This is a genomic window from Pseudomonas sp. GW823-FHT02F05 (assembly GCF_058797315.1).
Genome location: NZ_JBXAJM010000014.1, coordinates 90,107 through 189,853, shown reverse-complemented (window position 1 = coordinate 189,853; position 99,747 = coordinate 90,107). Strand labels below are relative to the sequence as shown.

Here is a 99,747-nt window from a genome sequence, read left to right as displayed (position 1 = left end):
ATCCCTGCCGGTTTACCCCCCAAATCCCTGTCGAATTCCGGCCAGCGTGGTTTAACGGGGCGCCTAAGATCAAAAGCCAGATCAAGATCACAAGCAGAGCAAGATCAAGAGAGCAAGATCAAGAGCGACTCGCTTCGCATCGTGGTTACCGTCGCAAGCCCTCACCTACAGATATCTGTGCTGCGCTCAAACCCGCCGCGCAAACGTATCACTATGACTGCCCGACACCTTGCGGCAATGCACCAGCGCATCGCGAATCATGAAGTTCACCAAGGTCGGCGACACCCCAAGCTCCTTGGCGATGTCTTTTTGCGGCACGCCATGCAAGCGGTACATCTCGAACGCGTAGCGGGTGCGCTGGGGCAGTTGCGTCAGGGCGTCGGCGATGTTTTCCAGGGTGTTGAAATTGATGTGCGAGGTTTCCGGTGAAGCGCCATGAATAACCACATTCAAGCCTTCCTCTTCGGTCCCGGAGTATTTGAGCTCCAGGGCCTGCTTGCGGTAATGATCGATCGCCAGGTTGCGCACGATCTGAAACAGATAACTCAGTTGGGCCTTGAACGATGAGGTGATGGTCGGCGCCGACTGCAGCCGGAAGTAGGCGTCCTGCACCACGTCTTCGGCGCGGGAGCGGCACCCGGTGATACGGGCCGCGATCTTCACCAAAATCAGTCGATTGTCGACGAACGCCTGGAGAAGGGGTGAATCGCACCTGCCTGTGGATACTTGTTCCGTCATGGAAATCACCTTGCTGCGAATAGGTTAGGGGAGGGCATCCCTGCTGAGGCCTCCTACATATCGGGCAACAAATTATGCTTAATGATAATGATTGTCAAATGAGAAGACGAACTAATCTTATGCCTTGGGCAAAGGTGTGAACCACGTCTCGCTCGCCCCCGGCGACTAATTATTTGAAGGCTCCGTCCGTTCTCATGGGTGACAGGTTCGTTAGTACAACGGCCAAGGATCAGCACCCGCAGGAGGACCAGATGGGTTTTTATCGTGCATTCAGCGTGTTTCAGTTCGGAGTCCTCGCGGGATGAGTACGTCCCTGCGGCTGCGCCTGTTTTGCCTGCCCCACTCAGGCGCCAGCGCCTCGGTCTACGCTCGCTGGCGCCGGGTCCTGCCGGACTGGCTGCAAGTGTGCCCGCTGGAATTGCCGGGACGCGGCATGCGCATGGACGAGCCATTGCAGCGCGATATCAAGGCCTTGGCCGCGCAGCTTGCTGAAGAAATCAGCCGTGATCTCGATGGCCCCTATGCCTTGTTCGGCCACAGCCTTGGCGGGTTGTTGGCGTTTGAATTGGCTCACGCTCTGAACGCGCGCAATCTGCCCGCGCCCCTGGCGTTGTTCGTGTCCGGCACGGCGGGTCCGGCGCGTCGTGATGTGAGCGAGTACGCCGTAGAAAAGACCGATGCCCAACTGATTGCCCGGCTGCGCGAATTGCAGGGCACCGCCGAAGAAGCCCTGGCCAACCCCGAGCTGATGCAACTGATGTTGCCGATCCTGCGCGCCGATTTTCTGCTGTGCGGCAGTTTCACCTATGGCGAGCGCCAGCCCCTGGCGCTGCCGATTCATGTGTTTGGTGGCAAGCAAGACAGCGTGCGTGCCGACCAGTTGCTCGACTGGCAACTCGACGCCGCCAGTGGGTTTTCCCTGGACATGTTTGACGGCCATCACTTCTTCCTCGTGCAGCACGAAAGCGCCGTGCTGCGCTGCGTGCGTCGCTATGCCGACGAGCACTTGGCGCGCTGGCGCATTGGCGCGGCGCGCCAGCTCGTCGCCGGCTGAACCCCACCGACTTCCCGAATTTCCCGTAAGCCGATTTCAGGCAGGAACCCCATGATGGACGCCTTCGAACTCCCCCGCACCCTGGTCCAGTCCCTTCAACAGCGTGCTGCGCAGACGCCGGACCAGGTGGCGTTGCGCTTCCTCGCCGAGAGCGCCGAGCACAGTGTGGTGCTCAGTTATCGCGACCTCGACCAACGCGCCCGCACCATCGCCGCTGCCTTGCAAGCCAACGCTGGCCTGGGCGAGCGTGCGGTGTTGCTGTTCCCGAGTGGCCCGGACTATGTGGCGGCGTTCTTTGGTTGCCTGTACGCCGGGGTGATCGCGGTGCCGGCGTATCCACCGGAATCCACGCGTCGTCATCACCAGGAGCGCCTGCTGTCGATCATCAGCGATGCCGAGCCGCGGCTGCTGTTGACCATTGCCAGCCTCAGCGAGGGCCTGGCGCAGATTGAAAACGCGCCCAAGGTGTTGAGCGTCGACACCCTGGAGGCGCAGCAGGCCGACCAGTGGGTCGAGCCCGACCTCAAGGCGGACGACATCGCGTTCCTGCAATACACCTCCGGCTCCACCGCATTGCCCAAAGGCGTGCAAGTCAGCCACGGCAACCTGGTGGCCAACGAAGTGCTGATCCGCCGTGGTTTTGGCATCGACCTCAACCCCGATGACGTGATCGTCAGTTGGTTGCCGCTGTACCACGACATGGGCCTGATCGGCGGCCTGCTGCAACCGATCTTCAGCGGCGTGCCCTGCGTGTTGATGTCGCCGGCCTACTTCCTTGGCCGACCTTTGCGCTGGCTGGAGGCGATCAGCGAATACGGCGGCACCATCAGCGGTGGCCCGGACTTCGCCTACCGCCTGTGCAGCGAACGGGTCAGTGAGTCGGCCCTGGAGCGCCTGGATTTGAGTCGCTGGCGCGTCGCCTATTCGGGTTCCGAGCCGATCCGCCTCGACACCCTGGAACGCTTCGCGGAAAAATTCGCGGCCTGTGGTTTCACCCCGAATAATTTCTTCGCCTCCTACGGCCTGGCCGAAGCCACCCTGTTTGTCGCCGGCGGCACCCGTGGCCATGGCATTCCCGCCCTGCGCCTGGACGAACAGGCGCTGGCCGCCAACCGTGCCGAACCGGGGCAGGGCCCTGCGATCATGAGTTGCGGCACCAGCCAGCCGGACCACGCCGTGCTGATCGCCGACCCGCACACCCTCACCGAGCTGCCCGACCAGTGCGTCGGCGAACTCTGGGCCACGGGCCCGAGCATCGCCCACGGCTACTGGCGCAACCCGCAAGCCAGCGCCAAGACCTTCGTTCAGCATGCTGGCCGCACCTGGTTGCGCACCGGTGACCTGGGTTTTATCCGCGACGGTGAGGTGTACATCACCGGGCGCCTGAAAGACCTGCTGATCGTGCGCGGCCACAACCTTTACCCCCAGGACATCGAACAGACCATCGAGCGCGAAGTGGAAGTGGTGCGCAAGGGTCGGGTCGCCGCGTTTGCGGTCAATGACCAGGGCCTGGAAGGCATCGGCATCGCCGCGGAAATCAGCCGCAGCGTGCAGAAAATCCTGCCGCCCGAAGCGCTGATCAAAGCGATCCGCCAAGCCGTGGCCGAGGCCTGCCAGCAAGCTCCGAGCGTGGTGGTGCTGCTCAACCCAGGCGCTTTGCCGAAGACCTCCAGCGGCAAAGTGCAGCGTGCGGCCTGTGCGATTCGGCATGCCGATGGCAGCCTCGACAGCTACGCGCAGTTCCCCGGGCAGCCGGGGCAGGCGAGCGAAGTGGCGCTGGAATCGGACCTGCAACAGCAGATCGCGGCGATCTGGTGCGAACAACTGCAACTGGCTCATGTGGCGGGCGACGATCACTTTTTCCTGCTGGGGGGCAACTCCATCACCGCGACCCAAGTGGTCGCCCGCCTGCGCGAAAGCCTGGGGCTGGAACTGAGCCTGCGCCTGCTGTTCGAAGCGCCGACCCTCGCCGCCTTCGCCACGGCCGTCGCGCAACTGCAACAGGATGGCGGCGTGGCCCAAGGCGCAATCCACGTGCTGTCACGTCAAGAAGACCTGCCCCAATCCCTGGCACAGAACCGCCTGTGGATCACCTGGCAATTGGACCCTCACAGCAGTGCCTACACCATTCCCGGCGCCTTGCACCTGCGCGGCGAGCTGGATGAAGACGCACTGCGCCACAGCTTCCAGCAACTGATCCAGCGTCACGAAGCCCTGCGCACGCGCTTCTGCGAGCGCGACGGCCAGGCGTTCCAGCGTGTCGAGGCTACGGCGGATTTCGAACTGCCGATCATCGACCTCAGTGACCTGCCCAACACCGAGCGCGAAGCCCGTGCGCAAGAGGTTCGCGAAGACCAGGCGCGCAGCCCGTTCGACCTGGAAAAAGGCCCGTTGCTTCGGGTTACCCTGGTGCGCCTGGGCGATGAAGAGCACCAACTGCTGGTGACGCTGCACCACATCATTGCTGACGGTTGGTCGCTGAATATCCTGATCGACGAGTTCTCGCGCCTGTACGCCGCTGCCGCCCAAGGCCAGTCCCTGGAGCTGCCGCCGCTGGCATTGCAATACGCCGACTACGGCAGTTGGCAGCGCCAATGGCTGGCCGAAGGCGAGGGCCAGCGACAGCTGACGTACTGGAAAGCGCAGTTGGGTGACGAGCATCCGGCCCTGAACCTGGCCACCGATCACCCGCGTGCCGCCCAGCATCGGCACAGCGCCTCGCGCCATAGCCAGCGCCTGGATGCGCGCCTCAGTGCGGCGATCCGCCAGACCGCCCAGGCCCATGACTCAACACCCTTCATGCTGCTGCTGGCGACGTTCCAGACCTTGCTCTATCGCTACAGCGGCCAGCGCGACATCCGTATCGGCGTGCCCAATGCCAACCGCCCACGCCATGAAACCCAGGGCCTGATCGGCTTCTTTATCAACACCCTGGTGCTGCGCGCCGAGCTGGACGGGCGCCTGCCGTTCAACCAACTGTTGGCCGCCACCCGCGAGACCACACTGGCCGCCCAGGCCCATCAGGACCTGCCCTTCGAACAACTGCTGGAAGCCTTTCCCCAGGCCCGCGAACAGGGCCTGTTCCAGGTCATGTTCAACCACCAGCAGCGCGACCTCAGTGCCTTGCGCCGCCTGCCGGGCCTGCTGGCCGATGAGTTGCCCTGGCACAGCCGCGAAGCCAAGTTCGACCTGCAACTGCACAGCGAAGAAGACCGCAATGGGCGCTTGAGCCTGTCGTTCGACTACGCCGACGAGCTGTTCGATTGCGCGACCATCCAGCGTCTGGCCGAGCACTTCATCCATCTACTTCACGCTGTGTGTACGCAACCACAACACGCCATCGGCGATCTGCCGTTGATGCAGGCTGACGAACAGCAACCCTGGAGCGAAGCCCCCTGCGCGCCGGCCCGGCACTGGCTGCCCGAGCTGCTCAATCAGCAGACGTCGGACGCCACCGCATTGGTCTGGCAGGACGGCAGCCTGACATTCGCCCAATTGCACACCCAGGCCAACCGCCTGGCCCATTACCTGCGCGACAAAGGCGTCGGCCCGGACGTGTGCGTGGCCATCGCCGCCGAGCGTTCGCCGCAACTGCTGATCGGCCTGCTCGCCATCATTAAGGCCGGTGGCGCCTACGTGCCGCTGGACCCGGATTACCCCGCCGAACGCCTGGCCTACATGCTCAAGGACAGCGGCGTGCAACTGCTGCTCACCCAGACCGCGTTGCTGCCCCAACTGCCCAGCGCCGAAGGCGTGTGCGTGATTGCCATGGACAGCCTGCACCTCGACAGCTGGCCGACCCAGGCGCCAGGCTTGCACCTGCACGGCGATAACCTCGCCTACGTGATCTACACCTCCGGTTCCACCGGCCAACCCAAAGGCGTGGGCAACACCCACGGCGCCCTGGCCGAGCGTTTGCAGTGGATGCAGGCCACCTATCAACTGAACGAAACCGATGTGCTGATGCAAAAGGCGCCGATCAGTTTCGACGTGTCGGTGTGGGAATGCTTCTGGCCATTGATTACTGGCTGCCGCCTGGTATTGGCCGGGCCGGGCGAACATCGCGACCCGCACCGCATCGCGCAGCTTGTGCAGGAACATGGGGTGACCACGCTGCACTTCGTGCCGCCGCTGTTGCAGCTGTTTATCGACGAGCCGCTGGTGGCCGAATGCACCAGCCTGCGTCGCCTGTTCTCCGGCGGCGAAGCCTTGCCCGCCGAACTGCGTAACCGCGTACTGGCGCGCTTGCCAGCGGTGCAGTTGCACAACCGCTATGGCCCGACCGAAACCGCGATCAACGTCACCCACTGGCAGTGCGCCGTCTCGGATGGCGAGCGCTCGCCGATTGGTCGGCCGTTGGGCAATGTGATCTGCCGCGTACTGGACGAGCAGCTCAACCCGTTGCCGGCCGGTGTGCCGGGCGAACTGTGCATCGGCGGTATCGGCCTGGCGCGGGGTTACCTGGGCCGTGCCGGGCTGACGGCCGAACGTTTTGTCGCCGACCCGCTGGGCGCGGCGGGCACCCGCTTGTATCGCACCGGTGACCGTGCGCGCTGGAACGCCGATGGCGTGCTCGAATACCTCGGGCGCCTCGATCAGCAGGTCAAACTGCGGGGTTTCCGGGTGGAGCCGGAAGAAATCGAAGCGCGCCTGCTGGCCCAGGTAGGCATTGCCCAGGCCGTGGTGCTGGTGCGTGATGCACAGTTGATCGGCTACTACACCGCCGATACCGAACTGGATGAGCAAAGGGTCAAAACTGCCCTGGCCGCCGAGTTGCCGGAGTACATGGTGCCCGCGCTGCTGATGCGCCTGGACGCCATGCCCCTTAGCCCCAGCGGCAAGCTCGACCGGCGTGCCTTGCCAGAGCCGTTATGGCAAACCCGCGAACACGTCGAACCGCACACACCTTTGCAACTGCAAATCGCCGCGATCTGGCGCGAGGTGCTTGGCCTGCCACGCATCGGCCTGCGCGATGACTTTTTCGCACTCGGCGGGCACTCGTTGCTGGCCACGCAAATCATCTCCCGCACCCGCCAGGCCTGTGACGTCGAACTGCCCCTGCGCACGCTGTTCGAAGCCAGCGAGCTGGGCGATTTTGCCCAGCAGGTCGGGCTGATGCAGGCGGCGGGCCAGCGCAACCAACAGACTGCCATCGCCAAAGTCGACCGCAGCCAGCCGGTCCCTTTGTCCTATTCCCAGCAGCGCATGTGGTTCCTCTGGCAGATGGAACCGGACAGCCCGGCCTACAACGTCGGCGGCATGGCGCGCCTGCGCGGCGTGCTGGATGTGGGGCGTTTCGAGGCCGCCTTGCAGGCCTTGATCATGCGTCACGAAACCCTGCGCACCACTTTCCCAAGTGTCGATGGTGTGGCCTGTCAAAAGGTCTCGGCGCAAACCAATGTGCGCATGGACTGGCAGGATTTCTCCGCGCTGAATGAGCCGCAGCGCCAGCAGCGTTTGCAGCAACTGGCCGATGTCGAGGCGCACACGCCGTTCAACCTGGAAACCGGGCCGCTTTTGCGCGCCTGCCTGGTCAAGGCCGGCGAGCAGGAACATTACCTGGTGCTGACCCTGCACCATATCGTCACCGAAGGCTGGGCCATGGACATCTTTGCCCGTGAACTCAGCGCCTTGTATGAAGCCTTTATCGACGAGCGCGACTCACCGCTGCCAGCGTTGCCGGTGCAGTACCTCGACTACAGCGTATGGCAACGCCAGTGGATGGAAGCCGGTGAGCGCCAGCGTCAGCTGGACTACTGGACCGCCCAACTGGGCAACGAACACCCGTTGCTGGAATTGCCCGGCGACCGTCCGCGGCCACCGGTGCAAAGCCATCGGGGCGAGCTGTACCGGTTTGATTTGAGCGATGAGCTGGCCGCCCGCGTGCGAGCCTTCAACGCCCAGCACGGCCTCACGCTGTTCATGACCATGACCGCGACCCTGGCGGTGTTGCTCTACCGCTACAGCGGCCAGACCGACCTGCGCATCGGCGCGCCAGTGGCCAACCGTATCCGCCCGGAAAGCGAAGGCTTGATTGGCGCGTTCCTCAATACCCAGGTGCTGCGTTGCCAGCTCACTGGGCAGATGCGGGTCAGCGAGCTGTTCGAGCAGGTGCGCCATACCGTGATCGAGGGCCAGTCCCATCAGGACCTGCCGTTCGACCATCTGGTGGAAGCCCTGCAACCGCCGCGCAGCGCGGCGTACAACCCGTTGTTCCAGGTGATGTGCAACGTGCAGCGCTGGGAGTTCCAGCAAAGCCGCCAACTGGCTGGCATGACCGTGGAGTACCTGGCCAACGATGCGCGGGCGACCAAGTTCGACCTCAACCTGGAAGTCACCGACCTCGACCATCGCCTGGGTTGCTGCCTGACCTACAGCACCGACCTGTTCGACGAGCCGCGTATTGCGCGTATGGCCGAGCATTGGCGCAACTTGCTTGAAGCGTTGGTCGCCGATCCTGGCCAGCGCCTGAGCGAATTGCCGTTGCTGAGCGCAGATGAACAACGCGCCTTGCAAGACAGCCTGGGGGTGGAGAAGGGCGAGCATCGCCTCGACCAGTGCATCCATCAACTGTTCAGCCAGCAGGCCAGCCAGCGGCCGGAGGCCCCGGCGCTGACCTTTGCCGGTGTGACCCTCTCGTATGCGCAACTGGATGAGCGCGCCAACCGCCTGGCCTGGATGCTGCGCGAGCGTGGCGTGGGCCCGCAGATGCGCGTGGGCCTGGCGCTGCCGCGTTCGCTGGAAATGGTCGTCGGTTTGCTGGCGATCCTCAAGGCCGGCGGTGCCTATGTGCCGTTGGACCCGGAATACCCGCTGGACCGCCTGCATTACATGATCGAAGACAGTGACATCGGTCTGCTGCTCAGTGATGCGGCGCTGTTCGAAGCTCTTGGTGAGTTGCCGGCGACGGTGGCGTGCTGGTGCCTGGAGGATGACTCGCCGGTGCTGGCGAATTACCCCGCCGAAGCGCTGCCGTTCGTGAGTCTGGCGCAACACCAGGCGTACCTCATCTATACCTCGGGTTCCACGGGCAAGCCCAAAGGCGTGGTGGTGTCCCACGGTGAGATCGCCATGCATTGCCAGGCGGTGATCGAGCGCTTTGATATGCGCCCGGATGACTGCGAGCTGCACTTTTACTCGATCAACTTCGATGCTGCCACCGAGCGTTTGCTGGTGCCGCTGCTGTGCGGGGCGCGGGTGGTATTGCGCGCCCAGGGCCAGTGGGATGCGGAGGAAATCTGCGCGCTGATCCGTACCCATCGCATCAATGTGCTCGGTTTCACCCCGAGCTACGGCAGCCAGTTGGCGCAGTGGCTGGCGACTCAGCAACAGACGCTGCCGGTGCGCATGTGTATCACCGGTGGCGAAGCCTTGACCGGCGAACACCTGCAACGCATCCGTGCGGCGTTTACGCCCCAGCTGTTCTTCAACGCCTACGGCCCCACCGAAACCGTGGTGATGCCCCTGGCCAGCCTGGCGCCCGAGCAGTTGGAGGAGGGCGCTGGCAGCGTGCCGATCGGCAGCATCGTCGGCGAGCGCGTGGCTTACATTCTCGACGCCGACCTGGCGCTGGTGCCCCAGGGCGCCAGCGGCGAGCTGTACATCGGCGGCGCCGGCCTGGCCCAGGGTTATCATCAGCGGCCGGGGATGACGGCGGAGCGCTTTGTCGCAGACCCGTTTGCTGGCAAGGGCGGGCGCCTGTACCGCACCGGCGACCTGGTACGCCAACGCGCCGATGGCCTGGTGGAGTACCTGGGGCGCATCGACCATCAGGTGAAGATCCGCGGTTTTCGCATCGAGCTGGGCGAAATCGAAACGCGGTTGCTCGAACATGAAGCTGTGCGCGAAGCGGTGGTGCTGGCACTGGATGCGCCGAGCGGCAAGCAATTGGTGGCGTACCTGGTCAGCGATGCCGAGCACGCCGCCTTGCGCGACGCGTTGAAGGCGCACCTCAAGGCGCAACTACCGGACTACATGGTGCCCGCGCATCTGATCGTGCTGCAGAGCATGCCGCTGACCGCCAACGGCAAGCTCGACCGCCGCGCCTTGCCTGAGCCGGACCCAGAGGCCAATCGCCAAGCCTACGTGGCGCCGCGCAGCGAGCTGGAACACAGCCTGGCCGCCATCTGGTGCGCGGTGCTGAACGTGGAGCAAGTGGGCCTCGACGATAACTTCTTTGAACTGGGCGGCGACTCGATCCTGTCGATCCAGGTGGTGAGCCGGGCGCGCCAGGCCGGCATTCATTTCAGCCCCCGTGACCTGTTCCAGCACCAGACCGTACAGAGCCTGGCTGCCGTGGCGACTCGCTCGGAGCTCATCATCGCCGAGCAAGGGCTGCTGACCGGCCCCTCGGGCCTCACGCCGATTCAGCACTGGTTCTTCGACACCGATATCCCGGCGCGCCAGCACTGGAACCAGGCATTGGTGCTCAAGCCACTGCAACTGCTCGATGCCCATCGCCTGGAGCAAGCGCTGCTGGCGGTGCTGGAACACCACGACGCGCTGCGCTTGAGCTTTACCCCGCGCGATGCGCAATGGCATGCCGAACACCTGGGCGTGCCGGAAGGCGGCGTGCTGCTGCAGGCGCAGGTGCGTGACATGCAGGCGTGCACGGCGTTGTTCACCGACACTCAGCGCAGCCTCGACCTGGCACAGGGGCCGCTGCTGCGCGCCTTGCTGGTGGACGGGCCGCAAGGCCAGCAGCGCTTGCTGATCGCCATCCATCACCTGGTGGTGGACGGCGTGTCGTGGCGCGTCCTGCTGGAAGACCTGCAAAATGTTTATCGCCAACTCAGTGAAGGCCAGTCCGTCAGCCTGCCGGCCAAAACCAGCGCGCTGCGCGATTGGGCTGCGCGCTTGCAAGCCTATGCCCACAGTGAGTCCTTGCGCGAAGAGTTGAGCCTGTGGCAAGCGCAACTAGCTGGCCCCACCGTGGCCTTGCCAGTACAGCGTCCCCAAGGCGCACGGCGCAATAGCGATGCCGAAACGGTCAGCGTGCGCCTGGATGCCGAGCGCACCCGGCAGTTGCTGCAACAGGCGCCGAGTGCCTATCGCACCCAGGTCAACGACCTGTTGCTGACCGCCCTGGCCCGCGTGCTGTGCCGCTGGAGCGGGCAGGCCTCGGCACTGATCCAACTGGAAGGCCATGGCCGCGAAACCTTGTTCGATGATATCGACCTGACCCGCAGCGTGGGCTGGTTCACCAGTGCCTATCCGTTGCGTCTGACGCCGCAGGCCGAGCAGGGCGACTCGATCAAGGCAATCAAGGAGCAACTGCGTGGCGTGCCCCATAAAGGTTTGGGGTATGGCGTGCTGCGTTACCTGGCCGATGACCTGTGCAAGCAGAGCATGGCCGCATTGCCGAGCGCGCAGGTCACCTTCAACTACCTTGGCCAGTTCGACCAGAGCTTTGGCACTGACGCGCTGTTCCATCCGCTGGAGGAATCCGCCGGCCTGGCCCATGACCCGGATGCGCCATTGCCCAATGAACTGAGCATCGACAGCCAGGTCTACGGCGGCGAGCTGGTGCTACGCTGGACGTTCAGCCGTGAGCGGCATGATCAGCAGGTAATTCGCGATCTGGCCGAAGCTTACCTGGCCGAATTGCACAGCCTTATCGCCCATTGCCTGCAGGACGATGCCGGTGGCCTCACGCCGTCCGACTTCCCCCTGGCGCGCCTGACCCAGGTGCAACTGGACGCCTTGCCGGTATCGGCCAGCGCCATCGAAGACGTCTACCCGCTGACTCCGATGCAGGAGGGCTTGCTGCTGCACACCCTGCTGGAGCCCGGCACCGGCCTGTATTACATGCAGGACCGCTACCGCATCAACAGCGCCCTGGACCCGGAGCGTTTTGCCCAGGCCTGGCAAGCGGTGATCGCCCGCCACGAAGCCTTGCGCGCCTCGTTCTGCTGGAACGTCGGCGAAGACATGCTGCAAGTGATCCACAAGCCCGGCAGTACGCCGATCGAGTACCTAGACTGGAGCGCCGACCCGCAGGATGAGCACGAGCCGCGTCTGCAAGCCTTGCTCAAGGCCGAGCGCGAAGCCGGTTTTGACCTGCTCAACCAGGCGCCTTTCCACTTGCGCCTGATTCGCGTGGGCGAGGCGCGCTACTGGTTCATGATGAGCAACCACCACATCCTGATCGATGCCTGGTGCCGTTCGCTGCTGATGAATGACTTCTTCGATATCTACACAGCCCTGGGCGAAGGCCGCGATGCGCAACTGGCGACGCCGCCGCGCTATCGCGACTACATTGCCTGGCTGCAACGCCAGAACCTCAACGAGGCGCGCCAGTGGTGGCAGCAAAACTTGCAAGGCTTCGAGCGCGCCACGCCGATCCCGAGTGACCGCCCGTTCCTGCGCGAACACGCCGGTGGCAGTGGCGGCATGGTGGTGGGCGACTGCTACACCCGCCTGGATGCCCGCGACGGTGCGCAACTGCGCGAACTGGCCCAGGCGCATCAGCTCACCGTCAACACCTTCGCCCAGGCGGCGTGGGCCTTGGTGCTGCGGCGTTTGAGTGGCGATCGCGACGTGCTGTTCGGCGTCACCGTGGCCGGGCGCCCGGTGGACATGCCCGAGATGCAACGCACCGTGGGGCTGTTTATCAACAGTATCGCGCTGCGGGTGAAACTGCCCGAGGACGGCCAGACGTGCAGCGTGCGCCAGTGGTTGAGCGCCTTGCTCGACAGCAATATGCAACTGCGCGAGTACGAATACCTTCCGTTGGTGACGATCCAGGAACACAGCGAATTGCCCAAGGGCCAGCCGCTGTTCGACAGCCTGTTTGTGTTTGAGAACGCGCCAGTGGAAGTCTCGGTGCTGGACCGTGCACAAAGCCTGAACGCCACCTCGGATTCCGGGCGTACCCACACCAACTTCCCGCTGACGGCGGTGTGCTACCCCGGCGATGACCTCGGTTTGCACCTGTCCTACGACCAGCGTTATTTCGACGAAAGCACCGTGCAAGGCATGCTCGCTGAGTTCAAGCGCCTGTTGCTGGCGCTGGTGCAGGGCTTCCATGGCGACATGGCCGAGTTGGCGCTGATTGGCGAGCAGGAACGTGAATTCCTGGTGGCGGGCTGTAACCAGAGTGAGCGAGCCTATCCGCTGGAGACGAGCTACATCGAGCTGTTCGAGGCCCAGGTGGCAGAGCATCCGCAGCGCATCGCCGCCAGTTGCCTGGACCAGCAATGGAGCTACGACGAACTGAACCGCCGCAGTAACGGCCTGGGCCACGCGTTGATTGCGGCCGGTGTGGGCCTGGACCAACCGGTGGCGTTGCTGGCTGAACGTGGGTTGGACTTGCTCGGCATGATCATCGGCAGCTTCAAGGCCGGTGCCGGTTACCTGCCGCTGGACCCAGGGCTGCCCGGCCCGCGCCTGAGCCGCATCATCGACATGAGCCGCACGCCGCTGCTGGTGTGCACCGAGGCGTGCCGCGAGCAGGCCGTCGAGTTGCTGCAAGGGGTTGATTGCCAACTGCTGGTGTGGGAGGAAGTGCCCGCCCGTGGCGAAAACCCCGGTGTCTACAGCGGCCCGGACAATCTTGCCTACGTGATCTACACCTCGGGTTCCACCGGCTTGCCCAAGGGCGTGATGGTCGAACAGCGTGGCATGCTCAATAACCAGTTGAGCAAGGTGCCGTACCTCAACCTGAGCGATGCCGATGTGATTGCCCAGACCGCGTCGCAAAGCTTCGATATTTCCGTGTGGCAGTTCCTCGCCGCGCCGCTGTTTGGCGCACGGGTGGACATTGTGCCCAATACCATCGCCCATGATCCGCAAGGGTTGCTGGCCCATGTTCAAGCACAGGGCATCACCGTGCTGGAGAGTGTGCCGTCGCTGATTCAGGGCATGCTGGCCCAGGAGCGTATCAGCCTCGAGGGCCTGCGCTGGATGTTGCCGACCGGGGAGGCCATGCCACCTGAGCTGGCCCATCAGTGGCTGCTGCGTTACCCGCAGATTGGCCTGGTGAATGCTTACGGCCCGGCGGAATGCTCCGATGATGTGGCGTTCTTCCGCGTCGATCTGGCGTCGACCCGTGGCACTTACCTGCCGATTGGTACGCCGACCGACAACAACCGCTTGTACCTGCTGGACGGCGCTTTAGAGCTGGTGCCTCAAGGGGCGGTGGGCGAGTTGTGCGTCGCCGGCACCGGTGTCGGTCGTGGCTATGTCAGCGATCCGCTGCGCACCGCCCAGGTGTTTGTACCCAACCCCTTTGGCGCGCCTGGTGAGCGCCTCTACCGTACCGGCGACCTGGCACGGCGTCGCAGCGATGGGGTGCTGGAGTATGTCGGGCGTATCGACCACCAGGTGAAAATTCGCGGCTACCGCATCGAACTGGGTGAAATCGAAGCGCGCCTGCATGAACAACCCCTCGTGCGCGACGCGGCGGTGGGTGTGCAAGAGGGGGCCAATGGCAAACATCTGGTCGGCTACCTGGTGGCCGCCGATGCCACACTCGACCCGAGCGAGCAGTTGGAGCGCATCAAGCAACGCCTGCGTGCCGAACTGCCGGAATACATGGTGCCACTGCATTGGCTATGGCTTGACCGCCTGCCCCTGAATGCCAACGGCAAGCTCGACCGCAAGGCCCTGCCGGCCCTGGAGATCGGCCAGTTGCACAATCAGGACTATGTGGCGCCGTGCACTGAACTGGAAACCACGTTGGCGGGTATCTGGGCCGAGGTGCTGAAGGTCGAGCGGGTCGGGGTGCAGGACAACTTCTTCGAACTGGGCGGGCACTCGCTGCTGGCCACGCAGATTGCCTCGCGGGTGCAGAAGACACTGCAGCGCGATGTGCCGTTGCGGGCGATGTTCGAGTGCAGCACCGTGGCGGAGTTGGCCGAGTATATCGAGGGGGTGGCAGGCAATGAGATCAGTGCCGAGAAGGTGGATCGGTTGAGTGATTTGATGGCGGAGTTGGAGGGGCTTTGATCTTCGTTGTCTGTCAGGGCCTCATTGCAGCATAGGCATCTACACAGCTGGACCTGTGGCGAGGGAGCTTGCTCCCGTGACGGCCTGGCAGCCGACGCTGATCGAGCTGGTGCACCGCGATCCAAATGTGGGAGCTGGCTTGCCTGCGATGGCGGCCTGACAGCCGACGCAGTTATACCGAGTACATATCCATTCCTGCGGTAACGGCCACTTAGGGTTCCGCTTTTACAGCGGCTCACTTTTGAAAAGCGCAAAAGTAAGCAAAACGCTCTTGCCCCACCACTCGGCACCTCGCTTAGGCTCGGTGTGCCCGAACACAGGCTTGAATCCGTGGGCCGCCGCCACGCGCCATCCATGGCGCGGGGCGGCTAACCCGGCGTCCTGCCGGGTTACCCACGAATTCAAGCCTGCGTTCGGCCAGCGTGGTTTAACGGGGCGCCTGAGATCAAGATCAAAAGCAGATCAAGAGCGACTCGCTTCGCATCGTGGTTACCGTCTGCTGTTACAACCCACAAAGTTGTGTAGATACCTATGCTCATCGCAGGCAAGCCAGCTCGCACATTGGATCGCGGGGCATCAGTTATATCTGTGTCGGCTGCCAGGCCGTCACGGGAGCAAGCTCCCTCGCCACAGATTTAGCGTCGTGCCGAAGTTGTGTAGATACCTATGCTCATCGCTGGCTTGCCTGCGATGGCGCCCGCGAGGGCGGCGCTTATTTTGGCCCGAGAATTTTCACTAACTTATCCGGCGAAGGCGCCCCTTGCTGCTGCTGCAACCCACCCTTGTCATCCAGATAGAAGATCGCCGGCGTCGCCGACAACTCCAGTTCATCCATCAGCTTCATATTGGCATCAAGCTTGGCCTCGACCTCGGCCGGGATCTTTTCCAGCGCCTTGAGCTTGCTGCCCTTGCCGGCGGCTTCGTGTTCTTGCAGGGCTTTTTGCGGGTCTTTGGCGGCGAGCAGGGCGGCGGATTTGCCTGGGCTGTCTTCGCGGATGATGCCGACCATGATGTGGCGCAACTGCACCTTGCCGGCCTTCACCCACGGGCGGGCCTGTTCCCAGAACATGTTGCAGTACGGGCAGTTGGGGTCGCTGAACAGGTAGACGGTGCGCGGGGCGTCTTTATCGCCATCCTGGATCCAGCTGCTGTTTTCCATCTTGGCCCAGACTTCCTTGGCCATCGGCGCGTACACCAGTTTTTCCAGGGGCGCGGTGCTCAGGTCATTGCCTTGGGCGTCGTACAGGTTGCCCGCGATCACGTGCTTGCCGTCGGCGGTCAGGTACAGGGCCATGCCACGGTTCTGGTACTGGGCGGCGTAGCCGGTGAGGCCGCTGGGGGCATCGAATTTGCCGATGATCTTGGCACCTTTGGCTTCGATCTGTTTGATCGGGGCCGGCAGGTCTTCGGCCTGGGCCAGCGTAGCGGCTAGCGTCAAAGGCAGCAGGGTCAGCAGGTGGCGGAGGCGAGGCATGTCGGTTTCCTTGTCGTGGTGTTGTCGAAGGGTTCCATGGCACGGGCCAGGCTGGCTTCGGAGAGTTCGCCCAGGTGGCTGTTGATCAGGCGCCCATCGGCTTGGTAGAACAACGTAGTCGGCAAGGCCATGGAACCCACGGCCTGGCCGAGGCGGCCGCTGGCGTCGAACAGCACGTTGTCGAGGTTCAGGCCCTGGGTGGCCAGGTAAGTGCTGACGCTTTGCATGCTTTCGGCCTGGTTGACGAACAGGAAGGTCACATCGGGGCGCATGCGCTGGGCGTTTTCCAGCACCGGCATTTCGCGTCGGCACGGCGGGCACCAGGTGGCCCAGAGGTTGATCACCAACGGGCCGCCTTGATAATCCGCCAGTTGCACCACCTCGCCATTGGCATTGCGCAGGGTGATATCCGGCAGGCGCGTGCCTTTTTCGTACAGACTGAGGGACAGGCTGGTCATGCCCCAGAACACCAGGCCGGTGATCACCCCGGCGCTGAGCGGCTTGCGCAGGGCAGGGCGACGCCAGCCGTAGACCAGCGCGCCGAGGATCAGCGCGATGATCCCGGGCCAGGCGAGAAAGCCGCCGTCACGCAGGTCGACCATCTCCACCCAGTCGTGGCTGTAATAACTCCAGTACATCAGCACAAAGCTGACGCGGGCGGCGAGCAGGCCCAGCAGAAACAGGCTGAACAGCACCGACTCCGGGTTTTCGCCGCCGCGCTTGGCCACGCGCCAGCCCACCAGGGTGGCGAGAATCAGCGCGCTGATCAGCAGCAGGTGATTCAGGGCGATGGCGAAGGTGCCGATGGTGAGGGTCAGCATCAGAGAGTGTCCCGCGTCTGGGTCCAGCGTTGCAGGAAGGCAGCGGCGTCTACTTCGCCGGTGATGCGTTGGGCGCGGCGTTCTTCACCGTCCGGGCCGATCCACACGAAGCTCGGTGGCCCAGGAACTTTGTAGCGGCCCAGCAGCTCGCGGCTGGCGGCGTTGTCGGCGGTGACGTCCAGGCGTAACAGGCGCACGTCTTTGAGCGCGTCCATCACCTCGGGTTTGCCGAACACCTGTTTCTCCATGATCTTGCACGACACGCACCAGTCGGCGTAGTAGTCCAGCAGCACCCATTGGCCCTGGGCCTTGGCACTGTCGAGCTGGCTTTGCAGCACGGCCGGGGCGTTGATCGTGGTGAAGGCATCGTGGGCGCTCGGTGCACCGGCGACCTTTGAGCCACTGTAAACCTTCAAGGGTTGCCACAGCTCATCGCTGCCACCGGCCGCCCCCACCACCAGCACCGCGCCCCACAGACCCAGCACCAGGGAACCAGCGCCGAATACCTTGGCCGCCAGGCCGGACTCACGGGCCAGCGCCCAGCCACAGTACGCCATCACCAGCGCCAAGGCGCCCCACAGGCCGATCCACAGGCTGTCGCCGACCACTGGGCGAATCATCAGCACCGCGGTGCCCAGGAACAGGAAGCCGAAGATGCCCTTGAGCACGTTCATCCAGGTGCCCGGCTTGGGCAGGAAGCGATTGCCCACAGTCACCAGCAGCAACAGCGGGATGCCGATACCGATGCCCATGGCGAACAGGATCAGCCCACCGTGCAGCGCATTGCCGCTCTGGGCGATGTACAGCAGGGCGCCAGCCAGGGGCGCGGTCATGCACGGCCCCATCAGCAGGCCGGACAACGCGCCGAGCACACCGGCACCTACCAGGCTGCCACCGCTTTGTTGGCGGCTGACGTTATCGAGGCGGTCGCGCAGGAAGGCGGGCAGTTGCAGTTCAAAGAAGCCGAACATCGGCAGGGCGAGCAGCACGAACAACGCCGCAAAGCTGCCGAGGATCCACGGGGTTTGCAGCAACGCCGCCAGGTTGGCGCCGAGCAACGCGGCCATCACCCCCAGGGCGGCATACACCAGCGCCATGCACACCACGTAGCTGCCGGCCAGGGCAAAGCCGCGACGCGGGCTGGCGCCGCTACCGACCACCAGGCCAGCGAGGATCGGCAGCATCGGCAACGAGCAGGGCGCAAACGCCAACAGCAGGCCCAGGCCGAAGAACACCAGCAGGCTCCACCCCAGGCTGCGCTGCTGCAGGCCGCTGGCCAGGCTTTGATCCTGGGCTTGCGCGGTCGCGGCGACGGCCGGGTTGCCGCCCAGGTCCACGGTGATCGACTGCGGCGGATAGCACAGGCCCGCATCGGCGCAGCCCTGCCAGCCGAGCTTGACCTGGCCGGTGGTGCCAGCGGGGATCTTCACTTCCAGGCCCTGGCGATACACCTGTTGTTCACCAAAGAACTCGTCGCTATGGGCTTCACCCTCGGGCAGCACGGGTTTTTCGGCCAGGCCGTCGAACTTCATGCGCTGCTGGTACAGGTAGTAACCGTCGGCAATCTGCCAAAACAGCTGGGTTTCGCCGCTTTCAAGACGTTCGGAGGTAAAGGCGAAGGCTTTGCCTACCGGGAGGAAGTCGGGTTTGGTTTCGAAGGGGCTGCCCGGCGCTGCCTGGGCGAATCCCGCGAACAACACCAGCAGAAAGGTAAACAGATGCCGCATGGTCAAGCCTTAGTTCGATGCAAGTGAGGCACACAATGTGTGGCGTTGATTAACCGATGATTAACCGCCGCTATTCTAGAGCGTAGGGATTGTCCGGTGTTGCGAACTTTAGCGGCATAATGCGCGCTTAATCCGTGGCTTTTCTAATCGCGCCATCTTTCATGAAGGGTTAACCATGCACGTACTGGTCTGTGAAGACGACGAACTGATCGCCAGTGGCATCGTGGCCGGCCTGACCGCCCAGGGCTTTACCGTGGAGCGCGTGGCCACGGCCTCGGCGGCGCGGGCGATGCTCAAGGCCGCGGCCTTCGACATCATGGTGCTCGACCTTGGCCTGCCCGACGAAGACGGCCTGAAGCTGCTGCAACAACAGCGCAGCCAGGGGTTGGACATTCCGGTGCTGATCCTCACCGCGCGGGACTCGGTGACCAACCGCGTCGATGGCTTGCAAGCCGGCGCCGACGATTACCTGCTCAAGCCCTTCGACTTGCGTGAACTCGCCGCTCGCCTGCAAACCCTGTTGCGCCGGGTGGCGGGGCGCAGCGTCAACCTGATCGAACATGGGCGCCTGGCCTACGACCCCAGCAGCCGCGAGACCTTCCTCGGCGGCCAGCCGGTGGATCTGTCCCGGCGTGAACAGGCGTTGTTGCAGGCGCTGTTGCACAACAAGGGCCGCGTACTGTCCAGCGAACAGCTCAAGGACAGCGTCTACGGCTTCAGCGACGAACTGGAAAGCAACGCCCTCAACGTGCATATCCACCACCTGCGGCGCAAGTTGGGCAATGGCATCGTCGAAACCGTCAGAGGGCTGGGCTATCGCCTCGGCACGGCTGATGGGGGAGAAAACACGCCGTGAAGAGCTTGCGTCTGCGCCTGACGTTCAAGCTGGGCGCCGCTTTTGTACTGATCTGGGTGCTGGCGGCCGCCTGGATGCTCAACGACTTGCGCAACCAGATGATGTTTTCCCTCGACCAGCGCCTGGTGGCTTCTGCGCGCATGGTGGCCGGGCTCACCGAGCAGATGCCGGGCCTGGCCAGCGTCAGCGGGGGCGCGCATTTGCGCACCGAACAACTGAATGTGCCGGGTGGCATGGCTTGCCAGGTCAGCTCCTTGCGTGGCGAGATCCTGGCGCGCAGCCATACCACGCCGGAGGAAGGGTTGGAGTCGCGCCGCAGCGGCTTTCGCGACCAGATCATCGACGGCGTGGGCTGGCGCAGTTTTACCCTGTCCCGTGGCGACTTGCTGATCACCACCGCCGACCGCCAGGTGGAGCGTGAAGCCCTCAACCTGTCGATCCTGCTGGCGGCGTCGGTGCCGGTCGGCGTGGCATTGCTGGGCTGCCTGTGCCTGCTGTGGCTGGGCATTGGCCAGAGCCTGGTGCCGCTCAACCGTATGCGGGATGCCCTGATGCGGCGCAGTGTCGACTCCCTCGAGCCTCTGCAGATTCATCCTCTGCCCAGTGAACTCAAGCCGTTGCTCGACACCCAGAACCAATTGCTGCAGCGCATCGCCAAGACCATCGAGCGCGAACGTCGCCTGACCGGTGACGCCGCCCATGAACTGCGCAGCCCGTTGACCGCGATCAAGACCCACCTGCAAGTGGCGCGCATGACCGAGGGCGCGGCCCGCGACCAGTCCCTGGCGCACGCCGAGGAGGGCGCCGATCGCTTGCATCGCACCCTGGAGCAACTGTTGTTGCTGGCGCGGGTGGAGGGCAGCCTGTCGTTTGACGATGGCCTGCAGTCCAGTGCCGAGGAAGTCGCTCGGTTGGCGATCCAGGATGCCAACGCCGGCGACAATTCACGCATTGATCTGATCCTGGCGCCGGATCTTTCCCCTGTTCCAGTGGCAATGCCTGTGGGCCTTGCCGTCGCGGCCTTGCGTAACCTGCTGGACAACGCCTTGCGCCATACCCCGGCCGATACCCGCGTGGAACTGCAGGTGTTTTCTACCCCGGATAATGTGGTGTTCCGCGTGCGTGACCATGGCCAGCAAATCTCCAGCGAAGACCTGCAATACCTCACCCAACGCTTCTGGCGCAATGGCAGCAGCGAAGGCTGTGGCCTGGGCCTGGCGATTGTCCAGGCGATCGTGCAGCGCTGTTCCTGCTCGCTGCACTTCGACAGCCAGCCCGACGGTATGCGGGTTGATCTGGGTATGCCGTTGCGGCGCTGAGCTGCCCTTTTCACGTGGCAAATAATTACCGCCCGCCTGAGGCTCAAGCCTTCAGGATGGCGGTAATTTTTTTGCGCTTGAACGGGCCGAATGAGTCGGCTCGAAATGAAAAGGACTGTTCTTATGTTGGTGATCGACACCAGTTTCCCCGCCAGGGATTTCAACGACCGCCGCGGCGAATCCGTGCAGCAGGTGCTTGTGCACTACACCGCCGCGCCCTTTGCTTCCTCGCTACGCACCCTCACCCAAGATGGCGTCAGCGCTCACTATCTGCTGCCCGATCCCGCTGAGCCCAGCTACCGCGCTGCCGGTTATGAAGAGCTGCGGGTGTTTCGCCTGGTGGACGAGGACCAGCGCGCCTGGCACGCAGGCGTGAGCTATTGGGCGGGGAAGGCCGATCTCAACAGCCGCTCGGTGGGCATTGAAATCGTCAACCTGGCGCGGGATGAAGCGGGGGTCTTTACCTTTCCGGAGTACGCACCGGCACAGATTGACCTACTGATTGAATTGCTTCGCGACCTGCTGGAGCGCTATCCGCAGGTGGGCCCCACTGACTGGCTCGGGCATTCGGACGTGGCCTACTGGCGCAAGAGCGACCCTGGGCCTCGGTTGCCCTGGCGTGTGCTGCATGAGGCCGGCATCGGGGCCTGGTTTGATGAATCGAGCCGGGCGATGTACCAGCGCCGCTTTTGTCTCGGCTTGCCGCCGGAGGTCGAAGTGGAGCGGGCGTTTCAGCGTTATGGCTACAAGCCCGCGCAGAATCGCCGGGCCTTTGAACAGCGCACCCGGGCGTTCCAGATGCACTTTCGACCACGGGATTATTGTGGATTCCTGGATGCAGAGACTTGCGCGATCTTGTATGCCCTGAACGAAAAGTACCGCGGGATTTAATACCGAGCACTGTTCAAATGTAGGAGTGAGCTTGCTCGCGAAAAACGTCAACGATACCGCGGGCTTTCTGGATAAACGCGGCGCCGGGGAGTTTTTCGCGAGCAAGCTCGCTCCTACAATTGGATCTTCATTCATCAGTTAACAACCCTCGTCCCCTAAATCCTTTTCACGCTGAAGCGTCTCCACAACAGGAAATCCGTGCGCATGCCCTTGGGCCAGACGCCAACGGATCGGCAGTTTGGTCACGATCATCAGCGTATTGAGGGATCCACAGATGTCAGTCGCTACCAGCCGTATCGAAGACGCCCCGGTGCAGGCCGCGGAAACGCTCTATCAGTTTGACGAAAGCCCGCTGCTGGCCCGCCAGCGCCAGCAGGAATCCAACGCCCGCAGCTACCCACGGCGCATCCCCCTGGCACTCAAACGCGCCAAGGGCATTTACGTGGAGGACGTGGAGGGGCGGCGGTTTATCGACTGCCTGGCCGGCGCCGGAACCCTGGCGCTGGGGCATAACCACCCGGTTGTGATCCAGGCCATCCAGCAAGTGCTGAGCGACGAACTGCCCCTGCATACCCTGGACCTGACCACGCCGGTCAAGGATCAATTCGTGCAGGACCTGTTCGGTTTGCTCCCGTCGGAACTGGCGCGAGAAGCGAAAATCCAGTTCTGCGGCCCCACCGGCACTGATGCGGTGGAAGCCGCGTTGAAGCTGGTGCGCACTGCTACCGGGCGCAGCACCGTGCTGTCGTTCCAGGGCGGCTATCACGGCATGAGCCAGGGCGCGCTGAGTTTGATGGGCAGCCTGGGGCCAAAGAAACCCTTGGGCGCCTTGCTCGGCAATGGCGTGCAATTCCTGCCATTCCCGTATGACTACCGTTGCCCGTTTGGGCTGGGTGGCGCCGAAGGTGTGCGGGTCAACCTGCATTACCTGGAAAACCTGCTCAACGACCCGGAAGCCGGCGTGCTGTTGCCAGCGGCGGTGATTGTCGAAGTGGTCCAGGGTGAGGGCGGCGTAATCCCGGCGGACCTCGACTGGCTGCGTGGCCTGCGCCGTATCACCGCGCAAGCGGGGGTGGCGCTGATCGTCGATGAGATCCAGAGCGGTTTTGGGCGTACCGGCAAAATGTTTGCCTTCGAACACGCCGGCATCATTCCGGACGTGGTGGTCATGTCCAAGGCGATTGGCGGCAGCCTGCCGCTGGCGGTGGTGGTGTATCGCGACTGGCTCGACACCTGGCTGCCGGGCGCCCATGCCGGGACCTTCCGCGGCAACCAGATGGCGATGGCGGCGGGCTCGGCGGTGATGCGCTACCTCAAGGATCACGACCTGGCAGGCCATGCGGCGACCATGGGCGAGCGCCTGGGCGAACACCTGCGCATCCTGCAGCGCGACTTCCCGCACCTGGGGGATATCCGTGGGCGTGGGCTGATGCTGGGGGTGGAGCTGGTAGACCCGACTGGCACGCCTGATAGTCAGGGCCACCCACCGGTGCATCGCCAGTTGGCGCCGCTGGTGCAGCGCGAATGCCTCAAGCGCGGGCTGATCCTGGAACTGGGCGGGCGCCATGGCGGTGTGGTGCGTTTCCTGCCACCGCTGGTGATCACCGCTGGCGAAGTCGACCAGGTGGCTGAGATTTTCGGGCGCGCCTTGGCGGCGGCCGTGGCCAGCCTGTAATTTTCCAGGCCCTTGGTACGTTTCTACAGATATCAGTGCTGCGCGTGGTGCGCAGCCAGCCTTTGAGCGACGGAGAACAGCAATGACCTCAGTATTTGACCGCGACGACATCCTCTTTCAGGTAGTGGTCAACCATGAAGAACAGTATTCGATCTGGCCCGACTACAAGGCCGTGCCGGAAGGCTGGCGCACCGTGGGCAAGAGTGGCATGAAGAAGGAATGCCTGGCGTATATCGAGGAAGTGTGGACCGACATGCGGCCGTTGAGCCTGCGCCAGAAAATGGATGGCGCGGCCCTCGCCAACTGATTCACCCAATACCCTGTGTAGGAGCGAGCTTGCTCGCGAAGAGCGCAAGAACGCCGCGTTTACCCTGAATAAACGCGGCGTTCTGAAGTTTTTCGCGAGCAAGCTCGCTCCTACAGGGGGGTATGGGTATAGAGGTAATCCGTCGCCAACGACGCCAGCGTCCTCACGCCCACCACCAACGCCGACTCATCCACAAAGAACCCTGGGTTGTGATTCGGCGCCGCCTTGCTCATGTCCTGATCCCTTGGGGTCACTCCCAGGAAGACAAACAGCCCCGGCGCCTCCTTGGCATAGAACGAGAAGTCTTCGGCGCCACCCACCAACGGGCCTTGCACCACATCATCCTGAGCCGCCCAGCGCAGGCTCGGCAGCATTTTCTCGGTCAGCGCCGGATTGTTGATGGTGGGGTCGTACTTCTCGATGATCGTCACTTCGGCCTTGGCGCCACCGCTTTCGGCGATTTTCTCTACGGTTTGACGCACGTCTGCATGCAGCTTCTGGCGGATACCGTAGTCGTAGGAGCGAATGGTGCCGCTCATGTCCACCGACTCGGGGATGATGTTATAGCGGGTGCCACCGTTGATGGTGCCGATGCTCACCACAGAGGGGAATGACGAAATATCGGTACGGCGGCTGACCACGGTCTGCAGGCCGACAATGGTTTGAGCGCCAACGGTGATCGGGTCGATACCGTCCCAGGGGCGGCCGGCGTGGGTCTGTTTGCCGAGGATCCTGATGCGCAGGTCATCGGAGCTGGCCAGGGTTGGGCCCGGGCGGTAGGCGATTTGCCCGGCAGGCACACCGGCCCACACATGCAGGCCAAATACCGCATCGGGCTTGGGCGCTTTCATCACGCCTTCCTGCACCATCATCTTCGCACCCCAGGTGTTCTTGCCGTCGGGGATAAAGTCGCTGGGGCCTTCTTCGGCCGGTTGGAAATAAAACACCACGGTGCCGGGCAGGCGCTCGCGCATCCCGGTGAGAATCTTCGCAGTGCTCAGCAGGATAGCGGTATGGGCGTCGTGGCCGCAGGCGTGCATCACGTCGACTTCTTTGCCCAGGTAGGTGCCCTTGGCTTTGGAGGCGAAGGGCAGGTCGGCGACTTCCTTGACCGGCAGCGCATCCATGTCGGCGCGCAGGGCCACGGTCGGGCCGGGCAGGGCGCCTTTCAAGATGGCGACGACGCCAGTGCGGGCCACCCCGGTCTTCACCTCAAGGCCGAGTTCGCGCAACTGTTTGGCGACCAACTCGGCGGTGCGGGTTTCGGTATTGCCCAGTTCCGGATGGGCGTGGATATCGCGGCGGGTTTCCAACAGGCTGGGTTCGAGGATTTTTGCCTGGGCGGCAATGGTTTCCCGGGCACTGTCCTGGCCGCTGCTGGCGGCGATCACTGCACTGCTCGCGACCGCGCCGAGCAGACCCAAAACCCATTGGTGTGTCAGACCGTTCATTCGCATACCAACCTCTCCTTGCTTATTGTTGTGGATCTTTCTCCTGCACGCTGCCGGCAGTCTGCACCTGCACGCTCAAGCGCGGTGTCGCCAGGTCCAGCCCGGCTTCATCCAGGTGCCGCTTGAGCGACAGGTTGAATGCCCGCGACACTTCCCACTGCTTGATCGGCGCGGTCTTGAAGCGTGCGCGCAGGATCGCGCTGCCGGACTCGAAGCTTTCCACGCCCTGGATCTCCAGCGGCGACCAGATATTGCGGCGTTGCAGCGGGTCGTTGCGCATGGCATGGCCGACCTCGCGCATCAGTTTGATCGCGTCGTCGATTTCCATGTTGTAAGGGATCGCCACGCGGAAGATCGCGTAGCCGAACTCGCGGGAGTAGTTCTTGATGCTCTTGATTTCGCTGAACGGGATGGTGTGCACGATGCCGTCGATATCGCGCAGGCGCACGGTACGGATGGTCAGGCCCTCTACGGTACCGAGGTGGCCGCCGACGTCCACGTAGTCGTCGATGGCCAGGGAGTCTTCGATGATGATGAACAAGCCGGTGATCAAGTCGGCTACCAGCGATTGCGCACCAAAGCCGATGGCGATACCGATCACACCCGCACCGGCCAGCAAGGGCGTGACGTTCATGCCCATGTTCGCCAGGGCGACGATGGCGGCGATGATGAAGATGGTCACGAACAGCACGTTGCGGATCAGCGGCATCATGGTTTGTGCACGCGCGTTGGCCAGGCCTTTGCGCGAACGGGTCAGGGCGTGGTGAATCGCGGTGTCGCTGAGGATCCAGATCAGCCAGGCGAACAACAAGGTCCCACCGAGGCCGAACAGCTTCACGGCTATTTCATGGCCTTCACCTTCGGTAAAGCGAATCATCGACAGGCCCCAGACCCGCAGCCCCAGTTCGATGAATACCAGCCACACCACCAGGTGCACCAGGGTGTAGACAAAGCCTTTGAGGCGTTCGGAGTACAGCGCGTGGCGTTTGTGCCCGCGTTGCGGCTTGAGAGCGTGGCGGCGCACCAGGCCGTTGATCACCATGCACAACACCAGCAGCACCGTGCACAGCAACGACTGGCGCAGGGCGGTGCTGGTGTCGCCGGCCGACAGGAAGGTGGCGAACAGTGAGATGCCCACCAGCAGAAGAGCCGGGATGTACCAGAAGGTGCCGATGATCGACAGAGTATCGGTGAGGGCGCGGCGCGTCAGTCGGCGCGACAGCGGCTGGTTGCGGATCAGGTGCGCGATGGGCCGGCGGAAACGCAGGATAAACACCCCGGTGGACAACGCCGCCATGACATTGGCCACGGTCGCGGCGGTGTGGGCCAGATGCTGGCCGAGCGCGGCAACCAGGCGCGGGTCGCTCAAGGCTTCACCGAAGGCGGCAAAACTGCCGATCCACCACAGCGGGCGGAACGCCTGGTGGCGCAGGATATACAAGGCGCGGTGGCGGTGCGGGCCGTCGAGTACGGAGAAGGCAATCACGCAGATTGCCGAGAAACAGGTGCCGACTACCAAGGCATAGGCCAGCACCATGGCCAGGGATTTGCCCAGGGAGGAAGGCAGGGCGTAGCTCAGGTAAACCGTGATCACCAGGGCGATCAACCAGGGGCCCAGCTTGCGCAGGGCAAAGCGCAGCATGTCCCAGGTGCGCGGGTGCTGCGGCAGCTCTTCGGGCAGGCCGAAGCGCTCGCGCACTCGGTGGCTGAGCCAGATCAGCGCAGCGGCCAGCAGGCTCCATACGGCCAGGATCACGGCAAAACCGAAGATGATCGGCAGCCATTCGCTGGCTGGCAACATCAGGGCGGCCAGTTCATCCTTGGCCAGGTCGACTTCATTGGACCAGCGCCCCAGCGGGCTGTCGGCGCCGGAAAACTGCTGCTCAAAGCCCGACAGCGTACTGCCGATCAACCCGAGTACCCCGAGTTCGGCGGCGGGCTGGGCCTTTTGCGTGGCGGCGCGCAGTTTTTTCAGGTCGCTGAGCAACTGGGTGCGTTGCTGGTCGTTTTCCAGGGTTTTGATCACTTCGTCCAGCGACTGCCCCAGGGGCACTTCCGCCTGGGGTTGGGTCTTGCTGGAACCGCCCAGCATCCCGGGCAAGCCCACGGCTTGGGCGGGCATCACTGGCAGCAGCGTGAGCAGGGCGATCAGCAGGTAGCAGGGCAGGGCAAACAGACGGGAGAACACGAGGCGGTCAACCTTGAAAACGACGAATTGACCGAGTGTACGAGGCCGCTATGCCCAATGCGAGCGCATTTGTCACTGCGCCAGTTTGGCGAGGATCTTGTAGAGCACGGTGCCGAGGATCAACAGCATGCCGATCCACATGCCAAACACGCCCAGAGGCTTGTCGCGAAAGTTGAAGCCGACCGCGAGCATGATCATACCGATCAGGATGGGGATCAGCATGGCGTGGAATGAGGACATTGAGATCATGGCGAGGGGCGGCCTTGTCGGACTGGAAGTTCTGACAAGTCTAGGCCGGATTGGCAGAAGTGCAGTTGATGTGAGTCAGATAGCCTTATATCTGTTTGGAAACCCATCGCGGGCAAGCCCGCTCCCACACTGAAATGCATTCACAGATCAAATGTGGGGGCGGGCTTGCCCGCGATGGGCGTGCTTCGGTCTCAGGGTAAATCGCGGCTGGCGTAGAACGCCCCCAGCACCTTGACCAGATGCGCCAGGTCATGGCTGCCGCACAGCTCGCGGATCGAGTGCATGGCAAAGGTCGGCAAGCCGATGTCCACGGTGCGCACGCCCAGGTGGCTGGCAGTGATGGGGCCGATGGTCGAGCCGCAGCCCATGTCGCTGCGCACCACGAAGCTTTGCACTGGCACTTCCTGGGCCATGCACAGGTGGCGGAAGAACCCCGCGGTTTCGCTGTTGGTGGCGTAGCGCTGGTTGCTGTTGACCTTGATCACCGGGCCGGCGTTGAGTTTCGGGCCGTGGTTGGCGTCGTGTTTGTCGGCGTAGTTGGGGTGCACGCCGTGGGCGTTGTCTGCCGATACCAGCAGGGATTTCTGAATGGTGCGTACGAATTCTTCACCTTCGGGCAGCAGGCGACGCAGGGTCTGTTCCAGCATCGGGCCATCGGCACCGCAGGCCGAGCAGGAGCCGACTTCTTCGTGGTCGTTGCACACCAGCACGCAGGTTTCATCGGTGTCGCTGGTGAGCAAGGCTTGCAAACCGGCGTAGCACGACAGCAGGTTGTCCAGGCGCGCACCGGCAATGAAGTCGCCATTGAGGCCGATCACGGCGGCACTTTGGGTGTCGTAGAAGCTCAGCTCGTAGTCGAGTACCACATCGGCATTCAACCCATGCTCGCGAGCCAACTGTTCGGTGAGCACGGCGCGAAAATCCACGCGCTCGTCACCGGCAAACTGCGCAAGGATCGGCGGCAGCTCGGTCTGGGCATTGATTGCCCAGCCCTGGTTGGCTTCACGGTTGAGGTGAATGGCCAGGTTGGGAATGATGGCGATCGGCAGTTTGAAGTCGATCAGTTGGCTCTCGACCTTGCCATCGCGGCGGAAGGTAACACGCCCGGCGAGGGACAGGTCGCGGTCGAACCAGGGCGCCAGCAGCGCGCCGCCGTAGACTTCCACACCCAGTTGCCAGAAGCCGTGGCGTTGCAGCTCCGGCTGGGGCTTGACCCGCAGGCATGGGCTGTCGGTGTGGGCGCCGACCATACGGATACCATCTTGCAGCGGCGATTGGCGGCCGAGCTTGAAGGCGATGATCGAGGAGTCATTGCGGGTCACGTAGTAGCGACCGTTGGCCTCGGTGGCCCAGGTGTCGCGCTCGTCGAGACGCTGGTAGCCGGCCGCCTCCAGGCGTTGGGCCAGGGCGGCAGTGGCATGAAAAGGAGTAGGGGAGGCCTTGAGGAAGTCGATCAGGCCTTGATTCAACGCTTCGCGCATAAATAGCTCCAGACAGCAGTGTGCGGAGTTTACCGTATTGGCCAGATATTTGGAGTGAGCGTGCATGGCTGAGAACCACATCAAACCCTGTGGGAGCTGGCTTGCCTGCGATAGCGGTCTTTCTGTGCCAGATGTATTGGCTGGCACGCCGATATCGCAGGCAAGCCAGCTCCCACATTTGACCGCATCAGCCCTTCAAAAAGGCGCAGGGCACTCGAAGCGCAGGCGCTCGCCGCTTTGCGGATGGGTGAAGCTGAGCATGCTTGCATGCAGGCACAGGCGCGGCCACGCGGCCAGGGCTTGTTCATGGGCGTACAAACCATCACCCAGCAATGGATGCCCGATGGACAGCATATGCACGCGCAACTGGTGCGAGCGCCCAGTGATGGGTGTCAGCTCTACGCGGCACCAGTCGCCGCAACGCTCCAGCACTTTCCAGAAGGTCAGGGCATGTTTGCCGAACTCATGGTCGACCACGTGGCGGGGCTTGGTCGGCGGGTCATAGCGCAGGGGCAGGTCGATGCTGCCGCTGTCCAGTGCCGGTTGGCCCCAGGCCAGGGCGGTGTAGGCCTTTTCTGTTTCGCGGTCGTGAAACTGACGGGACAGTTCGCGGTGGGTGTCGGCGTCCCGGGCCAGCAGGATGATCCCCGAGGTTTCCCAGTCCAGGCGATGGACGATGCGGGCTTCTGGGTAGCCGTTTTCCTGCAGGCGAGTGATCAGGCAGTCCTTGTTGTCGTCGGCGCGACCAGGCACCGAGAGCAGCAGGGTCGGCTTGTTCACCACCAGGACAGCGTCGTCCTGATGCAGGATGTGGATATTGGACAGCGGCATTAAACAGCCTCGTAACAAACGCCAACGGCGGCTCCACTGACGGCCCCCTCACCCTGTAGGAGCGAGGGGGCCGTCAGTGGAGCCGCCGTGGCGACCGCCCGTTCGATCAACGATCGGGCAGGGTGATATTGAGTTCCAGAATCGAGCAGCTGCCGTCATTTTCCAGGGCGACATGCACGTCATCGTTGCCGATATTGACGTACTTGCGGATCACCTCGACCAGTTCCTTCTGCAAGGCTGGCAGGTAATCCGGCGTGCTGCGTTGGCCGCGTTCGTGCGCCACGATGATCTGTAGACGCTCTTTCGCTACCGACGCGGTACTTGGCTTTTTGTTGGCGCGAAAGAAGTCGAGAAATTTCATTGTTTAGTTGCCTCCAAAGATACGCTCGAAGAATCCCTTCTTCTTGACATCGAGGAAGCGGTGTTCCACGGTCTTGCCCAGCAAGCGATCCACGGCATCGCTGTACGCCTGGCCGGCGTCGCTCTGGTCGTCGAGAATCACCGGTACGCCCTGGTTGGATGCCTTCAGGACGGCCTGGGATTCCGGAATCACGCCCAGCAGGGTCACGGCGAGGATTTCCTTCACGTCTTCAACACCCAGCATTTCGCCGTTGTTGACGCGCTCCGGGTTGTAGCGGGTGAGCAGCAGGTGTTCCTTGATCGGGTCCTGGCCTTCTTCGGCGCGCTTGGACTTGCTGGCCAACAGGCCGAGCATGCGGTCCGAGTCACGTACCGAGGAGACTTCCGGGTTGGTTACCACGATGGCTTCGTCGGCGAAGTACATCGCCAGGTGAGCACCGGTTTCGATACCAGCCGGGGAATCGCAGACCACGTATTCGAAGGTTTCCTTGAGCTCGGCGAGCACTTTGCCGACGCCCTCTTTGGTCAGCGCGTCTTTGTCACGGGTCTGACTGGCGGCCAGCACGTACAGGTTCTCAAGGCGCTTGTCCTTGATCAGGGCCTGTTGCAGGTTGGCTTCGCCGTTCACCACGTTGACGAAGTCATACACCACGCGACGCTCGCAGCCCATGATCAGGTCAAGGTTACGCAGACCGACGTCGAAGTCGACGATGACTGTCTTGTGGCCGCGCAGAGCGAGGCCGGTACCGATAGCGGCGCTGGTGGTGGTCTTACCCACACCACCCTTGCCGGATGTAACCACGAGAATCTTGGCCAAGGTGTTTCACCCCTAAGGAAAAAGGACTTTCGGTCCCTGAAAAACATCTCTTGAAACTCGCTGCAGGCGGACAGCCTTTGCAGGAAAAGAAGGAGTTTCCATGGGGAAACACCAACTTCCAATTAGTCCTACACAAGTCTTGCCGGTTTCGCTTTGCTATCAGAGTCTAGAGATGCTTGGAAAATGCGGCAGTATCCGTTAAAGACGGATGATGTTCAACACATCGCCCGACAGGTTGACCTGTACCGAAGCGCCCCACAGTGGATCGCGGCGCAAATCTTCGGAAACCTTGTACTGACCCGCGATGGAAACCAGCTCGGCGGTCAACTGCTGGCAGAAAATACGTGCCTTGGTATCCCCCTTGATGCCGGCCAGGGCGCGTCCGCGCATCGGGCCGTATACATGGATGTTGCCATCGGCAAGAAGTTCCGCCCCCGGGCTGACCGAGGAAACCACCACAAGGTCGCCGCCCTGGGCGTAAATCTGCTGCCCGCCGCGTACCGGCGAGGTGATGATCTTTGTAGGCCTGATCGCAGGCTCCGGTGGTTTTTCCGGTTTTTTCTTTTCTTCGCCGACCAATGGCTCCAGCGCACGCTCGCGGGCGCCGGACGGTGGCAGTACTGGCAGTTCAATGGCGATGGCGGCGGCAATGTCTTCGATGCGGCTGGCGCGAATCGCCAGTGTGCGCAGGCCATGGGAACGGCATACGCGCATCAGGCCGGGCAAATCAATCACGCCCTGGCCAGCCGGCAGCTTGTCCAGCGCCAGCACCAGCGGGGCGTTGTTGAAGAAGTTCGGCGCCAGGGCGACCTTGGCGGCCAGTTGGCGGTCCAGGGCGTCGAGGTCATTGCGGGCCAGTTCCAGCACGGTAATGGCGAGCATGCTGCCTTTTAGCTGGAACACGGGATCTTGGTCTAGCGGTTCGGTTTGGCTCATGGTCGGCGAAAGCGGCTTGTCACGAAAAGTGTCGAGACTTATAACGAGAACACTCACCCGCCGCAAGCCGAGTCGAACCGTTGTAGAATGCGCGGCCCTTGTCTTTACCGGAATCTGTAATGGATCGCCCGCGTTTTCGAGCTGTATTTCTTCACCCGCGTTTTTGGCTGCTATGGCTGGGGCTCGGCCTGCTGTGGCTGGTCACTCAATTGCCGTATCGGGCGCTGTTGACCATTGGTCGCCTGCTGGGCGCGGGCATGTACCGCGTGGCAGGTGATCGTCGCCGCATCGCGGCGCGCAACCTTGAACTGTGCTTCCCGGAAAAATCCGTCAAGGAACGCAAACGCCTGCTCAAGGAAAACTTCGCTTCCACCGGCATCGCCTTCTTTGAAATGGCCATGAGCTGGTGGTGGCCCAAGCCGCGCCTGGCGCGCCTGGCCCATGTCGAAGGGCTGGAGCACCTCACGCAGGCGCAGTTGGACGGCAAGGGCGTGATCCTCATGGCGCTGCACTTCACCACCCTGGAAATCGGCGCGGCGCTGCTGGGGCAGAAGCACACCATTGACGGCATGTACCGCGAACACGGCAACCCGCTGTTCGACTTTATCCAGCGCCGTGGCCGTGAACGCCACAACCTCGATTCCCTGGCCGTGGAGCGCGACGACGTGCGCGGCATGCTCAAGCTGCTGCGCGCCGGCCGGGCCATCTGGTACGCACCGGACCAGGACTACGGCGCCAAGCAAAGCATCTTCGTGCCGTTGTTCGGCATCCAGGCTGCTACCGTTACCGCTACCAGCAAATTCGCACGCCTGGGCAAGGCGCTGGTGGTGCCGTTTACTCAGGAGCGCCTGGCTGACGGTAGCGGGTACCGCCTGGTGATCCATCCGCGGCTGACCGACTTCCCGGGTGAAACCGACGAGATCGACTGCCTGCGCATCAACCAGTGGGTCGAAGCCTCGGTACGCGCATGCCCTGAGCAATACCTGTGGACCCATCGCCGCTTCAAGAGCCGGCCGTCGGGTGAGCCCAAGTTGTACGAAAAGCGCCGTCGATAAGCCCAACCCTTTCTCACATGGATTGATGCAATGCGCCAAGCTGAACCGGTCACAGGCTTGATTCTTTCTGGCGGCGGGGCGCGAGCGGCGTATCAGGTGGGGGTGCTGGCGGCGATTGCCGAGTTGCTGCCTGCGGGGACAGCGAATCCTTTTCCGGTGATCGTCGGCACCTCGGCTGGTGCAATCAATGCGGTGAGCCTGGCCAGCGGCGCCAGTGATTTTTCGGCAGCCATCCAACGGCTGACCGCATTCTGGCAGGGCTTTCGCAGCCATCAGGTGCTGCGCAGTGACTGGCCGGGGGTGATGCGCCAGGCCAGTCGTTTCCTGATCCATAGCCTGTTGGGCCTGGGTAGCCAGGTGCCGGTGGCGTTGCTCGACAGCTCGCCGCTGCGCGACCTGTTGCAGGAACGCTTGAACTTGGACGGTATCGACGAGGCTATCCGCCGCAAGCATTTGCAGGCGGTGGCGGTGACGGCCTTTGGTTATGAGTCCGGGCAAGCGGTGACCTTCTATCAGGGCGGCGGCACCATCGATGCCTGGTTGCGTCATCGGCGCATTGGGGTACCGACCCAACTGACGGTAGAGCACCTGTTGGCAAGCTCCGCGATTCCGCTGTTGTTCGCTCCGATCAAACTTGACGAAGAGTACTTCGGCGATGGCGCAGTGCGGCAGTCCGCGCCCATCAGCCCGGCCTTGCACCTGGGGGCCAGCCGCGTATTGGTCGTCGGTGTGAGCGGCAACCCAAGGGGCAATGAAGCCTCGACGCAACGCACCTACACCGGCCAGCAACCGACCCTGGCGCAAATCGGCGGGCATATGCTCAACAGCACCTTCATTGACAGCCTGGAAAGCGATATCGAACTGTTGGAGCGCTTGAACCAGTTCAGCCGCGTCGTGCCTGCGGATGCGGCGGTGCAGGGCCTGGCGCCGTTAGAGGTGTTGGTGATTGCCCCCAGCCAGCCCATCGATGAAATCGCCGCGCGACATCGCCAGGAATTGCCGGCGGCGTTGCGTGTGTTTTTGCGCGGGCCTGGGGCAACCAAGACCAGCGGGGCAGGGGTGTTGAGTTATCTGTTGTTCGAGGCGGGGTATTGCAGCGAGTTGATCGAACTGGGGCGCAAGGATGCGCTGGCCAAGCGCGAAGAAATCACTCGTTTCCTGGGCCTGACGCCGAACTGAATGTGGGAGCTGGCTTGCCTGCGATAGCGGTATGCCAGCCAACACTGTTGGCACAGACACATCGCGATCGCAGGCAAGCCAGCTCCCACAGGGAACCGCGGTCAACCTTTAGAAGTGGTATTTGACCAGGAAGCTTGCTGTGTCCTGGGTTGTCTTGAAGGCGCCGCTGTCTTCAATCCCGTACTTGTTCTTCCAGTAGTCGTATTCAAAACCCACATACAACTGCTTGTCGCCCCAATGCAGCGCCTTGCCCAAGTCGTATTTGACCTGCGGGTTGAAGTGCAGGTTGGCGTGATAAGTGCCGCGGGCGTTCTTGTCGTTATCCACCACCCAGTCCATGAAACCGTCGATCAGCACGTCGGAATTACCCACGGGAATGGTGTACGACCAGACCGGAGTGATCTGCCACACGCCGTCACCCGGACGATTGCCCTCGGTCTGGCGCTGGTAGAAGTTCAACTGGAAGTAGTCGAAACCGGGGATGTTCAAGTCGAACGCCGGACCCAGGAGGTAGGACTCGTTATCGCCCTCGCCGAACTCATAGGTGAAGGCCAGCAGCACGTCCTTGATCGGGCCGAACGACAGGTCCTTGTCCAGGATCTTGCCGAACGACAAACGCGGGCTGAACTCGCCGTAGTAAGTATTCGGGCCGACATTGGCGTCTTCCTTGCCGTTGTAAAAGATACGGTCGAGGAAGAAGAAGTTGTCGCCGTACTTCCATGCGTCGGCATGTTCGAAGGTGACGGTTTGCTGGATCTGCGGGTTGACGGTAAAGCTCTTGCCCCACAGATAAGTCAGGCTGTTGTTTTGCCACTGCAACAAGTCACCGGCTACGGCCTGGCCACCGGCCAACAGTGATCCAGCCAGCATCAGGCCTTTGAACATAGGTTTCATTCGGTTGCTCCCGAGTTAAAATTTTATGGTTTTTCTTCTACGCAGGCGCTCTGGTGTGGCGCCTTTTGGTTCGCTGCAAAAATCGTCTGTTCGGTCAGCTTTGATGCTTTTAGCAAGAGCTGCGCCAAGGTGCTGAAAAAGCCAAAAAAATCCCCGTCGGCTGCAGCGGATGCAGTCGAATTCAGGGGACTTTTGTGCACTTTGGCAGCAAACATCAGGCCGGGATAAGTTGGCCTTGAGGTCAGCTTTTACATTCGCTGTTTTTTTTTGAGTCGATTCGAGCGGGCGCGGAGAATACTGGCTCCCAGGCCTGGGCTCAAGTGCGCTGTAACAGAGCGCGAGGGGCAAGAATGGGGCGCGGCGTGTGGCCGGCCCCATGTCAAGGTTGTGCATGTGGGGGTTCCCTGTTTGTTGTTATTTTTGTACTAACAAAGGAATCAATGCGTATGCGCGACTTCGGGGCGCTCAGCGCCGCCGAGGATGTTGAACAGGATGTTCAGCGACAGCGCGCTGAGGGTGGCCATGGCGATACCGCTGTGGGTAATCGGGCTCATCCACAACGGCAGCTGTGCGAAGAACTCCGGGCGTACCACGGGGATCAGGCCCATGCCGATGCTCACCGCCACCAGCAACTGGTTACGGCGGTCGGCGATGTCGGCTTCCTGCAGAATCTTGATCCCGGTTGCCGCCACCATCCCGAACATCGCAATCGCCGCGCCGCCGAGTACCGCAGGTGGAATTGAAGCCACCAGATAGGCCGCCTTGGGCAACAGGCTGAGCACGATCAAGAACGCGCCGGCCATGAGCGTGACCGAGCGGCAGCGCACGCCGGTCATCTGCACCAGGCCGATATTCTGCGCGAAGGAGGAGTGGGTAAAGGTGTTGAAGAAGCCGGCAAAGAACGACGCGCCGGCATCACACAACAGGCCGCGTCGCAGCATCTTCGGCGTGACCTCCTGGCCGGTGATCTTGCCTAGGGCGAGGAACATGCCGGTGGACTCGACAAAAATGATCACCACCACCAGGCACATCGACAGGATCGGCGCCAACTCGAACTTGGGCATGCCAAAGTGCAACGGCGTCACGACCTGCACCCACGGCGCCTGCGCCAGGCCACTGAGGTCGACCATGCCGATCACACCACATAGCGCGTAACCCAGGCCCATGCCGATCAGTACCGAGATGTTCACCCAGAAGCCGCGCATGAAGCGGTTGATCAGCAAGATCGTGGCCAGTACCAGGGCGGCAATCGCCAGGTAGACCGGCGAGCCAAACGTGGCGGCGGCGCTGCCCCCGCCGGCCCAGTTCACCGCCACGGGAAACAGCGAAAGGCCGATGGCGGTGATCACCGTACCGGTCACCAGCGGCGGGAAAAAGCGCACCACCTTGGACATGAACGGTGCGATGAGCATGCCGAAGAACCCGGCGGCGATGGTCGCGCCGAAGATGCCCTGCAAACCGATGCCGGGCATGCCGGCCATGGCGACCATGCTGCCCACGGCGGCAAAACTGGCGCCCATCATCACCGGCATGCGGATGCCCATGGGGCCGATGCCGAACGACTGCACCATGGTGGCGATACCGGCCACCAGGAGGTCGGCGTTGATCAGAAAGGCGATTTCTTCACGGCTCAAGCCGGCGGCCTGGCCAATGATCAGGGGCACGGCGACAGCACCGCCGTACATCAGCAAGACGTGTTGCAGGCCTACCAGGATCAGTTGCAAGAGGGGCAGCCGTACCATGGCGGGCGCGGCAGGAGTCTGCGTTTCTAACTGGGACATGCAACACCTCGAATCTTTTTATTTTTGTGTTGTTTGGCATTCAATTGCCGGATGAAACTTAATCTTCAAACCATCACTGATCTCCCTTGTGGGAGCTGGCTTGCCTGCGATGGCGGTGTGTCAGTCACCGAAAATGTTGGTGATCTGCCGCTATCGCAGGCAAGCCAGCTCCCACATGGGAACGGTGTGAAACAGTCAGTTGGTACGGGCCCCCTGATTAATCCAGGTGCCGATCAAATCCCGTTCCTGCTGGGTCATCTGGGTAATGTTGCCCAGCGGCATGATCTGGCTGGCCACGGCCTGCGCTTGAATCCGCGCCGCCTGCTGCTGGATCTGTGCCGGTGTGTCGAACATCACCCCAGCCGGTGCCGTACTGAACAGCGGGCTGGTGGGCTTGGCCGAATGGCACACGGTGCAGCGTTGCTCGATCACGTGGTGTACCTGGCCGAAGTCCGTGGTGGCCTGGGCCGGTGCCGGTTCAGCGGCGGGTGCGGCAGGCGCGGCCGGTTTCAAGCCACCGCCCAGTGCGGTTTCTGGCAGGGGTTGGTACTCGATGGCAGCCGGTGCCTTGGCAATCGGTTCAGCCGGCTTGGGCCCGGTCACGTAGGCCAGGCTGATCATCGCCAAGGCGCCTACGGGCAAGGTCCACGCATACTTCTGGCTGTCATGCCGGGTGTTGAAGTAATGGCGCACCAACACTGCTGCCACCGCGATACCGGCCAGGATCAGCCAGTTGTATTGGCTGCCATAGGTGCTCGGGAAGTGGTTGCTGATCATGATGAACAGCACCGGCAAGGTGAAGTAGTTGTTGTGGCGTGAGCGCAGCAGACCCTTGGCCGGCAGCGCCGGGTCGGGCGTGCGATTCTCGGCGATGGCCGCCACCAGCGCGCGTTGGGCCGGCATGATGATACGGAACACGTTACCTACCATGATCGTGCCGATCACCGCACCCACGTGCAGGTAGGCACCGCGGCCGCTGAACACCTTGCTGAAGCCGTAAGCCGCCGCAATCAACAGCACGAACAGGATCAAGCCGAGCAGGGTAGGGCGTTTGCCCAGGGCCGAGTCGCAGAGGAAGGAGTAGATGAACCAGCCGGCGAACAGTGAACCGATGCCCAGCAACACGCCTTCGGTGCCGCTGAGGCTGCTGCCGGGGGCGAGCAGGTACAGCGTCGGGTTGAGGTAGAACACCACGCACAGCAGCGCGACGCCCGACATCCAGGTGAAATAGGCTTCCCATTTGAACCAGTGCAGGTTGTCCGGCATGGTCGGCGGGGCCAGTTTGTATTTTTCCAGGTGGTAGATACCGCCACCGTGGATCGCCCACAAGTCACCGGCCAGGCCGTTCTTGGGGTTGACGCGATTAAGGTTGTTTTCCAGCCAGACGAAGTAGAAAGAAGCGCCGATCCAGGCGACGCCAGTGATCATGTGAACCCAGCGCACGCTCAGGTTCAGCCATTCCAACAGATGTGCTTCCACAGTCTTTACCTCTCGCCTGTCACCCTTGTTGTCGGGTGATCAGACCTTCTCTTATTGGTGGGGGGCGAGGATCAAACGCTCATCCTCTTTGAAAAAATGCTCATCGCAGTTATTGCCTGTGCCACTGCGATCAACCACCAGGAAGTCATCCCGCTTTTCGATCGTCAGCACCGGGTGGTGCCAGACGCCGCGATGGTAATTAATGCCCTGCCTGCCGTTGGTGACGAAGGCGCGGACCAAGCCCGATACAGGTTCATCGCCAAGTGGCGCGACCACGATCAGAAAGGGGTTGCCGAGCAGCGGAATGAAAGCCTGGCTGCCCAGCGGGTGTCTCTCCAGCATGCACACGGTCAGCGGCATGTCCTGCGCGTCGGCGCGGAAGATGCTGATGATGGCGTGGTCTTCCGGCTTCGCGGTTTCGACCGTGGCCAGTTTGTGAAAGCGCATGGTCGACCCGTTGTTGATCATGAAGTGATCGCTGCCGTCGGTTTCGATAACGTCTCCGAAGGGGGCGAAGGCTTCTTTGGTCAGGGGTTCGATCATCAGTGTGCGCATGGCTGTCTTCTTGTCTTGTCTATAGATCGTTCCCACGCTCTGCGTGGGAACGCTGCCCTGGACGCTCTGCGTCCGCTGTGTGACGCGGAGCGTCACGGGGTGCATCCCCACGCAGAGCGTGGGGACGATCGGGTGTTATTTGGCGACCTTGCCCAGGACGCGCAGGCGACTCACACCACCATCCGGGAACACGTTCAAGCGGATGTGGGTAATCGGCCCCAGCGCCTTGATCTGCTCGGCGAAGGTGTGTTCGGCGTGCATTTCCAGCTTCTGCGCCGGCAGCAGTTCGCGCCAGAACAGCGACTGGGTTTCGATCTGGCTGTCGGTGCCGCCTTTCACGAAGGCGCCCTGGATCGAGCAGGTGTCCGGGTAGTTGCCCTTGAAGTGCAGGGTGTCCACCACGATTTTCTCGATCTCGCCCGGGTGGCCCAGGGCGACGATCACCCAGTCATTGCCTGGCGTGCGACGACGTGCGGTTTCCCAGCCATCGCCCATGTTGATGCCGCGGCCCGGGTTGAGGATGTTGCTCATGCGGCCGAAGTGTTCGTCGGAACAGGCCAGGGCACGACCGCCATTGAGCGCGGCAGCCAGGTCGACCTGTTCGTTGTCGCCCACCGAAGACCAGTCGCGGAACGGCACGCCGTACACACGCAGACGGGCCACGCCGCCATCCGGGTAGATGTTGAAGCGCAGGTGGCTGAACGCCTGGTCGTTGTTGATCTCGTGGTAGTGGTGGCTGTTGCCTTGCAGCTCGACGGCTGACAGCACTTCCACCCACTGGGTGTTGGCATCCGGCTCGCCCGAGGCCAGGAAGCAGGCTTCCAGGGAAGCCGACGGCGGGAAGTTGCCGGTGAAGAATGAAGTGTCGATGTCCACGCCTTTGATCGAACCCGGCACGCCCAGGCGGATCACCGCACTGTCGTAGCCTTCGAAGCGCTTGCGGCGTGACTCCCAGCCGTCCATCCACTTGCCGTTGTCATCGAAAACGCCCTCCTTCCACACGGCCGGGGTCGGCTGGAACAGGCGGTTGGCGTCAGCGAACCAGTCATCGGTCACCGAGATGATCTTGGTGCCCAGGCGGGCGTCGGCCAGGTTGACGAACTTTTCGAAAGGTACGGCGTAAGCTTTCATTCTTCTTGTCTGCCTTAGATAGAGTGGCTGGGGATGGACTGCTAGAGGGTCAGTAAGCGGAACAACGCGATCTTGTTGATCTCGTCCAGCGCGCACTTGAACTCGGTGTCTGCCGAGTTGTGGATGCGCGTTTCGAAAGCGGCGAGGATCTGATGCCGGTTGCTGCCTTTTACCGCCATGATGAAGGGAAACTTGAACTTGGCTTTGTAGGCCTCATTCAGCTCGGTGAAGCGAGAAAACTCTTCGGCCGTGCATTGGTGAATACCCGCGCCTGCTTGTTCATCGGTGCTGGCTTGGGTCAGTTGGCCCTGGACGGCAGCTTTTCCGGCCAGGTCCGGGTGAGCATTGATCAGCGCCAGTTGCGAGGCGTGATCAGCACTCAACAGGATATCGCTCATGCGCTGGTGCAGGGTTTCGATCTGGTCGATCGACGCGTCCTGGCCCAGGTCGAAGGCCTTTTCGGCCACCCATGGCGAGTGTTCGTAGATATCGGCAAAGGCCTGGACGAAGGCGTCGCGGCTCAAGGTCGAAGGTTTCAGGGTCTGGAACGCAGTCATTTCGCCGCTCCCGGGAAAGGGTGGGTTTGGTGCCAGTGACGGGCGATGTCCACGCGGCGGGTGAACCACACATGGTCATGGCTTTTGACGTATTCAATAAAGCGCTTGAGCGAGGCCAGGCGTGCCGGGCGACCGATCAGGCGGCAATGCAGGCCGATCGATAGCATCTTCGGCGCTTCGGCGCCTTCTGCGTACAGCACGTCGAAGGCATCCTTGAGGTACTCGAAAAAGTCATCGCCCTTGTTGAAACCCTGCACCTGGGTGAAGCGCATGTCGTTGGTGTCCAGGGTGTAGGGGATTACCAGGTGCGGCTTGCCGTTCGGGGTGTTGGGTTCCCAGTAGGGCAGGTCGTCGTCGTAGGTGTCGCAGTCGTACAGGAAGCCACCTTCCTCCATGACCAGGCGACGGGTGTTGGGGCCGGTGCGCCCGGTGTACCAGCCCAATGGGCGTTCACCGGTGAGTTCGGTGAGGATGCGGATGGCTTCGAGCATGTGCTCGCGCTCCTGGGCCTCGTCCATGTACTGGTAGTCGATCCAGCGGTAGCCGTGGCTGCAAATCTCGTGGCCGGCGGCGACCATGGCGCGGATCACATCCGGATGCCGCTGGGCGGCCATGGCCACAGCGAAGATGGTCAGCGGGATGTCGAATTCTTTGAACAACTTGAGGATGCGCCACACACCGGCACGGCTGCCGTACTCGTACAGCGACTCCATGCTCATGTTGCGCTCGCCTTGCAGCGGTTGCGCCGAGACCATTTCCGAGAGGAAGGCTTCGGACTCTTTGTCACCGTGCAAAATGTTGCGCTCGCCGCCTTCTTCGTAGTTGAGTACGAACGACAGCGCAATGCGTGCCTTGCCCGGCCAGTGGGGGTGAGGAGGGTTACTGCCGTAACCGATCAGGTCGCGTGGGTAGTCAGCGCTCACTGCAGTCTTCCTTCTTGTTCGTGGTAGCAGGTGTGTGTGGCGTCCGGGCAGTGGAATGACTGAGTGGCGTCACAGCGATGAGTGATTGTATACAACTTATTGCAAACTTTGTAAGCCTGCATTTCTGCATTTTTTCTGAACGGGCTCTCTACGGGTCTGTGCAAGAAACTTGCCTGAGTGGTCAGGTTAAAATGAAAAAGCCCACTGTAGGAGCGAGCTTGCTCGCGAATAACCTGAGGGCGCCACTTTTCATCCTGGAAGCCCGCGTTATCGTTGGCGTTTTTCGCGAGCAAGCTCGCTCCTACAGGGGGTTGAAGCGCTGTGAAATTTATTGTGTACAATTTTCTTTGAAAATGTCTTAATCAGCCATCGCCGGCTTTTTCACTGCCCTGAAAGAGTGCGGGTTTCTCTATGACTGACTTCGGGAGGCGCATAAAAGCCATGGGACGTTTGACCACACACGTTTTGGACGCCGCGCACGGTTGCCCCGGCAGCGCAATCAAGGTCGAGCTGTACCGCGTCGAAGGTGCGCAGCTTGAGCTGGTCGCTACCGCCACCACCAACAGCGACGGCCGCTGCGATGCGCCGCTGTTGCAAGGCGACGATTACCGCAGCGGTGTCTACCAGCTGCAATTCAACGCCGGCGATTACTACCGCGCCCGTGGCGTGCAGCTGCCGGAGCCGGCTTTCCTGGATGTAGTGGTACTACGCTTTGGCATCAGCGCCGAGCAAGAGCATTACCATGTACCCCTGTTGATTTCGCCTTACAGCTATTCCACCTATCGCGGTAGCTGAGTCGTCACCTCGCTTCATACCCCCAAATGCTCTTCGTTGGTTTCGCCCGCGCACACTGCGGGCTTTTTTTCGCCCGTGGTGTGTTCAATTATCTAACGCCTTTTGAGCCGCGACGCTGCCTAGGCTGGTGTTTGTCCTTCCATCAAGAAGAAAGCACCATGACTTCAGCCATCGGCAACATCTATTCAGATGATCCGGATATCACTGCCGAACGCGTGCAGCAGATGCGCGATCAACTGACTCGGCGCATCAACACTCATCCCCAGCCCGGCCGCCTGATCAACCAGCTCGCGGAGGCCGACCGGCGGTGTTTCCAGTCGACCAGAGTGCTCGCCCGCTTGATAGGTCATGCGCCCCGGGTTCTGGGAGTGATTCGTGCCGCGCTGCGCAAGGAATTTGAAATTGACCCCGACAGCCTGCTGTTTACCCAGGCGGCATTGCCGGGGGCGGCCGCCAAAGTTGACAGTTTGACCGACCGGGCGCTGCTGTCGCTGGCATTGCCTTCGGTACCGGACAACCTCAATCAATTCACCTCCTTGAGTGTCAAGGGCGATCCAAACCGTCGGCTGCCGTATACGCCTTTGCAGGTGTTGCGACGCATGATCGCGATGAACCTGCTGGAGCGGCTGCCTCAAGCGGTAACGGAATATTGGCAGGCCTTGGCGCATGGATCGTGGCACACACGTCAGGAACGCTGGGCTGAATCATACGCCGCAGCTTTTGCCGAGCAGGCTTTCATGGCACGGCAACTGGATGAGATTTCCATTGCGGGAATGACCCTGGTCCAGCAATTGGTGGATGCCCCCGACACCGAGGCGCGCCAGCGCGCCGGGGGCAGTTGGGCCAGCGTGCGGGTAAGCCAATTGATGTGGCCAGGCTTGCCTGCAGTCGCGATTCCCGGGGCACTGCATATTTATCGAGACGGCGACCCCGAGGGTGCGCCGCATGTGATTTACCTGCCGGGCGTGGCCCGCCATTTTTACGAGTACCCGTCGTTCTTCTCGCTTCAATGCGGCCTGTTGGCGTTGACCAGTCAGACGCTGTTCGATGAACTCTGGCAATGCTTGCCACTAAAGCGTCGTCACCAATTATGCCGACCCGATCACCTGAGCCCAGCCTCCGTTGTCGTGCGTGGCGCGGCGGTGACGGAGGATGCGTTGGCTCTGAGCGCCCGGGCGTTGCTGGATGGGCAGTGGGCGAATGAGTTGGCCTGCGCGCTGGCGATCAATCACGCGCATGTGTTCGCTGCAAGCAGGCCGCGGCCTGAAACGTTGTCGGCCACGGCCTTTCTCCGTTCGATCGAGCAAGCTCGCAAACGGCTGGCAGGCAGCGCCCGGCTGCACAACGTGTGCGACCAATTACTTATCTGGGACCGGCAGCGACGGGAGCCAGAAATCCTGTTTGCCAGTGCGATGCCCGAGCTGGCCCGGCTTACGGCAGAGCAACAGGTCAAACGCTATGAAAAAGGCCTGGTTGCGTTGCTTAACCAGGATGATCCGAGTGCGCAGAGCGCGGCGTTTGAGCAGGTGTTGGCGCTCGAGCGTCAGCGCAAGGAGCACACGCAGGTGTTGAGCGCACAGATCAAGGATGCGCAGCATCAACTGTTCGATTTGCCGTTCTGGCTTGCGCGCCCTGGGGGAGGGCGCAGGCGTGCTGCGCTGTTTTTGAGCGCCCAGGTCGAAGCATTGCGCTGTGAGGTTGAGTTGCAACACCAGCTCAAGCTCATATCCACGGCGCATCGTGACGTGATTAGCGAAGTGCTGGACCAGCCTGCAGCGCGCAAACGCCCTGGCAGTCAAACCCAGGTGCTGTCGGTCTCGGTGGGCAGCGCGCCGGATGCCTTCTATCCGCTGCATAACCTGTGGGTGGTGACGCGAGTGACCGCGCTGAAAAAACCGGCAGGCGCAATTCCGGTGGTGCTGTATGCGTTTGGAGACTATGGCGGGCTTATGGCTTTTTCCGGCCTGGAGGCGCTGACGCAGGGGCTCAAAGCGACACTGGGCAGCAGTGACTATTCCAGGTTATGGGGTTGTGTCGAACGGGATAAGCTCCACGACTTGCGCGCCCATGCGGTGCGCAACACGCTGGCTGTGCGTTACGAGCCTGTCTACATCAGCCCCACGGGTCTCTCGCTGAAAAACCTGGTGATGTACTACGCAGGGTTGAGCAAACGCATCGGTGGCATGACGGGGCTTTTCGGCGAGGTGAAGGATGCGATGGTCAGCCGCTTGTTGTGGGTGGTCGAGCTGCACCAACATCTGGCGTTTCCTCCCAACCATGCTTTGAGCCAGGCGTTGGCCAATGTGGACGTGCTGCGTAAAGTTGCGCTTGAGATGAAAGAATCTCCACCGTGGCTGGCCAGCGCAACGCGTACCCAGCTCAAACAATTCCAACGCCTCAAGCGCAGGTACCTGGGCAGTGCCGCTGCCGCTGAAAGCGGGCTCGTGCAGATCCTGCCTGACCTGGACACCTTCGCCCGCAGTGCATTGATCGCTCGTTTGACTGAAGACGGTTTTTACCCGGAACTGGACATCGACAAGCCGTTGATCGACTTGCCGGATGACACCTACAGCAGTTTTTGTGGCCACGAAAGTCGCTGCACGCCGGGCGATCGCAAAGTCATCGTGACACCCAGCCTCAAACGCCACACGTTCAGCATGCTGCAACTGGCGTTGCATAACCTTGACTCGCAAGCACCCTGGACACGCCCGCGATTGACACGCGGCCGCTATCTGCAACCGCAGTGGCGCCAGCGACTGAACGCCGATTATCTGATCAACACCGTGTCTTCGCTGGATATCGGCGGTAATTACGCGATACGGGCCCACCGTGCATTTTACCCTGCGGGGGCGAGCGGTCAGAGGGAAGAACGTATCCCTGTGCTGATAAATCGCACGTTGCGGGACTGCGCGCAGATGCAGCTTTTTTCAGCGGCCGCCCAGGGTTTGAGCGCCCAGGCGCAGAGCCTGTTCAAGGTTGCAATGGCAGCCCGCACGGCTGAAGACCTGTTAAAGAACGGGCATCGGCTGACGCTCAGTGTGGTTCATTTGGTAGGACACACGATGCTGCATGATCGTTACATCGCAGGCATTGTGGTGATGGCGGACCAGGCCAGCGGACGCTGCGTGGTTTACTGGCCGGCCGCGCCCCAAGCCTTGGTCATCAGCGAATACACCAGTGTGGGAGTAGCCCTGGCGGCGCTCAATCGTATGGCTGCAGAGCCCGATTACGTTAAGGTTCTGGCGCGACAGGTTGCACCGGGTTGGGCATTCGAGGCCATCGCCCATAACGTCGATGCAACAAACAAGACCAGCTCGATTTATGACGTGGACCCTATCCTCGCCGGTTTTTCATTCTTCGAAGGTGTGTGGAGGAGCTATGAGTTTTTCCGCTCATTCAAAATCACGCACCTTGAGCCTACGCCAGCGGTCAATGAAATCGAAGAGCTGATCCACGAGCAGATTGCCAGTGCACCAGCGAACTGGTTGGCGGTGGTGCCCACCACCTACCCTGACGCCATGGCACTGCTGTACGCGGCCAGCTCGCTGGAGCTGCAAGGGCGGGTTCAAGCCGTCAGTAACTCCAGCTGGATGTTGGCGACTTATCGGTTCAACGTCTTGAAGAGCAGAGCGAGGCCACCAGGCGCGGGTTGCTGGGTATTTTGATTCCGTTATTCGGTAAGGCTAACGACTTCCATGATTTGCTGTTGGCTGCCCGACGCTATCATCGCTTTGGCGACCCTAACGATGCCGTGGATGTGGCGTTCATGACCCTGTTTCTGGCGGTCGAACTGGCGACAGACTTTGCACCTGTTCCCAAAGTGAAGGGCGGTAAGGTCATAGGTATGCGTTCGCCGATGAAGGTTCTGAGTCGTATCCGTCGCTTGCCGATGGCAATACGTAGTCATTTGCCCAGCGCGTCTTCGTCGCTGGTGACGCAATCGAAGCTCTTGGACCGTTTCAGAATCAAGGGTAAGCCCGAGGGCGCCGTAGCGTTGAAAGGGCCGGGCAGGCAAGGCGTGCATGTCAAGAACGGTGAGCAGTTCATAGCGGACGATACGCACCATTACCCGGTTTACCAGCGCGAAAGCGAAGAGGTATTTCGCCTGCGAAATAGCCGGGAACCGGGATTGGATGAGTTGGTCATCAACATTCAAGAGCCTAAAGAGTGGTTGTTGGGCATGAATGCGCCACAACCTGGGCCCAGCTCCGGGGTGCATAACCCATGGCCCGTTTCCCCATTGCCGGATTGGCAACCCCCTCGTACGCGTACGGCTACCGAGAATCGGATTGTGCAGTCACGTACAACGGATACTCAGTGGCTGAGTTGGCGTGTTCAAGTCCAACCCAGTCAAATTGTGGACTTTCCGGCGGCTGGCGTGTTTGAGGTAGGCGTGGGTCCCAGAGGTTCTGAGCTCAATGCCAGGTTTTTACGCGTGGCTCCTCCTTATACCGCCATCCAGGATCCGAACAGCGGTTTCTACCGGATGCTCCCGCAGGGTGATCGGGCACCGTTGAACGGCCTGGTGTTTATCACCCGAAATGAGCCACCGGGGCGATCCGCGCTAACCGATATCATGCGCTGGACAAGCACTGATATTCGCGACCAGCCTATTCCCGTATCACGCCTGCCTTCAGGGGGGTGGCAAAATCATCCGGCACTGTTCGACAGGCCGTTGAGGCAGTATGTGACCATGGCCTTTCCCACCCTGACGAATGACGCTCGAACGTTTGCCGTCATAAGGTTGGTTGAGTTGTCAGGTCCTTCCCGGGCTGCCACGGCAAGCCATTTGCTCGACATCCGCGCGACGCTGGACGAATGGCTACCCGCGCCTCCTGCGAGGAGCGGTCAAACGGATGATTTACTGCGGATGTTGCGACCTAATGAACGGCGCAGCGAATATCTATACATCGGTTTTGAAGGCAAGGCGCCCGGCTTCACGCGTGTAGACTTCATACCGCCTCATCCGTTAGACCCGAGCCTGCAATATGCTGTCAGACCGGTCAGGACGCAGAGGCTTGAAGCAGAGCGCGCCGCCGTCAGAACCGTGTTGGAGCAGCAGGGTTACCGCATTGTGGACTTGTCTGTGCGACGCCCAGGGTTACCTCTTGGAGAAAACAGTATTGAATCAGTCGTGACTCATCCCCGTTCGAGCACAATTTACTACGTGGCCTACCAATGGTTTGAGACAGGGCGAATTAGCGTGAGAACGAAGCTTTCGGACAAGTGGGTTCGGGTAGCCATCAACTCCCACCCTGACTCTGCTTTATTAAGGGCGGTTGACAACGCGATGCAAGAACAACGCTTGGTGCGGATTGTGGCCGGCATTCAGTGGCCCACAAAGGGGCAGTTGGCCCCCACTGTCTATTTCGTCAAATTGAACCCTTAGCGTTGATGAGAGCCATTGCACCGGCGCCGCCAAACAGCGCAGCGCTGGTTCGGTTGAACCAGCTCTGGCCCGAACCGCTGCGCAAATACCGCGCGGCGCCATGGGCGCCCAAGCCGTAAGCCAATTTGCACAACAGGTCGAGCACCGTCCAGGTGGCGATCATGATCAACAATTGCGGTAAAAACGCCTGCTCGGCGCTGAGAAACTGCGGCAGGAAGGCCGCAAAAAACAGGATGTCCTTGGGGTTGCTGGCCCCCAGTACGAAGGCCCGGCCAAACAACGCACCAAAGCGCGGCACAGCCGGGGACGGTGGCACTTCGGCGCCTGCGCTCGGCAGGCGCGATTGCTGCCAGCTTTGCCAGGCGAGGTAGAACAGGTACAGCGCGCCGACGATCTTCAGTGCGCTGAACAATTGCTCGGATGCCAGCAACAGCGCGCCGAGGCCAAGTGCCGAGGCGCTCAGCAGACAGATCGAAGCAAATACGCCGCCCAGAAACGCCGGGTAAGAGCGGCGCAGGCCGAAGTTGAGGCTGTTGCTGATCATCAGCAATGACAGCGGGCCGGGGATCAGGATCACAACCAGCGCAGCGCCGCTGAACAACAGCCAGGTATCCAGGTTCATCTACAGTTCTCCCTTACGTGCAAAAGCCCCACCCGAAGGTGAGGCGGTTTTTCAGCCCTTCCTGAACTACAGAAAGATGAACTTGGCGATAAAGATCGCGCACAGCACCCACAGGCTGATGGAAATCTCACGGTACTTGCCGGTGCCGGCCTTCAACGCCACATAGGTGATAAAGCCCAGGGCGATTCCGTCGGCGACCGAAAATGTCAACGGCATCATGATCGCGGTCACGATGGCCGGAATGCTGTCGGTGGCTTCATCCCAATTGATATGGGCCATGCTCGCCATCATCAGCATTGCCACGTAAATCAATGCGCCCGCCGTGGCATAGGCGGGAATCATGCCGGCCAGCGGCGCGAAAAACATCGCCGCCACAAACAGCACGCCTACGGTCACGGCAGTCAAGCCGGTGCGGCCGCCGGCAGCTACACCGGCAGCACTTTCCACATAGCTGGTCACAGGCGGCACGCCAACCATGGCGCCGAACACGCTGGAAGCACTGTCGGCCTTTAATGCACGAGACAGGTTGTCGATCTTGCCGTCTGCCTTGACTAGCCCTGCGCGTTGGGCAACGCCCATCAGTGTACCGGCAGTGTCGAACATGTGTACAAAAAGAAAGGCAAATACCACGCTTATCATGCTCACATTGAACACACCCATCACGTCCATGGCCATCCAGGTCGGTGCCAAGCTCGGTGGGGTAGAGAGAATGCCGTTGTAATGCACCAGGCCCAGGCCCCAGCCCGCCAGGGTCACGGCGATGATACTGATCAGGATCGCGCCGAATACGCGGTGGTAACTGAGGATGGCGATCAGCAGGAAGCACACCGCCGCCAGCAGTGGGGCGGGTTCATGCAGGGAGCCGAGCTTGATCAGGGTGACCGGGCTGTCGACGATGATGCCGGCGGTTTTCAGGCCGATCACCCCCAGGAACAGGCCCACGCCCGCGCCCATGGCATGACGCAGGCTGACCGGGATACTGTTGAGCAACCATTCGCGGATACGCGACAGCGTCAGGATCATGAACAGCACACCCGAGACAAATACCGCACCGAGGGCGGTTTCCCAGTTGTAGCCCATGGTGCCGACCACGGTGTAGGTGAAAAACGCGTTCAAGCCCATGCCCGGCGCCAGGCCCACTGGCCAGTTGGCGTACAGGCCCATCAACAGGCAGCCCAGCGCGGCGGCGATGCAGGTGGCGACGAAAGCCGCGCCGTGATCGATACCGGCATCGGCCATGATGTTGGGGTTGACGAAAATGATGTAGGCCATGGTGATAAAGGTGGTGAGGCCGGCGATCAGCTCGGTCTTCACTGTGGTGCCATGCAAGCGCAGTTTGAACAGGCGCTCCAGCCAACCGCCTCGGGGCGCGGCCAGATCCAACGTAGGGGCTTCGGTTTTACGGCTATCCACAGCGAGTACTCCTCAATCGTTTTATTGTTATTTCCAGCGCCGGTCACATGAGTGGGCAACCGCGCTTTGAGGTACTGGCGGGCTTTGTTGACCAAAAGGTCAGGAACTCGCACGAAGCGAATTATGCTTTTGTATACAAATAAAGCAAATAATGTTTTCGATTATCTCGGCGAAAAGGGATGAAAGGCCCAGGCCAAGGGATTTATTCTGCACGACGCCTTGAAACAAGCCTTCGATACCCGCACCTTGTGGGCGCAAGCATTCGGTCAGCGCGGCGAAAAAGGGGAGCCCCATGTACAAGGTTTATGGCGATTACAAGTCGGGCAATTGCTACAAGGTCAAATTGATGCTCAATCTGTTGGGCATCCCGTATGAATGGATCGATATCGATATCCTCAAGGGTGATACCCAGACCCCGGCGTTCCTGGCCAAGAACCCCAATGGCAAGGTCCCGGTATTGGAGCTCGAAGATGGCACCTGCCTGTGGGAGTCCAACGCGATCCTCAACTTCCTCGCCGATGGCAGCGAATTCCTGCCGACCGAACCGCGCCTGCGCACGCAAGTCCTGCAGTGGCAATTCTTCGAGCAATACAGCCACGAGCCCTACATTGCGGTGGCGCGGTTCATTCAGTTTTACCTGAACATGCCCGAGGATCGGCTGGAAGAATACAAGACCACCCACAAAGGCGGTTACAAGGCCTTGAGGGTGATGGAGCGTCAGCTTCAAGCCACGCCTTATTTAGTGGGCGAGCAGTTTTCCATTGCCGATATTGCGTTGTATGCCTACACCCATGTGGCCCATGAAGGCGGCTTTGACCTGGCGCCGTATCCGGCGGTGCAGGCGTGGTTGCAGCGCGTGGCCAGTCATCCCAAGTACGTGGCGATGCTCGACTGACTCCCTCGGTCCAATGTGGGAGCTGGCTTGCCTGCGATAGCGTCACCCTGGTGCCCCGGCTAAACCGAGGTGTCTGCATCGCAGGCAAGCCTGCTCCCACATTCAGCGCGGCGGCGTGTCAGGCAGTGCTTTGTTGAGCAGTTCAAAGCAGCGCTGCGCCGCCGGGCTCAAGCCCATCCCGCTACGGCTGATCAACCCGATCTCCCGATTCACCCCGGGATGATCGATGCTGATCCGCTTCAAACCTTCCAGGCTATCGGCCGCTGACTCCGGCAACACACTGATGCCCAGGCCCTGGCGCACCAAGGCCAATACGGTCGACATGTAGTTGGCCTCCATGCCGGCGTTCAGCGTCAACCGTGTCTCATCGAACAGCGTGTCCACTTGCTCGCGCACACTGCTGTCGCGCCCGGTCAGGATGATCGGCTGGTCCGCCAATTGTTCCAGCGTCAGTTGGCGATGGCGGGCGAGCGCATGGCCCGATGGCACAAATGCGCACAGCCGATCATTGAGCACCGGTATGAAGTCCAGCCCGTGGCTCAGGCGGGCGCGCACGCCGATGCCGAAATCCACTTCGCCGTTGCGGACCTTTGCGTGAATGCGCTGGGCCACCAGGTCATGCAGGCGCACTTCGATGCCGGCAAAGCGTTCGCGAAACAGGCGCAAGGCCGGGGGCAGGGCGCCAGCGCAGACCGAGGGCAGCGCGGCGATGGTCACTACGCCACGGCGCAAGGCGGCGAGGTCGCGGGAGCCGGTGACGATGTTGTCCAGGTCCAGCAGCAGTTTTTCCATGGGCCCGCGCGCCTCCTGGCCCGCAGCGGTAATGCTCACGTGGCGCGGGCTGCGGTCGAGCAGGGCGACGCCGAGCCAGTCTTCCAGTTGTTGCACCTGCACGGTGAGGGCCGACGGCGAAAGGTGTAACTCGTTGGCCGCTTTGGTGAAACTGCCAGTGCGGGCCACCGCGAGGAAGGCCTGGATGTGCTGGATCGAGTTCTTCATTTTGTTTTTCCGAACGTGCTAGGCCGAATATTCCAATTTACAAAGACTAACCCGCTTCCAATACTCCAGGGAAAACAATAACCGGCCAACCAGGCCGCCCTGGAGTAACCCATGCTCGCAACCCTGGGTGTCATCACCATCCTGTGCCTGCTCGCTGCCGTCATGAGCAAGCGCCTCTCGCCACTGGTGGCCTTGATCGCCTTGCCGATCATCGCTGCGCTGATCGGCGGCTTCGGCCTGCAAACCAGTGCCTTCATCATTACCGGTATCAAGAATGTCGCCCCTGTGGTTGGCATGTTTGTGTTCGCGATCCTGTTTTTCGGGATCATGACCGACGCGGGCATGCTCGATCCCATCATTGATCGCATCCTGCGCACGGTCGGCACGCGTCCTACACGGATTGTGGTGGGGACCGCGACCTTGGCGTTGCTGGTGCACCTGGACGGCTCTGGCGCGGTGACCTTTCTGGTGACGGTGCCGGCGATGCTGCCGCTGTATACGCGGCTGGGCATTGATAAACGCATCCTCGCCTGCGTGTGTGCGATGGCCGCCGGCGTCAACTTCCTGCCCTGGACCGGCCCGGTGCTGCGTTCGTCGGCGGCGCTGCATGTGCCAGTGGCCGACCTGTTCCAGCCACTGATCCCGGTGCAGATCGTCGGGTTGATCTTTGTCTTCGCCTGCGCCTGGTGGCTGGGCCATCGCGAAGAAAAACGCCTGGGCCTGGGCGCCGGTTCCAGCGTGGAGGCGGTGCCGCAACGAGTGCTCAGCGATGACGACATCAAGCTGCGCCGTCCACGGTTGTTCTGGGTCAACCTGGTGCTGACCGTGCTGGTGATGGTGGTGATGATCGCCGGCTGGGTCGACCCGGTGGTGATGTTCATGCTCGGCACCGTGGTTGCGTTGTGCATCAACTATCCCAACGTGGACGCCCAGCGTGCGCGCATTGACGCTCATGCGAAAACCGCCCTGACCATGGCCAGTATCCTGCTCGCGGCCGGGGTATTTACCGGCATCATGCAAGGCACCGGCATGCTCAAGGCCATCGCCGAAGTGGCGGTGGCGCAGATTCCGGCGGGCCACGGCAAGTTGATTCCGGCCGTCGTGGGCTTTTTGTCCATGCCCCTGAGCATGTTGTTTGACCCAGATTCCTACTATTTCGGCGTGATGCCGGTGATCGCCGAAGTCGGCAAAGCCCTGGGCGTCGACCCGCTTCAGGTGGCCCAGGCTTCGCTGCTGGGCGTGCACACCACCGGCTTCCCGGTCAGCCCGCTGACCCCTGCGACCTTCCTGCTGGTGGGCCTGTGCAAGATCGAACTGGCCGATCACCAGCGCTTCACCATTCCTTTCCTGTTTGCCGCCTCGGTGTTGATGACCCTGACGGCGTTGCTCCTGGGAGTGATTTGACATGAACACCTTGCGCATCGGCTCCGGCGCCGGCTACTCCGGCGACCGTATAGAACCCGCCGTGGAACTGGCCGAACACGGCGACCTGGATTACCTGGTCTTCGAATGCCTGGCCGAACGCACCATCGCCCTGGCGCAACAGGCGCGTATCAGCGAACCGCAAGGCGGTTATGACCCGCTGCTGGCTGAGCGCATGCGCCGTGTCTTGCCCTTTGTGGGGCAGGGGACGGGGCGTCGACGCCTGCGCGTGATCACCAACATGGGCGCGGCCAACCCGCTGGCGGCGGCCAGTGAAGTACGGCGCATTGCTGGCGAGCTGGGCCTGGGCCTCAAGGTTGTGGCGGTGGTCGGGGATGACGTGCTGCATACCTTGTCTGCCGAGCAGTTGCTGGATAACTGCCAGACCGTAGGCGCATTGGGTGAGCGGCTGATTTCTGCCAATGCCTACCTGGGCGTGGAGGGCATTGTTCAAGCGTTGCGCGCCGACGCCGATGTGGTGATCACCGGGCGCGTGGCCGACCCTTCGCTGTTCCTGGCGCCGCAGATGTTCGAGTTCGGTTGGGCCTTCGATGATTGGCCGCGACTGGGCCGGGGCACGCTGGTGGGGCATTTGCTTGAGTGCGCGGGGCAGGTCAGTGGCGGTTATTTCGCCGATCCAGGCTTCAAGGATGTGGAGGATCTGGCGCGCCTGGGCTTTCCCCTGGCCGAGATCGACGCCGACGGCAACGCAGTGATCACCAAGGTGGCAGGCTCGGGTGGGCGGGTCAGCCGCGCGACCTGCGTCGAACAACTGATTTATGAAGTTCACGACCCGGCAGCTTATTTGACCCCGGATGTGACGGCCGACTTTTCCCTGGTGGGGTTTGTCGAGGAGGGCGTGGACCGGGTGCGTGCCCAGGGAGCCAGTGGGCGTGCCCGGCCTGATCAACTGAAGGTCAGCGTCGGTTATCTGGACGGTTGGATTGGTGAAGGGCAGATGTCCTACGGTGGTCCCGGCGCTGTCGCACGGGCCGAGTTGGCGCGGGAAGTGGTGCTCAAGCGTCTCGCGTTGATCGGGGTCAACATGCAGGACCTGCGTGCCGAGTTGATCGGCATGGATTCATTGCACGGCCCTCGCAGCAGCGTCGAGCCTTGGGAAGTGCGCCTGCGGGTTGCCGCCCGTTGTGACGAGCGCAGCGACGCCGTGCGGGTCGGCAATGAAGTAGAGACCCTCTACACCAACGGCCCGGCCGGCGGCGGTGGGGCGAGCAAGAGCGTGCGTCAGGTGGTGGCGGTGGCGTCGTTGCTGTTGCCCCGTGAAGCGGTCAAACCGAGGATTGAAGAATGAAACTGCACAGGCTGGCCCATTCCCGCACCGGGGATAAGGGCGACACGTCGAACATCTCGATCATTGCCTATCGCGCCGAGGATTATCCGTTGCTGTGTGAACAGCTGACGGCTGAGCGCGTGGCCGAGTTCTTTGCCGATTTACGCGATCCCGATGCGGCACCGGTTCAGCGCCATGAGTTGCCGAACGTGCAGGCGCTGAACTTCGTCCTGCCGGGAATCCTGCGCGGCGGCGTAACCCGCTCGCTGGCCCTGGACGCCCACGGCAAGTGCCTGGGTTCGGCATTGCTGGATCTCGACCTGACAATACCCACCTGATTTCTGTAGGAGCGAGCTTGCTCGCGAAGAACTCACAGGCACCGCGTTTATTCAGGCAGCCCCCGTTATCGTTGACGTTTTTCGCGAGCAAGCTCGCTCCTACATTGATCGCCGCGTACTTCAGATCGCAGCGAAGCGCTTGTCCAGGTAGTCAATGATCACCTTGGAGTCATACATCCAGGTGGTCTGGCCGTTCTCTTCGATGCGCAGGCACGGCACTTTGATCTTGCCGCCTTGCTCCAGCAGGGTCTGGCGGTCCTGCTCGTTGTTCTTCGCGTCCTTGAGCGCCACCGGCACATTCAGGCGGTGCAGGGTGCGACGGGTCTTCACGCAGAACGGGCAGGCGTGGAACTGATACAGGGTCAGGTCCTTGGCCGCAGCATTGACCTTGGCCTGTTGTTCGGCAGGGCGTTGCTTTTTGCGTGGGCGGGTAAGAAAGTCGCCCGCGATGATGACGTGGCCGAGGCCCACTCGAAGTGCTTTGACGAACATGGCTGAAACCTCTTGCCCATGACTGAGGGGGCGCAGCTTACCTGATTTCTGCAGGCGAAAAAAAACCGGCGATGAACGCCGGTTCCTTCCTGCCCAGCCGGTTACTTGATCAGGCTGAGAAATTCGCTGCGGGTGGCCGCGTTCTCGCGGAACTCACCCAGCATCACCGAGGTGATCATCGACGAATTCTGCTTCTCCACACCGCGCATCATCATGCACATGTGCTTGGCCTCGATCACCACGGCCACGCCCAGGGCGCCTGTCACTTCCAATACGGCGTCGGCGATCTGGCGGCTGAGGTTTTCCTGGATCTGCAGGCGGCGCGCATACATGTCGACAATGCGTGCGACCTTCGACAGGCCCAGCACTTTGCCGCTCGGGATATACGCCACATGGGCCTTGCCGATAAACGGCAGCAGGTGGTGCTCGCACAACGAGTACAGCTCGATGTCCTTGACCAGCACCATTTCGCTGTTGTCAGAGCTGAACAAGGCACCGTTGGTGACTTCCTCGAGTGTCTGTTCATAACCGCGGCAGAGGTACTGCATTGCCTTGGCGGCACGCTTTGGCGTGTCGAGCAGGCCCTCGCGGGACACGTCCTCGCCGAGTTGGCCGAGGATCGCGGTGTAATTCTGTTCCAGGGACATGAAACTACCTGTGGGATTTTCGCAAAGCGCAAGGTTACGGTGGCGGACACATCGCTGCAAGCCTGACGATGGCACTTGTTACTCGTCGCGCCCTTCCATCATGGTGCGCTTGAGCATCACATACACCGCGCCGGCACCGCCGTGACGAGCCTGGCAGGAGGTAAAGCCGAGCACCTGGGCATGCTGGCGCAGCCAGGTATTGACGTGACTCTTGATCATCGGGCGCTTGCCGTCCAACCGCACAGCCTTGCCATGGGTGACGCGCACGCAGCGGATTTCGAATTTGGTCGCTTCGGCCAGGAAGGCCCAGAGGGTTTCCCGGGCTTTTTCCACGGTCATGCCGTGCAGGTCGAGGCTGCCTTCGAACGGGATCTGGCCGGCCTTGAGCTTGCGCATCTGGCTTTCCTGCACGCCGTCGCGGGCCCACATCAGTTCATCTTCGGGGCCGACGTCGATCACGAACTGGTCCGACAGGCCGTCCACGGTAGTGGCATCGGTGCGCACGGTCGCGGCCTGGCGCAGCTTGGCGATCTGCGCGCGGTCAGTCTTGGGTTTGCCGGTGTCGGCGCGGTCGTGCTTGATCGGCTTGACGCCGCGCAGCTCGTTTTTGAACAGGGAAAAATCGTCGTCTTGCATGTCAGCCTCCGCGAAGGGCGGGCAGTTTACCTAAATCGCGGCGGCCAGGGCGCAGGAAACGCTATCCAAGCGCCATCAGTCGTGCTTTTTCATCAGGTGAGAGGCGATATTCAACGACAGCGGCTGGCGCATTTTCCGGCGGCTGCGACGCCACAACCACACGCCCAACCACAGCACCAGCAAGCCGATCCCCAGTAGGAGTGCCGAGCCGCCCGGGCTGGCATTCAGTTCGCCCAGGGCGGGCGAATGCCCAAACAGACCGGCGCCACCAGCGCCCGCCAACAACAAGCCTACTAGCGCCAGCAACGCGGCAATGCACGCTACCAGGCGCAGACGCCAATTGCTCGGGCCCTTGGGGCGCAAGCGACGAGCATCAAAACCATCGGATATCTTCATTCCGACCTTTCCTCCAGGGTATCGGCCCTTCGACCGGAAGATACACAGGTTGTTCCGGGGGGAGAGGTAAATGCGCCAAATGAGAGGGCTTTGCGGATGAGCGGAGCAATAAACACGCCGCTCACCGCCAGCAGCATCAGATCAAGTCTTTGGCCAGCGCCAGGGTGGCGAAGTTGTCTGCCATGATGGCCATTTCGGTTTGCTGCACATGCTCGGCGCTCAGGATACCGCCCTTGTAGGGCAGGTCGCGGGTGGCGCAGGCGTCTTCCACCAGGGTGCAGCGAAAGCCCAGGTTCTTGGCCGCGCGCACGGTGGTGCTGACGCTGGAGTGGCTCATGAAACCGCAGACGATCAGGTCCAGGGAGCCGAGGTCTTGCAGGTGTTTTTCCAGGCCGGTGCCATGGAAGGCGCTGGGCAGCAGTTTGCCGATGATGGTTTCGTCACCCTCAGGCTCAAGGCCCGGAATGAATTCGCCGCGCTCGCCCTGGGGGTCAAACAGGCCGCCCACGGTGCCCAGGTGCCGCACATGCACAATCGGGCGCCCGGCACTGCGCGCTGCGGTCACAAGCTGCTTGATGTTCTCTACCGCCGCGTCCATGCCCGAGAGGGCGAGCGGGCCGCTGAGGTATTCTTTCTGGGCGTCGATGATCACCAGGGTCGCATGATTGAGGTTGGCTGCTGCGTAACCGCGACCGCTGAGTTGAAACATCGTCTTTGGAACGGACATTCTGGGGCTCCTGTGAGTGGGGCTTTTGCGACATTGTCCACTGGCTGAGCGCTTCTGTGAATCGCTACTATCGTAAGGTACGCCGTTGCTGGCGTGCAGCCATGTCAAGAGGCAGGCCTGTTTAACACAATGCGGGCAGATTCGATGAAATCCGACGTACGGCGCCAGGTTTTTCGTACATCGTCGGTACAGGTGAAGGCTGTTAGAATCGCCAGTCGTTTTTTCCAGGAGCTTGCCCCGTGATCACTTCCCGCCTGCGCACCTTGCGCGACCATATCCGTTGGGCTGTCAGCCGTTTCCATGGGGAAGACCTGTTTTTTGGCCATGGCACCGACAATGCCTGGGACGAAGCCCGGCAATTGGTACTGGGCGCCTTGCACCTGCCGTGGGAAATCGCCGACAGCTATTTGGATTGCAACCTGGAAGAAGAGGAAATCTCCCACGTGCAGCGCTTGCTGCATCGCCGTATCCATGAGCGAGTGCCAACGGCCTACCTGTTGAAGGAGGCCTGGTTTTGCGGCATGTCGTTTATCGTCGATGAGCGCGTATTGATCCCGCGTTCACCCATAGGCGAGCTGATTGAAGACCGCTTCGAACCCTGGCTGGCCCAGCCGCCGGCACGCATCCTCGACCTGTGCACCGGCTCCGGTTGCATCGGCATCGCCTGTGCCTATGAATTCCCCGAGGCCGAAGTGGTGCTGGGAGACTTGTCCTTCGAAGCCCTGGAAGTGGCGAACCAGAACATTGAGCGCCATGGCGTCGACGAGCGGGTCTACACCGTGCAGGGCGATGGTTTTGACGGGCTACCCGGCCAGCGTTTCGACCTCATCGTGTCGAACCCGCCCTACGTGGATGCCGAAGATTTCGCCGACATGCCCGATGAATACCAGCACGAACCGGAACTGGGCCTGGCCTGCGGCGACGACGGCCTGAACCTGGTACGCCGGATGCTGGCTGAAGCTGCGGACCACCTGACCGAGAAGGGCCTGCTGATTGTCGAAGTGGGCAACAGCCAGGTGCATGTCGAGGCGCTGTACCCGGAAGTGGATTTCGCCTGGCTGGACTTCAAGCGCGGTGGGCATGGGGTGTTTATGTTGACGGCTGAGCAGTGCCGCCAACACCAGGCCGTTTTCGCTGCCCGGATATAACTGCAGAAACTCGGTCAATGTGGGAGCTGGCTTGCCTGCGATAGCGGTGGGTCAGCTTGCACTTGTGCTACTGATACATCGCTATCGCAGGCAAGCCAGCTCCCACATTTTGATTGCATTTCAATCTATCAGCGGTGTGTGGCAATCCAGATCAACAACCCCGCCTGAAACACCGTAAACGCCACCAGACAGGTGATGGTGAAGCGCAGCCCGCTGTCTTCACGCTTGAACTTGGTGACTTTTTCCTCTTCCTTGCGCAGCTTCACTTCCTGCTCCGCCAGGTTCTGCTCTGCCTGTTGCAGCATCTGCGCGGCTTCCAGGATCTCCACGAACTGCACTTTCTCGGTGTTCCAACTGTCCAGCACGTCGCTGACCTTGCCGGGTTGCACATTGCCCTTGAGGTGCTGCACATCGGCGTAGGCCACATCGAAACCCTGGATACGCAGGAAGTGATCGCGGCGCAGGCGCGTGGCTTCGTTGAGGGCGTCCTTGTTGGCCAGATCCACGCCGTCGACGCGGTAGTGTGACCACTTCTTCTTCGCCCAGGCGGCGCCTTGGGCCACCAGGAAGCGCCCGATACCGCGGTTGGCCGGCTCGATTTCCAGGCTGTTGCCGGGCCCGAAATGCACGCGGTGTTTATCGTGATCGACCCAGATATCCAGGTGGTTCTGCTCGCGCCGTACTCGCTGGCCCGGTAACTGGATGACCATGCGCAACAGGCTGTGGTGTTTATCATGGCGCTCGGCATAGCCGAACTGCACAAAGCGCAACGGCCGTGCGCCGGTCGCGCGGTCGGTGGCCAGCGGGGCCAGGCGCAGCATCTTGAAATGTTCGGCGTGAACGTCGGCCCACGGCAGGGCCGCTGCGGCGCCAGCTTCGGTTGCGGCCGTAGTCTCGGCGGTAGATTCGGGTGTTGTTTCGGTGGTTGTCATGCGGCGCGATCCTGTCCAAGCCCTGCGAGCCGACAATCTTTTTACTGTCGACTCTGGACTTATCGGCCGTTTTTCCCAGAACTGGAGGCCAATTGCCGCTTAACGGGGTTGAAGTCCTTCGATAAAGCTGACGATACGTTGGCCCAGCTCCGCAGCCAGCGGCAGTTTCGGGTCATTGTAGGAGGCCAGTTGCTGCTTCACGTTATTGGGCACGATGCGCATCACGTGGTTCATGCCTTCGATCACCGTCAACTGCGCGTCGGGCTTGGCCTGCTTCAGTTGCCGGGCGTCGCCTACGCCAACCTGGATATCGTTGGTGCCCTGAATGATTAGCGCCGGCATGTCCAGGCGCGCAAAGGCGGCCGACGGATCGGCGCGGAACAGGCTGATCAGATACGGCTGCACGCTGGGTCGGAAAATACCCTCCAATGGGCGCGGCACGTCGGCGTCCACCTGGCCGGCCTTGAGGTGATCGAGTATTTCATTGCTGCGCAGCAGCAGGGCAGGGGGCAAGTGATCGGCCAGTTGCTGACGGATAACCTGGTCCACCGGGCGGGCGCTGCCAGACAAGGAAATGACCCCGGCCGGTTCAAGTTGCGGCGCGGCGAGGGCGGCGACCAGCGCGCCCTCGCTGTGGCCCAGCACAATCAGCGGGCCCATGCGCTTGTCGGCCTTGAGCAACTTGCCCCAGGCCACGGCGTCGGCCACATAAGCCTCCAGGGTCAGGTTGCGTTCATCCGGCGTGGCCGCCAGGCTTGCGGCCACGCCGCGCTTGTCGTAGCGCACGCTGGCGATGTTATGCCGGGCCAGTACCCAGGCCAGGCGCTTGAGGCTGTCATTGCGCGCGCCGTCGGAGCTGTTGCCGTTACGGTCGGTGGGGCCGGAGCCGGCGATGATCAGCACCACCGGCACCGGTTTATCCGATTGCGGCAACAGCAGGGAGCCAAAGAGTTGGCCGCTGCCGGTGTCCAGGCTGATCGGGCGTTGCAAGACAACAGGGGAGGCGGCCTGGGCCACGGCGGTGAACAGGGTGAGGGTGAACAGCAGAACTCGCAGCATCATAGCGCCATCATTGGAGAGGTGCCGGTTGGACCAACGTCTACCGGTAAGGTTTCGAGGATGAACTAGTCGGTTAGCCTGCGTATACTGGCCGTCTTAAGTTATTACGGTTGACTTGATTCAACTGATTTCACGGAGCGCCCTGCATGTCCGGCAATACCTTCGGCAAGCTGTTCACTGTCACCACCGCGGGCGAAAGCCATGGCCCGGCGTTGGTCGCCATTGTCGACGGCTGCCCGCCAGGCCTGGAGCTGAGCCTGGACGACCTGCAGCGCGACCTCGACCGCCGCAAGCCCGGCACCAGCCGCCACACCACCCAGCGCCAGGAACCGGACGAAGTCGAAATCCTCTCCGGAGTGTTCGAAGGTCGCACCACGGGCTGCGCCATTGGCCTGTTGATTCGTAACACCGACCAGAAGTCCAAGGACTACTCGGCGATCAAGGACCTGTTCCGCCCGGCCCATGCCGACTACACCTACCACCACAAATACGGCGAACGCGACTACCGTGGCGGTGGCCGCAGCTCGGCGCGTGAAACCGCCATGCGCGTGGCCGCTGGCGCCATCGCCAAGAAATACCTGGCCACCCAGGGCATCGTCATCCGTGGCTACATGAGCCAGTTGGGCCCGATTGAAATCCCGTTCAAGACTTGGGACAGCGTCGAAGACAACGCCTTCTTCTGCCCCGACCCGGACAAGGTGCCGGAACTGGAGGCCTACATGGACCAGTTGCGCCGCGACCAGGACTCGGTCGGCGCGAAGATCACCGTGGTGGCCGAAGGCGTGAAACCGGGCCTGGGTGAGCCGATCTTTGATCGCCTCGACGCCGAACTGGCCCATGCGTTGATGAGCATCAACGCGGTGAAAGGCGTGGAAATCGGCGCCGGCTTCGCCTGCGTATCCCAGCGCGGTACCGAGCATCGCGATGAGATGACCCCTGAAGGTTTCCTCAGCAACAACGCGGGCGGCATCCTCGGCGGTATTTCTTCCGGCCAGCCGATCGTGGCGCACCTGGCGCTCAAGGCCACGTCGAGCATTACCACGCCTGGCCGTTCGATCGATGTGCACGGCAACCCGGTGGACGTGATCACCAAGGGCCGCCACGACCCGTGCGTCGGCATCCGTGCCACACCGATTGCCGAAGCCATGATGGCCATCGTGTTGATGGACCATCTGCTGCGCAACCGCGGGCAAAATGCCGATGTGCGCGTGAGTACCCCGATACTGGGCCAACTGTGATCGCCTGGGGCAATGAGCGAGCTTGTTGTGGCCAGCGAGCTTGCTCGCGCTGGGCTGCGCAGCAGCCCCAATAACATGCTCCCACCGCTCCCATACTGGCGCCTCTCCAGCTTCTACCTCTTCTATTTCGCCCTGCTGGGGGCGACCGCGCCGTTCCTGGCGCTGTACTTCGATCACCTCGGTTTCTCCAGCGCGCGCATCGGCGAGCTGGTGGCCATTCCCATGCTGATGCGCTGCGTGGCCCCCAACCTGTGGGGCTGGATCGGCGACTACACCGGCCGGCGCCTGGCCATTGTGCGCTTCGGCGCGGTGTGCACCCTGGCCAGCTTCTGCCTGATTTTTGTCAGCAAAACCTACGCCTGGCTGGCGCTGGTGATGGCCCTGCACGCGTTCTTCTGGCACGCGGTGCTGCCGCAGTTTGAAGTCATCACCCTGGCCCACCTGCACAAGCAAACCTCGCGCTACAGCCAGATCCGTCTGTGGGGCTCCATTGGTTTTATCCTCACCGTGGTGGTTATGGGGCGCCTGTTCGATTGGCTGAGCCTGGATATTTACCCGGTGGTGGTCGTGGTAATCATGGCCGGCATCATCGGCGCCAGCCTGTGGGTACCGAACGCGCAGCCGGCCAGCCACGGCAACCGCCTGGCCGGCGATGGCTTTCTCAAGCAATTGGGCAGCCCAGGCGTGCTGGCGTTTTATGCCTGCGTGGCGCTGATGCAAATGAGCCATGGCCCGTATTACACCTTCCTCACCCTGCACCTGGAGCATTTGGGCTACAGCCGTGGCGTGATCGGCCTGCTGTGGGCGCTTGGGGTGGTGGCGGAAGTGCTGATGTTCCTGGCCATGAGCCGTATTCTTGCGCGCTTTTCGGTGCGCCGGGTGCTGCTCGCCAGCTTCTTGCTGGCGGCGCTGCGCTGGTGGCTGCTGGGTTCATTTGCCGAGGTTTTCTGGCTGCTGCTGGTGGCGCAGTTGATGCACGCCGCCACGTTCGGCAGCTTCCACGCGGCGGCGATTGCCTTTGTGCAACGCAGCTTCGGTGACCGCCAGCAAGGCCAGGGCCAGGCCCTATATGCCGCGCTGGCCGGCACCGGCGGCGCGCTCGGCGCCCTGTATTCCGGTTACAGCTGGAATCTGCTGGGGCCAACCTTCACGTTCAGTATCGCCAGCCTCGCGGCGCTGGCCGCCGCCATTATCATTGGCCTTCGATTGCAAGAGCCGAACCAAGGAACCGTGCAATGAGCTATGTAGCCGTCTACTCCATCGCCACCCCGGACACCCCGAACAAAGTGTTGACCCATGCCGACGACATCCAGTCGACCCTGGCCGAGCACGGTGTGCGGTTCGAACGCTGGCAGCCCAGCCCAATCGAAAAGGGCGCCAGTGCGGCGCAGATGATCGCCGCGTACCAGGCGCAGATCGATGCTCTGGGCTACGCCGCTGTTGAAGTGGTCAGCGTGACCCACGACCATCCACAGAAAGACGAGTTGCGCGCACAGTTCCTGGATGAACGTACCTACAGTGAAGATGAAGTGCGTTTCTTCATCGCAGGCCAGGGGCTGTTTACGCTGCACATAGGCGACTATGTGTACAGCTTGCGCTGTGAGAAGAATGACTTGCTGATCATCCCGGCCGGTGTACCGCACTGGTTCGACATCGGCGAAAACCCGCACTGTGTGACACTGCGTTTGTTCAACACGGCCCAAGGCGTTGTGCCCTCTTTGACCGGTGATGCGATTGCCACCCGCTTTCCAGGGCTGGATGACTAAGCATAGATAACTGAATGTTCAACCCTGGCAAGTTGGAAGTTGCTGTGGGAAGAAACTTAATTATTTGTAGGGCAACGCTGTTTGTTCGGTGCTGTGCGCTTTGATTCCACTCTTTATGTAACTCTCTGTTCGGCGTCAATGTTTATGCCATCTGTCAATGGGAGGAATCCGAAAGATGGCAGCGCATCAGCAGATATAAGGAGAGAACAATGAGTGGCCCCGAGGAGACGTATCGCCCGTTGGTTATCGTGCCGACGGCTATCAGAAAGCGCATGAGCTTGTCCGGCAAGCCCCTGACTTCCACCGAGCTGGAAATCCTGCGATGGGCCTCCGAGGGCAAGACCGTCTGGGAAATCAGCCAGATTCGCGCCACCTCTGAAGCCACGGTTAAATTTCATCTGCGCAACATCTACGGCAAGTTGGATGTCACCAACCGTGTACAGGCAAAGAATGAGGCCGCACGCCAGGGCTTGTGCTGAAGGCACAAAAAAGGGGCGCGACGCCAATGGCGCCGCGGCCCTTTTTTGCGTTTGAATTCGCTCAACTCGAAGACGCCCATTGATGCAAGAGCCCTTCTGCTTCTGTTCACGCACTCAGACAAGCTTTGCGATGTGTATTTGCGCCGAAAAACTAGAGTTCTCGCCTTCTTGTCGGACGTTTCCCAAAGATGCTGTTGCCGGCCATTTTCCATTGCGTGCACCCTACCGGGGTTCTAGTGTTGGCATGTCGCTGCCTATCCGCGACTCGGCTTTTGCAAGTGCCATTACCCTTTTGGCATACCTGCAAACACTTAGACAAGGAGCAAGCCATGAACCAGAAGATCCAGGAAGGTGCGACCGCACCCAATCATCAAGACGTCGAGAAAGTATTCTTCAGCAAGGAAGAGTTGCAGGTCTTGAGCGATGCCATCAAGAAGTCCAAGACCCGTGTTTCCGAAACCAAGGCTGCGAGCTGCGCGTACCACCGTTGAACTGACCCCGAAAAAGCAAGAAAGTCCTTTCTTGCTTTTTCATTTTTTGGGTACTGAGTATTCAGTTGTCGATCAGGGAGGTGGACATGAGGGCGATCTTTATCGGCCATCAAACGTGGCTAGTGGAACATGGAAGTACAAGGATCCTGATTGACCCGCTGTTATGTGAAGACTTCGGGCTGGTCGACGAGCACCGGATCGAGATCTATCCGCCGCGTACCGTCGATGCCGCCGCACTTTCCGATATAGACCTGATTTTCCTCAGTCACGAACATTCCGATCATTTCGATATCAAGTCGCTGAATCTGTTACCACGTTCCGCCCAGTTTGTGGTGGGGGCGACCATTGTTGAACCGGTCAAACAATGCATCCGTGACCTCGGATTTACCCTTACGCAAGTCAACGACACCGATCAAATGCGGGTCGGCGACTTGAGCCTACGCTTCTACCCGGCGGATCCGAAGACCGCCTTCTGGGAAAGCCGGGTCACCCAGGTGCATATCGAGGAGGCCGAGCAGTCGAGCGGTGGCATCTTCATTGCTGTGGATGCCCTGGTGTCCGAAGTGTTCAAGACCGATATCGTCGCAGGACGACTGGTACCGCCCAAGCTGGTGATCGTCTCGAACAACTCTAGGGTATCGCCTCCAGGAGCCTTTCAGTCCCTGGAAAACTGGGGCAAGAACGCAAGTGACAGCAACCGTAAAGTCGGTCCGTTGGGGATTGGTGTGCTCAGCGCCGTGCTGACCGGCTACATGGACGATTTTCCGGTGCAACCCGAGAACATCGCCCTTTGCGGTGGTGGGTTCATCAAGCGCCTGGGCGGTTTCGCCGCTTTCCCGTTTTCCGATCAGCCGACATTGAGCCGCTTGGCCAATCAGCTCAGCCTGGACACCAATATTGTCGGCCTGCTGCCAGGCGAAGCCTTTGCCCTGGACACTGATCCCAGGCCGCAGGCGGTTATCGACTGGGTTCAGGTGGATAAGGTGCAGCACAACTTGCTAATGGAGGAGCTGGACCAGTTCATCGATGCCCGCAAGACCGTCGAGGTGGTCGCATCGGTACGCCCGGACGTGCAGGACGCCGAGGCGTATGAAGAGTTGCTGCGACGTGCGCAAGCCGAGCTGCAACGCCTGGCGAAAAGCCTGATGTTGTTTATCACCGGACGCAAGGTGTTGGCGATGTCTCACTACAACGGGTGCAAGCTCGGGCCGAAAAGAATCGTTTTTAGTTTTGTCGCCCATGCCTTGGGGCGTCAGGACAGCTATGCACTGAATCTGATCAGCGGCCAGTTCGAGGCTGAGGCGCATAACCAGCTCGAATCGCTGGTGGGGCTGTATCCCTTTGGAGTATGCCTGCCCTTGGTGGACTTCATCGGCATGGTCGAAGGGGACCTGCAGGTCTGGGACATCGTCGGCGTTTCGGTCCAGTCCTGGTTTGAGACCGGCATCTTCGATGGCCTGATCCCGTTCTTCTACAGCTATTACGGCGAGAACGGCAGCCCTGAGCTCTTGGCGAAAATCATCTGGCGCAGCATGCGCAATCTTGAGGTGTGCCCATGCAACTGACGATGATCGGCCACGAAAGCTGGTCACTGCAGGCTGGTGATTGCCATGTGTTGATTGACCCGGTGCTGGGTGGTGGCTTCGGTTCCGATGCTGACCGGCAGTTTGCGATAATCCCGGCGCGCAACGTCGATCTGCAGCGTATGCCGGCGGTGGATGGCATTGTATTGACCACCGAGCACCTGCAGCACTTTCACCCGCCCTCCTTGCGCCGTCTGTCGTCGGACTGTGGGCATTTGCTCAAGCGCAAAGTGGTCTATGTCCCGGAACTGTTTCCCGGCGCGGCCGAGGCGATTGTCCGTGCATGCGGTTACGAGGTGCGGCGGGTCGATACTCAGGCAGAGTTCGTTATCGGCTCGCTGAGGCTGCGCTTCTACATGCCCTTCACCGAGGTACTGTTCTGGGACAGCCGGGTAGCGTCGCTGCATGTCGAGCATCAGGGCCGCGAGGCGGTGTTCATCCAGTCCGACACCCGAATCGCCGACGTCTACTTTGCCGATGTCAATAATGGAGCCGTTGCCTGGCCCCAGGTCATGGTTATGACCAATAATTTCCAGTGCAGCGGGACGCAAGGGCCGATTGGCCTGGACAACCTGTTGCCGGTGCCGGACCAACGCTACACCCGGCTGTCCGGCTTGCGTCTGCTGGACGAAATCGTACACAGACCGATGCGCCGACTGAACCAGGTGCCGACCCTGCTCCTCGCGGGCAATGGATATCGCGATCCCTTTGGCAAGACGCATCACCCCTGGTCGAACCTCGAACTTGCGCAGATCTGTAGCGAACTGTCTTTGTTGCGAGCGGTGCACTCACTGACACCCGGCGAAAGCTTTGACGTGGCGCCGGCTCGGCCTGGCGAACCGGCTGGCTGGATCTGCGCATCCGAGGAACAGATAGGGCCCTGCCCACCGAAAGGGCGACGCCAGACGGTCTCTCTTGATACACAGCGGATCAAGGCCCATCTCGACGAAATGGCCAGGACCTGGCTGATTACTCGCTACGGCCAGGTCCTGATGGCTCAGAGTAACTACCTGGGGCGCCCCGTTAGTTCGTGCCGTGCGGTGCTGCAATTGATCCGGGACGACGGCGCCGGTCACCAGTGGGTGCTGGATGTGTCCAGGGTCGAGTTCATCGAGGTGCCGGACGAAGGCGAGGGGGCGATCAAGCGTTATCCCTACGGCATCCGTGTCGACCATGGCGATTTCTGCAAGCTGGTTCTCGGCGAGTTGCAGATATGGGAGCTGCTCAACCTGTCGGCATCGCAGTGGTATGTCTGCGATCGCTATGACAGCCCACTGGCGTTCTGGCTCGAGTATTACAACGAGCAAGTGGACTATGGACGTGCCTTGCGCAGTTATGAGCTGTCCCTGGTGACTGCGCCATGAGCCGGCAAAGAGCCTTTGAGCATGTGCATCTCGAACTCCTCGGCGCAGCTCAGGTACAGCAGCAGCGACAGGCGCTTGCCGAGCTGTTGGCCGAGCGTTATCAGGTTTTGCGGGTACTTGGCCAGTCGGTGAAGTCCCTGGTCTGCTCGGGCGTGTGCGTGGCCTCGGGCGAGCAGGTGGTGATCAAACGTTATTTCGATGAGGCGGCCTATACCGCCGAAGCCAGCGGATACTTGCTGTTCCGCTCGGGGCCGATCGCAGGCATGCGCTGTCAGGATGCGCGGCACCAGGTACTCGTGCTGGAGTCTCTTCAAGGGCGTTTGCCCGGTCCGGCCGACCTGCCTGAAGTGATCGCGGCCTACGCGGCGATGCATGCCACGGCCCTTGCGAATATCCAGCGGGTCATGGGGCACCGCAGTACCCCTGAGTTTCTCGATCCCTGCCTGTCGTCGCGCTGCCGTTTGCCGCCGTTCGACCTGCAATGCATCAGCGTCGGTGACTGCAAGTCGGAGCATCTGCTCGTTACCGTGGATGGCGTGCGCATCCTCGACTTGGAGACTCATTCCCTGCAGCGCAGTGTGTGGTTCGACATCTTGTCCTTGAGCCGCTTCCTGGGGGTGGGGCCGGTAAGTTCGTGGAGTCTGGAGGAATGGGTGGCCCGTTACTGTGAGTGCCGGAAGATTCCCGCCCACTATTATGATCTGCAGAAAATCCAAGACTGCCTGCTGCGTGTACAGGCCCTGGAGCCTGGTCGGGTGTACTGCGAGGAGGCGCTGTCGTGAAGTGGATGTACTGTTTTACGCCGACATTACGCTATCAGCCGTTCGCTCGCTCCGAAGAGCGAGCTTTCGCCGACGGCTTTTTCGGCTTGGCCTTCAGCCTTGCGCCCTGGGCGGTCGGCGCTTATGTATGGGTGTCGTTGTTGCAATACGCCGTGCCGCTGTTGTTCATCTACAAGCTGAGCACACTGGTGGCGGCCCAAGGCATCGTCGATATTGTACTGACGGACACCGTGCTCCTGGCGTTCTTGGCCATCAGCGGTTTTTTGCTGATGGTGAGCGAGCTCAATCTGGAACGCTACATCTCCCTGACGTTATGCCGCGAGTTCGAGCGCCTTCTGGCGCGCAAGATGCAGCCCCGTGTAGATGTGTCGGTGCTGGAGCGGGTGGTTTCGCGGGATTTCAGCGTCATTCTCGATGGCATCGGTGCTAGCGTTAACCTGTTGGCTATTCCGGTTTTCCTGCTGCTTTCAATCCTGCTGGCGTTGTTGGTCTTTGGCACGGCAGGTTTCTGGGCGGTTGCGGTGATCGGTGTGTTCCTGCCGCTTTCCTATCTGCTGTCCTGGCTCTCAGACCGCAACTACCAGCGGATCATGGATATGGCGGCGCAGCGTATCGAACGGTGTTCGGCATGGTTGCGTAAAGGCCCGTGGCTCAAGCAGTTCGCCGACCGGACGGTCTTGCAGAGCATCGAGCGGACACTGGGGGGCGAACGCTGCCTGCGCAACCTGGATACTCTGTTGCGTGGTGCCGACAGCTACATCATCGGTTTCGGTCGCTTGATTCCCTTTGTGTTGCTGGGGCTGCTGGGCACCTCGGAATCGGCCACGGTCTGGGAAGGGGCGATTTTCTGGCTGAGCATCCCGTTGCTGGCGGCGGTGCTAGCGCTGCCCCGATCCTATGTGAGTTACAAGGCCATCGGCCGCTCTCTGGAAGCACTCAATGGTCTGTATCAGAATTCCTCCAGGCATTCGGTGCTGCGACCCGCCGCCGCCGATCTGGCCCGGGGCGTGATCGAGTTCGATGCCGACTGGCCGGTCTGGCCTGCGAAGCTGGTCGAACTGATTCCTGGCCCGCTGGAGAGCCAGCGCGAGGACCTGCACGCGTTGCTGGGCGCTTTCCGGCTGGTACCCGAGCTGGGGCCGAACCCACAGCAGGTCCTGCAGCTGCCCATCGAGCTGGACGGGAGCAATCTCTCTGCCGGACAACGCCTGCGCCTGCAACTGCTGCGCGGGGTGTTTCTGGCCCGTGCCCAGGACGGAACCCTGAATATCGACCACGACCTCTCGGCGTTGGACGCTGCGGCCGCGCTGGCAGTGAAAGACGCCTTGGAGTGCCTGTCCTGGGTAAGCTTCAGCCCATCGGCAGCAAGAGCGATAGCGCAGCGCAAAGGCTCACCCGTGCAGGTTAGTGAGCGGACGGCTTCGACGGTGCCGGCTAACTGCCGGGCACTGGATCGCTTCAGTCTCGGCGATCTGTTCAAGTATTGTGGCTGGGGTGTGCTGATGTTGATGGTGCCGGCGCTGATGATGAGTTATGCCGCCAACCTGACGCTACCAGAGGCAGGCTTCTCGCCTTGGCAGGTTGTGTTGTATGCCGTGGTCGGGGTAGGGGCAGGAATCGCTGCCGGGCTGTTTATCGAGAATCTGTTGCGCAGCCGCTTTTCCCGCTTGTTCACCGATGGCTTGCGAGACATTCGGGTCACTGGCCTGGCCGATGCGCTGCAGGTGGTTTCTCGCGACGTCACCACGACATTCGAACGTATTGCCTGGTATGCCCACGACATTGCCTGGATTATCGCGCTATTGCTGTGCAATGGCGTGGCCTTGTGGATGGGGTTCGGCCTGTTCGGCATCGCGGTGGCGCTGCTGTTCAGCGGCTTGCTGGCGGGGTTGTACCGGCTTTCGATCAACGAGCTATATCGGACCCGGGTGGAAAGCGTTAAGGGATTTGACTCCCTATTGCGCTCGGCCCATGTGACGTTTTCTATTTCCCGGGCCGGTGGCGTGGGTTTTGAACGCATGGGAGATTGGCTAGCGCTCACTCAGCGGGGGACGATAGTCGAGGGGGTGAGGCATTTCTACACCACTCGCATGCGCAGTGTTATCACCCGTACCGTCACGGCAGCCAGTTGCACTTTGCTCAGCGACCTAGTGATTGTTCTGGTGGTCCTGATGGGCTGGCTCTACCGGCCCAGCGATTCGGCTTTTGTGCTCGCGGTCACGGCTTTGTTACTGGTGCGTTCCGATCTGGCCAATGTGTTTTTGGCCGTCACAGGTTTCAAGTCGCAGTCGGTGTCGGTGGAGCGTCTGCAGCATTTTGCCCGGCCCAAAAGCTCGGTGGTCGTGGCGATTGCTGGGCAAAGCCTGAGCATTGCTCCCTTTATTGCTCAACATGCCTATCGTGCCCTGAGCCTGGAACGGAGCCGGTTGTATTCGCTATCGGGGCACTCCGGTTCTGGCAAGAGCGATTACCTCAAGGGCGTGGCCGGTATCACCGACGTGATCATCGAAGAGGCGGGCATGGTGAAGGCCATGACATCAACCTGCTATTACCTGGGCAGTAATTCCCTGGCGCTGCTCGGCGGTGAACCCGGGGCAAGCGGCTGGCTGGATACTTGGCTGAGCGCGTTGCCGGAGGACCGCCATCATCTGTTGTTGCTGGACGAGCCGTTCAGTGCTTTGCGCGCGGAGCAGTTGGCCGAGCGTGTGCAAGCGTTGCACCTTTACGCCGAGCGTAGCGGTAACACCCTGGTGCTGGTGGATCATCGTTGCCGACTGGAAAATGACATAGAGCTCGGCGAGCTGGTAGTTGATTGCCCGGAGCGAGGAAAGACTCATGGATGAGCCGATTCTGTACTTGGGCGACCGGGGGTTTCTTAAACGTTACGGCAGTCCTTACTCGGCGCAACAGGTCGAGGAGATCGCGCGCAGGGTTCTGGCCAAATCCGGACTGGGCCTGGCCAGCGGCGACTGGTCCACAGCCAAGGCTGTCAGCAATGCCTTGGCTGGGGGCGCACGAACGCGGCATATCTATCATTCGCGGTTTTTGCTGCGAGTCACCGAGCAGGCAACGGGGCAGGGCGTCAGTGTCCGTCAGATCCAGGCCAACCCGGAGTACTACTACACGGCTCCTGGATATACTTTCGCCGCCGATGCGCAACAGATAGCCGAAGACCTCGATATCATCCACTACTGCCAGCCGGGCCTAGTGACCCTAGGGGGCGACTGGCTGGACATTCTGCTTGCGCAACAGCAATACGCGCTGCTCGAAGCGATCCTGCAACAGATGGAGGCGGCCATTGCGATTGCCTCGCGAATTCTCCTGGGGTTCCACCCCAGCGCCGGCTTCCTGCAGGTGCTGAGAGAGCGATCGTTCGCCGGCGCCGCGGTGCCGGTCAACCTGCTGAACATGCAATGCCCAAGCTACGCCGGCTACTTGCGCCAAATCAAGGCCCGATCCCGCCTCTACGCCGTGCATTGCCTGGCGGGCGGCGATATTCCGCTGGCGCCTGCGCTGCACTACGCCTTTCATCATCGGCAGGTAGACGCTTGTATCGTCGGCGCTACCCGTACGCGGCATATCGAGGCATTGACGGCCTGCGAGGCTGGCTTCAGGAGTTCGATGAGATGAACGTGATTCTCATGCGCCGTGCGAGGAAGTTCGATGAGGAGTTATTGCAAAACCACCTGCATACGCTGCAGTGCGCACATGGTGACCTGCTAGTTCTGTCCGGGTGCTCGACCTGCTATGCCCCGGTCCTGTCGCTGGCTGGCAGCTTGGGGATCCAGACCCTGGTCTTCGAGCAGGAGTTCTACGATCCGCAGCAGGTCTATGGGGCTCGCAAGATGGATTGGTTGTTCGATTCCTATGCTGGTCGCTACGGTAGCCAGAGCCTCAACACTCTCTACCATGTATTTGCCATCGAACTGGAAGCGATTCTGCACCGGTACAGCGAAAGAACCCTAGTGATCTATCTCGACCAGTTACTGCTCGAAATCGCATATGCCGTACTTGCCGGTCTGCCATTGAAGATGCTCCAAGGCTTTTCGCTGTACCTCGAAGAGCTGAGTATCGCGATCCTCGCCAGGGTTCCGTTCAAGGACGGGTTCCAGACACTGCTGCTGAAATCGAATGTAACGCCGGCGCAAGCCTTCGTCGGCAGGCCCGAATTGAAACTGGTGCGGTAACGCCGTCTGCCTGTTGGAGTGATCGCCGTACCTACCCGTGATTGACGAGAAAAGGAGTGTTCATGGACCCGCAACGCAAGGACTATCTGGCGACAGAGGCGGTCTACACCGGCGATTCACTGCGCATCGGCAACGAGTACGTCATGCATGAGTGGGAGAGGCCACTGATCCGCAGGATGGTCGAGGACCTCAAGCTCACGCCTGATGACCGGCTACTGGAAATCGGCTTCGGTATGGGTATCTCGGCCAGCATCCTGCAGGAGTTCGGCCCGGCGTCCCATACCATTGTCGAGCCCCACCCACAGGTGCTGCTCCAGGCCGAGCGCTGGAAGGGCGTACGTAAGAACATTCAGTTGCACCCCGGCTACTGGCAGCAGCTTGACACCAGCAGCCAGCGTTATTCCGCGATTTTCTTCGATCCGTTCGCCGATGAAATGGCGGCGGTTGACAACGAAAACCTCAGGTTCCTTAAGTTTGCCGCGCAGTCGCTGCTCGATGATGGCGGGCGCCTCGCCCTTTTCTGCATCCGGACCTTGCTGCCGCAGGAGTACCAGCGTGTGATGTTCGAACACTATCGCCGCGTGGAAATCAGTTCCGTGCAGGTTGCGCCCAGGGATACGGCCAACCCCACGGCGGACTTGGACGGAAAAATGATTTCAGTCGTGCTGCACAAATAGCAAAAGCCTCGAGTCAGCCATCCCAGGTCCGCTCGCCGGACATGCTTGGCTCGACATAAAAAACCATTGGTAACAATAACGGTGATAACGGTGAGCAATCTTACAGCGCGTCTTGGCCTAGTCGGCCTTATCTGGTTTTTTGGCAGCCATGCATGGGCTCAGACTCAGGCCCCGACAGCCCCAGCCTCGGCCGCCACCTCCTCCAGCAAAGCAATGACCATCATTTTCGAGCCGCCCAAGGGTCAGGAAGAGGCGTTCCTGCATACCTTCGTCACCTCTCAGGCTGCGCACATGCAGACTTATGCGGGTAAGTCGAAGGAAGGGGTCAAGGTGATCAACCTGATCCCCACCGAACTGGGCGAGCCGCTGATCCACCTGATGATCTACCGCGACCCTGCGACCTTCGAGCGAGCCAAGCGGATATTCGCTTCGCGCGAGGCCATGAGCGGCTATATCGACGGCCATGTGAAAGCCTACGGCGGTTACCACATTCCCAAGGAGTACCTGCGTCACACCAAGGTGTACATGAGCAACGTACTCACTGAGTAGTCGAAGGAATTACTCGGCCGCCGATGCAGCGGCCGATACGCAGAGAGAGTCCAGGCTATGCGCGTGGTTATCGGGGCGTTGTTGATTGGCCTAGTGTTTTTCGCGGTTCCCAGTCTGCAAGCAGGCAGTCGTGGCGAGCTCTTCATGTTGAGCAACGGTTGTATCAATTGCCACGGTTTCGAGGGACAGCGCACGCCGGGGGCGATTCCTTCGCTGGCCGGCCAGCCCGAGGCCTACCTGTACAAGACCCTGGCGGCTTATCGCGACGGCACTCTCAAAGGCACCATCATGAACCGGGCGATGGAAGGGTACGACGACCAGACGCTCAGGCAGTTAGCCGAGTATTACAGCAGCCTGCCGAAAGAATCGCTGGGGGGGGCCTCGTCCCAGGCACACAAACAGGGTGAGCGGCTGTACGCGCAATACTGTTCCAGTTGCCATGAGGAGCAGGCAGATACGCCGTATGTGAGAGGACAGAATGCGCAGTATATGCAAGGAGTGCTGAAGGATATGGTCACAGGCCAACGAACGATGCCAGAGGAAATGACCAGTGCGATGTCTGCCCTCAAAGGCGAGGAGTTGCAGCAGCTTCTGGGGTATCTACAAGGTTGCGCGCAGGGGGCTCTATGTCGATGAACCCACAACGCAGGCTGCTGCTCAGGTGGCTGGCCACGGGCATCGGCGTTTCCTCGATCCAGGCCCTGGCCAGACCTGCGGTGGCCGTGACGGCCCACTCTTATGCGGTAGTGGTGATCGGCGGTGGTTTTGCCGGCGCAACTTTCGCTCGTACTCTCAGGCGCCTGGACGCCAACGTCGGCATCACTCTGGTCGAGCCCAGCCGGCAGTATCACTGCTGCCTGCTGGGGGTTGAATACCTGGTGGGCAAGCGGGACGAAGAAACCCTGGTCTTTGGTTACGAGCAGTTACGAGCCGAGGGCATCGAGGTGGTCCATCAGAAGGCGCGCTTGATCGATGCCAAACGAAAGCAGATCAGGCTCGCGGACGGTTCGGTGCTCGGCTTTGACCGCTGCGTAGTGGCAACGGGTATTGGCTACAAGTACGACAGCATCGCCGGTTACAGCGAGGCGGTGTCCAGTCGTGTACCTCATGCCTGGGGCGGCGGCGAGCAACTGCGCTTGCTCCGGCAGCAACTGGAGGCCATGCCCAACGGCGGCAATGTGCTGATCTCGGTACCCGTGGACGATTACCGCTGCCCACCCGGGCCGTATGAAAGGGCCAGCCTGATTGCCGATTATCTCAAGACCCACAAGCCCGATTCTCGGGTGATCGTCCTGGATGCCAAGCCGCGGTTTGCCAAGCAGGCGCAATTCGAGCAGGCCTGGAAACGTTTCTATGGCTATGGGAGTAAGCAGGCCACCATCCAGTGGGTCGGCGCCTTGCAGGGGGGGACCGTGCTAGGTTTCGACGAAGCCAAGGGGCAGTTGCTGACCGAGGGTGGTCCGGTCAGCGGCCATGTGATCAATATCATTGCGCCCCAACACGCAGATGATTTTTCACGGCACAACGGCCTGGCCGCAGAGCATGGCTGGTGTCCGGTCAACACCCAAACCCTGGAATCCCTGCTAGTACCGGATGTGCATGTGATCGGCGACGCGGCCTACGCCGAGAAACTGCCCAAGTCGGCCTTCGCTGCGACATGCCAGGCCAGGGTCTGTGCCTTGGCCATCCATAGCCAGATGCACGGCCTGGAGCTGCTCAAGCCGCAGTATATGAATGTCTGCTACAGCCTGTGTGGCGACAACTATGGTATCTCGGTGCTCCTGCACTACCAGCATGACGCAGCCAGCAATGTCATCGAGATCCAGACCTTGCGGGTCACACCCCTGGACGCCAGCGATGAAGATCACCGTCGTGAAGCGCTGTCGACCTACAGCATGTTCGACAGCTTGGTCAAAGAGGCATTTGGCTAGACTTGGGACCACTAAGAGGGCTGCGGGACCGAATAAAAACGCCCGATACAATGCATCGGGCGTCGGGAAGAACCAGGTGTAAACCTATTCAGGACTGGATACTGTCGCTTAGGCCGAATGATAAGTCGGCAGCGCAAAGCGGTTCTGGCTTTGCAACATCGAAATCTGCGGCAGTTCGCTGGCTTGTTCAGCCAAGTCACGGCGAATGGCGCTGATGACCCAGGTCAGTTGATCGGCGGTGTGCAACTGCTGATAAGAGATCGAGCGCTTGACCTGTTTACCTTCGCTGTTGCGCAGGGTCAACAGGATACCGCCGTCCGGACGTGGCTGGGTGGTGACGTCGTAGTTGGAGAATACCGAAGCGAATTTATCTTGGATCAGGCTCATGTCTATCAGCTCCATTGGCTCAAGTTGGCAAGCATGGAGTGATAGGTGCAGTGATTGTGCCAGTATTGGATTTTCTAGAAAATCCTTATAAATCAGTCAGTTATAAATTTATAGGATTTTCATTTTCGTGCAATTTGCATGAAGGGCCATCGTGCATCCTGCATTTTGCGCTATCTGCCCGGTGATTTTCCGGGCAGGAGGGGAAGGGCTGTAATGATACTGACCGCCTTTTGCCAGGAAAAATCCCGGTCGGCTGGCAGGCCGTCATCGCAGGCAAGGCGGCTCCCACATTTAAATGGTGGAGTGTCAGGGGGATAGGCATCGGGCGGCCGCCACGGGATACAAAACTTTTCAAATCCCGCGTGTACAGCCAAAGAACCGCTGACGTATTTTCCGCTACACCAGTCGATGTACCTGGACCAGACCAAGAATAAGAAAAGGGACGTCCCTCCATGACTCATCAGCAAGTCGACATGATCACCTGGCGCATGATGCTGCGTAAGGTGCCTGCCATTGTTCGGGCGCTCCCACGGGTGGTGCGCGGCATGCGTGCGGCCAACGTCACCGACCCCAACCAACCCTGCGGCCTGGGCTGGCATTTCGAACAAGCCACCTTGCGTAACCCTGACGGTGCTGCCCTGCTGTATGGGGACAGCGTGATCAGCTACCGCGACGCCAATCAGTGCGCCAATCGCATTGCCCATCACTTGCAGGCCCAGGGCATCCGCAAGGGCGATGTGGTAGCGCTGTTTATCGAGAATCGCCCCGAGTTGCTGCTCAACGTGCTGGCCGTGGCCAAGCTGGGCGGCATCTGCGCCATGCTCAACACGGCGCAAACTCAAGGGGCGCTGGTACACAGCCTGACCCTGGTCAAGCCGGTTGCCATTGTGGTCGGTGCCGAATTGCTGAGCCCTTACGCAGCAGTGCGCGATCAAGTCCAGATCCCGGCCGAGCGCACTTGGTTCGTGGCCGATCAGCCGGGCAGTAGGGTGCCCGACGGCTACATCGACCTGATGGCCGCCAGTGCCGAAAGCCCGGTGGACAACCCGGCGAGTTCCGCGCAGGTGTTCTTCCACGATCCCTGCTTCTATATCTACACCTCCGGCACCACCGGCTTGCCCAAGGCCGGCATCATGAAGCACGGGCGCTGGACCAAAACCGCCGTGAGCTTCGGCAGTATCGCCCTGGACATGGGGCCACAGGACGTCCTCTATTGCACCTTGCCGCTGTACCACGCCACCGGCCTGTGCGTGTGCTGGGGGGCGGCGATTATCGGTGCGTCCGGCTTTGCCATTCGGCGCAAATTCAGCGCCAGCCAGTTCTGGGACGATGCACGCAAGTTCAAGGCGACCACCCTGGGCTATGTCGGTGAGCTGTGCCGCTATCTGCTCGACCAGCCCGCGAGTGCGCAGGACCGTGATAACCAGGTGACCAAGATGGTCGGCAACGGCCTGCGCCCCGGTGTGTGGGCGCAGTTCAAGCAGCGCTATGGTGTGGAGCATATCTGCGAACTGTATGCCGCCAGCGACGGCAATATCGGCTTTACCAACGTGCTGAACTTTGACAACACCATCGGCTTTTGCCTGCAGCATTGGGCGCTGGTGGACTACGCCCATGACACTGGTGAACCGCTGCGCGGCAGCAACGGGTTCATGGTCAAGGTGCCCACCGGCGGGCAGGGCCTGTTATTGGCGCGCATTGATGATAAGTCGCCCTTCGACGGTTACACCGACCCGGAAAAGAACCGCAAAGTGGTACTGACCGACGTATTCGAAAAAGGCGACCGCTATTTCAACACCGGCGACCTGGTGCGCAGCATCGGTTTCGGGCATGCGCAATTTGTCGATCGCCTGGGGGATACCTATCGCTGGAAGGGCGAAAACGTCTCGACCACCGAGGTGGAAAACGTCCTGCTGAAACACCCGCAGATCGCTGAAGTGGTGGCCTATGGCGTCCAGATCGACAACACCAACGGCCGCGCCGGCATGGTCGCCATCACCCCCAGCGAATCCCTGGCCAGCCTGGACATGCGCGAACTGCTGCAATTCGCCCACGGCCAGTTGCCCCCTTATGCGGTGCCGTTGTTTTTGCGGATCAAGGTGAAGATGGAAACCACCGGCACGTTCAAGTACCAGAAAGTGAAGCTCAAGGAGCAAGGGTTCGACCCGGACAAGGCTGGCAATGACCCGGTCTACGCCTGGTTGCCGGGTTCGGACACCTATGTGCCGGTGACCGGGCAATTGCTGGCGCAGATCCAGGGCGGGCAATTCCGTTATTGATTCTGGCTATGGCGGCTTTTGACAAAAAAGCCATGACACCGGGGAACTCCATCGCGACACTGGGCGCCTTAAACAGTTATGTCAGTCGCCTCAGCAAGGAGCCCCCATGTCAGATCAGCCTAAACAAATGACCGAAGACGAAGCCGCCGAGTTTGCCGAGCAAGTCTTCGACGTCGCTCGGCGCGGCGACGCCGCCATGCTTGCCGCACTGTTGGCGAAAGGCCTGCCGGCCAACTTTCGTAATCACAATGGCGACACCCTGTTGATGCTCGCGGCGTACCACGGCCATGCCGAGGCGGTCAAAGTGCTGCTGGAGTTCAAGGCCGACCCCCTGATCGCCAACGACAAGAACCAGTTGCCGATTGCCGGCGCGGCGTTCAAAGGCAATCTGCCGGTGGTCCAGGCGTTGATCGAGGGCGGCACGCCGATTGACGCGGCCTCCTCGGACGGGCGTACGGCCTTGATGATGGCGGCGATGTTCAACCGCGTTGACATGGTTGATTACCTGCTCGGTAAAGGCGCAAACCCCAAGGCCACCGATGCACAAGGCGCGACGGCACTGGCCGCGGCGCAGACCATGGGCGCGGTGGATACGGCGGCGCAGTTGCAGAAACTGGTGTAGGCTACGCGCCCTTCAAAACTTGCCCGTTACAGGATCGCCCCATGAAAACCGCCCTCGTCGAACTCATCAGCAAAATCAGCGCCGGCGTCATGGGGGACGATGAAGTAGCGCGTATCGCCGAAGAAGCGGCCCAGGCCTACGCGGACCCGACGGCGTTCCTGGCGGCCAATCCGGATATCAACTACGACGACAGTTTCCCGATCCCGCTGGGGGAGTGGGTTGTGGTCGGTAGCCTGCCGGACACGGTGTTGTTCCAGGCCGATACCTATGGCGACCTGTTTGCCCAGATCGTTGCGTCGTTCGGTCCGGGCGTGGCGTTCAACCTCAAGCCCAAGCAACTGGCCAAGACCGAAGACCTGACCGCGCTCAACCGCATCCAGATCCAGATGAGCGCCCTGAGCCCCGAAGATGGCGGTTATGTGCTGATGAACTTCAGCCAGTTGCTGGACGACGAGATCCAGGCAGTGCTGGTGTTCGGCAACGACCTGGCGCGGGTACTGGAACTGTGTGCCGAAGTCGGCATCAAGGCCGAACCGTCATTGGAAGCCTTAAAGATTGCCGTACACGTCTGAAATAAAACGGAACCCGCGCCAAGGCTGACTATCCTACAAGTGCATGCCCTCACTTAGGAGCGACACCATGGGTTCCACGTTTAATAGTCTGATTGGCCTGATCATCCTCGCGCTGGATATCTGGGCGATCATCAACGTGTTCAAAAGCGGCGCCAGCACCGGCGCCAAAGTGCTGTGGATCCTGTTGATCCTGCTGTTGCCAGTGCTGGGCCTGATCATCTGGGCTATCGCCGGGCCGCGCGGTAACGTGCGGATCTGAGCCCTAATGCCAGTGTAGGAGCGAGCTTGCTCGCGAAAAACGTCAACGATAACGCGTGCTTCCTGGATGAACGCGGTGACTTTGAGTTTTTCGCGAGCAAGCTCGCTCCTACAACAGCAGATTTGTGTGTCGAAAGTATTCGCCGCACGAAATTTTCACATCCCATCCAAGACAATTCGCCGGCTTTATCCGGCTGCCAGGGCTCTATCTCCAGTGCCCTTAAAGGCAGGGCCGTGCCTTACGTTCAGTAATTAATAGCCTTGCCGGCCTCGATCGGGCACCATTTGTGCCACCGCGTTAACCGCCTACCCCAGCCAGCCTGGGCGAGGGACGGACGCCACTGCATTATTTCGCAACTTAAACTTCCAATGGGTCCTAAAACGACATGGCAAACCCGGACGCCCTGAATCAGCAGCGAGCTTCAAATCGCCTGCTGCAACCGACCGTCAAATCCCATCTGGCGTACACGCTGCTCTGCGCATTGGTCATGATGGTGATGTTTTCCCTGCTGCGCCTGGCGTTGCTGGTCTACAACCGCGAGATGATCCTCGATACGCCGGCCTCGACGTTCCTTGAAGCGTTCGCCAACGGCCTGCGCCTGGACATTCGCCTGGTGATGTACCTGCTGATTCCGCTGCTGTTGGCGCTGTTCAGCGTGCGGGCCATGGCGGCGCGCGGGTTCTTCCGTTTGTGGCTGACCGTCGCGTCCAGCATCGCCTTGTTCCTGGGCTTGATGGAGATGGACTTCTACCGCGAATTCCACCAGCGCCTCAACGGCCTGGTCTTCCAGTATGTGAAGGAAGACCCGAAAACCGTGATGAGCATGCTCTGGTACGGTTTCCCGGTGGTGCGTTACCTGCTGGCCTGGGCCGTGGGCACGCTGATCCTGAGCATGGCCTTCAAGGGCGCTGACCGCGCAACGCGCCCACGGGGCCCGTTCAGCGGCGGCACTATCAGCACGCGCCAGGTGGCGCCATGGTACAGCCGCATCGCAGTGTTCATGGTTTGCCTGCTGGTCGCCGTGGTCGCCATCCGTGGCACCCTGCGCCAGGGGCCACCGCTGCGTTGGGGTGACGTCTACACCACCGATTCGAACTTCGCCAACCAGTTGGGCCTCAATGGCACCCTGTCGCTGATCGCGGCGGCCAAGGCGCGCTTTGGTGAAGACCGCGCCAACATCTGGAAGGCGACCCTGGAACAACCGCTGGCCACCCAGACCGTGCGTGACATGCTGGTGCTGCCGCAAGAGAAGCTGGTAGACACCGACACCGCTGCCGTGCGCCGTGACTTCACGCCACCAGCCGAGAAAACCCTGCCGATCAAGAACGTCGTGGTGATCCTGATGGAAAGCTTCGCCGGTCACTCGGTGGGCGCTTTGGGACGTCCGGGCAATATCACCCCGTACTTCGACAAGCTGACCCACGAGGGCTTGCTGTTCGACCGCTTCTTCTCCAACGGCACCCACACCCACCAGGGTATGTTCGCCACCATGGCCTGCTTCCCGAACCTGCCGGGTTTCGAATACCTGATGCAGACTCCGGAAGGCAGCCACAAGCTGTCGGGCCTGCCGCAGTTGCTCAGTGCGCGTGATTTCGACGATGTGTATGTCTACAACGGCGATTTTGCCTGGGACAACCAGTCGGGCTTCTTCAGCAACCAGGGCATGACCAACTTCATCGGCCGCAATGACTTCGTCGACCCGGTGTTCTCCGACCCTACATGGGGCGTGTCCGACCAGGACATGTTCAACCGTGGCCTGGAAGAACTGAAGGCCCGCGAAGGCGGCAAGCCGTTCTACGCACTGCTGCAAACCCTGTCCAACCACACGCCGTACGCATTGCCGACCCCGTTGCCGGTAGAGAAAGTCACCGACCGTGGCAGCCTCAACGAGCATTTGACGGCCATGCGCTACTCCGACTGGGCCTTGGGACAGTTCTTTGAAAAGGCCCGCAAGGAGCCGTACTTCAAGGAAACCCTGTTCGTGATCGTCGGTGACCACGGCTTTGGCAATGAGCAGCAGATCACCGAGATGGACCTGGGTCGCTTCAACGTGCCGATGCTGATGATTGCACCGGGCATGCGCGAGAAGTTCGGTGAGCGTGACCACACCGTGGGCACCCAGATCGACATCGTGCCGACCATCATGGGCCGCCTGGGCGGCGATACCTTGCACCAGTGCTGGGGCCGCGACCTGCTGAACCTGCCGGAAGGTGACAAGGGTTTCGGCGTGATCAAGCCATCGGGCAGCGACCAGACCGTGGCCTTGCTCACCGGCGACCGCGTACTGGTATTGCCCAAGGAAATGCCACCCAAGTTGTGGGAATACACACTGGGCGCCGAGCCGACTGGCAAGGTGATTCCTGAGTCGCCGGACGAAGCTGTGCTCAAGCAGAAGCTCGAGTCGTTCCTGCAGACCGCGACCAAGAGCCTGCTGGATAACACCGCAGGTGTGGTAGATGGCAAACCGGACTAACTGACCGGCAATAAAAAAGAGGCCCTCTAGAGGGCCTCTTTTTTTTGCTTTCTTACTTGTAGGAGAGAGCTTGCTCGCTCCTACAAAAAGCGTAGCGCGGCGTTTATATCTTGCCGAGCAACAACAGCACCAGCAGAACAACCAGCACCACACCCAGGATACCCGACGGTCCATAACCCCAGTTACGCGAGTGCGGGAACACGGGCAGGCCACCGACCAGCAGCAGGATCAGGATAATAATCAGAATGAGGCTCATGGTTTTATTCCTTATAGGTTCTTTGCAAAAACCGGCTGTTTAACCGTTGGTTCGTCCATGTACAGTGGGACGCCTTACCCATTCCGACTCTGCTACTTCGTAGAAAATTCATTGTTTTTATAAAACATTTTGATGTGACGCTTATTTCTTTTAACGCGTGCGCAACTTGAACTAATCAGTTGAAAAAAATTGAACTTAGTCGATAGGCACGCTTGCGACCGGGCCCGCGGTTTGCCCGGGGCATTCATCACCCTGATGGTGCGTGGGTAGAGCAAAAACCTTCGCTACACTGCCGGTCACTTCTTTCGTGAACCACAAGGCTACCTCCTATGCAAAACCGCATGATGATCACTGGCGCCGGGTCTGGCCTGGGTCGCGAAATCGCTCTGCGCTGGGCCCGTGAAGGCTGGCAGTTGGCGTTGTCTGATGTCAGCGAGCCCGGTTTGCAGGAAACCCTCAAGCAGGTTCGCGAAGCAGGGGGGGATGGCTTTATCCAGCGCTGTGACGTGCGTGACTACAGCCAGCTCACGGCCTTCGCCCAGGCCTGTGAGGTGAAGCTCGGGGGCATCGATGTGATCGTCAATAACGCCGGCGTGGCCTCGGGCGGGTTCTTCGCTGAACTGTCCCTGGAGGATTGGGACTGGCAGATCGCAATCAACCTGATGGGCGTCGTCAAAGGCTGCAAGGCGTTCCTGCCGCTGCTGGAAAAGAGCAAGGGCCGCATCATCAACATCGCGTCAATGGCAGCGCTGATGCAGGGCCCCGCCATGAGTAACTACAACGTGGCCAAGGCGGGCGTGGTGGCGTTGTCCGAGAGCCTGTTGGTGGAGCTCAAGCAACAGGAAGTGGGCGTGCATGTGGTGTGCCCGTCGTTTTTCCAGACCAACCTGCTCGACTCGTTCCGTGGGCCAACCCCAGCCATGAAGGCTCAAGTGGGCAAGTTGCTTGAGAGTTCGCCCATCTCGGCGGCGGATATTGCCGACTACATTTACCAGCGCGTGGCCGAAGGCGAATTCATGATCCTGCCCCACGAGCAAGGCCGCATGGCTTGGGCGTTGAAACAGAAAAATCCGCAGTTGCTGTATGACGAAATGACCCTGATGGCCGACAAGATGCGCGCCAAGGCGCAGGCTGTTAAGGCCTGATTTGGCTGGGGTCTGTCAGGCAAGTTACCTACCTGTGTAGGAGATGCCTGATTTGCCCGCAAGCCATTGTCGGTCCAGCGCCAAGGGGGCATGGTCGAGGTCCTGTTACTGGAAAAGGACTACCGCCATGCTGGTCTTAAGCCGTGCCATAGGCGAAGCCATCGCCATTGGCGATGACATCACCGTGCATATCCTTGACGTGAACGGCACTCATGTGAAGTTTGGCATCGAGGCGCCGATGGGCGTCAACGTGTACCGCTCCGAGGTGTACCGCAAGATTCTCAAAGGCGAGGGCCAGGCTACCCATCCCGTGCCGGTACCCAACCTTTAGGCGCAGCTTTTCAGTCGAACAGATGCTTGGGCACATCGTGCTTGAGCATCAACTGGCATTGCTCGCTTTCGGGGTCGAAGACGATCAGCGCCTGGCCCTTGGTCAGCGCCTGGCGCACGCGCAGCACGCGGGTTTCCAGGGGCGTGTCGTCGCCATTGTCGGTGCCGTCGCGGGTGACGAAGTCTTCGATGAGGCGGGTCAGGGTGTCGACTTCAAGTGCATCGTAGGGAATCAGCATACAAGCCTCAGGTGTCAGGTCCCGGCGATGCTACTGTGCCGGGACCTTTGTTGCCAGTATCAACTCACCGCGTCAGGACTTCTGGCCGACCAGGCTGTCTACCGATGGCACGCGGGTGTCGCTCTCCATTTGCGTTTCATGCTCGATCTGATGACTGAACCGATCCAGTGAGCCCTGGGCCGGTTGCGCATCGCTGGCAAACACCGGCGGGCTGAGGATGTAAGCGCCCAGCAAGCGGCTCAGGGCAGCCAGGCTGTCTATATGGGTACGCTCGTAACCGTGGGTGGCGTCACAACCGAAGGCCAGCAGGGCGGTGCGTATATCATGGCCGGCGGTGACCGCCGAGTGCGCATCGCTGAAGTAATAGCGGAACAGATCGCGGCGTACCGGCAGGTCGTTCTCCGACGCCAGGCGCAGCAAGTGGCGGGACAGATGATAATCATAGGGCCCGCCGGAGTCCTGCATGGCCACGCTCACCGCGTGTTCGCTGGAGTGCTGGCCGGGGGCGACCGGGGCGATATCGATGCCGACAAACTCACTCACATCCCAAGGCAGGGCGGCCGCTGCGCCACTGCCGGTTTCCTCGGTGATGGTAAACAGCGGGTGGCAGTCGATCAGCAAGGGTTCGCCACTGTCGACAATGGCCTTGAGCGCGGCGAGCAGGGCGGCGACGCCGGCCTTGTCGTCCAGGTGGCGAGCGCTGATATGCCCGCTCTCGGTGAACTCGGGCAGTGGGTCGAACGCCACGTAGTCACCGACGCTGATGCCCAGGGAGTCGCAGTCGGCACGCGTGGCGCAGTAGGCGTCCAGGCGCAGTTCCACATGGTCCCAGCTCACCGGCATTTCATCCACGGCAGTGTTGAACGCGTGCCCGGAGGCCATCAACGGCAATACGCTGCCGCGAATCACGCCGTTGTCGGTGAACAGGCTGACCCGGCTGCCTTCGGCAAAGCGGCTCGACCAGCAGCCCACCGGCGCCAGGGTCAGGCGCCCGTTGTCCTTGATCGCACGCACGGCGGCGCCGATGGTGTCCAGGTGGGCGGAGACGGCGCGGTCAGGGCTGTTTTTCTGGCCCTTGAGGGTGGCGCGAATGGTGCCGCGCCGGGTCATTTCAAACGGAATGCCGAGCTCTTCCAGGCGTTCGGCGACGTAACGCACGATGGTGTCGGTAAAACCGGTGGGGCTGGGAATGGCGAGCATTTCCAGCAGCACTTTTTGCAGGTACGCGAGATCGGGTTCGGGAATGGTTCGGGTCATGGAAACTCCTGATGAGTTGAGGGCGATCGACGCTCTGCGATCGTGCGATCGTTCCCACGTTCTGCGTGGGAATGCCTCAGGGACGCTCTGCGTCCGCTGTGATGACGCAGAGCGTCACAGGCTGCATTCCCACGCGGAGCGTGGTAACGATCGGTAGTCAGGTAGCCGGCTGACTGTGTGGAAACAACAAATCCACAAACTTCTCAGCCGTGGGTTGCGGTTCATGGTTGGCCAGGCCGGCCCGTTCGTTGGCTTCGATAAACACATACTCTGGCTGGTCGGCCGCAGGTACCATCAGGTCCAGGCCGACCATAGGGATATCCAGGGCACGGGCCGCACGCACGGCCGCGTCCACCAGCGTGGGGTGCAGGATCGCCGTGACATCTTCCAGGCAACCCCCGGTGTGCAGGTTGGCGGTGCGTCGCACGGCCAGTTGCACGCCACGGGGCAGGATGCTGTTGTAGTCGTAACCTGCGGCTTTGAGGGTGCGCTCGGTTTCTGCATCCAGCGGGATTTTGCTCTCGCCGTCGGTGGCCGCCTGGCGACGACGGCTTTGCGCCTGGATCAACGCGCGAATCGAATGTTGGCCGTCGCCGATCACTTCGGCAGGGCGACGAATCGCAGCCGCGACCACTTCAAAACCGATCACCAGAATCCGCAGGTCCAGGCCTTCGTGGAAGCTTTCCAGCAACACGCGGCTGTCGAACTGGCGCGCCGCTTCGATCGCCTGCTGCACCTCTTCGATGCTGCGCAGATCCACGGCGACGCCATGGCCTTGCTCGCCATCCAGCGGCTTGACCACGATGCGCTGGTGTTCGTCGAGAAACTCCAGGTTGTCGTCGGCGCTGCCCGCCAACTGTTGCACCGGCACTTGCAGGCCCGCCGCCTTGAGCACCTTGTGGGTGAGGCTCTTGTCCTGGCACAGGGTCATGCTGATGGCGCTGGTCAGGTCGCTCAGGGACTCACGGCAACGCACGCGACGCCCGCCGTGGCTAAGGGTGAACAGGCCCGCATCGGCATCGTCCACTTGCACATCAATACCGCGTCGGTGGGCTTCTTCGACAATGATGCGCGCGTAAGGGTTGAACTCCGCCTGGGGCCCCGGGCCCAGAAACAGTGGTTGATTGATACCGTTCTTGCGCTTGATTGCAAAGGTGGTCAACGCCCGAAAGCCGAGCTTGGCGTAAAGGCTCTTGGCCTGGCGGTTATCGTGCAGCACCGACAAGTCCAGGTAGCTCAAGCCTCGGCTCATGAAGTGCTCCACCAAGTGGCGCACCAACACTTCACCGACGCCAGGGCGCGTGCATTGCGGGTCGACGGCCAGGCACCAGAGGCTGCAACCATTCTCCGGGTCGTGGAAGGCCTTGTGATGGTTGAGGCCCATCACGCTGCCAATCACCGCGCCGCTGTCTTCATCTTCGGCCAGCCAGTACACCGGGCCGCCTTGATGGCGTGGGGTGAGGCGTTCCGGGTCGACAGGCAGCATCCCGCGGCCCTGGTACAGGTGGTTGACCGCTTGCCAGTCGGCCTCGCTCTGCACCCGGCGAATACGAAAGCCGCGAAATACCCGGGTGGCCGGGCGGTAGTCGGTGAACCACAGGCGCAGGGTGTCGGACGGGTCGAGGAACAGTTGCTGCGGGTCAATGCCCAGGATTTGCTGGGGCGCGGCCACGTACAGCGCGATATCGCGCTCGCCAGGCTGCTCGTTGAGCAGTTCCTGGGCCAGGCTTGCCGGGTCGGGAAAGGTGTGGCCGATCAACAAACGGCCCCAGCCGCAATGCACGGCAATCGGGTCGGCGGCCAGTGCGCTGCCGTCTTCGGCCAGGCGCGCTTGCAGGCGCTCGTAGGTCGGCGCCTGGCCCTTGAGTAAGCGTTGGCTGTAAGCCGCGGCATTCGGTTTCATGGATCAGATTCCTTGTTCGCTCAGCCACAGGTTCAGCGCCGCCAACTGCCACAGCTTGGAGCCGCGCAGTGGGGTCAGTTGGCCTTGCGGGTCGGTGAGCAAGCGGTCGAGCATGGCCGGGTTGAACAGCCCGCGGTCCTGGCTCGGGTCCAGCAGCAACTCGCGCACCCAGTTCAAGGTGTCGCCCTGCAGGTGCTTGAGGCCGGGCACGGGGAAGTAGCCTTTCTTGCGGTCGATGACTTCGCTGGGGATGACCCGGCGCGCCGCTTCCTTGAGCACCTGTTTGCCGCCGTCGGGTAGCTTGAACTGGGCCGGCACACGAGCCGACAGTTCTACCAGGCGGTAGTCGAGAAACGGCGTGCGCGCTTCCAGGCCCCAGGCCATGGTCATGTTGTCGACGCGTTTGACCGGGTCGTCCACCAGCATCACCGTGCTGTCCAGGCGCAGGGCCTTGTCCACCGCTGCGTCGGCGCCCGGCATTGCAAAGTGCTCGCGCACGAAATCGCCAGCAGCGTCGTTGGCGGTCAGCCATTGGGGCGCGACGGTCGCCGCGTAGTCGTCGTAGCTGCGGTCGAAAAACGCCTCGCGGTAGGCCGCGTACGGGTCGCTGGCACCGTCCACTTGCGGGTACCAGTGGTAACCGGCGAACAGTTCATCGGCGCCCTGGCCGCTCTGCACCACTTTGCAATGCTTGGCCACTTCCCGCGACAGCAGGTAGAAGGCGATGCAGTCATGGCTGACCATCGGCTCGCTCATGGCGCGGAAGGCGGCCGGCAGTTGCTCGATGATCTCGCTTTCGGCGATGCGCAGTTGGTGGTGATGGGTGCCGTAGTGTTTGGCGATCAGGTCTGAGTACTGGAACTCGTCGCCACGTTCGCCGCCGGCGTCTTCAAAGCCGATGGAAAAGGTCGACAAATCCTCCACGCCCACTTCACGCAGCAGGCCGACGAGCATGCTCGAGTCGACGCCGCCGGACAGCAGCACCCCCACATCCACCGCCGCACGTTGGCGAATGGCCACGGCTTCGCGGGTGCTGTCGAGCACGCGGTCGGTCCAGTCTTCCAGGGTCAGGTGTTTTTCGTCCTCATGGGGCCCGTAGGGCAGGGTCCACCAGGTTTTCTGTTCGGTCTTGCCGCTGGCGTCGATGCGCATCCAGCTGGCGGGCGGCAGCTTTTCGATGCCGGCCAACAGCGTGCGCGGCGCAGGGACCACGGCGTGGAAATTCAGGTAGTGGTTGAGGGCGACCGGATCGAGGATCGGGTTGATATCCCCACCCTTGAGCAACGCTGGCAACGCCGAGGCGAAACGCAGGCGCTGGCCGGTGCGCGACAGGTACAAGGGCTTCACACCGAGACGGTCACGAGCGATGAACAGACGCTGGGCATCACGCTCCCAGATGGCGAAAGCGAACATGCCGTTGAGCTTGGGCAGCAGCGCTTCGCCCCAGGCGTGATAACCCTTGAGCAACACTTCGGTGTCGCCACCGGAATAGAAGGCGTAACCCAGGGCTTCCAGCTCTTGGCGCAGCTCCGGGAAATTATAGATAGCGCCATTGAACGCCAGGGACAGCCCCAGATGGGCGTCGACCATCGGTTGGGCAGAGCCGTCCGACAGGTCCATGATCTTCAGGCGGCGGTGGCCCAGGGCAATCGGCCCTTGGGCATGAAAGCCCCAGGCGTCGGGGCCTCGGGGGGCGAGGTGGTGCGTGATGCGTTCTACGGCTGCCAGGTCGGCAGGTTGATGATCAAAGCGTAACTCGCCAGCTAGTCCACACATAAATTCCTTACCGGTTTTTCCGTTGGGGAGGGGTCAATACTCAATACGCCCAAAAGGGCGCGTACCCAGAAACTGACCCAGTGCTATGCGTGGAGTTTTAGACCGATAAGTTATAAGGCAGATAGCCGCCTTGCCTTTAATCCGGCTTTTTTTGTGCAGCGCCTTGGCCTCGCACCAACGCGCGCAGGGCAAATCGATTGGGGTGGCAAGCCTCGGCTACGCTGGTGGGCACTGGCAGGGGCTCATCACTCAGCCATGCAGCCAGCAGTTCGCCGCACAACGGCGCAGTGATCAGGCCACGCGAGCCATGGCCGCTATTGAGAAACAGCCCCGGCAGCCACGGGCAGGGCGTTTGCGGCACTTGCCGGGCGTCTTTGCCCAGTACCGCATAAGCCTGCTGAAACGCCGCATGGTCGGCCAATGGCCCAACGATGGGCAGGTAGTCGGGGCTGGTACAACGAAACGCGGCACGGCCTTCCAGTTGTTCGGCCGCCAGGCGGTCGGCACCCAGGCGCTGCAGCAGGTCGGTAGACATCTCGCGCAGCATCTGCAGGTTGCCGCTGTGTTCGGCGGGCGTGGGCGTGAGGTCTTGATTGTTGAAGTCAAAACTGGCGCCCAGGGTGTGTTCGCCAAGCCGGGCCGGCGCGACGTAGCCCTCGGCACAGACCACCGTGGCCAGCGCTTTACTCGCGCAGGTTTGCGCCAGCCGAGTTATCTGCCCGCGGATGCGCTTGAGCGGTATGTCAGCACTGAAGGGGAAACGCTTGATCTCCGCAGCCCCGGCGAGCACCACGACACTGGCGCTGGCCAACACGCGGTCACCGGCGCGGGCTTGCCATTGGTCGTCGAGCCGGTGCAGTTCCAGTGCCTCGTGGTGGGTGAGCACTTCAATCAGGGGATGCGTTGCCTGCCATTGGCACAGTGCAGGTGGATGCACCCAACCGCCCTGTGGAAAAAACAACCCGCCGTGAGCCAGTTGGACTCCTGCCTTGTGCTGCGCCTGCTCGCGGTCCAGCAGGTGAAGCAGGTCTGGAGCGAAGGCATTTGCCAATTGAGCCTGACGCTGGCTCTCCTTGGCATCAAACGCCAGTTGCAACACGCCACAGCCGTCCCAATCGACACCTCGGTGCAAGTGTTCCAGCAGGCGTCGGGTGTGGCCAAAACCGCTGACTATCAGCTGGGACAAGGCCGTGCCATGGGCCGAAAGCTTGAGGTACAACACACCCTGTGGGTTGCCCGACGCTTCCTGTGCCAAGCCGGCGTGGCGCTCCAGAAGGCTGACACGCCAACCCCTGGCGGCCAGGCTGGCGGCGGTCGCGCACCCGGCCAGGCCACCGCCGATGACCAGGGCATGACGTTCTCCCTCGATGGCGGGTGGCCGGGCGAACCAGGGTTTACGTGGGGCCGGCGCGGGTAAGTCGGCGGGCCAACCGACAAACTCCCCACGCAGGATCTCCCACTTATGGCCGATGCCTGGCGTGCGTTTCATCTTGAACCCGGCGGCATTGATCAACCGCCTTACCCAGCCGGTGCTGGTGAAGGTGCTGATGGTCGAGCCCGGTGCCGCCAGGCGCGCCAGGTGGGCGAACAGCTCGGCGGTCCACATGTCGGGGTTTTTCGCCGGGGCGAACCCGTCGAGAAACCATGCATCGACCTGGGCGTCCAGTTGCGGCAATTGTTCCAGCGCATCGCCGATCAACAGGGTCAGGGTCACGCGGCCGTTGTCCAGTACCAGGCGTTGGAAACCCTGGTGGATGGCAATGTATTGCGCCAGCAGTTGCTCGGCCAAGGGTTGCAGTTCAGGCCAGAGGGCGAGGGCGCGTTGCAGGTCGGCATGGCTGAGGGGGTACTTTTCCACGCTGACGAAGTGCAGCCGCGCACCGGCGACTGCGTGCTGTTCGAACAACTGCCAGGCGCAGAGGAAGTTCAAGCCGGTGCCGAAGCCAGTTTCACCAATCACCAGGCGCCCACCTGCGGGCAAGGCGGCGAAGCGTTCCTGCAAGCGGTTCTGCTCCAGGAACACGTAGCGGGTTTCTTCCAGGCCCGACTGGTCGGAGAAATACACGTCGTCGAATACCCGCGAATGCGGGCGGCCTTGGTCATCCCAGTCGAGCTGGGCGTGGGTGATGGGGTTCATGGCGGCTCATAAAATGAAAGCGGGCAAAGGCAAGGCGGCCATTCTAGCCGATCAACCGGCGTTGAATTGATCCATGGCAAGGCTGGGTTGTATTTCCTTGCGCGTGTCGGGGCCCAATCCGCTAGTCTTGAGCCATCTTGAAACGGAGCTGCCCATGTTCGAATCCGCCGAAATCGGTCACGCCATCGACAAAGACACCTACGACGCCGAAGTGCCGGCCTTGCGTGAAGCCTTGCTGGAAGTTCAGTACGAGCTGCAACAGCAGAAACGCTTCCCGGTGATCATCCTCATCAACGGCATCGAGGGCGCGGGCAAGGGTGAAACCGTCAAGCTGCTCAATGAATGGATGGACCCGCGCCTGATCGAAGTGCGCACCTTCGACCAGCAGACCGACGAAGAACTGGCGCGTCCACCGGCCTGGCGCTACTGGCGGCAACTGCCGGCCAAGGGCCGCATGGGCATTTTCTTCGGCAACTGGTACAGCCAGATGCTGCAAGGCCGCGTGCATGGGCAGATCAAGGATGCGCGCCTGGACCAGGCCATCGCCGGCGCCGAACGTCTGGAAAAGATGCTCTGCGATGAAGGTGCGCTGATCTTCAAGTTCTGGTTCCACCTGTCCAAAAAACAGATGAAGGCGCGCCTCAAGGCCCTGGCCGACGACCCGCTGCACAGCTGGCGCATCAGCCCATTGGACTGGCAGCAGTCCAAGACCTACGACAAGTTCGTGCATTTCGGTGAGCGTGTGCTGCGCCGCACCAGCCGCGATTACGCGCCGTGGCATGTGATCGAAGGCGTCGACCCCCATTACCGTGGGCTGACCGTGGGCAAGATCCTGCTCGATGGGCTGCAAAGTGCCCTGAAGCAGGCCAAGGTCAAGGCCAGCGGCATGAACCCGGCGCCGTTGCTTGCCTCGGTGGACCAAAAGAGCCTGCTCGACAGCCTCGACATGACCCTGCGCCTGGACAAGGACGACTATGAAGAGCAACTGATTACCGAACAGGCGCGCTTCTCTGGCCTGATGCGCGACAAACGCATGCGCAAGCACGCGCTGGTAAGCGTGTTCGAGGGCAACGACGCGGCGGGCAAGGGTGGGGCGATCCGTCGAGTGGCGGCAGCACTGGACCCGCGCCAGTACCACATCGTGCCGATTGCCGCGCCCAGCGAAGACGAACGGGCCCAGCCTTATCTATGGCGGTTCTGGCAGAAAATCCCGGCGCGCGGCATGTTCACCGTGTTTGACCGCTCCTGGTACGGTCGCGTGCTGGTGGAACGCATCGAAGGCTTCTGTACCCCTGCGGACTGGATGCGCGCCTATGGCGAGATCAATGACTTCGAAGAGCAACTGCGCGATGCGGGGGTGATCGTGGTCAAGTTCTGGCTGGCCATCGACAAGGAGACGCAACTGGAGCGCTTCCAGGCTCGTGAAGAAATCCCCTTCAAACGCTTCAAGATCACCGAAGACGACTGGCGCAATCGCGACAAGTGGGACGACTACCGCGCGGCAGTGGGCGATATGGTTGACCGCACCAGCACCGAGGTGGCGCCCTGGACTCTGGTCGAGGCCAACGACAAGCGCTGGGCGCGGGTCAAGGTGCTGCGCACCATCAACCGTGCGCTGGAAGAAGCGTTTGATAAAAGCGACAAGCACGACAAGAAGAAAAAGAAATAGCCTGTAGGAGCGAGCTTGCTCGCGAAAAACGTCAACGATAACGCGTGCTTCCTGAGTGAACGCGGCGCCTATTAGTTTTTCGCGAGCAAGCTCGCTCCTACAGAGGCCCCATGCTTTTGCATCCACGCAGTGAATGATCATCGCGGTCGGCCAGGCCTGGATCTATCCTCGATCCACAACCACAAGATCGAGGTAGACCATGCGTGAAGTAGTGATCGTCGACAGCGTGCGAACCGGCCTGGCCAAATCCTTTCGCGGCAAGTTCAACCAGACCCGCCCCGATGACATGGCGGCCCATTGTGTCAATGCGCTGCTGGCCCGCAACGGTATAGATCCGGCGACGGTGGAAGACTGCATCGTCGGTGCCGGCTCCAACGAAGGCGCCCAGGGCTATAACATCGGGCGTAACGTGGCGGTGCTCTCGCAACTGGGCACCGGTACGGCGGGCATGACCCTCAACCGCTTCTGTTCGTCGGGCTTGCAGGCGATTGCCATTGCCGCCAACCAGATCGCTTCGGGCTGCAGCGACATCATTGTTGCCGGTGGCGTGGAGTCCATCAGCCTGACCATGAAGAGCGTCAACACCGATAACCTGATCAACCCGCTGCTTAAGGAACAGGTGCCGGGCATTTACTTCCCCATGGGCCAGACCGCCGAAATCGTTGCGCGCCGCTATCACGTCAGCCGCGAAGATCAGGACCTTTACGCGCTGCAAAGCCAGCAGCGCACCGCCCAGGCCCAGGCTGATGGCTTGTTCAACGATGAAATCGTGCCGATGGCGGTCAAGTACAAGGTCGAGGACAAGAACACTGGCGCGGTGCAGATCCTGGATGGCGTGGTAGACCGGGACGACTGCAACCGCCCGGACACCACCCTGGCCAGCCTCAGCGGCTTGAAGCCGGTGTTTGCCGAGGATGGCTCGGTGACTGCAGGTAACTCCTCGCAGCTCTCCGACGGTGCGTCGATGACCCTGGTGATGAGCCTGGAAAAAGCTCTGGAACTGGGGCTCAAGCCCAAGGCGTTCTTCCGTGGCTTTACCGTGGCCGGTTGCGAGCCGGACGAGATGGGCATCGGCCCGGTGTTCTCGGTGCCCAAGTTGCTCAAGGCCAAGGGGTTGCAGGTGGCGGATATCGACTTGTGGGAACTCAATGAGGCCTTTGCTTCCCAGTGCCTTTACGCGCGCAATCGCCTGGAGATCGATAATGCCAAATACAACGTCAACGGCGGCTCGATTTCCATCGGCCACCCGTTCGGCATGACCGGCTCGCGGCAGGTGGGGCACCTGGTGCGCGAACTGCAACGGCGCAACCTGCGTTACGGGGTTGTCACCATGTGCGTGGGGGGTGGGATGGGCGCCACCGGACTCTTCGAAGCCGTACGCTGAGTCAGGTTGGAATACGGCCAATGTGGGAGCTGGCTTGCCTGCGATTGCGGTGGGTCAGCGACAGATTGGACACAGATAAATCGCCATCGCAGGCAAGCCAGCCCCCACCTTCAAGACTGTGACGTATCCGAACTCAGTGACTTGCCCCTAGAATGCCTGCTCCACTTCCTCTGGCATCTGGGGCACTCATGCACATCTCTTCCGGCCGCTGGGTCTACGGTTTCTTCCTGACCCTGCTGACCGCGTTTCTGTGGGGCATTCTCCCGATCAAGCTCAAGCAAGTGTTGCAGGTGATGGACCCGATCACCGTGACCTGGTTTCGCCTCATGGTAGCGGGCACGTGCCTGTTCGTTTACCTGGCCGCCACCAAACGCCTGCCCAGCCGCAAAGTGCTTGGCCCCAAGGGTGGGTGGCTGGTGGGCATGGCGGTGTGTGGCCTGGTGGGCAACTACGTGCTGTACCTGGTTGGCCTGAAAATGCTTAGCCCCGGCACGGCGCAGTTGGTGGTGCAGATGGGCCCGATCTTTCTCATGGTTGCCAGTGTGTTTGTGTTCAAGGAGCGCTTCAGTCTGGGGCAGGGGGTGGGGCTGATGGTGCTGATCGCAGGCTTTGGCTTGTTTTTCAACCAACGCCTGGTGGAGTTGCTGACGTCCATGGGTTCTTACACCGCCGGTGTGCTGACGATCCTGCTCGCCACCACCATCTGGGTGTTCTATGCACTGGGGCAGAAGCAGTTGCTGACGGTATGGAATTCATTGCAGGTGATGATGGTGATCTACCTGTCGTGCGCGGTGTTGCTCACGCCTTGGGCGCACCCGCTGGAGGCGTTGCAGTTGAGCCCGTTGCAAGGCTGGCTGCTGCTGGCGTGCTGCATGAATACGCTGGTGGCCTACGGCGCATTTGCCGAAGCCCTGGCGCATTGGGAAGCCTCGCGGGTCAGTGCGACCCTGGCGTTGACGCCGTTGGTGACCTTTGTGGCGGTGGCAGTGGCGGCCTGGCTGTGGCCGGACTATGTGCAAGCCGAAGAGATCAATGCCTTGGGGTATGTGGGGGCTTTGGTGGTGGTGACTGGCTCGGCGATGGTCGCGCTGGCGCCTTCGCTGCTCGCCGGGCTCAGGGCCCGGCGGCTGCGGATGTCGGTTTAAGCGCCGAGCATGTTTTCCGGGCGCACCCACTGGTCAAACTCGGCATCGGTGAGATAGCCCAGCTCCAGTGCAGCCTCACGCAGTGTCAGCCCTTCGGCGTAAGCCTTCTTGGCGATTTCGGCTGACTTGTCGTAGCCGATATGGGGGTTGAGGGCGGTGACCAGCATCAGTCCGCGTTCCAGGTGCTGGGCCATTTGCTCGGCGTCGGGTTCAAGACCGGCAATGCAATGCTCCTGGAAGTTGTTGCAGCCATCGGCCAGCAGGCGGATCGACTCCAGCAGGTTGTGGATGATCACCGGTTTGTACACGTTCAACTGCAAGTGCCCTTGGCTGGCGGCCATGCCGATGGTCACGTCGTTGCCCAGCACCTGGCAGGCCAGCATCGACAGCGCTTCGCATTGTGTGGGGTTGACCTTGCCGGGCATGATCGAACTGCCCGGTTCGTTGGCCGGCAACTTGACTTCGGCCAGCCCGGCGCGAGGGCCCGAACCCAGCAGGCGCAGGTCGTTGGCGATCTTCATCAGCGCCACGGCCAGGGTTTTCAGCGCGCCGTGCAGGGTCACCAGCGGCTCATGGCCGGAGAGGGCGGCGAATTTGTTCGGCGCGGTCACAAAAGGTAAACCCGACAACGCGGCCAGCTCGGAAGCAATCGCCTCGCCAAAGCCATGGGGGGCATTGAGGCCGGTGCCGACGGCGGTGCCGCCCTGGGCCAGCTCGCACACCGCGGGCAGGGCGCTGCGGATCGCACGCTCGGCGTAATCGAGCTGGGCGATAAACGCCGAAAGTTCCTGGCCGAAGGTGATCGGTGTGGCATCCATCATGTGGGTACGGCCGGTCTTGACCAGCTTCATATGCCGCGCGGCCAATTCTGCCAGCCCACCGGACAAGGTGGCGATTGCCGGCAGCAGTTGCTTGTTCACCGCTTGCACCGCAGCAATGCTCATGGCGGTGGGGAAGCAATCGTTGGAACTCTGGGAACGGTTGACGTGATCGTTGGGGTGCACCGGGCTCTTGCCGCCGCGGTTGTTGCCGGCCAGTTCGTTGGCGCGGCCAGCGATCACTTCGTTGGCGTTCATGTTGCTCTGGGTGCCACTGCCGGTCTGCCAGACCACCAGCGGGAACTGGTCGTCATGCTGGCCGTCCAGGACTTCGTCGGCAGCCTGCTCGATCAGGCGGGCAATATCGGCGGGCAAGTCGCCGTTGCGGTCGTTGACCCGCGCCGCAGCCTTCTTGATCAGGGCCAGGGCATGCAATACCGCCAGCGGCATGCGCTGCTCGCCAATCGCGAAATTGACCAGCGAACGTTGGGTTTGCGCGCCCCAATAGGCGTCATCAGGGACCTGTACTTCCCCCAGGCTGTCGGTTTCGATACGGCTCATCGGTCACCCTCCTTATGCAGTCGTGATTGGTCAGTTTAGGCCCTGGCGGCCAGCGTGGGTTCCCTAAAAGCGCATTTGTGCCATCGCGCCCCGTGAAACCGGGGCTTGCCAAGGAGTGGGGTTGAGCCGCGAGGTTTTTTAGGCGCAGAATGGTCGCCCTTGGGGTCTTACCTCGCCTGCTAGAAAAGGAAACTCGATGACTCGTCTTCGTGCCATCTGTACCGCGGTTGCTCTGGTTTGTGCCAGCGGCCAGGTTCTTGCCGATACCGCCAGCCACAACGCCAGTGCCGAAGCCTTCCTTACCCTGGCCCATGCTGACAAGCTGGGGACCCCGGTGTACATGCAAGTGCAGCAAATGTTCGCCCAGCGTTTCGAACAGACCAAGGCGCCTGCCGCCAAGCAGTCGGTACTGGACAGCTACCAGGCCAAGGCCAACGCCGCTCTGGACCAGGCCATCGGCTGGCCGAAGCTCAAGCCTGACATGGTCAAGCTCTACACCACCAACTTCAGCGAATCCGAGCTCAAGGACCTGGTAGCGTTCTACCAGTCGCCACTTGGCAAGAAAGTCCTGGAAAAAATGCCCCAGTTGACCCAGCAATCGGCCCAGATGACCCAGGCCAAGCTGGAAAGCGCCGTACCGGTGGTGAACAAGCTGTTGGAAGACATGACCAACGAGCTGGCGCCAAAAGCCGCCGCACCGGCCAAGAAGAAGTAAGCAGGAATGACCATGCAACAGCGTATCGAAACGGCCCTTGCCGCCCTGGCCCCGGAACACTTGAGCGTGCTGGATGAAAGCCACATGCACAGCCGTGGGTTGCAGACCCACTTCAAGGCCGTGCTGGTCAGCCAGCAGTTCGAGGGGCTCAACCGCGTCAAGCGCCACCAGAAGGTCTACGCCACCCTGGGTGATCTGATGAGCGAATTTCATGCGCTGGCGCTGCATACCTATACGCCCGAAGAATGGGCGACAATCGGCGCAGCCCCGGCCTCGCCGACTTGCGCCGGCGGACATTGACGGGGGAACCCTGATAGAATCCGCAACGCGCCGCTTAGCCGGCGCGTTTTTTTTGCATCCGGTTCACCCCTTACGAGGGTAGCCACCTGGAGAGAACACCCATGACTCAACCGATTGTCGTGGCGGCACTGTACAAGTTCGTCACCCTCGAAGATTACGTCGCCCTGCGCGAGCCCCTGTTGCAGGCGATGGTCGATAACGGCATCAAAGGCACCTTGCTGATCGCCGAAGAAGGCATCAACGGCACCGTTTCCGGCAGCCGCGAAGGCATTGATGGCCTGATGGCCTGGCTCAAGAAAGACCCACGCATGGTCGACATCGACCACAAAGAGTCTTACTGCGACGACCAGCCGTTCTACCGCACCAAGGTCAAACTCAAGAAAGAGATCGTGACCCTGGGTGTCGAAGGCGTGGACCCGAACAAAAAGGTGGGTACCTACGTCGACCCGCAGGATTGGAACGCGCTGATCAGCGACCCGGAAGTGTTGTTGATCGACACCCGTAACGACTACGAAGTGTCCATCGGCACCTTTGAAGGCGCAATCGACCCGAAAACCACCAGTTTTCGAGAATTTCCCGACTACATCAAAGCCAACTTCGACCCGGCCAAGCACAAGAAGGTCGCCATGTTCTGCACTGGCGGCATTCGCTGTGAGAAGGCGTCGAGCTACATGCTCAGCGAAGGCTTCGATGAGGTCTACCACCTCAAGGGCGGTATCCTGAAGTACCTCGAAGAGGTGCCCCAGGAAGAAACCAAATGGCAGGGCGACTGCTTTGTGTTCGACAATCGCGTGACCGTGCGCCACGACTTGAGCGAAGGCGACTACGATCAATGTCATGCCTGCCGCACACCCGTGAGCGTAGAAGACCGCGCCTCCGAGCATTACGTGGCGGGCATCAGTTGCCCCCATTGCTGGGATAAGCTGCCGGAGAAGACCCGTCGCAGTGCGATCGACCGCCAGAAGCAGATCGAACTGGCCAAGGCCCGCAACATGCCGCACCCGATTGGTTACAACTACAAGCAAACCCCTTCCGAGGCCTGAGCCATGTCTGCGCGCCTGCTCTATGTAATGGACCCGATGTGTTCCTGGTGCTGGGGCTTTGCCCCGGTGGCACAAGCGCTGGTGGAGCAGGCCCAGGCGGCCGGCGTGGACGTGCACCTGGTGGTGGGCGGCTTGCGCACCGGCAGCGGCGCGGCGCTGGAGCCGACTACCCGGCGCTACATCCTTGAACACTGGCAGGCCGTCACCGACGCCACCGGCCAGCCTTTCAAGCGTGACGGCGCGCTGCCCGACGGTTTTGTCTACGACACGGAGCCGGCGTGCCGCGCTATCGTCACCGCACGCAGCCTGGCTCCGGATTGCGCCTGGAAGCTGCTGGGGCTGATCCAGCGTGCGTTCTATGTCGAAGGCCGGGACGTGACCCTCGCCCATGTGTTGGTTGAGCTGGCCGAGCAGGCCGGCATTCCACGTATCGAGTTTGCCGGCGAGTTCGACCGTGCCGAGCAGCACGCCGCCACGGCGGCCGATTTCACTTGGGTGCAAGACCTGGGCATTGCCGGGTTCCCGACCCTGCTGGCCGAGCGCAACGGCCAGTTG

General features: G+C 61.4%; 84 protein-coding genes (1 of these 84 running past the window's edge). 46 read left to right on the top strand and 38 right to left on the bottom strand.

The genetic code is table 11. The annotated features are described in order from the left end of the window. Window positions 1-186 precede the first annotated feature (186 nt). Window positions 187-738: an RNA polymerase factor sigma-70 gene (locus tag AC1RAC_RS18230; protein WP_032904207.1), complete on the bottom strand. Its 552-nt coding sequence runs from the start codon at window positions 736-738 to the stop codon at window positions 187-189. Between the two features lie 301 nt (window positions 739-1,039). On the opposite strand from AC1RAC_RS18230, the gene AC1RAC_RS18225 reads away from it, so the two are divergent. Both AC1RAC_RS18225 and AC1RAC_RS18220 read left to right on the top strand, forming a co-directional pair. Beyond that, window positions 1,040-1,792, top strand: coding sequence for a thioesterase II family protein (locus AC1RAC_RS18225; protein WP_096143389.1), 753 nt, complete (start codon window positions 1,040-1,042; stop codon window positions 1,790-1,792). 51 nt (window positions 1,793-1,843) lie between these two features. Further along, a complete protein-coding gene (locus AC1RAC_RS18220; protein WP_492616870.1) occupies window positions 1,844-14,740 on the top strand; it encodes a non-ribosomal peptide synthetase in 12,897 nt (4,298 codons plus the stop codon). Window positions 14,741-15,452: 712 nt separating this feature from the next. Here the strand turns inward: AC1RAC_RS18220 and dsbG are convergent. Genes dsbG through dsbD form a run of 3 tightly spaced genes read right to left on the bottom strand, consistent with a single transcriptional unit; the run spans window position 15,453 to window position 18,762 of the window. Next, on the bottom strand, window positions 15,453-16,214 hold the full coding sequence (gene dsbG, locus AC1RAC_RS18215) for a thiol:disulfide interchange protein DsbG (protein WP_054896344.1): 762 nt from the start codon (window positions 16,212-16,214) through the stop codon (window positions 15,453-15,455). Next, window positions 16,190-17,035 carry a TlpA disulfide reductase family protein gene (locus tag AC1RAC_RS18210; RefSeq protein ID WP_034126122.1) on the bottom strand — a complete coding sequence of 282 codons (846 nt, stop codon included), beginning with the start codon at window positions 17,033-17,035 and terminating at the stop codon, window positions 16,190-16,192. Before AC1RAC_RS18210 ends, dsbG begins: the two co-directional genes overlap by 25 nt. Continuing rightward, window positions 17,035-18,762 carry a protein-disulfide reductase DsbD gene (gene dsbD / locus AC1RAC_RS18205; protein WP_492616869.1) on the bottom strand — a complete coding sequence of 576 codons (1,728 nt, stop codon included), beginning with the start codon at window positions 18,760-18,762 and terminating at the stop codon, window positions 17,035-17,037. The genes AC1RAC_RS18210 and dsbD overlap by 1 nt, the downstream gene beginning before the upstream one ends. Window positions 18,763-18,937: 175 nt before the next feature. On the opposite strand from dsbD, the gene AC1RAC_RS18200 reads away from it, so the two are divergent. From AC1RAC_RS18200 to AC1RAC_RS18180, 5 genes are all read left to right on the top strand, one after another. Further along, window positions 18,938-19,618 carry a response regulator gene (locus AC1RAC_RS18200; RefSeq protein WP_014719307.1) on the top strand — a complete coding sequence of 227 codons (681 nt, stop codon included), beginning with the start codon at window positions 18,938-18,940 and terminating at the stop codon, window positions 19,616-19,618. Next, window positions 19,615-20,937 (top strand): ATP-binding protein, encoded by a 1,323-nt coding sequence (locus AC1RAC_RS18195; RefSeq protein WP_089041961.1) that lies wholly within the window; start codon window positions 19,615-19,617, stop codon window positions 20,935-20,937. The genes AC1RAC_RS18200 and AC1RAC_RS18195 overlap by 4 nt, the downstream gene beginning before the upstream one ends. Window positions 20,938-21,060: 123 nt before the next feature. Then, on the top strand, window positions 21,061-21,828 hold the full coding sequence (locus AC1RAC_RS18190) for an N-acetylmuramoyl-L-alanine amidase (protein ID WP_054896342.1): 768 nt from the start codon (window positions 21,061-21,063) through the stop codon (window positions 21,826-21,828). A gap of 274 nt (window positions 21,829-22,102) precedes the next feature. Next, on the top strand, window positions 22,103-23,503 hold the full coding sequence (locus AC1RAC_RS18185; RefSeq protein WP_106118210.1) for an aspartate aminotransferase family protein: 1,401 nt from the start codon (window positions 22,103-22,105) through the stop codon (window positions 23,501-23,503). Window positions 23,504-23,585: 82 nt separating this feature from the next. After that, window positions 23,586-23,810: an MbtH family protein gene (locus AC1RAC_RS18180; protein WP_003192847.1), complete on the top strand. Its 225-nt coding sequence runs from the start codon at window positions 23,586-23,588 to the stop codon at window positions 23,808-23,810. 110 nt (window positions 23,811-23,920) lie between these two features. Here the strand turns inward: AC1RAC_RS18180 and AC1RAC_RS18175 are convergent, their stop codons facing one another. The 8 genes from AC1RAC_RS18175 to minC form a co-directional block, all read right to left on the bottom strand. Then, entirely contained in the window at window positions 23,921-25,267 is a 1,347-nt protein-coding gene (locus AC1RAC_RS18175; protein WP_054896340.1) for an amidohydrolase, read from the bottom strand. Between the two features lie 16 nt (window positions 25,268-25,283). After that, on the bottom strand, window positions 25,284-27,449 hold the full coding sequence (locus AC1RAC_RS18170; protein ID WP_034126128.1) for a mechanosensitive ion channel family protein: 2,166 nt from the start codon (window positions 27,447-27,449) through the stop codon (window positions 25,284-25,286). A 72-nt stretch (window positions 27,450-27,521) separates the two neighbouring features. Continuing rightward, a complete protein-coding gene (locus tag AC1RAC_RS18165; protein ID WP_014719301.1) occupies window positions 27,522-27,689 on the bottom strand; it encodes a hypothetical protein in 168 nt (55 codons plus the stop codon). Between the two features lie 200 nt (window positions 27,690-27,889). After that, entirely contained in the window at window positions 27,890-29,179 is a 1,290-nt protein-coding gene (locus AC1RAC_RS18160) for a M18 family aminopeptidase (RefSeq protein WP_057976990.1), read from the bottom strand. Window positions 29,180-29,374: 195 nt separating this feature from the next. After that, window positions 29,375-30,010, bottom strand: a complete 636-nt coding sequence (locus tag AC1RAC_RS18155; RefSeq protein WP_003192838.1) for an RluA family pseudouridine synthase — start codon at window positions 30,008-30,010, stop codon at window positions 29,375-29,377. Window positions 30,011-30,116: 106 nt separating this feature from the next. After that, the gene (gene minE, locus AC1RAC_RS18150; RefSeq protein WP_003175252.1) at window positions 30,117-30,371 is read right to left on the bottom strand and encodes a cell division topological specificity factor MinE; all 255 of its coding nucleotides are present in this window, start codon (window positions 30,369-30,371) and stop codon (window positions 30,117-30,119) included. A gap of 3 nt (window positions 30,372-30,374) precedes the next feature. Continuing rightward, complete coding sequence (gene minD, locus AC1RAC_RS18145) at window positions 30,375-31,187, bottom strand: septum site-determining protein MinD (protein ID WP_003192835.1); 813 nt, start codon at window positions 31,185-31,187, stop codon at window positions 30,375-30,377. A gap of 198 nt (window positions 31,188-31,385) precedes the next feature. Beyond that, window positions 31,386-32,123, bottom strand: coding sequence for a septum site-determining protein MinC (minC, locus tag AC1RAC_RS18140; protein WP_003192832.1), 738 nt, complete (start codon window positions 32,121-32,123; stop codon window positions 31,386-31,388). 119 nt (window positions 32,124-32,242) lie between these two features. Here minC and AC1RAC_RS18135 point away from each other — a divergent pair, with 119 nt between their 5' ends. Together AC1RAC_RS18135 and AC1RAC_RS18130 are read left to right on the top strand one after the other, a co-directional pair. Continuing rightward, on the top strand, window positions 32,243-33,178 hold the full coding sequence (locus AC1RAC_RS18135) for a lipid A biosynthesis lauroyl acyltransferase (protein WP_492616868.1): 936 nt from the start codon (window positions 32,243-32,245) through the stop codon (window positions 33,176-33,178). A gap of 30 nt (window positions 33,179-33,208) precedes the next feature. Next, on the top strand, window positions 33,209-34,357 hold the full coding sequence (locus AC1RAC_RS18130; protein WP_492616867.1) for a patatin-like phospholipase family protein: 1,149 nt from the start codon (window positions 33,209-33,211) through the stop codon (window positions 34,355-34,357). A 108-nt stretch (window positions 34,358-34,465) separates the two neighbouring features. Here the strand turns inward: AC1RAC_RS18130 and AC1RAC_RS18125 are convergent, their stop codons facing one another. The 8 genes from AC1RAC_RS18125 to puuE all read right to left on the bottom strand — a co-directional run bounded on the left by AC1RAC_RS18125 (window position 34,466) and on the right by puuE (window position 41,677). Further along, window positions 34,466-35,251: an outer membrane protein OmpK gene (locus AC1RAC_RS18125; RefSeq protein WP_492616866.1), complete on the bottom strand. Its 786-nt coding sequence runs from the start codon at window positions 35,249-35,251 to the stop codon at window positions 34,466-34,468. A 15-nt stretch (window positions 35,252-35,266) separates the two neighbouring features. Further along, window positions 35,267-35,644: a hypothetical protein gene (locus AC1RAC_RS18120; protein ID WP_156359064.1), complete on the bottom strand. Its 378-nt coding sequence runs from the start codon at window positions 35,642-35,644 to the stop codon at window positions 35,267-35,269. Between the two features lie 44 nt (window positions 35,645-35,688). Further along, a complete protein-coding gene (locus AC1RAC_RS18115; protein ID WP_032896003.1) occupies window positions 35,689-37,032 on the bottom strand; it encodes a nucleobase:cation symporter-2 family protein in 1,344 nt (447 codons plus the stop codon). Window positions 37,033-37,227: 195 nt separating this feature from the next. Continuing rightward, window positions 37,228-38,511: a urate hydroxylase PuuD gene (locus AC1RAC_RS18110; protein WP_492616865.1), complete on the bottom strand. Its 1,284-nt coding sequence runs from the start codon at window positions 38,509-38,511 to the stop codon at window positions 37,228-37,230. Window positions 38,512-38,562: 51 nt separating this feature from the next. Then, complete coding sequence (locus AC1RAC_RS18105) at window positions 38,563-39,066, bottom strand: ureidoglycolate lyase (RefSeq protein WP_003192823.1); 504 nt, start codon at window positions 39,064-39,066, stop codon at window positions 38,563-38,565. A gap of 135 nt (window positions 39,067-39,201) precedes the next feature. Continuing rightward, window positions 39,202-40,197 carry an allantoicase gene (alc, locus tag AC1RAC_RS18100; protein ID WP_017137848.1) on the bottom strand — a complete coding sequence of 332 codons (996 nt, stop codon included), beginning with the start codon at window positions 40,195-40,197 and terminating at the stop codon, window positions 39,202-39,204. 41 nt (window positions 40,198-40,238) lie between these two features. Next, window positions 40,239-40,754, bottom strand: a complete 516-nt coding sequence (gene uraD, locus AC1RAC_RS18095; RefSeq protein ID WP_014719293.1) for a 2-oxo-4-hydroxy-4-carboxy-5-ureidoimidazoline decarboxylase — start codon at window positions 40,752-40,754, stop codon at window positions 40,239-40,241. Next, entirely contained in the window at window positions 40,751-41,677 is a 927-nt protein-coding gene (gene puuE / locus AC1RAC_RS18090; protein WP_054896335.1) for an allantoinase PuuE, read from the bottom strand. The genes uraD and puuE overlap by 4 nt, the downstream gene beginning before the upstream one ends. A gap of 441 nt (window positions 41,678-42,118) precedes the next feature. Between puuE and uraH the strand changes: the two genes are divergently transcribed. The 3 genes from uraH (at window position 42,119) to AC1RAC_RS18075 (ending at window position 47,861) form a co-directional block, all read left to right on the top strand. Beyond that, window positions 42,119-42,472, top strand: coding sequence for a hydroxyisourate hydrolase (gene uraH, locus AC1RAC_RS18085; RefSeq protein ID WP_034126134.1), 354 nt, complete (start codon window positions 42,119-42,121; stop codon window positions 42,470-42,472). A 158-nt stretch (window positions 42,473-42,630) separates the two neighbouring features. Further along, window positions 42,631-46,137 carry a dermonecrotic toxin domain-containing protein gene (locus tag AC1RAC_RS18080; protein WP_492616864.1) on the top strand — a complete coding sequence of 1,169 codons (3,507 nt, stop codon included), beginning with the start codon at window positions 42,631-42,633 and terminating at the stop codon, window positions 46,135-46,137. Beyond that, window positions 46,122-47,861: a hypothetical protein gene (locus AC1RAC_RS18075; protein WP_492616863.1), complete on the top strand. Its 1,740-nt coding sequence runs from the start codon at window positions 46,122-46,124 to the stop codon at window positions 47,859-47,861. Before AC1RAC_RS18080 ends, AC1RAC_RS18075 begins: the two co-directional genes overlap by 16 nt. Here AC1RAC_RS18075 and AC1RAC_RS18070 read toward each other — a convergent pair. Together AC1RAC_RS18070 and AC1RAC_RS18065 are read right to left on the bottom strand one after the other, a co-directional pair. After that, window positions 47,845-48,483 carry a LysE family translocator gene (locus AC1RAC_RS18070; RefSeq protein WP_072448024.1) on the bottom strand — a complete coding sequence of 213 codons (639 nt, stop codon included), beginning with the start codon at window positions 48,481-48,483 and terminating at the stop codon, window positions 47,845-47,847. The two genes, AC1RAC_RS18075 and AC1RAC_RS18070, sit on opposite strands and share 17 nt — an antisense overlap. 66 nt (window positions 48,484-48,549) lie before the next feature. Next, complete coding sequence (locus AC1RAC_RS18065; protein ID WP_492616862.1) at window positions 48,550-49,896, bottom strand: NCS2 family permease; 1,347 nt, start codon at window positions 49,894-49,896, stop codon at window positions 48,550-48,552. 292 nt (window positions 49,897-50,188) lie between these two features. On the opposite strand from AC1RAC_RS18065, the gene AC1RAC_RS18060 reads away from it, so the two are divergent. Then, on the top strand, window positions 50,189-50,791 hold the full coding sequence (locus tag AC1RAC_RS18060) for a glutathione S-transferase family protein (protein WP_034126138.1): 603 nt from the start codon (window positions 50,189-50,191) through the stop codon (window positions 50,789-50,791). Between the two features lie 102 nt (window positions 50,792-50,893). Here the strand turns inward: AC1RAC_RS18060 and AC1RAC_RS18055 are convergent, their stop codons facing one another. Continuing rightward, entirely contained in the window at window positions 50,894-51,790 is an 897-nt protein-coding gene (locus AC1RAC_RS18055) for a LysR family transcriptional regulator (protein ID WP_057976997.1), read from the bottom strand. A gap of 111 nt (window positions 51,791-51,901) precedes the next feature. Here AC1RAC_RS18055 and AC1RAC_RS18050 point away from each other — a divergent pair, with 111 nt between their 5' ends. The 3 genes from AC1RAC_RS18050 to AC1RAC_RS18040 are packed head-to-tail and all read left to right on the top strand — an operon-like array spanning window position 51,902 to window position 54,838. Beyond that, window positions 51,902-53,194 (top strand): CitMHS family transporter, encoded by a 1,293-nt coding sequence (locus AC1RAC_RS18050; RefSeq protein ID WP_054896330.1) that lies wholly within the window; start codon window positions 51,902-51,904, stop codon window positions 53,192-53,194. Between the two features lies 1 nt (window position 53,195). After that, a complete protein-coding gene (locus AC1RAC_RS18045; protein WP_492616861.1) occupies window positions 53,196-54,521 on the top strand; it encodes an acyclic terpene utilization AtuA family protein in 1,326 nt (441 codons plus the stop codon). After that, the gene (locus tag AC1RAC_RS18040) at window positions 54,518-54,838 is read left to right on the top strand and encodes an AtuA-related protein (RefSeq protein ID WP_020302240.1); all 321 of its coding nucleotides are present in this window, start codon (window positions 54,518-54,520) and stop codon (window positions 54,836-54,838) included. The genes AC1RAC_RS18045 and AC1RAC_RS18040 overlap by 4 nt, the downstream gene beginning before the upstream one ends. Before the next feature lie 120 nt (window positions 54,839-54,958). On the opposite strand, the gene AC1RAC_RS18035 is transcribed toward AC1RAC_RS18040, so the two are convergent. The 5 genes from AC1RAC_RS18035 to AC1RAC_RS18015 form a co-directional block, all read right to left on the bottom strand. Then, a complete protein-coding gene (locus tag AC1RAC_RS18035; protein ID WP_020302241.1) occupies window positions 54,959-55,330 on the bottom strand; it encodes a glutathione S-transferase N-terminal domain-containing protein in 372 nt (123 codons plus the stop codon). Between the two features lie 101 nt (window positions 55,331-55,431). Beyond that, a complete protein-coding gene (gene folE / locus AC1RAC_RS18030; RefSeq protein WP_014719282.1) occupies window positions 55,432-55,977 on the bottom strand; it encodes a GTP cyclohydrolase I FolE in 546 nt (181 codons plus the stop codon). Window positions 55,978-56,055: 78 nt separating this feature from the next. Then, the gene (locus AC1RAC_RS18025) at window positions 56,056-56,613 is read right to left on the bottom strand and encodes a Smr/MutS family protein (protein WP_003192796.1); all 558 of its coding nucleotides are present in this window, start codon (window positions 56,611-56,613) and stop codon (window positions 56,056-56,058) included. Between the two features lie 75 nt (window positions 56,614-56,688). Then, complete coding sequence (locus AC1RAC_RS18020) at window positions 56,689-57,009, bottom strand: hypothetical protein (RefSeq protein WP_054896326.1); 321 nt, start codon at window positions 57,007-57,009, stop codon at window positions 56,689-56,691. Window positions 57,010-57,145: 136 nt separating this feature from the next. Next, window positions 57,146-57,736, bottom strand: a complete 591-nt coding sequence (locus AC1RAC_RS18015) for a cysteine hydrolase family protein (RefSeq protein ID WP_014719280.1) — start codon at window positions 57,734-57,736, stop codon at window positions 57,146-57,148. 239 nt (window positions 57,737-57,975) lie between these two features. Here AC1RAC_RS18015 and prmB point away from each other — a divergent pair, with 239 nt between their 5' ends. Beyond that, window positions 57,976-58,884 (top strand): 50S ribosomal protein L3 N(5)-glutamine methyltransferase, encoded by a 909-nt coding sequence (gene prmB / locus AC1RAC_RS18010; RefSeq protein ID WP_034126143.1) that lies wholly within the window; start codon window positions 57,976-57,978, stop codon window positions 58,882-58,884. A 128-nt stretch (window positions 58,885-59,012) separates the two neighbouring features. On the opposite strand, the gene AC1RAC_RS18005 is transcribed toward prmB, so the two are convergent. Together AC1RAC_RS18005 and AC1RAC_RS18000 are read right to left on the bottom strand one after the other, a co-directional pair. Next, window positions 59,013-59,816 carry a hypothetical protein gene (locus tag AC1RAC_RS18005; RefSeq protein ID WP_034126144.1) on the bottom strand — a complete coding sequence of 268 codons (804 nt, stop codon included), beginning with the start codon at window positions 59,814-59,816 and terminating at the stop codon, window positions 59,013-59,015. Between the two features lie 99 nt (window positions 59,817-59,915). After that, window positions 59,916-60,878: an alpha/beta hydrolase gene (locus tag AC1RAC_RS18000; RefSeq protein ID WP_089041968.1), complete on the bottom strand. Its 963-nt coding sequence runs from the start codon at window positions 60,876-60,878 to the stop codon at window positions 59,916-59,918. A 143-nt stretch (window positions 60,879-61,021) separates the two neighbouring features. Between AC1RAC_RS18000 and aroC the strand changes: the two genes are divergently transcribed. The 15 genes from aroC (at window position 61,022) to AC1RAC_RS17925 (ending at window position 75,922) form a co-directional block, all read left to right on the top strand. Next, complete coding sequence (aroC, locus tag AC1RAC_RS17995; RefSeq protein ID WP_003192786.1) at window positions 61,022-62,113, top strand: chorismate synthase; 1,092 nt, start codon at window positions 61,022-61,024, stop codon at window positions 62,111-62,113. Window positions 62,114-62,188: 75 nt separating this feature from the next. Further along, window positions 62,189-63,352, top strand: a complete 1,164-nt coding sequence (locus tag AC1RAC_RS17990; protein ID WP_054896363.1) for an MFS transporter — start codon at window positions 62,189-62,191, stop codon at window positions 63,350-63,352. Next, window positions 63,349-63,879 carry a 1,2-dihydroxy-3-keto-5-methylthiopentene dioxygenase gene (locus tag AC1RAC_RS17985; RefSeq protein ID WP_492616860.1) on the top strand — a complete coding sequence of 177 codons (531 nt, stop codon included), beginning with the start codon at window positions 63,349-63,351 and terminating at the stop codon, window positions 63,877-63,879. Before AC1RAC_RS17990 ends, AC1RAC_RS17985 begins: the two co-directional genes overlap by 4 nt. A 209-nt stretch (window positions 63,880-64,088) precedes the next feature. Further along, window positions 64,089-64,358 carry a response regulator transcription factor gene (locus AC1RAC_RS17980; RefSeq protein WP_054896323.1) on the top strand — a complete coding sequence of 90 codons (270 nt, stop codon included), beginning with the start codon at window positions 64,089-64,091 and terminating at the stop codon, window positions 64,356-64,358. Window positions 64,359-64,687: 329 nt separating this feature from the next. Beyond that, window positions 64,688-64,849, top strand: a complete 162-nt coding sequence (locus AC1RAC_RS17975; protein WP_156359065.1) for a hypothetical protein — start codon at window positions 64,688-64,690, stop codon at window positions 64,847-64,849. Window positions 64,850-64,935: 86 nt separating this feature from the next. Continuing rightward, complete coding sequence (locus AC1RAC_RS17970; RefSeq protein WP_054920457.1) at window positions 64,936-66,414, top strand: MBL fold metallo-hydrolase; 1,479 nt, start codon at window positions 64,936-64,938, stop codon at window positions 66,412-66,414. Further along, entirely contained in the window at window positions 66,405-67,796 is a 1,392-nt protein-coding gene (locus tag AC1RAC_RS17965) for an MBL fold metallo-hydrolase (protein WP_089041970.1), read from the top strand. The genes AC1RAC_RS17970 and AC1RAC_RS17965 overlap by 10 nt, the downstream gene beginning before the upstream one ends. Beyond that, window positions 67,793-68,578, top strand: a complete 786-nt coding sequence (locus AC1RAC_RS17960) for a hypothetical protein (RefSeq protein ID WP_054920461.1) — start codon at window positions 67,793-67,795, stop codon at window positions 68,576-68,578. The genes AC1RAC_RS17965 and AC1RAC_RS17960 overlap by 4 nt, the downstream gene beginning before the upstream one ends. Beyond that, a complete protein-coding gene (locus AC1RAC_RS17955) occupies window positions 68,575-71,421 on the top strand; it encodes an ATP-binding cassette domain-containing protein (RefSeq protein WP_492616859.1) in 2,847 nt (948 codons plus the stop codon). Before AC1RAC_RS17960 ends, AC1RAC_RS17955 begins: the two co-directional genes overlap by 4 nt. Then, window positions 71,414-72,208: a hypothetical protein gene (locus tag AC1RAC_RS17950; protein ID WP_054920468.1), complete on the top strand. Its 795-nt coding sequence runs from the start codon at window positions 71,414-71,416 to the stop codon at window positions 72,206-72,208. Before AC1RAC_RS17955 ends, AC1RAC_RS17950 begins: the two co-directional genes overlap by 8 nt. Beyond that, window positions 72,205-72,765 carry a hypothetical protein gene (locus tag AC1RAC_RS17945; protein ID WP_054920470.1) on the top strand — a complete coding sequence of 187 codons (561 nt, stop codon included), beginning with the start codon at window positions 72,205-72,207 and terminating at the stop codon, window positions 72,763-72,765. Before AC1RAC_RS17950 ends, AC1RAC_RS17945 begins: the two co-directional genes overlap by 4 nt. A 62-nt stretch (window positions 72,766-72,827) precedes the next feature. After that, a complete protein-coding gene (locus AC1RAC_RS17940) occupies window positions 72,828-73,442 on the top strand; it encodes a class I SAM-dependent methyltransferase (RefSeq protein WP_054920472.1) in 615 nt (204 codons plus the stop codon). A 213-nt stretch (window positions 73,443-73,655) separates the two neighbouring features. Beyond that, window positions 73,656-73,991 (top strand): hypothetical protein, encoded by a 336-nt coding sequence (locus AC1RAC_RS17935; RefSeq protein WP_054920475.1) that lies wholly within the window; start codon window positions 73,656-73,658, stop codon window positions 73,989-73,991. A 57-nt stretch (window positions 73,992-74,048) separates the two neighbouring features. Continuing rightward, window positions 74,049-74,627 (top strand): c-type cytochrome, encoded by a 579-nt coding sequence (locus AC1RAC_RS17930; RefSeq protein ID WP_072448011.1) that lies wholly within the window; start codon window positions 74,049-74,051, stop codon window positions 74,625-74,627. After that, window positions 74,618-75,922 carry an FAD-dependent oxidoreductase gene (locus AC1RAC_RS17925; RefSeq protein WP_089041971.1) on the top strand — a complete coding sequence of 435 codons (1,305 nt, stop codon included), beginning with the start codon at window positions 74,618-74,620 and terminating at the stop codon, window positions 75,920-75,922. The genes AC1RAC_RS17930 and AC1RAC_RS17925 overlap by 10 nt, the downstream gene beginning before the upstream one ends. Before the next feature lie 108 nt (window positions 75,923-76,030). Here the strand turns inward: AC1RAC_RS17925 and AC1RAC_RS17920 are convergent, their stop codons facing one another. Continuing rightward, complete coding sequence (locus AC1RAC_RS17920) at window positions 76,031-76,309, bottom strand: DUF3509 domain-containing protein (RefSeq protein ID WP_003172952.1); 279 nt, start codon at window positions 76,307-76,309, stop codon at window positions 76,031-76,033. A gap of 452 nt (window positions 76,310-76,761) precedes the next feature. Here AC1RAC_RS17920 and AC1RAC_RS17915 point away from each other — a divergent pair, with 452 nt between their 5' ends. The 5 genes from AC1RAC_RS17915 to AC1RAC_RS17895 all read left to right on the top strand — a co-directional run bounded on the left by AC1RAC_RS17915 (window position 76,762) and on the right by AC1RAC_RS17895 (window position 82,514). Beyond that, window positions 76,762-78,588, top strand: coding sequence for a long-chain-acyl-CoA synthetase (locus AC1RAC_RS17915; protein WP_198790824.1), 1,827 nt, complete (start codon window positions 76,762-76,764; stop codon window positions 78,586-78,588). Between the two features lie 106 nt (window positions 78,589-78,694). Then, window positions 78,695-79,210, top strand: a complete 516-nt coding sequence (locus AC1RAC_RS17910) for an ankyrin repeat domain-containing protein (protein WP_014719271.1) — start codon at window positions 78,695-78,697, stop codon at window positions 79,208-79,210. Between the two features lie 41 nt (window positions 79,211-79,251). Beyond that, window positions 79,252-79,782, top strand: a complete 531-nt coding sequence (locus tag AC1RAC_RS17905) for a hypothetical protein (protein WP_492616858.1) — start codon at window positions 79,252-79,254, stop codon at window positions 79,780-79,782. 67 nt (window positions 79,783-79,849) lie between these two features. Beyond that, window positions 79,850-80,041: a PLDc N-terminal domain-containing protein gene (locus AC1RAC_RS17900; RefSeq protein WP_003192770.1), complete on the top strand. Its 192-nt coding sequence runs from the start codon at window positions 79,850-79,852 to the stop codon at window positions 80,039-80,041. A gap of 385 nt (window positions 80,042-80,426) precedes the next feature. Beyond that, complete coding sequence (locus AC1RAC_RS17895) at window positions 80,427-82,514, top strand: LTA synthase family protein (RefSeq protein WP_034126149.1); 2,088 nt, start codon at window positions 80,427-80,429, stop codon at window positions 82,512-82,514. Between the two features lie 103 nt (window positions 82,515-82,617). On the opposite strand, the gene AC1RAC_RS17890 is transcribed toward AC1RAC_RS17895, so the two are convergent. Next, the gene (locus AC1RAC_RS17890; protein ID WP_003192767.1) at window positions 82,618-82,770 is read right to left on the bottom strand and encodes a DUF3309 family protein; all 153 of its coding nucleotides are present in this window, start codon (window positions 82,768-82,770) and stop codon (window positions 82,618-82,620) included. A 329-nt stretch (window positions 82,771-83,099) separates the two neighbouring features. On the opposite strand from AC1RAC_RS17890, the gene AC1RAC_RS17885 reads away from it, so the two are divergent. Beyond that, window positions 83,100-83,915, top strand: a complete 816-nt coding sequence (locus tag AC1RAC_RS17885; protein WP_054896320.1) for an SDR family oxidoreductase — start codon at window positions 83,100-83,102, stop codon at window positions 83,913-83,915. Window positions 83,916-84,042: 127 nt separating this feature from the next. Continuing rightward, window positions 84,043-84,246, top strand: a complete 204-nt coding sequence (gene csrA / locus AC1RAC_RS17880; RefSeq protein WP_054896319.1) for a carbon storage regulator CsrA — start codon at window positions 84,043-84,045, stop codon at window positions 84,244-84,246. Window positions 84,247-84,256: 10 nt separating this feature from the next. On the opposite strand, the gene AC1RAC_RS17875 is transcribed toward csrA, so the two are convergent. The 5 genes from AC1RAC_RS17875 to mnmC all read right to left on the bottom strand — a co-directional run bounded on the left by AC1RAC_RS17875 (window position 84,257) and on the right by mnmC (window position 91,557). Continuing rightward, window positions 84,257-84,484, bottom strand: coding sequence for a YheU family protein (locus AC1RAC_RS17875; RefSeq protein ID WP_003192759.1), 228 nt, complete (start codon window positions 84,482-84,484; stop codon window positions 84,257-84,259). Window positions 84,485-84,556: 72 nt separating this feature from the next. Continuing rightward, the gene (locus AC1RAC_RS17870) at window positions 84,557-85,741 is read right to left on the bottom strand and encodes an osmoprotectant NAGGN system M42 family peptidase (RefSeq protein WP_034126152.1); all 1,185 of its coding nucleotides are present in this window, start codon (window positions 85,739-85,741) and stop codon (window positions 84,557-84,559) included. Between the two features lie 157 nt (window positions 85,742-85,898). Further along, window positions 85,899-87,644, bottom strand: coding sequence for an N-acetylglutaminylglutamine synthetase (gene ngg / locus AC1RAC_RS17865; RefSeq protein ID WP_137204244.1), 1,746 nt, complete (start codon window positions 87,642-87,644; stop codon window positions 85,899-85,901). 3 nt (window positions 87,645-87,647) lie between these two features. Continuing rightward, on the bottom strand, window positions 87,648-89,420 hold the full coding sequence (locus AC1RAC_RS17860; RefSeq protein WP_014719264.1) for an N-acetylglutaminylglutamine amidotransferase: 1,773 nt from the start codon (window positions 89,418-89,420) through the stop codon (window positions 87,648-87,650). Between the two features lie 136 nt (window positions 89,421-89,556). Beyond that, window positions 89,557-91,557, bottom strand: a complete 2,001-nt coding sequence (mnmC, locus tag AC1RAC_RS17855) for a bifunctional tRNA (5-methylaminomethyl-2-thiouridine)(34)-methyltransferase MnmC2/FAD-dependent 5-carboxymethylaminomethyl-2-thiouridine(34) oxidoreductase MnmC1 (protein ID WP_492616857.1) — start codon at window positions 91,555-91,557, stop codon at window positions 89,557-89,559. Between the two features lie 154 nt (window positions 91,558-91,711). Here mnmC and pap point away from each other — a divergent pair, with 154 nt between their 5' ends. The 3 genes from pap to AC1RAC_RS17840 all read left to right on the top strand — a co-directional run bounded on the left by pap (window position 91,712) and on the right by AC1RAC_RS17840 (window position 95,755). Next, entirely contained in the window at window positions 91,712-93,226 is a 1,515-nt protein-coding gene (gene pap, locus AC1RAC_RS17850) for a polyphosphate:AMP phosphotransferase (protein WP_014719262.1), read from the top strand. A 199-nt stretch (window positions 93,227-93,425) separates the two neighbouring features. Beyond that, window positions 93,426-94,610 carry a thiolase family protein gene (locus tag AC1RAC_RS17845; RefSeq protein WP_057977018.1) on the top strand — a complete coding sequence of 395 codons (1,185 nt, stop codon included), beginning with the start codon at window positions 93,426-93,428 and terminating at the stop codon, window positions 94,608-94,610. A 188-nt stretch (window positions 94,611-94,798) separates the two neighbouring features. Then, window positions 94,799-95,755, top strand: coding sequence for a DMT family transporter (locus AC1RAC_RS17840; protein ID WP_492616856.1), 957 nt, complete (start codon window positions 94,799-94,801; stop codon window positions 95,753-95,755). On the opposite strand, the gene AC1RAC_RS17835 is transcribed toward AC1RAC_RS17840, so the two are convergent. Beyond that, on the bottom strand, window positions 95,752-97,134 hold the full coding sequence (locus AC1RAC_RS17835) for a class II fumarate hydratase (RefSeq protein WP_014719259.1): 1,383 nt from the start codon (window positions 97,132-97,134) through the stop codon (window positions 95,752-95,754). The genes AC1RAC_RS17840 and AC1RAC_RS17835 overlap by 4 nt on opposite strands. A 196-nt stretch (window positions 97,135-97,330) precedes the next feature. Here AC1RAC_RS17835 and AC1RAC_RS17830 point away from each other — a divergent pair, with 196 nt between their 5' ends. The 4 genes from AC1RAC_RS17830 to AC1RAC_RS17815 form a co-directional block, all read left to right on the top strand. Next, on the top strand, window positions 97,331-97,849 hold the full coding sequence (locus AC1RAC_RS17830; RefSeq protein ID WP_014719258.1) for a DUF2059 domain-containing protein: 519 nt from the start codon (window positions 97,331-97,333) through the stop codon (window positions 97,847-97,849). 6 nt (window positions 97,850-97,855) lie between these two features. After that, the gene (locus AC1RAC_RS17825; RefSeq protein ID WP_072448001.1) at window positions 97,856-98,149 is read left to right on the top strand and encodes a BolA family protein; all 294 of its coding nucleotides are present in this window, start codon (window positions 97,856-97,858) and stop codon (window positions 98,147-98,149) included. A 101-nt stretch (window positions 98,150-98,250) separates the two neighbouring features. Further along, the gene (gene trhO / locus AC1RAC_RS17820) at window positions 98,251-99,192 is read left to right on the top strand and encodes an oxygen-dependent tRNA uridine(34) hydroxylase TrhO (protein WP_014719256.1); all 942 of its coding nucleotides are present in this window, start codon (window positions 98,251-98,253) and stop codon (window positions 99,190-99,192) included. 36 nt (window positions 99,193-99,228) lie between these two features. After that, window positions 99,229-99,747, top strand: the 5' portion of a protein-coding gene (locus AC1RAC_RS17815; protein ID WP_170949794.1) for a DsbA family protein. 84 nt of this gene lie beyond the right edge of the window; 519 of the gene's 603 nt are visible here — the first part of the coding sequence; it begins with the start codon at window positions 99,229-99,231; its stop codon lies beyond the right edge, outside the window.

Bases quoted from the DNA above. Each gene is read 5' to 3' on its own strand.
- AC1RAC_RS18025 (WP_003192796.1), bottom strand. From the start codon at position 56,613: ATGCAAGACGACGATTTTTCCCTGTTCAAAAACGAGCTGCGCGGCGTC.
- ngg (WP_137204244.1), bottom strand. From the start codon at position 87,644: ATGAAACCGAATGCCGCGGCTTACAGCCAACGCTTACTCAAGGGCCAG.
- alc (WP_017137848.1), bottom strand. From the start codon at position 40,197: ATGAAAGCTTACGCCGTACCTTTCGAAAAGTTCGTCAACCTGGCCGAC.
- AC1RAC_RS17845 (WP_057977018.1), top strand. From the start codon at position 93,426: ATGCGTGAAGTAGTGATCGTCGACAGCGTGCGAACCGGCCTGGCCAAA.
- AC1RAC_RS18015 (WP_014719280.1), bottom strand. From the start codon at position 57,736: ATGTCCGTTCCAAAGACGATGTTTCAACTCAGCGGTCGCGGTTACGCA.
- AC1RAC_RS17935 (WP_054920475.1), top strand. From the start codon at position 73,656: ATGACCATCATTTTCGAGCCGCCCAAGGGTCAGGAAGAGGCGTTCCTG.
- AC1RAC_RS17980 (WP_054896323.1), top strand. From the start codon at position 64,089: ATGAGTGGCCCCGAGGAGACGTATCGCCCGTTGGTTATCGTGCCGACG.
- csrA (WP_054896319.1), top strand. From the start codon at position 84,043: ATGCTGGTCTTAAGCCGTGCCATAGGCGAAGCCATCGCCATTGGCGAT.
- folE (WP_014719282.1), bottom strand. From the start codon at position 55,977: ATGTCCCTGGAACAGAATTACACCGCGATCCTCGGCCAACTCGGCGAG.
- AC1RAC_RS18225 (WP_096143389.1), top strand. From the start codon at position 1,040: ATGAGTACGTCCCTGCGGCTGCGCCTGTTTTGCCTGCCCCACTCAGGC.
- AC1RAC_RS17875 (WP_003192759.1), bottom strand. From the start codon at position 84,484: ATGCTGATTCCCTACGATGCACTTGAAGTCGACACCCTGACCCGCCTC.
- AC1RAC_RS17975 (WP_156359065.1), top strand. From the start codon at position 64,688: ATGAACCAGAAGATCCAGGAAGGTGCGACCGCACCCAATCATCAAGAC.
- AC1RAC_RS17870 (WP_034126152.1), bottom strand. From the start codon at position 85,741: ATGACCCGAACCATTCCCGAACCCGATCTCGCGTACCTGCAAAAAGTG.
- AC1RAC_RS18155 (WP_003192838.1), bottom strand. From the start codon at position 30,010: ATGCCGCTGTCCAATATCCACATCCTGCATCAGGACGACGCTGTCCTG.
- AC1RAC_RS18055 (WP_057976997.1), bottom strand. From the start codon at position 51,790: ATGAAGAACTCGATCCAGCACATCCAGGCCTTCCTCGCGGTGGCCCGC.
- AC1RAC_RS18160 (WP_057976990.1), bottom strand. From the start codon at position 29,179: ATGCGCGAAGCGTTGAATCAAGGCCTGATCGACTTCCTCAAGGCCTCC.
- minC (WP_003192832.1), bottom strand. From the start codon at position 32,123: ATGAGCCAAACCGAACCGCTAGACCAAGATCCCGTGTTCCAGCTAAAA.
- AC1RAC_RS18050 (WP_054896330.1), top strand. From the start codon at position 51,902: ATGCTCGCAACCCTGGGTGTCATCACCATCCTGTGCCTGCTCGCTGCC.
- AC1RAC_RS17905 (WP_492616858.1), top strand. From the start codon at position 79,252: ATGAAAACCGCCCTCGTCGAACTCATCAGCAAAATCAGCGCCGGCGTC.
- AC1RAC_RS17915 (WP_198790824.1), top strand. From the start codon at position 76,762: ATGACTCATCAGCAAGTCGACATGATCACCTGGCGCATGATGCTGCGT.
- AC1RAC_RS18220 (WP_492616870.1), top strand. From the start codon at position 1,844: ATGATGGACGCCTTCGAACTCCCCCGCACCCTGGTCCAGTCCCTTCAA.
- AC1RAC_RS18000 (WP_089041968.1), bottom strand. From the start codon at position 60,878: ATGATGCTGCGAGTTCTGCTGTTCACCCTCACCCTGTTCACCGCCGTG.
- pap (WP_014719262.1), top strand. From the start codon at position 91,712: ATGTTCGAATCCGCCGAAATCGGTCACGCCATCGACAAAGACACCTAC.
- AC1RAC_RS17895 (WP_034126149.1), top strand. From the start codon at position 80,427: ATGGCAAACCCGGACGCCCTGAATCAGCAGCGAGCTTCAAATCGCCTG.
- uraH (WP_034126134.1), top strand. From the start codon at position 42,119: ATGGGACGTTTGACCACACACGTTTTGGACGCCGCGCACGGTTGCCCC.
- AC1RAC_RS17860 (WP_014719264.1), bottom strand. From the start codon at position 89,420: ATGTGTGGACTAGCTGGCGAGTTACGCTTTGATCATCAACCTGCCGAC.
- AC1RAC_RS18070 (WP_072448024.1), bottom strand. From the start codon at position 48,483: ATGAACCTGGATACCTGGCTGTTGTTCAGCGGCGCTGCGCTGGTTGTG.
- AC1RAC_RS18005 (WP_034126144.1), bottom strand. From the start codon at position 59,816: ATGACAACCACCGAAACAACACCCGAATCTACCGCCGAGACTACGGCC.
- dsbD (WP_492616869.1), bottom strand. From the start codon at position 18,762: ATGCGGCATCTGTTTACCTTTCTGCTGGTGTTGTTCGCGGGATTCGCC.
- AC1RAC_RS18020 (WP_054896326.1), bottom strand. From the start codon at position 57,009: ATGAAGATATCCGATGGTTTTGATGCTCGTCGCTTGCGCCCCAAGGGC.
- AC1RAC_RS18130 (WP_492616867.1), top strand. From the start codon at position 33,209: ATGCGCCAAGCTGAACCGGTCACAGGCTTGATTCTTTCTGGCGGCGGG.
- AC1RAC_RS18185 (WP_106118210.1), top strand. From the start codon at position 22,103: ATGTCAGTCGCTACCAGCCGTATCGAAGACGCCCCGGTGCAGGCCGCG.
- AC1RAC_RS17930 (WP_072448011.1), top strand. From the start codon at position 74,049: ATGCGCGTGGTTATCGGGGCGTTGTTGATTGGCCTAGTGTTTTTCGCG.
- AC1RAC_RS18060 (WP_034126138.1), top strand. From the start codon at position 50,189: ATGTACAAGGTTTATGGCGATTACAAGTCGGGCAATTGCTACAAGGTC.
- AC1RAC_RS18190 (WP_054896342.1), top strand. From the start codon at position 21,061: ATGTTGGTGATCGACACCAGTTTCCCCGCCAGGGATTTCAACGACCGC.
- AC1RAC_RS18165 (WP_014719301.1), bottom strand. From the start codon at position 27,689: ATGTCCTCATTCCACGCCATGCTGATCCCCATCCTGATCGGTATGATC.
- AC1RAC_RS17925 (WP_089041971.1), top strand. From the start codon at position 74,618: ATGTCGATGAACCCACAACGCAGGCTGCTGCTCAGGTGGCTGGCCACG.
- mnmC (WP_492616857.1), bottom strand. From the start codon at position 91,557: ATGAACCCCATCACCCACGCCCAGCTCGACTGGGATGACCAAGGCCGC.
- AC1RAC_RS17965 (WP_089041970.1), top strand. From the start codon at position 66,405: ATGCAACTGACGATGATCGGCCACGAAAGCTGGTCACTGCAGGCTGGT.
- AC1RAC_RS18115 (WP_032896003.1), bottom strand. From the start codon at position 37,032: ATGTCCCAGTTAGAAACGCAGACTCCTGCCGCGCCCGCCATGGTACGG.
- AC1RAC_RS18175 (WP_054896340.1), bottom strand. From the start codon at position 25,267: ATGCGAATGAACGGTCTGACACACCAATGGGTTTTGGGTCTGCTCGGC.
- AC1RAC_RS18125 (WP_492616866.1), bottom strand. From the start codon at position 35,251: ATGAAACCTATGTTCAAAGGCCTGATGCTGGCTGGATCACTGTTGGCC.
- AC1RAC_RS17825 (WP_072448001.1), top strand. From the start codon at position 97,856: ATGACCATGCAACAGCGTATCGAAACGGCCCTTGCCGCCCTGGCCCCG.
- AC1RAC_RS17910 (WP_014719271.1), top strand. From the start codon at position 78,695: ATGTCAGATCAGCCTAAACAAATGACCGAAGACGAAGCCGCCGAGTTT.
- AC1RAC_RS17985 (WP_492616860.1), top strand. From the start codon at position 63,349: ATGAGCTATGTAGCCGTCTACTCCATCGCCACCCCGGACACCCCGAAC.
- aroC (WP_003192786.1), top strand. From the start codon at position 61,022: ATGTCCGGCAATACCTTCGGCAAGCTGTTCACTGTCACCACCGCGGGC.
- AC1RAC_RS18200 (WP_014719307.1), top strand. From the start codon at position 18,938: ATGCACGTACTGGTCTGTGAAGACGACGAACTGATCGCCAGTGGCATC.
- AC1RAC_RS17885 (WP_054896320.1), top strand. From the start codon at position 83,100: ATGCAAAACCGCATGATGATCACTGGCGCCGGGTCTGGCCTGGGTCGC.
- AC1RAC_RS17970 (WP_054920457.1), top strand. From the start codon at position 64,936: ATGAGGGCGATCTTTATCGGCCATCAAACGTGGCTAGTGGAACATGGA.
- AC1RAC_RS17835 (WP_014719259.1), bottom strand. From the start codon at position 97,134: ATGAGCCGTATCGAAACCGACAGCCTGGGGGAAGTACAGGTCCCTGAT.
- AC1RAC_RS18080 (WP_492616864.1), top strand. From the start codon at position 42,631: ATGACTTCAGCCATCGGCAACATCTATTCAGATGATCCGGATATCACT.
- AC1RAC_RS17990 (WP_054896363.1), top strand. From the start codon at position 62,189: ATGCTCCCACCGCTCCCATACTGGCGCCTCTCCAGCTTCTACCTCTTC.
- dsbG (WP_054896344.1), bottom strand. From the start codon at position 16,214: ATGCCTCGCCTCCGCCACCTGCTGACCCTGCTGCCTTTGACGCTAGCC.
- AC1RAC_RS18135 (WP_492616868.1), top strand. From the start codon at position 32,243: ATGGATCGCCCGCGTTTTCGAGCTGTATTTCTTCACCCGCGTTTTTGG.
- uraD (WP_014719293.1), bottom strand. From the start codon at position 40,754: ATGACTGCGTTCCAGACCCTGAAACCTTCGACCTTGAGCCGCGACGCC.
- AC1RAC_RS17920 (WP_003172952.1), bottom strand. From the start codon at position 76,309: ATGAGCCTGATCCAAGATAAATTCGCTTCGGTATTCTCCAACTACGAC.
- AC1RAC_RS18045 (WP_492616861.1), top strand. From the start codon at position 53,196: ATGAACACCTTGCGCATCGGCTCCGGCGCCGGCTACTCCGGCGACCGT.
- AC1RAC_RS18105 (WP_003192823.1), bottom strand. From the start codon at position 39,066: ATGCGCACACTGATGATCGAACCCCTGACCAAAGAAGCCTTCGCCCCC.
- AC1RAC_RS18040 (WP_020302240.1), top strand. From the start codon at position 54,518: ATGAAACTGCACAGGCTGGCCCATTCCCGCACCGGGGATAAGGGCGAC.
- minE (WP_003175252.1), bottom strand. From the start codon at position 30,371: ATGAAATTTCTCGACTTCTTTCGCGCCAACAAAAAGCCAAGTACCGCG.
- AC1RAC_RS17945 (WP_054920470.1), top strand. From the start codon at position 72,205: ATGAACGTGATTCTCATGCGCCGTGCGAGGAAGTTCGATGAGGAGTTA.
- AC1RAC_RS18180 (WP_003192847.1), top strand. From the start codon at position 23,586: ATGACCTCAGTATTTGACCGCGACGACATCCTCTTTCAGGTAGTGGTC.
- AC1RAC_RS18035 (WP_020302241.1), bottom strand. From the start codon at position 55,330: ATGTTCGTCAAAGCACTTCGAGTGGGCCTCGGCCACGTCATCATCGCG.
- AC1RAC_RS17940 (WP_054920472.1), top strand. From the start codon at position 72,828: ATGGACCCGCAACGCAAGGACTATCTGGCGACAGAGGCGGTCTACACC.
- AC1RAC_RS17840 (WP_492616856.1), top strand. From the start codon at position 94,799: ATGCACATCTCTTCCGGCCGCTGGGTCTACGGTTTCTTCCTGACCCTG.
- AC1RAC_RS18120 (WP_156359064.1), bottom strand. From the start codon at position 35,644: ATGCACAACCTTGACATGGGGCCGGCCACACGCCGCGCCCCATTCTTG.
- AC1RAC_RS17950 (WP_054920468.1), top strand. From the start codon at position 71,414: ATGGATGAGCCGATTCTGTACTTGGGCGACCGGGGGTTTCTTAAACGT.
- AC1RAC_RS17830 (WP_014719258.1), top strand. From the start codon at position 97,331: ATGACTCGTCTTCGTGCCATCTGTACCGCGGTTGCTCTGGTTTGTGCC.
- AC1RAC_RS17890 (WP_003192767.1), bottom strand. From the start codon at position 82,770: ATGAGCCTCATTCTGATTATTATCCTGATCCTGCTGCTGGTCGGTGGC.
- AC1RAC_RS17900 (WP_003192770.1), top strand. From the start codon at position 79,850: ATGGGTTCCACGTTTAATAGTCTGATTGGCCTGATCATCCTCGCGCTG.
- AC1RAC_RS18210 (WP_034126122.1), bottom strand. From the start codon at position 17,035: ATGCTGACCCTCACCATCGGCACCTTCGCCATCGCCCTGAATCACCTG.
- AC1RAC_RS17960 (WP_054920461.1), top strand. From the start codon at position 67,793: ATGAGCCGGCAAAGAGCCTTTGAGCATGTGCATCTCGAACTCCTCGGC.
- trhO (WP_014719256.1), top strand. From the start codon at position 98,251: ATGACTCAACCGATTGTCGTGGCGGCACTGTACAAGTTCGTCACCCTC.
- AC1RAC_RS18230 (WP_032904207.1), bottom strand. From the start codon at position 738: ATGACGGAACAAGTATCCACAGGCAGGTGCGATTCACCCCTTCTCCAG.